Here is a 100,524-nt window from a genome sequence, read left to right as displayed (position 1 = left end):
TTTTCTCCCTCATGTATGAGATAAACGGCGATTTCAATCCCCGAATTAACCCACTCAAGCGAGCGTAAACCCGCTCAGTCACACCGAATTTCAACCCGTAATGCGCATGAGCTTCTTCAGTACAGGCTTCCGAATAAATTGACTCATGATGTGCAGCGCGAATAAGTGATACCAGGCTATCCACGAGATGTGAAATACGCCCTTCCCCCATCTTCCTGGAAGATTCTTGAGCGGCGGTTTTGACGTTGACGTTTCGTGTGTTCATCCTGTTTTTCTCCTGTGGTGATGGTTGTCCATCTCCCTGGTGAGTTCTCTCGCGGCAAAGGGCAAAGGAGCAACGGCGAAGGGAGGAAGGAAAGGGGCGACGGCTGAAAGTTTTTGCCCGCAAAAAGTTTCTGCCGGCGTTTATTTCACCCCTTGTATGACGACCCGACGGTGCTACGAACAGCCCTCCGCGTGAGGACACACGGGGGATGGCGTCACCGGGGGAACAGGATGCACACACCCGACACGTCGGAACGGCGTGGCGCACTCAGAGCGACGGCGCCGCCGGCGCGGTTAAAGCGGCGCGGCCGCACGGCCGCAGCAAGCGCGCCTTTGACATCAGCCATCAGACCCTAGCCGCATGGCCCGAAACCCGCAGGGGTTCGGCGGAGACTGGCGGCCGCGCAGCGGATGCCTGGCGGAGTGGGGCTCGACGACCGGGCCGCAACACGGACCGGGAGCCGAAGGGGGCCAGCTTCAGGCTTTTGCTTCTGGTTCTGGTTCTGGTTCTGGTTCTGGCCATTGATGTGCTGCAGCTGCCGCACCGGCACAGCAGAAAGAGAACAATGCCGAACACCGGCAGCGGAATGGCAAAGTTGAAAATGGAGAAGAGAGTAAATATCTATCGCTGGCAAAAGGAGATGCCGCGAACTGAAGGGAGGAGCGCGTCAGCGCGAGTCACTTCTGCGCCGCAGGCGCGCGGCCTTTTACGGCGCGGCCAGACGGGGCAAATTACCCCGCCTGAAACCGCACACCCTTACCCCAGAATTTTGACGATAACCGTCGAAACCTCCGTATATGTAAACGTATTACGCGGCAACACTTCCCAGGCAACAGCCAGCGGTTTAAGAATGCGCTCCTGGCGCGGTCCGTTAAGACAAATAGCCACCAACACCCCGCCGGGTTCAAGAAGCATTAGCGCGCGCTGGATATGCTTAATATCGTGTGCGTGCTGAAATGGAGGATTCATAATGATTTTGCTGTAGCGTTTCTCTGTTTCGTACTCCAGAAAGTCGCCACAAATCACGTTAACGCCATCAATATTTGCTGTAGATACCGGTATAAATCGCCGTTCTGCTCTACTGCGTCACACTGCGCCGCCGGCGCAACTGATTTGATAGCGCGTAATATGGCACCCGTTCCCGCGCTAGGCTCAAGTATTACATCTGTATTACAAACATCGGCCATTTCAACCAGACGACGACAAACCGGAGCCGGTGAAACAAAGAGCTGAGAGCTCGCCCGGATTTCGGCTACCGGCGCACGCCCTTCAATTCTTGCACGAGTCGCGTTTATTCTTTCTCTGAGTTCGCTACGCATATCTAATCACCTGTTAAAACTCCCCGGAGGAACCGGGGAGTTTAGTTATTATTTTTTTGGAATTTCTACGGTTTTCATGTCGGTAATATAAACCGTGTCCAGCGTGTACCCCGTCGCCATTACCCGGCGGAACCCACAAGATACGGAGGATCAGTCAAAATAAAATCGACTGCACGGGGCGGAAAACGGGACATAACCTGTACGCAATCACCCAGGATAAAACGGGACATAGCACTCTCCTCTCTGAAATTCGGCACCCTGTTGCGCCGTGCCGCCACAAAAACCCGGCGACCAGCTGAGGAAACAAGGGCAAACACCGGAAGCCGCAGCGCAGACATAAACGGGCTGAATGCTCCGTTTATGTCGAGAACGGGTGAGGATGTTGGCGCCAGCGTACCCTTGTAGCCGAAGCCGCCGGGTTAGCGTGAAGGCACGGCGTGCATAGTTGCCGCCGCATGGCGGCATAAAAAGTGGAGGGAACCGCCATCCTTATGGGTAAAACTAATCCAAATAGACTTCAGGGTACTACAGTCAGGTACAGCGTTCAGTTCACGCATAGCTGTACATTCTGTAGTTGCAAGCTGACCACAGTAAACTGCCAGATACTCGACAGGTTCAAATGTGCTTACTTCCATTTATCCTACGGGCATTTTATTGCCAGAAGCAGGCATTTTACTCTTGTGCTTATGCGGCCAAATCAGTTTGCAACTACAATGTTCCGCAGGTCACAGGCATGAAAAAAGCACCTTCTTGTGCTTTTTTTTTATCCTTTACTGAAGGATAATTAGCTGAATTTAAAGAGTCATAGGAAAAGGTGATGTACAAAGCATATAGTTTAAGAGTAGATGATGATGCTTTTCTTGGTTATTTACAACATGGTGAAGCCATAAAAAAAGCAAATAACACTGCTGCTAAAAGTGGACTTGATGCATTTTTTGATGGTGATGGAAGTCTGGTCGCAACAACAATAATGAAAGATTGGTTTCCCGAAATAAAAGCCAATGTTTTTATCTCCCACTCACATAAAGATGAAGCACTAGCAATAAAGCTAGCCGGGTGGTTAAACAATAGACTAGGCCTTACATCATTCATTGATTCTTGTGTTTGGGGTTATTCCACAGAACTTTTGAAAAAACTGGATACAAGATTCTGCCTTAAAGAAAGTGGGTATTATGACTATGACAAAAGAAATATCACAAATGGCCATGTGAATATGATGTTGGCAACTTCAATTACAAAGATGATTGACCAATGTGAGTGCATTATATTCTTGAATACTCCTAACTCAATTTCATGTAAAGGATCTATTGAGAGCGATGGAACTGAATCACCTTGGATATATGCAGAAATAGAAGCGACAAGATTACTTAGAGTAAAGCAACCAAATAGAATGATTGTTGAAGCTTCTATGGAAAAGAGAAGTTTCTCTATGGATGAAGCTATGTCAATAAAGTATGACTTAAACTTAAAGCATCTGCTACTTCTGGAGAACAGGCATATTCTTACCTTGCAGAATTGTGGAAGAAAAGGAACTGATGCTTTAGATTTTCTGTATAACTCTATTTGAAAAATTTGGAGGTTCTATGGATGAAAAAATAGCGCATCTTGGTTTCATCCAAGGTGTTATAAACAGAATGGGTAGCAACAGCTTTATAATCAAAGGCTGGAGCGTTGCTTTGATTGCCGCAATATTTGCGTTATCATCCGATAAAGAAAATTCAGCTTTTGCATATCTAGCTCTTTTCCCTTTAGCTATTTTTTGGGGATTGGATACATTCTTTCTTCTTCAAGAAAAAATGTACAGGAAACTGTACGAAGAAGTCGTAAATGGAAATGTAAAAAGTGAAGGGTTCACAATGAATGCCTCAGTCTATAGCAAAGATATTGGTTGCTGTTTAGGCGTGGCATTTTCTAAAACAATGCTTCCTTTTTACGGAAGCATGATTCTAATGATCTTTATTTTCATGTGGAAAGTTTTAGGGTTATTCAAGTAATAAGAAAAGCACCTTCGGGTGCTTTAACTTGCTCCCCGTAGATTAACACGCACCATTATCAACATCCGCTAAGTACCGTAAGTTCAGCCGATGGATGCAACACGCTTATTGAACTTCTCTTCGGGTGATTTATAGTCTAGCGCTCGGGAGTTTTCACTTCTTTCATCAAGTGAAAGTGTTAACGACTGCCGCTTCGAATATAGGGAGCCGTATCCACTACTCTGGAGTATAGTGGGTATGATAAATGAGTGATATTTCTCACACATCCAGGTGATATTATTCAGTACATCAATTCGCTTATATCTGTCACAGATAATCGTTTTCTGTTCCGGTGTGAAGTTAATCCGCGTTCTTCGCAACCAAAAGCGGACGTTAGCCGAATTAAATAATTTATAATACGATAGCTAGACACTGATATGTAAAAAAATTACTTTTAACACTTACATTATTTAATAAATTACGTATTATAATCAACTGTGTATTTTATTAATTAATTATAAATTTCAGAAAGGGTACATATGATAAACAAAATTCAAGATATGAACAGTATAACTTATAGAAATTTATTTGAAGATGCAAAAAAATTTACTATTGAGAAACAGTTTCCTTTAGATTCATATCCCATGAATGACTGCGAAGCGAATGTTTCAGAATTAGTTAAAGAACTTTCTGGTTTGTTTTTTGATTACACTAATAATTACCTTAATCATAATCTCAACCCAATCATTACATTTGGCGGGGACTGTGCAAATGTTCACTTTCAAATTCTTCGCTTTATAAATGACCATTATCGTTCCATTTCCGCAAACATAACAATTGGCGAGGTTCTCTTATCAGAGCAATTGGGATTTAAGTTTAACCAGAATAAATGTGTCGAATGGCTTGAAAATGGAATTCCACCAATATTTGACTGCCATGCATGGATAACCATAAATAATGACTATATTTTGGATTGTACCATCGGTACATATATCAATACACGAACTGCCCCTGATTCAGCCATAAATAAATCGGAAGAATTATACGGTGGTTTAATTTTTGGCCATGCAGATAACCTTCAGCATATTGCTTTTAGAAACTTAAAAGGAATAACACCGAAAGAATACTTTAAAATAAAATATACTCCCGTCATTCTTGGCAAGACAGCACTAAATAAGTTAGGTCCTAGATATACTTAATCCCCACATGGGCCCTAACATTCTCACTAAGATAAAAAACTTGGGCTATGTTATGTCGCTGAGGACTTAAAGTTCTACTCAGTAAGTAAGAAAGGCCCGCTGATTAAGCAGGCCTTTCATGTCGACGTACAGACAGAACTTATTTCTTGGCATAATCGTTCAGAAAGTTACCGAAAAAAATGCAAGCCAGAAACATTAACTGAAGCATTATTATTAGTGCCAGAGGAACGTGGTCCATGATCAACAAAGGGACTATGGACAGTATTGAACCTAAAAAGAACCAGCTGCCGATTTTCTTGATATTCTCTGGCCATAAGTGTTGTGGTACCTGCTTCCGGCGGAGATAGGACACAACAACTTTTAGAATCCATTGTTTTGGGTTGAGCATGGATCACCCTCAAAAGATTTTTTTCATGTTTTCTTTGACTGTGTTTCTACCAGATGCAGGTTTCTGTTCAGAGGACTTAGCTTCCTTCGCCACTGCCGGCATATCTTTCAGCGTGCTTAAGCCCAGCATCTTATCTGTCAGTAACTGTAGTTCCTGAATGGAAACGGGCGGTTCAGGCATACTCGATAACAACTTCACAAATCTGGCATCGAGGTCGTGTATCGCGCAGCCGGCAATCACCAGTTCTCTCAACAGTGAATTACGTCTACGCGTCGACACTTCGCCTAAAATGCTCATCAGTAATCCGGCGTTTACATCGTCGTTAATCTTCAGCGAAAAACGCCGGCGTTCTGACGAGCTGGAGAGTTTATCCGGCGACCAGGGATAGGTTTCCTGATCCGAAGTTTTTAAGAGCTCTCCTTCCCCTGATAGCAGTGCCAACAAACCGGCAAAAAGTCCTACCTGCATCTGACCGGCAAACAAAGCAGTCAGCACGGAAGGAAGACGCATATCTATCCGATACATGATGGCCCCGGATATCGCCGCTGCGCGGAGAAATTCGCCGCGCAGTGGTTGTGATGTCCGTTCAATAGTCGCCTGAGCCCGCATATCTGTTGGGTCATCATGGTAAAGGTAAATAGAAAAATTGCCTGCAGGCACGATTAATCCTCTTTCTGGAAGAGAGCAATTTCGCGCGCCAGGGCCAGCTGAGGTTCAGAGATTACTTCTACGCGCTCCTTCGCCAGTGGCCATGCGCTCCGAATAGCATCTTCAATCAGTGTTGCGCCGCCACCAGTCAGCAGCACGCGGTTCACGTTGCGGAAGTTCGTCAGTTCACTGACGATCCGAACACCCAGCGATTCAATTGCTTCTTCAATTTTGTCAACGACATAGTCAATTCTTGAAGCATCATTAATGATGCTGTTAAGAAATGCACGATCTTTTCTGCTGCGAATAACCTGGTCAGCAATTAACGGGCTGGTTTCAGTATCGGCCGCGCGCAGTGCCGCTTGCGCAGCTCGAGTCACCTGGGAGACACCAATCGATGGGTTACCGTGAATAGCGCTAATGTCTTCAAATTTACCGACAATCACGCCAGCATCCAGCGTTGTTCCGCCGAGATCGATAATCAGCGTTGTTTCCCCTGCTCCAGGTTGAATCTCTGACAGGCGACTAAAAGATGCAGGTAACGACTCCGGCATAACAATGACATCGAGAACGTTAAACACCTCGCCCTTATTGAGGGAAATATCGCGCAGCAGGTTCGCTTTTTTGCGCGCGATATTCTCTTCGTTCTTCTGACAATCCTGATCATAGTACTCGCTAAGCGGTAACGTCACCGTCAGCGTCACGTCCTGCGGCTTTAGCCCACTATTCAGCAGAGCATGATGCACAGCCAGAAGATTCAAATCACCATACTGGTATTCCACGTTTGTGGTCGACACGGCATCACGGCTAACCCGGTCCCACGAATATTTCATTGAACCGATCAGGTAGTTAAACGCCCCACCGAAATCAGCCACTTTCCAGCCATGTCGGAATGAGTTTGGAGACACCGCTGTTTTCATCTCGCCGTGTTCAAACCATGCCAGTTTAACGTTAGTAGAACCATCATCACAGTAGACATTCATCATTTTGAACCCTTTGTTTTGCTCAATTTGAGCATAACAATACACCATTTACAGATTCGGTCAATTTATTTAGCTCAAATTGAGTTAAATAAAAAGCCATAAACAACACAACCATCATTCTCAGGTAACTTATTTGACTCAATTTGAGCAACTTATTGCATGATTGATTTTTGGTTTGTTGCTTATATACTGTATATGCATACAGTTATTTTAGAGGTTTAACATGTTGCGCATTATCACGCCGGTTGCAAATCCAGCACGCCAGACAAGCCCCCTGTTCATTGAACGATGCCCTGCCGGTTTTCCCAGCCCAGCGGCTGATTACACCGAGTCAGAGCTGGACCTTAATGAGTACTGTATTCGTCATCCCAGCGCGACTTACTTTGTGCGCGCCCTTGGGGACTCCATGACTGAGCTTGGTCTACACAGTGGGGATCTGATGATCGTGGATAAATCAGAGCGAGCAGAACATGGTGATATTGTCATCGCAGAAGTAGATGGCGAATTCACTGTGAAGCAGTTGCTATTAAGACCTCGTTTAGCGCTACACCCTATGAATTCGTCATATCCCACGCTGTACCCAGATCCTGACCAGCTGCAGATTTTCGGCGTCGTAACTGCCTTCATTCACAAAACCCGAGGTGCTAATTAATGTCCTCAATGTTCGCGCTGGCTGACGTAAATAGCTTCTATGCATCCTGTGAAGCCGTTTTCAGGCCAGATTTGCGGGGTAAACCTATCTGCGTCTTGTCCAACAACGACGGCTGCGTGATCGCCAGAAACGGGCCTGCGAAGAAATTGGGCATAAAAATGGGCGTACCCTGGTTCCAGCTAAAAAGCATGCAGTTAAGTGAAAAAATATACGTTTTTTCAAGCAATTATGAATTGTACGCGAGCCTCTCTAATCGAGTCATGGCGAGAATTGAGGAGATGGCAATTCGCGCCGAACAGTACTCAATCGACGAGTGTTTCCTCACCCTCCAGGGACTTGAGACCTGTATCAGCTATGAGGACTATGGGCGAAAGCTGCGGGAACACGTTCTTAACGGAACGGGACTGACCATTGGAGTGGGTGGCGGCAGTAGCAAAACTTTAGCAAAATCAGCCCAGTGGGCCTCCAAAGAGTGGCCGCAATTCGGCGGTGTATTGATGCTTGGCCCCGGTGACCGGCGGAGAACCGAAAAGTTATTATCACTGCAGCCTGTCGGTGAAGTCTGGGGAGTTGGCAGCCGTATTTCTAAAAAGCTGGCCACAATGGGGATCACTACTGCACTGCAGCTGGCGCAGGCAAATCCTGTTTTTATCCGCCGTAATTTCAATGTGGTACTCGAGAGAACTGTCCGGGAGCTGAATGGGGAGTCCTGTATCGCTCTGGAAGACGCTCCAGCCCCGAAACAGCAGATTGTATGCAGCAGGTCATTCGGAGAGCGTATAACGACGTATGAGGCGATGAGACAGGCTGTTTGCCAATATGCTGAACGAGCAGCGGAAAAATTGCGTGGCGAACGGCAGTATTGTCGCCAGGTAGCTGTTTTTATCAAAACATCTCCGTTTGCCGCCGAGCCTTACTACGGGAACGTGGCCAGCGAGAAGCTGATGGCGCCAACCAGAGACACCCGCGATATCATTACGGCCGCAGTTAAATCGCTCGATCGCATCTGGGACGATGGACATCGATATGCGCGCGCAGGTGTCATGCTCAATGATTTCACGCCGACTGGCGTTGCGCAGCTGAACTTGTTCGACGATGTGCAACCTCATGCCCGAAGTGACCAGTTGATGCAGGTACTCGATAAAATCAATAACTCCGGTACCGGAAAGGTCTGGTTCGCAGGCCGGGGAATTGCACCTGAATGGCAAATGAAACGCGAGCTTTTATCTCCAGCATACACAACTCGATGGAGTGATATACCGGTAGCCAGGCTGTAAAGCATTATTGATCTTAGAGAACGCCGGTAGTGCTCGCCGCAGCCTCACGTCCCGAGCGTAGCGAGTTAGTGAGCGAGGAAGCACCAGGGCACCAGTGCTGACATAAACCGCTTAACGCACCGATACTGTCAGAGAGGTTTGTTGAGTTATCCACATATCCACCTGATATTTTTATAAGATCTTTTTTAAAGAGGTTTTTAGATCTTCTTTTTAGAGGCCGCTCCAGCCCTTTAACCATGCGGCTTTCAGCCCTGTTGATGTGACAAATCACCCTTTCACTGTGACGATTTGCCCTCAGAAACACCGTTTTTCAGTGACAATCTGCCCTCAACCCTGTGACAAATTGCCCTCAGGATCTGCGTAAAATCACAGAGTTATCCCAATCAGTTGACACTTCCGTTCACACTGTGACAGGATTGAATCCTGTCACATAAAACATGGTCAGGTCATGACGGATATTGCGCTGATAAATCAAAAAAACCGGAAGAACAGCCCCCGTATTGTTCAGTCGAATGAGCTCACTGAAGCGGCCTACAGCCTTTCTCGCGATCAGAAGCGGATGCTGTATCTGTTTGTTAATCAGATAAGAAAATCTGACGGCACGTTGCAGGAACATGATGGTATTTGCGAGATACAGGTAGCGCATTACGCTGCCACGTTTGGCCTGACTTCAGCTGAAGCAAGTAAGGATATACGGCAGGCTCTGAAAGGCTTCAGTGGCAAAGAGGTTGTATTTTACCGGCCGGAAGAGGATGCCGCTGGCGAGAAGGGTTACGAGTCTTTTCCGTGGTTTATTAAACGCGCTCACAGCCCATCGCGCGGCACCTACAGCGTGCATATAAACCCATATCTCATCCCTTTCTTCATCGGCCTGCAGAGCCGTTTTACACAGTTTCGGCTCAGCGAAACGAAGGAGATCACCAATCCGTACGCGATGAGGTTGTACGAATCCTTGTGCCAGTACCGTAAACCTGATGGTTCTGGCGTGGTATCTCTCGGTATCGATTGGATCATGGAGCGCTATCAGCTTCCGCAGAGCTACCAGCGCATGCCGGATTTTCGTCGCCGTTTCCTGCAAGCCAGCGTTGACGAAATTAATAGCCGCACGCCTATGCGGTTATCCTACTTAGAAAAAAAGAAAGGCCGACAGACTACTCATATTGTATTTACTTTCAGTGATATAGCGTCAAATGCAGCTTGATTGGATGAGGGCGAATTGTCACTGTTAGCGAGGGTTATTTGTCACGATATTAAATCTGAGTTAAGGGCAATCTGTCACAGTTGCCCTTTTTTATTGCTCCTATTCCGTAGTTCTGGGGCTTTCAGCCCAGGGATGGAACGATAAACATCAAAATTTGAGGGCAAATTGTCACGGTTCAGAACAGTGCAGTTTGTCACACCACAACGATAGGAAAAGTGAGGGTGATTTGTCACACGGAGCCTATCAGTCCAGCATAACCTTCGAGCGGCACCAAAATTGAGGGTGAATTGTCACTGTTACCCTGGACCATAGGCATGCAGCTGCATTTTTTACTTTCCCACGTTAAAGATATGGGCCAGCAGTAATTTGTTAAATGTCGTCCTGGGAGCTTCTGGCCAACCAGGTGGATCAGTAATAAGGTCACCCAGCTGCGCCATCAACTCATGAGTTCCTGCTTTACGCTGGATGTATTCTTCTGAATCATTACCCATCGTTTCGATGATAATCGATCCCACAATGTCTTTTCCCGCCGGCACGACGTTCAGCATGAAATCGGGGTGGACGACCTCACTATCAGGCCCACTTTTTAGGGTAAAGAGAGGTTTTAGCAGACTCATTGCTGATGGCGAATTGTCACACTTCCCGACGTATTCAGCGGCATTGAGGATAACTTTCAGCGTCTCGCGTTCTTTGTTACTGTCGACGGGAACTGGGTTATCAAGCTCGTAGGCTGCATGAGCATATCCTTCATGGCAGTACGCTGCGCCATTACCATCTAACCGATATTCAATAATCACCCAGTACGGCGCCCTGCTGCCGGCATTATATGAGTTTTCCCCGTTTATTCGGACACGAGCTACAGGCTTATGTGTGTATGGCGTTCCTTTCACGGTGAAGGTTATTTCTTGATGAGTGACATGTTTACTCAGCCCAACGATGTAAAAGCAGGCGGCCTTGTTCTCGTCTTTAATTTTCGTATCGCTAATCAGAGCTTTCATGGACTCATTGATACGGAAACTATTCATCCAAGGGCTGCAGCTGATGATGGACGACAGAGGGATACCATTTTCCATCGAGCTGGTAGCCACAACCTCTTTTACCCTGTTGAGCGCGCTAATCAGGCCTGGGGCACCATTTTCAGACAGCAACTCTAGCTGGTTAAGCCCCGCAGCCTGGATGAGCGTCAGCAGTTTGCGGCCGATTGCCGGGACAGGCTTCAGTGATTTTCTCCGATGAGCCTGGGGTCCCCTTGGGGTAGGTACGCCCGTCACTTTTCCTTTGTCCACCTCATCAGGCAACCAGTCATTACCGCCAACAGGGTTTAGTGGGCTGGTTTTTGCTTCCTGACCTCTGCCATCGCCTTCCCTCCCCTTTTTCATCCTGAACAGCGGGCATTGCGCGTCATGTTCGGGTGACGTCGATAAATGTCGGAGTGTGGCTGATTTAACCTCGCAGTTAAGAGGCTTCTTCCCTGCGCTGGCCAGGCAATCGCATTCAAGCCATAACTGCCTTGTATCCATCTCAGTGAAGATTTTGTTGGCCAGCAGGAGGTCTGCCCTGGTGGGGGTTAATGCACGGCTGACAACGTGCGAGATAGCCATTTTCTCGACGAAGCTTAGCTCACGGTGAACTCTTCCCCGTGGGGTTTCCTTCCAGACAAGTTTCATTCCACCCCCCTTCAGTTTTTGCTACAAATGAATTTCATTTGTAATTCTATTGTATTACAAAAACACCATTCCTCACATCATCAAAAACCGACAATGACGAATACATTTGTATTTCATATGTATTTCATTGTTTTGCTATTACTGTTTATTTTCATCATGTTGAGCATCAATAAAAAGTTTCTCAAGAGCATCTAGTACCTGCTGGTCTATAAAGTTCAGGAAGTTATTCATCTTAGCATTTAAGTTTTTAAGGTGCTTAATAGATATCTCGTGGTGCATTCCTTTCACATCGCGCCCGTTACGGTGAACAATGTCGTGCCTAATCTGTACAGCCTGTGCGATACCAGATAAAAGATGTTCGGGAAAGCGAATGAGCAGGCAGTTATCGTAGAGTTGTTTTACCGTAGGAATGTGATGAAATGACAAACTTTGCAGATCATCTTCAATGATTTTATCAAGTGATTCGAGCTGTTTGTAAACCTCAGAAAGGGGCTTTTTTTCCACTGACTTATACTTGGCATAGTTCTCCACAAAACGGCGCTTGACGGATTCATGCTCTACAGACCGGCAAAATATGTCGGATAGATATACTTCCATCACGGTGATGATGCCTGAATAGCACATACGCAAAAGAACAGAGTTTTCTGTACTCTGGTTAGCCAGGTTAAGAAGTTCATCAAGGCTCTTTCTCGCATTACGTAATGGCTTTGTGGCACCACAGTTTCTTTCTTCGAGATCCAGGAAATCGTCCATACGTTCATCCCAGATTAACTCACTTAAATTAAGCTCACATAATGCGTTATCGTCTGACGCCAGCAGCAGCGCAAAAGAATAGAAGTCGTAATCAATACAAGGGAAGTTGTAACTGGAATTACGCACCCACTCACAATACTCATCGACACTGCTGAGCATAAGCGAAAGAACAGGATCATCAGTTTCAACCCACTCATATACGCTGAAGTGAAAGTCATCGTTCCTGGGCCAATCCTTTGTTTGTTTAAACCGTTGAATCCAGTCTTCCAAACGTGCGTTTTCCAGGGCTCCCAAGGCCAGTTTGAGCCAGTTGTATCTGCGAGTGTCATATTCCTCTTTGTCCTGAATTCCTTCTAGTGCATAGAACTCTTCCCCAAGTTCGGTTTTCCAGGAATTGAGTGCATGAGAGAAATGACGCTCCAGCGAATCGCGATCATACCCATTTAACTCCATTCTCCTTTTAATCTGCCCAACAGAAGCTCGATAGCCGATAAATGCCCCGTCATATCGTAAGTCTTCGTCCGCTGTATGTACCTCCCGGACCCGGTCTCCTTCCTGGAAGAACCAAAGATGGTATGAGTTCTGTGTTGGATAGATGGTTAAATAATCATCGATGGTGATTTCTGTCCAGGTAGACAATTAACAACCCCTTTGTAATACAATTAGAATACATATGTATTCTAATATTGTTTAATACAATGTCTTATAGCTTGATTATATAAACTTAGAGAACACATATTTGACATTCATTTGAGATACAAATGTAATACATTAGTCATCCATGTATCGCTTATCACCGTCACAGAAATCGCATCCCCGGATATAGCTAAGCTCCTGGACAGAGTCGATCGCATGGTTGCAACATTCGCATACCATTAACGTCTTAAAGAAGCTAAGACACTCAGTACACAGGTAGCCATTTCCAAACTTAGCCACCGTTCCAGGTCTCATACACTGAGTACATCCGGCAGGCAAAAACTCGTCATCCCAGTTGGAGTGAAACTGGCTCTCATCAAGAACATCATACCGTTCATGGTTAACATCGCATTTGCTACAGCGGACGGTAAACTCCCCTTGTTGGCAGGGCATTTCCTCACCACAAGCCGGGCAATGCATACGTATGTACCCGGAGAGGCTGGAGCAAACCAGGCAATGTCGCTCGTATAAAACAGGGAGTTCATGATGACCAGTATCGATCGTATCTGTTACTGCAGCATCCTGATTGCATTCATCGCAGCGTTGTACAATTTGTCCCCCGGCAACGCGTTTATCAAGATCAGCCTTAACCTGTTCCAGTCGTATTGCTGAATAGAATTTATTTCCCTGCAGAAGCAGAGTTTCACTCCTGGCAAGCTGCCAGGAGTGTAAAGGACCAAAAATGGATGCCCAGTCTTCTCGCATAAAGCGGTTCAGCGCAAACCAGGCTGCAGCCTGCTCGGAGAGTATGGTTTGTTGGTCCTTCTCAGTGAAGGCCGGCTTATAGAAGTGGACCACCTGATTGCGATGCTGCCTGATAATGTTGAACGCTTTTTTGGTCTCGCTTGGCAGAGGCATGTTCAGCACATCTTCTAACCGCGTAATGGCGTCGTCATAAGTAACTGACTGGAAATCTCCCACGAGATATTTACTGCGCACAACCCGCTTACCTATGCAAACCAGGCTCCAGTGCTCATGGACCAGCGGCACTTTCAGCATAATCTCGACGGCAGTCCAGAAACTGACTATCGAGTGTTTGTACTCTTTGGCTTCCAGCTCTTTACGTGCCTTATCAAGGAAGTCCATACCATTCTCGATCAGCGCCAGCACATCATCGCCTGGAGGATTATGTTTTTCCTGAATGATTAACTTCTGCATTGTTGCCTCAGTCAGTTCTGGCGCGCAGCAGCTGCAGCGCGTCCTGTGTGTTCAGCGTAAAGCGGATGTCCTGGCTGGCAGCCACATCGAGAGCAAAGATCTTCGTATACACCTCGGTGCTCTCAAACTTTTCATGGCCCATCAGCCCCTGAATAATTTTCGGGTGCACGTGGCCATACAGCAGGTGCATCGCAAAACTGTGGCGGAACGTGTGCGGGCTGATGGCGATACTGAACCGGACACCGTCGCGGCCGGCGGCATCGATGGCCCGGACCAGCCAGTTTCTGACCGTCCGGTCGGACACCGACCAGACTGGTCGCGCGCGACGTTCGCCGGTGATGATGTCATCTTCAAACTGTTCCTTCGTACTGGCGAACAGCCGGCGCATCTCATCCACATAGGCCGGGTCCGACAGCGGCACCACGCGGTTGGCGCTTTTACCTTTCTTCGGGCGGCCGCCGCCGGCGCGACGTTGTTTGGCGGTACGGATCACCACATGCGGAATCTCATCGTTGAGGTGAAAGTCCCGCCTTCTTAACGCCAGCGCCTCATTGAGCCGGGCACCGACATTCCAGAGCGTATTGATGAACGCATGCTGATTCCAGTCCGGCAGATAATGGAGCAGGGCGCTGACTTCCGGCGCCAGCAGGTATTTTGGCAGCTCGGTGTAATGGCTGGCCATCTCCCGCAGCGACAGCGCGCGGCCGTAATCGAATCCGGCCGGTACCGCGGTGACGGGAAGGGCAGGGGAGCCAGGCATGTAAGAGGGCAGATTCATGGTGTCCCCGTTTTCTCGTGCGCTACGCAAAATCTGCTGCAGATGACCCCTGCTCGTCAGAAATTTTTCACGTAGCGCGATCTGGTGAAGTTCTGTGACTATTTTCGTCGCTCGCAGCGGTTGTTGCCACTGGAAAAACCCGCAGAGCCCGAACCCTGAAATTTCCGATTTCTGGAAATATACCATAAAGAGGAAACAGATAAATCAAGGCCAGCGGCAGCAAAGGATCGTTTCTGGATCGTTTATGCCTGGATGATGTGTTCTGAAGCAGGCTGCACGCAATATCCTGTGGTTTTCGGTGATCGGGCGGTTTTTCCTGAAATTACAGAAAACGGAAAGCAGAAATCCGGGCGCAGCCGCGCCCGGTTAAGAAGGGATGACGTTGGGGTCTGAGGGCCAATGGAACGAAAACGTACGATAAGAACATAACACATTGTAATAAAATAGAATTATTTATGATGTGCAGTAAAACGAAAACCTACATTAAAAGACTTTAGCAAGAAACTTACTATTCTCATTCCAAAGCGCGACAGCCCTGCATGCATAGTGGAGAAGGGGCTGGCGACGATAACCCATTTATCCAAGCGACCGTCGGCCAGCTTCCTTATTGCTAAATGATTTTATATGTGAGCAAACATAGATCCTGACTGAACGACCCTAACCTTTGAATCTAATAAAGCCTCAAGAAATTTTTCCGGTGCTAATCTTTCAAATACTGATAAAAATTCATCTGTGAGAGCCAGATAATCTTCATATTTTCCAGATGCAACTTCCCGCCATATACTCGGACGATATCGAACTAATATTGACAATGCATATAAAATAACGGTTGTAATGCATCTATACTCAGAAACTCCACCGAATATTGGTATGATATAGCTAGACTCAGTGAATGGGCTATGATGTTGTTTTATAACTCCGTGCCAGAACTCATCATTTGGATGCCTAACTAAAGCTTTAAAATGTAACCCAGGATATTCTGATTGTACATATTCTATTTGTTCAATAGGGAGGTCTAACTTTGCAATATCATCAATGGTTTTCGAGCAGGATATATCATTAATTGAAACGTAAGATTCTCGCTTCTTTTCAGTGTTAAAACGAAACGATCCATTTGCATCGGAATCATAACGAAAAGTAAGCCAATTAATAGATGTATCTGATACCATTCTAAGAAGCTCTTCGAGCTCAGGTATGTGCGAAAATAATTCAATTAACGTTATTACATACTCGTTTGATAAATCTATATCTGTTTCTTTACGCGGTTTTTTACTAGGATATAAGGTAACATCGCAACCAAGAAAATCCATCCATTTACAAAAAAAACCGTTTGATAGGACACCAACGACAAACCCTTCAAAAGGATTGTCACTAACTGAATCAAATGTGAACAAACCATGCCCAAATTTTGTCATATCTTCAACTTCTTGCAAAGACGTAGGCCCCTTAGGAGACGCTAGCATTTCCGCAGATGCCAACGCTATTGCACCGTAGTAAAGACTTACAACTCTCTGATTTAATTTTTGTTTGCTGGCTGCCTCAAAGTAGTCACAAGCATTTTGTATACAAAATGCCAGACCTAATGCTTTGGCTTTGATAACGTCATATTCAAGTTTGGCCCCAAAATGATTACAACGCTGTTGTATTAATTTTTCGGCTAACCCCATAGTTCTGAATTGTTTAATTTGGCTCCAGATTTGATTTATCGGTTGCTCAGACTGGATATGATTTGTAAATTCTTTAGGTTTAAACGAAGGAATATCTTGACCGCCAAGTGATAACTTACCATCAGAGGCTGACGTATTCCATTTGATGATGTAAGTTTGTAGTGATTTAAGCTCAATAACATCTGTTGATATCCCATATGCATAAGACTTAAGATGGTAAAAATCTCCATTTAAAACGATTAGGTCAACTAGCTTATCTAGGTTTTTATAAACGGAATTGTCAGTTGCACATGAGTAAAGCAAGGCTAAATTGTAATTGACACTTCCTTTGCTCACTTTAATAATTACATATTCTCCATGTGGGTAAGAGCCAGTAACTTCACATTCCCAATGGTGTTTATTAAAGTAATTAATAATATTATCTTCGGCACTTTTAACTAAAATATTCAGCCTCAGTTGTTTACCTGTATCCATGATGTATCCTTTCAATAATTTTATAGATTAGCGAATGCTATTCAACCTTCTCATCTTTCAGTATTTTATATACAGTAGAGCGAGCAATATAGAGCTGACGAGCTATTTCCGTTGCTCCAGTTCCTGCCTGATGAAGCGACAGCACATTAAGCCTGTCTACAGATCTTTTGCGACCAAATTTGATACCTTTTAGCTTTGCTTCCAGTCTACCTTCATTTGTACGATCCAATATTCTCCGGCGTTCAGCCTGAGCTACAGCTGACAGGATAGTCACCACCATTTTGCCCATTTCCCCGTCGGTGCTGATCCCGTCATCAATAAATCGGACAGCCACTCCATGAGCATCGAATTCTTTTATCAGCTGAATCATATCGGCAGTATCACGTCCGAGGCGATCGAGTTTCTTCACCAAGATGACGTCACCTTCCTCCACCTTCATACGCAGCAGATCCAGTCCTTCTCTGTCTGTAGAGCTGCCGGACGCTTTGTCGGTAAATATGCGATTAGCTTTCACCCCTGCCTCTTTAAGCCCCTTAACCTGAATATCGAGAGACTGCTGACTGGTTGATACCCGTGCGTAACATGCAAGACTGTGCTGGGAATCATTGCATTACGGTGATGATTTCAGGCTGTACTCAGCCAGCTAAAGCACGAAGCAGCAGTATAACCATCTGACCTGCAACTCGTTGATGATAAAGGGTTAGACCCCGTGAGGCCTATCTGGCTATTGTACAGGATATATGCATCCGCTTAACGAACAAGAACCTCACGCGCGTCTTTCATCAGGGTCCGAATCGATGACGATTCATCATGGCCGTTTATAGTACCGCAGTCTCTCCCCTTTATTTTTAACTTTGGTGCAGACAGAAACCGTAAACGCCGGCGTTGACATGCCGGGGAAGCCCTTATAGTACAATAATTTTCGATATCCAAACTGACCCCAATAACCACCACTTGAAGGAATGACAACTTCTCTCACCACCAATATCAGCGTTTTCCAGGCTGTGATACCATAGCTTGGTCATTTTTCAGAGCTAGGGCTGATGAAGAAGAAAAGCAGCACACCTACTCCCCACGATGCCACGTTCAGGCAGTTCCTGACGCAACCGGACATTGCCCGTGATTTCATGGAAATTCACCTGCCCGCAGAGCTGCGCGCAGTCTGTGATCTCAGCACGCTGAAGCTGGAATCCGGCTCGTTCGTTGAGGATGATCTCCGCCAGTATTTCAGCGACGTCCTCTACAGCCTGAAAACTACAGCCGGCGACGGATATATTCATGTCCTGGTCGAGCACCAGTCAACGCCGGACAAACATATGGCTTTCCGCCTCATACGCTATGCGGTAGCCGCCATGCAGCGACACCTGGAGGCAGGGCATAAAAAACTGCCACTGGTGATACCGGTGCTGTTCTATACGGGTAAACGCAGCCCGTATCCGTACTCAACCCGGTGGCTGGATGAGTTTGACGATCCGGCGCTGGCAGGCAAACTCTACAGCAGCGCTTTTCCGCTGGTAGACGTTACGGTCATTCCGGATGATGAAATCGCCGGGCATCGCAGCATGGCTGCACTGACCCTACTGCAGAAACATATTCACCAGCGGGACTTGGCTGAACTGGTTGATCGGCTGGCGCCCATTTTGCTGGCCGGATATCTGTCTTCATCGCAGGTAATATCGCTGGTACACTATATAGTGCAGGCAGGCGAAACATCGGACGCCGAAGCCTTTGTACGCGAACTGGCACAGCGTGTGCCGCAACACGGAGACGCACTTATGACCATCGCACAACAGCTTGAACAGAAAGGCATCGAGAAGGGCAGGGCTGAAGGTCTGCAGCTCGGTGAACAGCGCGGTATTGAAAAAGGCCGTTCAGAAGGTGAGCGTCAGGCCACTCTGAAAATTGCCCGTGCTATGCTACAGAACGGCATTGACCGTAATACTGTCATGAAAATGACCGGTCTGACTGAAGACGCCCTAGCGCAGATCCGCCACTAATCCCCCTTTCCTGGCACTCCCTGTCTGGCCATCAGCGAATACTGGTGGGGCAGGGAGGCATCAGGCTCTGCCAGCCAGCCACAGCGATTAAACAGCTTCATTACCCCCCGCTACCTTCCCAGTCAGACGCGCTGTCAGCGGATTTATCTGTCGGCCGCTGTCGTCAAAAGCGACATCGAGGTTGACCCGTGAGAGATAAATGCCATTGACGCCCGCACTGAGCGGCACGGCATTCCGGCCGGACCATTCCCGATCACTCAGCAGAAGATAGTTCCAGTGCATATCTTTGGCTGTTTCCAGCGCATAGGTCAGCCGGAACAGGTCGTTCTGCTCGGACAACTCACCGGTGCAGGAACGACAGAGGTAATTCAGCTTGCTGGCCAGCTTCGCGCTGACGCCCAGCTGGCACCCCTGCTTCAGAAGCCATGCGGGTTACAGGCTGTTTTGTGCTGTTTGGGAGAAGTGGGGTAATGCCAGGATGGCTGTAAGAAACAAAAAAGGCCAGCTTGCGCTGGCCTGGTACACGACTGATTCTCAGAAAAACCAGCGGATCAGTTCTAAAAATGCGGTAAGCGTTTTCAGAACAAGGATGACTTTCGACAGAACAGTATCCATATTTCCCCCATATGGGAGAGTGGAACGCCGGAATGAACCTTTTCACCCTGCATAACGGCTTATCTAAAATGTCAGTTAAAGATAGCTCCACTCTGGTTACGGTACTGACACAGCACCACCTGTTATCAGCCAGAGTTAACTCAATGTCTTGTCTGGTACTTGTAAATCAGATTGATTAGTTCAAGTCGTGGGGGGTATCATTCAAACGTCAGTTAAAGATAGTTCCACTCCACATCTGAGTACCAGCTCAGTGGTGGATGTAAAAGGCCCGATTACCAGTCGGGCTTTTTTTACGTCCCAACAACGCTAAACTCCGCGCCATTCGCCACTTCACGAACATTATGAGTAACATAACATCCAACGGCACTCACTTTAGTTTCTTCTTTATTGATGTAGCGCAAAGTAAAAATGCGAGAGTACAGATGACAGCTTGTGCGGGAAATGTAAATTTCATCGAGCAAAAATTGTCTAAAATCAAGGCATAACAAACTGAATGTTTTTTATATGACAAATCAAACCGTTTGTTGTTACGCCGTCACTTTAACAGCTGAGGAGGGGGACTACCTGGACTATCCTGAAGGAAAGGGCACTATAGCCCCCTTATTCATTCTTGTTACCCTGACAGCCCCTCAAGGGGTCAGTTTGGGAAACGGAAATTATTGTACTATAAGGGCATAATTTAACCGTTTCTGGAAGGTAACTGATTGATTTGTCTTCATCGGCTATCGTATTTAAGTTATTGCATTCACGGTGTCGCATTTAGGTTATCTCATTACCCATACATGCCAGCCAAACGCCAATATGAGTTTTCTTCAACGCTGGCAAAGAATGGAGCTACTACATTATGTAGGTCCTCGGTAAATAGATGCATGAATAATTCCTTCTGTAAAGTTTCTATATCTAATTCTTTGAGTTTCCATGTAGAAATCCTCTCAGATTTTTTGAGTGTGCTGCGGCTGTTATCCAGCTGCAGCGTGAGGTTGTCGCCCGTTAAGCTGACGACTGGGATGATAATATCGGACCTAGGGTGAGATGTCTTAACGTGATAGAAAAATAAGTCAATAAATGGGATAACCCACTCATTCTGGTAGGAAAAATGCATGTTGGACAGGTCATGGATCTGTAAAAGATGTAGTTTTTATAACGAAAAAAGCCCTTAATCAAGGGCTTCAAGGCGATGCTATTTATACTGATTTTGAATACATTTGTATTTCATTTGAATTACAAATTCAGGGTGTCAGATGTTCTCTTTTATGGCTTTGAGCACTTTCTCAGGGCCGGCAGACTGAGCCAGATACAGCCCTGCGCGTAACAATGTCGACACAGTGATGTTCTTGTGCGTCAGCGCCTGGATTTGCTCAACCAGCTGCTGCGCTATCATTTTTTCATTAAGGGTCATACGAATTGTTTTTGGCGTTTCACCTGAAGTATTTTTCTTCTTGACCGAAATATTTGTCAGGCGACTCTGCACCGTAGAACGGTCGGGTTTTTCCATCTTAGGGCGATCAAGATCTTTGGCCATTATGCCACCTCACGTTTTAAAAGTTCATCTAACTCACGTGCGAGTTTCGCGTAGTCTACTAAGGCCATAGCACTTTTCTGATAGTAATACAGCGGAACACAGGCAACCTGAGATTGCACAATAGCCTGGTCAGTACGGATTCGGGTGCTCATCAGACGTGATGATATGCGTTCGTGTTCTGTCAGTGCTTTGTCGATAAAGTTATTAATTATTTTATTTGAGCCGTTGTGTTTACTACGGAATACGCTGAAGCGGGTATATGTGCTTTCAGATATTTCATCCATATAGTCCAGCATGGTTTCCATGCCACTTAAAGAAAAACTACTGCCATCAACTGGTATCAGAACATGGTCAGCTATATAGATGGCATTGCCGGTTGCAATATTAAGCCCTGGCGCACAGTCGACAATGATGTATTCGTATTCGTTTCTGACTTTCTCAAGATGGCGAGCAAGTATTTTTTCGCGATGACTTCGAGCTAACGTTTGTTCGATCACTTTTTCAAACGTTGGGTCTGAAGGTATCAGGTCAAGATTCGGGATAGGAGTATCCCCTGCCATAGCCGGAACGATAGCGTCGTGGATATCGAATTTGGGGTTGCTATAGAGATCGCAAATGGTCGGCCCGTACATGGAATAGTACTTTTTACCGTTGGCTGTTACCTCGGTGGTGTTGGCCTGTTGATCGGAATCAACCAACAATGTGCGTTTGCCTGCTCGGGCATAATGAACTGCCAGATTCGTGGCTGAACTAGTCTTACCAGGTCCGCCCTTATTGTTCATGATTGCTATTATTAACGCTGCTAACGGGTGTTGTGCTTCCTTCATGGTATCTCCGGGAAAATTGCCATCTTCGCGGTATTTTGTAATCTATTTTGTAGACGATAGCAATACAAATGTATTACAAAGATAGGCGCCGGTCATTCACCATAAACAATGGTCTGTATGGCGAAGTAAGGTGATGTATTGATGATTACTGTTACCATTAACGAGATGAACGACTAGGTGGAACGTCAAAGGTTCCCCTGTAACCGTCACGATCGATAATTGTTCACTCTGAAGAGGTATGCACTATGACTGTCAGGCTTTATAACAATGCAGCAGATGCACGAGCCAAAGCGAACAGTGAATGGCATGAAGAATGGATTAGTAAAAGTGGCCTGAAAGCTCGCCTCTGGACTGATAAGGCGACTAGTGATTTTCTTGGTGCGCCAGCTCAACGCTGGACCGGTAAAGGCATGGAAGCAGAAGGAAGTAAAAAAGGTCGAAGCAACAACCGCTTTCAAAACATGGCTGGAACAGCGTCGCTCATGGCTCATTGCGCGAGGTAAATTAACCGCTGATACATAATTCCCGCGCCAGCCAGGAAGTTCAGGGGGCTCTTATCATCGGTTAAACTCACAGCACTGAGCGAACAAACTGGCTGAGCCTAAGGTCGGCGATAAGCAAAGAGCGGAATCTCTTTGTGTCTACACAACCTTCATGGACATCTTTCGCCCCCCCGCTTATAGTGCTTCTGTTTTCAATGTTATCTAGCCCCTGTCAGGAACAGCTAATGCTCGATCTAACTGCGTTGGATTATCTAAAATATATAGGAGTAGGGTTAATTCTGATTCCTTTTTTCCTTGTATCTAAAGCTATAATGATAAAAACGAGAAATGAGTTTAAGAATAGTGGGCTTGGCTTTGCAGTTCTTTTCCTGACGGTTAACATTACTTTATTCCTTGCTCCTGTGGGTATTATCCTTGCTTCCTATTTTGATAAAGGAGCGGTTGCATTAATAATCTCTTTCCTTACTTTCTTACTAATTTTGTCAGGCGCATACGTTTACGACAGGATCATCAAACGTACTTTCGTTATCAGAATTGATGAGTCAACATTTTATATGTTATATCATCGAGCAAAAGAAGATGGTGTTTCCATCAAAGATTTAATTGTGGATAGAGTCACGAAAGAATAATGGTGCAATTACTGGCATTCGGCCAGATGCAGCTGCGCGGCTGAGAATCGATGGCACATTCTGGCAACGAGGCACCGGCGAGCTCGCAGAACTGCTGGCATACAGCCCGGTAACGTAACTCCTTCGTCATCCTGAATTAGCACTTTTTGATGCAACTAACACCTTGAAACTCGGCGGTTAATTCCAATATTTATATTTCCACTAACCAACAAAAACGGGGCTTAAAATGACTGAAAAATATTTAACTGATGATGACTATGAAGGTTTGGCAAACCTGCTCAATGTCGCGCTTGATGGCTATAAAAACGGAGAAATGACGCGTGAAATCGCCGTGAGTGGGTTGTCTCACGTCATCGCAGCAATTGATAGCGGCAACTATACAGAAGCACGATACTGGTTCCGAAATACGTTTTTGGTGAAAGAAGAAATCGATGGTGGAGAAATATACAGCTGAAGGATGTTCTTCATACTTCTATCTGGGGTCAGTTTGGCTAGCTTGAAAAGTGCTGGTACATTCAGCATCGAGTTACCGGCAAGCTCGCAGAACTTCTGGCAAATCTTCCCCGTTACGTAATCCTCTCACCAGATTGGACGTTCAGGTTATTCTGTCTATTTTCGCTGGCGGTGATGGAACAGCGCGGATAAAATTAGGCCTAACTAGTGGCGATTAACTTAACCTCGGATAACATTATGAGAATATTAAAAGATTCAGTCCTTTCCGATGAGTTTGAAGGATGGGATGAGGATATGGTCTATGAGTTTGATGATGGTACAAAATGGAAATTAGCGTCTTACCATTACAGCTATTCCTACAGCTACCGTCCCAGAGCGAAGCTATTAATTGACGGCTCACGCTATTATCTTGAAGTTGAAGGAATGGGTGAGCCTGTTGAGGTAGTCCAAGTGTCCTGAATGCGGGCCGCGCTAGCGGCCTTTTTTACGCTACTCGTTTAATGCCCTGCGCCAAGTTGGATATCCAGGCTAACACGCTACAAAATATTGCATGTGCCAGAATGTTATGTCTATTGCTGGCATTCGGTCAGCTGCAGCTGCACAGCCAGTTTGAAAAGTGCAGGCACATTCTGGCATCGAGGCACCGGTGAGCTAGCAGAACTGCTAGAAAATCTTCCTCGTTACGTAATCCTCTCAACAGATTGGACGTTCAGGTTATTCAGCCCACCACTCGCACACTTCCACTCGTATAAATCTCACTTCAGCATGACACCCCGCACGAAGAACCGATCCGTCACTTAGGGCAAATTGAAATCGTTGTCGTTACCACTGACAAGCGTCGTGGCATAACAACACTCTCTGTAAATGGGGTAATGACCTTGATATCAATAATTTGGAGATCTACGCTAATGCCATTGCTGGAAATGTTCCTAACAGCCTCACCAGCTTCTCAAGGGGAGACACTCCTGTTCCTCGCTATGCTGATATACTGGCAAAAGCGATAGGAATAAGCGGGCTGGCCACCGGTCAGACTCGCTGTAAAAAAGTAAAAAGCAGCATACGGGGTCCGCTTGGAAAACGGAAAATATCCTACGCTAAGCCTGTTTTTTGTACAGACTGCTGTCTACTGAGCGTAACGAACGGTATTTTCCCTGTCCCAGCTTGAGGTTTGTTCGCCAGACGTAATCTCCGCTCAGGTTGATGTGTTCCCATCCCAGAGGGGACAGATGAGAAATCAGTTGGTCATTGAATGGGATCCCCTTTCGCTTCAGATAATCTATGGCTCTTTCTATATATACCGTATTCCAGAGTGAGATCGCCGCAGTCAGCAAGGTGAGCCCACTTGCCCGATAACTCTGGTTTTCCAGTCCCCGATCTCTGATTTCCCCCAGCCGGTGCATAAAGACTGCGCGAGCAAGGGCATTCCGCGCCTCACCTTTATTCAACCCTGCCTGTATGCGTCGACGCAGGGAAGGATCCCGGAACCAGTCCAGCATAAACAATGACCTTTCGATGCGACCAATTTCCCTCAGTGCTTTTGCCAGACCATTTTGTTTCGGATAGCTGGCCAGCTTTTTCATCATCAGTGATGCTGTTACCGTTCCCTGTTTTATAGAACTCGCCAGACGTAGCACCTCACTCCAGTGGGTTTCAATGTCCTTTAGATTCAGGCTGGTTGTGGAAATAATTGACTGAAGCCCCGGATACAACGCGGGTTTTCCATGAATAAACAGTCTCTTGTCCTGAAGATCCCGGATCCTTGGCGCAAAAGCGAATCCGAGCAGATGCATCAGCGCGAAAACATGCTCAGTGAAACCTGCGGTGTCGGTGTAATGCTCTGTAATCTCCAGCTCGCTTTCGTGATACAGCAAGCCGTCAAGTACGTGAGTAGAATCGCGCACGCGGCTGATGACTTTGGTGTAAAACGGGCTGTACTGGTCCGAAATATGCGTGTAAATCTGAACGCCTGGCTCCTGACCGTACTTCAGATTGACCTGACCCGCATAACGCCCATGGCTGCCCACCCGAAAATTTTGCCCATCAGACGAGGAGGTTGTCCCATCGCCCCATAATGCCGCCAGAGGCCGTTTTTTCTGGGCATTGACCAACTCAGCCAGTGCTGCTGAATATGTTTCATCCCTGATGTACCAGGCCTGAATGCCCTCAAGTGATGATTTGGTCGTTCCCGGACAGGATTCAGCCATTTTTGTCAGCCCAAGATTGATGCCGTCAGCCAGGATGGTGGTCAGGGCACTGTTGCAAAGTTAGCGATGAGGCAGCCTTTTGTCTTATTCAAAGGCCTTACATTTCAAAAACTCTGCTTACCAGGCGCATTTCGCCCAGGGGATCACCATAATAAAATGCTGAGGCCTGGCCTTTGCGTAGTGCACGCATCACCTCAATACCTTTGATGGTGGCGTAAGCCGTCTTCATGGATTTAAATCCCAGCGTGGCGCCGATTATCCGTTTCAGTTTGCCATGATCGCATTCAATCACGTTGTTCCGGTACTTAATCTGTCGGTGTTCAACGTCAGACGGGCACCGGCCTTCGCGTTTGAGCAGAGCAAGCGCGCGACCATAGGCGGGCGCTTTATCCGTGTTGATGAATCGCGGGATCTGCCACTTCTTCACGTTGTTGAGGATTTTACCCAGAAACCGGTATGCAGCTTTGCTGTTACGACGGGAGGAGAGATAAAAATCGACAGTGCGGCCCCGGCTGTCGACGGCCCGGTACAGATACGCCCAGCGGCCATTGACCTTCACGTAGGTTTCATCCATGTGCCACGGGCAAAGATCGGAAGGGTTACGCCAGTACCAGCGCAGCCGTTTTTCCATTTCAGGCGCATAACGCTGAACCCAGCGGTAAATCGTGGAGTGATCGACATTCACTCCGCGTTCAGCCAGCATCTCCTGCAGCTCACGGTAACTGATGCCGTATTTGCAGTACCAGCGTACGGCCCACAGAATGATGTCACGCTGAAAATGCCGGCCTTTGAATGGGTTCATGTGCAGCTCCATCAGCAAAAGGGGATGATAAGTTTATCACCACCGACTATTTGCAACAGTGCCGTAAGCTGCACCTCAAACCCCCGGATCAGGCTCTCCAGGCCATGCAGAAAGGCCTGCTCACCATCATCACTGTCCATAATCTGCAGCGCTTCCCGCAATAGCGGCGGCAGGTTTTCGTCCGGTGCTGCAGGGCGGTCGGTCAGGGCGGCAGTATGCTCCTGCTGCTCCAGTACGGCACCAAGGGTAAAATGACTGACCGCTGAAATCGCATATAACCCGTCGCGCAGTGAAAAGCCGTTTTCTGTCATAAAGCGTAACTGGGTTTCCACCGTATCATACTGTTTTTCATCAGGGCGGGTGCCGAGGTGCACTTTTGCCCCGTCACGGTAACGCAGCAGCGCCCGGCGGAAACTCATTGCATTATTGCGCAGAAATGACTGCCAGGATTCCCCCGCCGCAGGCAGTGAATAATCATGATGACGCGCCAGGATCTCCACCGCCAGCGCATCCAGTAACGCCCGTTTATTTTTCACATGCCAGTAAAGTGTCGGCTGTTCTATTCCCAGCTTCTGCGCCAGCTTGCGGGTCGTCAGCCCGTCAATCCCTGTCTCATTCAGCAGTTCCAGTGCCGCATCAATAACCGATTCTCTGTTCAGCCGTGCCATGACCGTCTCCTCCGATTTTCAGATTGACACTCTATCATTGATAGGGATATATTCCAACTCTATCAATGATAGGGAATTAACACAGGATCTGAAAAATGAATAAACCCGCTGTCATCGCGCTGGTGATTACACTGCTGGACGCGATGGGAATTGGTCTGATCATGCCGGTATTACCGTCACTGCTGCGGGAATATCTCCCGGAAGCGGATGTGGCAAACCATTACGGCATTCTGCTGGCGCTGTATGCGGTGATGCAGGTCTGTTTTGCTCCGCTGCTGGGCAGATGGTCAGATAAGCTGGGGCGCAGACCGGTGCTGCTGTTATCCCTGGCGGGTGCCGCGTTTGATTACACACTGCTGGCACTGTCCAATGTGCTGTGGATGTTGTATCTCGGGCGGATTATCTCCGGGATCACTGGTGCCACCGGCGCGGTTGCGGCTTCGGTAGTGGCGGACAGCACGGCGGTCAGCGAGCGTACCGCCTGGTTCGGCCGTCTCGGTGCGGCCTTTGGTGCCGGGCTGATTGCCGGGCCGGCTATCGGCGGACTGGCGGGGGATATCTCACCGCATCTGCCGTTTGTCATTGCGGCAATACTGAATGCCTGCACCTTTCTGATGGTCTTTTTTATCTTTAAACCGGCGGTACAGACAGAAGAAAAACCGGCGGAGCAGAAACAAGAAAGCGCAGGTATCAGCTTTATCACACTGCTTAAACCTCTGGCGCTGTTGCTGTTTGTCTTTTTTACCGCGCAGCTTATCGGGCAGATCCCGGCCACTGTCTGGGTATTGTTTACGGAGAGCCGCTTTGCCTGGGACAGCGCGGCGGTCGGTTTTTCACTGGCGGGACTCGGGGCGATGCATGCACTGTTTCAGGCGGTGGTTGCCGGGGCGCTGGCAAAACGGCTGAGTGAGAAAACCATTATTTTCGCCGGATTTATTGCCGATGCCACCGCGTTTTTACTGATGTCTGCTATCACTTCCGGATGGATGGTGTATCCGGTCCTGATCCTGCTGGCAGGCGGCGGAATTGCACTGCCTGCATTGCAGGGCATTATCTCTGCCGGGGCATCGGCGGCAAATCAGGGAAAACTACAGGGTGTGCTGGTCAGCCTGACCAATCTGACCGGCGTGGCGGGCCCGCTGCTGTTTGCTTTTATTTTCAGTCAGACACAGCAGAGTGCGGACGGTACGGTGTGGCTGATTGGCACGGCACTGTACGGTCTGCTGCTGGCAATCTGTCTGCTGATCAGAAAACCGGCACCGGTGGCGGCCACCTGCTGACCGGCGCTATACAGGCAGCGCTGTTGTGCGGTATGGTGGACGGCATTCGTGCTTATCGCCTGCCATGATAAGCCTCAGACACAGAGGAACCGTTATGAAATCACGCGCAGCAGTCGCCTTCGGGCCGGGTTTACCCCTTGAAATTGTTGAAATTGATGTGGCACCGCCGAAGAAAGGTGAAGTGCTGGTGAAAATCAGTCACACCGGGGTATGCCATACCGATGCCTACACGCTTTCCGGTGATGATCCGGAAGGTCTGTTCCCGGTGGTGCTCGGCCATGAAGGTGCCGGGGTGGTGGTTGAGGTCGGTGAGGGCGTGACCAGTGTGAAACCGGGCGACCATGTGATCCCGCTGTACACCGCCGAGTGCGGCGAGTGTGATTTCTGTACCTCCGGTAAAACCAACCTCTGTGTTGCCGTCCGCGAAACCCAGGGCAAAGGCGTGATGCCGGACGGCACCAGCCGTTTTTCGTATAACGGTCAGCCGCTCTATCACTATATGGGCTGCTCGACATTCAGCGAATATACCGTTGTGGCGGAAGTATCACTGGCGAAAATCAATCCGCAGGCCAATGCGGAGCAGGTTTGCCTGCTCGGCTGCGGCGTGACCACCGGGATCGGCGCGGTACACAATACGGCACTGTTGCAAAGTTAGCGATGAGGCAGCCTTTTGTCTTATTCAAAGGCCTTACATTTCAAAAACTCTGCTTACCAGGCGCATTTCGCCCAGGGGATCACCATAATAAAATGCTGAGGCCTGGCCTTTGCGTAGTGCACGCATCACCTCAATACCTTTGATGGTGGCGTAAGCCGTCTTCATGGATTTAAATCCCAGCGTGGCGCCGATTATCCGTTTCAGTTTGCCATGATCGCATTCAATCACGTTGTTCCGGTACTTAATCTGTCGGTGTTCAACGTCAGACGGGCACCGGCCTTCGCGTTTGAGCAGAGCAAGCGCGCGACCATAGGCGGGCGCTTTATCCGTGTTGATGAATCGCGGGATCTGCCACTTCTTCACGTTGTTGAGGATTTTACCCAGAAACCGGTATGCAGCTTTGCTGTTACGACGGGAGGAGAGATAAAAATCGACAGTGCGGCCCCGGCTGTCGACGGCCCGGTACAGATACGCCCAGCGGCCATTGACCTTCACGTAGGTTTCATCCATGTGCCACGGGCAAAGATCGGAAGGGTTACGCCAGTACCAGCGCAGCCGTTTTTCCATTTCAGGCGCATAACGCTGAACCCAGCGGTAAATCGTGGAGTGATCGACATTCACTCCGCGTTCAGCCAGCATCTCCTGCAGCTCACGGTAACTGATGCCGTATTTGCAGTACCAGCGTACGGCCCACAGAATGATGTCACGCTGAAAATGCCGGCCTTTGAATGGGTTCATGTGCAGCTCCATCAGCAAAAGGGGATGATAAGTTTATCACCACCGACTATTTGCAACAGTGCCGGTACGCGACTGCCCAGCAGTGCCAGTACCCCGAGCGCAAAGGCAATGTCCGTGGCGGCAGGAATTGCCCAGCCAGCGAGGGTTTCATCGCTGCCCGCATTAAACCATACGTAAATGGCCGCAGGCACGGCCATCCCGCCCAGCGCGGCAAATCCCGGCAGCGCGCGCTGGCCCCAGGTGGCAAGCTGACCGGTGAGAAGCTCGCGCTTGATTTCCAGGCCGACCATCATGAAGAACACGGCCATCAGGGCGTCGTTTATCCAGTGCTCAACGGAGAGGCCGGCGGCGTTGTATTTCAGGAATACCTCATATCCCTCCCTGAGCGGAGAGTTAGCCACGATGATAGCGGCTGCTGAGGCGATGATGAGCACGATGCCGCCGGCTGCGGGCGAGCTGAAAAATGCAGATGGCACTTCTGACATCCTCTTTTTATTTCTGTCTGGGATTTCTGACACACTCCCTCCCTTTATTCAAAAAAAACAGGCCTTCCCCTGATATACAACCGCTGGTTATCAGAGGATAAGCCGGCTGAGCTACGCTGAAGATATAAAAAATACGATAATTAATTGCTGATAAATTAACGAATTAGCGTGACGTTAATTTTATCATAACGTCCGGCCCGCTTCAGGCGGAAGAGGTAAAGCCCTGTAAAGCTGCCGCAGGCAGGGGCATTTTTATCCGTCATCAGCCACACGCTCACAGCAGCCATGTGACGACAAAAAAACCCAGGGCAGTCATCAGAATGGAGCCGGTTACGTGTACCAGCAGTGAAGTAAACGCCCAGAAATAATTACCGGACTGCAGCTGTGAGAATATTTCCAGGGAAAACGTGGAAAACGTGGTCAGCCCACCGCACAGCCCGGTGATAACAAGTAATCGCCAGGCCGGATCCAGGTCAGGATGGCGCATGAACCAGGCCAGCGACGCACCAATGATAAATCCGCCCGCAAGGTTCACTACCAGCGTGCCCGGTGGCAGGTCAGGAAACAGGCTGTTCAGGCGTGCGCCAAGCAGCCAGCGGATCAGGCAGCCAGCGGATCCACCAATGATAATGGCCAGATAAGATTTCACGGGGTTTACCTCTGTGTCAGAGGGAGTATGCAGGCTGATGATACGGGGCGGCCTGACATACTCCCGGTTAAAGGGGAGTAATATCAGGCGTCATCAGCTTCTCAGGGGAAGCGGTTGGGTAAGGTGGAACGCCATCACCTCGCCGCAATTCTGGCCCGGTCACGGGCGTTAATCAAGCGGCTATCCACTGTTTTTGTGCGACTCCCCCTGCGGCGGGCATGAGGAGCCCGTTTTCAGGCTTGACCTGAAGAGCATTAAAAATTATCGTTTCGGCAGCATTTTATATCTGACTGTGAGTCATGCACATTACGCCACCCTGAGTTTCTCTTCGCCCGTCCTTTATCAGAGAGCCTGCCGCGACAGCCAGTCCGCGCCGGGTACCGTTCTCTCATATCCGTTACGGGACTGCCACCTTTCACGGTGAACCCGCGTGTACCTGCTTCAGGGACGCAGGCGCCGTGTCCGCAGCAGCCGGTACGGACACGTCGTGATTAATCGGCGGGCTGCAGCCCGCCTTCAGGGATATTCATGCGTCAGCTTTTTCGGTTTATGTTTCATCACGCCTCTCACCTTACGTTCGGTGCGATGCTGATGGCCATGTCCAGCTTTGGACAGACCTATTTTGTCTCACTTTACGGGCAGGATTTTCGTGAGGCCTTTGGGCTCACCGACGGCGGACTGGGCGGCCTGTACGCAATCGGAACGGTGATGAGCGCCATCACGCTGACCTGGGCCGGACGGCTGATTGACTACACCACGACCCGCCGCTTCACGCTGGCGGTCACCCTTTTGCTGCTCACGGCCTGCCTGCTGGTTTCCGGCGCACAGGCGGCGTGGATGCTGTGCATCGGGTTTTACTTTCTGCGCCTCGGCGGCCAGGGACTGATGGTGCATACTGCGCTGACCGCAACGGCGCGCCAGTTCCCCCTTGATGCAGGCAAGGCGCTCGGCGCCATCGCGCTGGGGCTCTCGCTGGCGCAGGCCGTTTTTCCTGTGATTGCGGTGCAGATAAGCGCGCTGACGGGATGGCGCGCTGCCTGGGGCATCAATGCCGGAATGCTTGTTGCCGGCGTGGGGGTCGCGCTGATGTTTTTGCCCCGCGGGAAAGAGAAGCCGCTGCGTACGTTCAGAAAGCGGGGTGAGGAGAAAGAAAAAGAGGCGCCGGTATGGCGAAACCGCAACCTGCTGCTGGCGCTGCCTGTCGTGCTGGCCTCCCCCTTTATCACCACCGGCTTCTTCTTCCACCAGGCGAGGCTGGCACAGGAGAAAGGCTGGGAGCTGTCGTGGGTGGCGGTATGGTTTATTGCCTATGCCATTACCCAGGCGGTATCGCTGCTGTCGTTTGGCCCGCTGATTGACCGGCTCTCACCACGCAGGCTGCTGCCGTGGTTTCTGATGCCACAGGCCCTGGCCATGCTGGCGCTATGGCTCAGCAACGGTCAGTGGGTGACGCCTTTTTACCTGATTATGACCGGCGTATCGTCGGCCATTGCCTCAACGCTTGCCACCGCGCTCTGGGTACAGCTGTTTGGTCCGGCGCAGCTGGCCAGGGTGCGCTCGGCGGTTGAGGCAGGGACGGTGATTGCCAGCGGGGCATCCCCGGTAATCATGGGCGTGCTGATAGATAACCATGTCACCCTGCATCTTCAGGCCCTGTTCTGCCTGGTCTACATTCTTGGCGCCAGCCTGCTGGCCACCGGTATCAGGACGGATGCGCCGCAATAACGCGCCTTTACCTTCATACCCGTCATCCTCTTTCCCCTGTGAAGGCGGGCCTGATATCAGGCCCGCCTGTTTCATCGCAGCATCAGCAGGGGCTGACGGCTTTCAGACAGCATTTCCGTGGTGTGGCTGCCAATAAAGAATCGCCGTAACCGGGAGTGCCCGCAGGCCCCCATTACCGTGAGGTCGATATCATGGGCGTCCGCGTAGCGGCACAGCGCCCCGGTTACGGACTCGTCTTCCAGCAGGCGTGTCTCGGTCGTGATACCGGCTTCCTGAAGAACAGCCTGCGCATCCTGCAGGGCTGACATGTCACCGTTGACCATCACGATATGACAGCTCAGGCCGTGCAGCAGCGGGCTGACCGTCAGGCGCGTCAGGTTTTTACGGCTCTCACTGCTGCCGTCGTACGCAAACATCACCCGCGCCGGCGGCGTAAACGTCTCCGGCACAATCAGCACCGGGTTTTTCTGCAGGCGAATGACGCTTTCCAGATGGCTGCCTACCTGATTCTGCGTCCCGCGGCGCCCCAGCACCATCAGCCGGACTTCGCCCAGCTCCGCCAGGATTTCGTCCAGTGCGCCGTGCTTTTGCAGCAGCTGTGCGTCCGGCTGTCCGGTCTGCTTCAGGAGCTCCGCACAGCCGGCCAGCACGGCCTTGCCCTGCGCCATCAGCAGCCGGCTGCGCTCACCCTCGACGCGGACCAGCGCTTCGGTCAGCTGCTCCCGGCTGTCAATACCAATGCTCCCGGTCAGGTCAGACACGGCGGGAGTCTCACTCTTTTCGAGCACGTGCAGCAGCGCCAGCGGCGCGCCAAGTTTACCGGCTGCCCAGGCAGCATACTCACAGACCGGCCGGGTTGACGGCGAGCCGTCAACGCAGGCAATAACGGTGTTATTCATGATGCTTTCTCCAGTAAATTAATGGCCACCCATCAGCTTTTCCACTTCTTCAGGCTTGTCATGCACTCCGAAGCGGTCAACGAGGGTGCGGGTCGCGTCATTCATACCCTTGATCTCCACTTCCGTGCCTTCGCGACGGAACTTGATAACCACCCGGTCCAGCGCGCTCACGGAGGTGATATCCCAGAAGTGGGCGTGCGTTACGTCAATCACCACGCGCTCCACCGCTTCACGGAAGTCGAAGTGGCTCATAAAGCGATCGGATGAGGCAAAGAATACCTGGCCGGCTACGGTATAGGTGCGGGTGTCGTCCTTCAGCTCAGAGGAGACCGCCATAAAGCGGGCGACCTTGGTGGCGAAGTTCAGCGAGGCAATCAGCACGCCGGTGAGCACGCCAAACGCCAGGTTATCGGTCGCCACCACCACCACCACGGTGGCCAGCATCACCACGCTGGTTGACAGCGGATGGCTGCGCAGGTTGCTGATGGAGCGCCAGGAGAAGGTGCCGATGGAGACCATGATCATCACCGCCACCAGAGCCGCCATGGGTATCCGGGACACCCAGTCGCGCAGGAACACCACCATCAGCAGCAGCACCACGCCGGCGGTGAGCGTGGAAAGCCGCCCGCGCCCGCCCGATTTGACGTTGATCACCGACTGGCCAATCATCGCGCAGCCCGCCATGCCGCCGATAAAGGAGGTGCAGATGTTGGCCACGCCCTGCGCCTTGCACTCGCGGTTTTTATCGCTCGGCGTGTCGGTCATGTCGTCCACGATGGTGGCGGTCATCATCGACTCCAGCAGCCCCACCACGGCAAGTCCTGCCGAGTACGGCAGAATAATCATCAGCGTGTCGAGGTTAAGCGGGATATCCGGGATCAGAAACACCGGCAGGCTGTCCGGCAGTTTGCCCATGTCACCCACGGTGCGCACGTCCAGGTGCAGCCACATGGAAATGGCGGTCAGCACGATGATGCAGACCAGCGGCGAGGGAATGGTTTTGTTCAGATACGGGAAGAGATAAATGATGCCCAGGCCCGCAGCGGTCAGGGCATAAACGTGCCAGGTGACGTTGGTCAGCTCCGGCAGCTGCGCCATAAATATCAGGATGGCCAGCGCGTTCACGAAACCGGTGACCACCGAGCGGGAGACGTAGCGCATCAGGCTGCCCAGCTTCAGGTAGCCGGCCGCCAGCTGCAGTACGCCGGTCAGCGCCGAGGCCGCCAGCAGATACTGCAGGCCGTGGTCTTTTACAAGCGTGATCAGCAGCAGCGCCATCGCACCGGTGGCGGACGATATCATTGCCGGACGGCCGCCGAGGAAGGCCATAACCAGGGGAATACAGAACGCAGAGTAGAGCCCGACCTGCGGGTCGACTCCGGCGATGATGGAAAAGGCGATCGCTTCGGGAATAAGCGCGAGCGCGACCACAATACCGGCAAGGACGTCACCACGGACGTTACCCAGCCAGTCCTTACGCGTCGAGGACAGCAGCATAGTCATTTCTCAGTTTTTGATTACGGTCAGCCCGTGAGGGCAAAAATTTTACGTACGAAAAAGCACATCCGCAGACGGGATGTTTTTGAGTGCGCGCCGAAGTTTATTCAGTGCGACAGAGGAGGGGTACGACTCAGGGTGGCGTAAGACGCATGGTGGTGTTTATCACTCCTTCACGGCTGACAGAGCAGCGCGGGTAATCAGAAAGACCGGATGAACAGACGTTCAGTACCGGCCACAAATGCCCGCCGGGCAGATGAACCACGGCAAAAAGCGCTTTTTACTCTACACGAATTGTTAACGGGGTCAACGCGCAGGGCAAAAACGCTGTTCATGGAATGCCGGTCAGGCGCATCCGGACGGAAAGTCCTTCTGCATGCTCAGGCTCGTCCGGCGTTCGCACATACATATGATTAAGTGAATATAAATTTGACGGAGAAAGTTTCACAGGTACACTCAGGTCAGTCACAATAAGGAGTCACCATGCCACCCGTGTCCCCCCTGCAGCTTTTTAAAAGCCTTTCCGACGAAACCCGACTCAGCCTCGTGCTGCTGCTACGCGAAAAAGGGGAGCTCTGCGTCTGTGAACTTACGTCCGTGCTGAAAGAAACTCAGCCCAAAATCTCACGGCATCTGGCTCTGCTGAGAGAAAACGGGCTGCTTACCGACCGGCGGGACGGAAAATGGATCCACTATCGTCTGTCGCCTCATATGCCGGCGTGGGCAGCGGCGGTTATCGAACAGGCTTATCTCTGCCAGCGGGATGATATCCGCCAGCTCAGCCGGCAGGCTGAACGCGATAACGCCACCACCAACGGCAAGCCTGTCTGCATTTAAAAATTTACCGGTATATATCTGGATTATCGAATATATTACGCATCGAAAATTTATCAGTCCGGTTTAACAGGCATTTGTATTCAATAGGAGCGGGTATGTTTCTGGCAGGTGCGATTTTCATCCTGACGCTGGTACTGGTCATCTGGCAGCCGAAGGGGCTGAGCATTGGCTGGAGTGCCGTCATCGGTGCGGCGCTGGCGCTGCTGACCGGCGTGGTGCACATCGGTGATATTCCGGTGGTCTGGCAGATTGTCTGGAACGCCACGGGCACGTTCATTGCGGTCATCATTATCAGCCTGCTGCTCGATGAGTCCGGCTTTTTTGAGTGGGCCGCGCTGCACGTTTCCCGCTGGGGAGGCGGCAGGGGCCGGCTGCTGTTCACGTATATCGTTCTGCTGGGTGCCGCAGTGGCGGCGCTGTTTGCCAATGACGGAGCCGCGCTAATTCTGACGCCGATCGTTATTGCCATGCTGCTGGCGCTGGGATTCACTCCCGGCTCCACGCTGGCGTTTGTGATGGCAGCGGGCTTTATCGCTGACACCTCCAGCCTGCCGCTCATCGTATCGAACCTGGTGAACATCGTAACGGCTGACTTCTTTACGCTGGGCTTCAGCGAGTACGCATCCGTCATGGTGCCGGTGAACATTGCCTCCATTGCGGCCACGCTGGTGATGCTTCATCTCTTTTTCCGCAGGGACATCCCGGTCACCTATGACCTGGCGAAGCTGAAGGCACCGCGGGAAGCCATCCGGGATGCACGAACCTTTAAGGCTGGCTGGGTGGTTTTGGTTCTTCTGCTGGTTGGCTTTTTTGCTCTGGAGCCGCTCGGCGTGCCGGTCAGCCTGGTGGCGGCGGTGGCGGCGTTTATTCTCTGGCTGGTTGCCCGCAAAGGACACGTGATTGACGCCGGCAGGGTGCTGAAAGGCGCGCCCTGGCAGATCGTTATCTTTTCGCTGGGCATGTATCTGGTGGTATACGGACTGCGTAACGCCGGACTGACTGATTACCTTTCCGCCGCCCTGAACCGGTTTGCAGAGCACGGCGTATGGGGCGCAACGCTCGGCACCGGCTTCCTGACGGCGGCACTCTCGTCCGTCATGAACAACATGCCCACCGTGCTGGTTGGCGCGTTGTCGATTGACGGTAGTAGCGCACAGGGCGTGGTGAAGCAGGCGATGATTTACGCCAACGTCATCGGCTGTGACCTCGGCCCGAAAATAACCCCTATCGGCAGCCTCGCAACCCTGCTGTGGCTGCACGTGCTGGCACAGAAAAACATCACCATCAGCTGGGGCTATTACTTCCGCGTGGGCATCGTGATGACCCTGCCGGTGCTTTTTGTCACGCTGGCCGCGCTGGCCCTGCGCCTGTCTGTTTAACTTTAACCCCGGGGCTGCGCCCGTGCAGCCCCTTTACGGAGTACCGCTTATGACTGACATTACCATTTACCACAACCCGGCCTGCGGGACATCCCGCAATACCCTGGCGCTTATCCGTAACAGCGGCGCCGAACCCACGGTTATTCTGTATCTGGAAACGCCGCCGTCACGCGATGAGCTGAAGAAGCTGATTGCGGATATGGGCATCGGCGTGCGCGACCTGCTGCGCAAAAATACCGAACCGTACGAACAGCTCGGCCTGGCAGAAGACCGCTTCAGCAATGACGAACTGCTCGATGCCATGCTGGCTCATCCGATCCTCATTAATCGCCCGGTGGTAGTGACACCGCTCGGCACGAAGCTGTGCCGTCCCTCCGAAGTGGTTCTGGACATACTGCCGGACCCGCAGCAGGGCGCGTTTACCAAAGAGGACGGCGAAGCCGTCATTGATGAGCACGGGAACCGCGTCAGCCACTGATTTTTTACCAGGCTGCGGGCATAACAGTGTGGAAAAAGCCGGCATCTGCCGGCTTTTTTATATGCTGCGCTGGTTGACCCGCTCAGAAAGCTGCGCGGCACTCTCTTTCCTTTCGCTGTAGCGGTCGGTGAGATAATCACTGCGACCGCGCGTCAGCAGGGTGAACTTCATCAGTTCCTCCATGACGTCCACTATGCGGTCATAATACGAAGAAGGCTTCATGCGGCCATCCTCATCAAACTCGGCCCAGGCTTTTGCCACGGATGACTGATTCGGGATGGTGATCATCCGCATCCAGCGTCCAAGAATACGCATCTGATTTACAGCGTTGAACGACTGTGAGCCGCCGCTGACCTGCATGACGGCCAGGGTTTTTCCCTGTGACGGGCGGACCGCGCCTGACGTCAGCGGTATCCAGTCAATCTGGGCCTTCATGATGCCGGTCATGGCCCCGTGACGCTCCGGAGAGCACCAGACCATGCCTTCCGACCAGAGAACCAGCTCCCGCAGCTCAGCCACTTTCGGGTGCGTCTCCGGCGCATCATCGGGCAGTGGCAGGCCGGACGGGTTGAAAATTTTCACCTCCGCGCCCATGGCCGTCAGCAGCCGGGCACCTTCTTCCGTTGTCAGCCGGCTGTAAGAGCGCGCCCGCAGCGAGCCGTAGAGCATCAGGATGCGGGGCGGATGCGTTATCTCTCTGGCCTTCAGCTTATCTTCCGTCAGCGGCGCGTCCAGGAGGGCCGGATCGATATTTTTCAGGGCATCAGTCAGGTTGTTCACAATGGGGTCTCTTCGGGAGTCTTTGCGGGTGACAGACTGCAGCTGCCGCCTGCGCAGCATTCTTCTGTCAGAAAGGCCATCAATTGCTCAAGCTGCGCATAGCAGGGCCTGCAGAACAGGGTACGACTCTGCCGTTCCTGGCTTATGAGTCCAGCGGATATCAGCGCTGAAAGATGATGGCTGAGCGTGGAGGCAGGAATCTCAAGGTGCTTCTGCAGTTCGCCAACCGGCAGGCCTTCATGACCCGCCCTGACCAGCTCCCGGTATATGCTGAGACGTGTCGGGTGGCCCAGTTCTCGAAGTGCGTTTGCAGCAGTGTTTAAATCCATAATACCTCCTTTATCTATATTTCCAGAATAATAGAAATATAGCCTGCGTCAATCGTTTCTGCCGTGAGGGTACCGCTTTCCCAATCATGCTCTGTCCGCCAGGTTATGGGGGGCAGAGCCAGAGCACTACCGAAATCCTTGCGAATACCCGTGCAGGGAATAATTTCCGCCCCCTTTATGGCCGGAAAAAAAACTGATAAACGTCGCCTTTTCAGAAGGTTGCTTTCTTAACGTGGTTTTTCGCATGGTTGGACCTCAGACCCCAAATATGTGTCTTTCTATAGTGCGGCAACCTATTTTTACACCAACTCATGAATTAAATAAGAATCATAAATTAAATGAGAGGTTTAATTCTCTTGCTTAACGCGATGATATTAAATGGAAATTTTAATTTTTGTAATTTATTAAACAGTTAGAATGAGACATGGTAAATACGATCTTCCTTTAGATAATTCTGATAGCACTTTTTCTACTGGGCAGTCTGCAATGTCCGCTTCTCGCTCAAAGCTGCCTGTCAAAGTGGTCAAGCTCTACCACAGCTCAGAGGTACAAAAAATCACCTTAACGTACAATAATTTTCGATATCCAAACTGACCCCTAGTAGCCAGTGGAAGAAGCAAGGTTGGTAAAACTGCAAAAAGGAGAGTATTGGCCGGCTGCGCAACGATATGAATGATTCCATTCAGGGACAGTAAGGCAATCAGGATGATTATTTCTGGAATAATGCTCAGACGGGACAGGCCCGGTGACAACCAGACAGCCAATGCTAAGGCCAGAACCAGCCCCTGAAGCCCATAACTTGCCGGTATGAGTAGCGGAAAGATGGCCAGAAAAAGTATTGTGCCGTAAAGCACGCCCTTTTTTCCGTACTGGACTACCCACGCCAGCAGCTGCGTGGCGGTCGCGAACACGAACAGGATGTTCAGTGCATACCAGGGATCGTGTTTGTGAAATGCCAGATAGAATATTGGCTGAGTTATTGCCGCCCATATCCATAGCTTGTTGGCGTTCTGCTGGAGTTTCTCCGGCTTTCTCAACACATTTATGGCCCACACCAGGCAAAACAATGGAAACGCCATCCGGCCTATTGCGTATATCTCGGGGCGCGCTGGAGTCAGGAACAGCGTGTTGAAATGGTCCAGCAACATTGCCAGAAATGCGCATAGCTTTATCGTATCGAGTGCTCGAGGACTCAGTTCTATTAGGCTTAACCGGACTGTCCTCGACGGTATATTGGAGAGGCTGAACATGTTTATTACCCCTTTCAACACGACATGTGTCAATTATGTATTTCTGCGCCCACGACCAGAATGATTTGCCCGTACAGGACGGCACATTGACACGAGCTTTAATCATAATACGGCGGGCTACTGACTCTGGCTTGTCACGTAGAATCAGCATCGCACGGTTGGTATCTTTATTTTTTATATGAATATTAAACAGGTGAAAATCATTCATTACCGCCCCCTGGTAATGGTGCCAACTTACTGATTTAGTGTACGATGGTGTTTTTGAGGTGCTCCCGTGGCTTCCATCTCCATCAGTTGTCCCTCCTGCTCAGCTACTGAAGGCGTGGTGCGTAACGGTAAAAGTACTGCCGGACATCAGCGCTATCTCTGCTCTCACTGCCGTAAAACATGGCAGCTACAGTTCACTTACACCGCCTCTCAGCCCGGTACACACCAGAAAATTATTGATATGGCCATGAATGGCGTCGGATGTCGCGCCAGTGCACGCATTATGGGCGTTGGCCTCAACACGATTTTACGACACTTAAAAAACTCAGGCCGCAGTCGGTAAACTCACGCATACAACCGGGCAGTGACGTCATTGTTTGCGCGGAAATGGACGAACAGTGGGGTTACGTCGGCGCTAAATCACGCCAGCGCTGGTTGTTTTACGCGTATGACAGGATACGGAGGACGGTTGTGGCGCACGTATTCGGTGAACGCACGTTGGCCACGCTGGAGCGTCTTCTGGGCCTGCTGTCGGCCTTTGAGGTCGTGGTATGGATGACGGATGGCTGGCCGCTTTATGAATCACGCCTGAAGGGAGAACTGCACGTTATCAGCAAGCGATATACGCAGCGCATTGAGCGGCATAAACTGAATCTGAGGCAGCATCTGGCAAGGCTGGGCAGGAAGTCACTGTCGTTCTCAAAATCGGTGGAGCTGCATGACAAAGTCATCGGGCATTATCTGAACATAAAACACTATCAGTAAGTTGGAGTCATTACCATCTTTAACCATATGAGTCAAATAGCTAACATACAGCGAGCTCATCAGCCCATTTAGTGGCTTTCTGCATTGTTTCTATAACAGAGAACTCAGAGATATTCAGTGTTCTGCATATTTCAGCCGTCTCTTCCCAGCTAAGCTTCTCATAACACAAAGAAAGATTAAGTATGTCAAAAAGCTCACCTTTATGCAGGCAAAGAGCATCGGCGACATTTCCGGGAACCGATATCTGTTGAATTAAATCATCCATGGGCTGCTCGAGAATAACATCCAGCAAAGAAAACAAACCACAAACAAACGCGTTATAGGATAATGAAGCGAGGTTTAATTTCCCGGCAATTAATTCACAAAATTTTCCACGAACCATACTCAGATGATAAAGTTCGCTGACACCCGAAACCCCGATGCTGGAAAGAGCAGCCACCGAAACAAAACGGCGGATTTCGTTATACCCCAGATACATCAGCATTTCTTTCAGAGTAAGTTCCCCTGACGGAGTAATACCGTGTGATTTGAACAGCATGTTTTTTACATAACGCATTATTTTATATGATAAAGTCAGGTCATTTTTCAGTAATCGCTCAAGCACGGTAAAGTCCGGGCTTTCCCTGTTAACTTCCATCATCAGGCTGGAAAGCGCCATCGGATTCTGAGAAAGGCATTTGTTTCGGATGATCTCCGGTCTGCTGAAGAAAAACCCCTGAAAAAGAACAAATCCGGCCTGGCTGTAAAGCTCAAACTCTTCTCTTGTTTCAACTTTTTCAGCCAGAAATTTTATGCCGTGAAGCAAGTGCTTTTTCTCGGTGAGATAGCGATCAATCTCATGGTAAGTTTTTTCCCGAACATCAAATTTAATGACCGAAATATATCTCATAAACCGGTCCCAGGCGCTGTCCAGCGTGAAATCATCAAGTGCAAGCTGATAGCCATTGTCGTGAAGTTCCCTGACCGCCAGGAAAAGCTCGTCATCAGGAATGGCATCCTCAAGGATCTCTATAACCACTTTATCATTCGGCAAGGTATCGCCAAGCCCGCTGATTATCATCCGGTGCGGAACATTGATAAATGAGCTGTGATTGTCAGCGATGCGGGGAATCGGAATGCATAAAAACTGGTCGGAAATCATCCTGGAAGTTGCATATTCAGGCGAAACATCGGGAAAAGAATTCTTCATTCCGTCCCTGAAAAGCAATTCATATGCGACGGTCTGCATTTTCCTGTCAAAAATAGGCTGTCGCGCAATAAATGAATACATATTCAGGTCTCCAGGTCAGCATTATAATTTTTTGAAATTTAACCTTTCTATGATTATAACATGCAAAACGGTAATGACTCTAACTTACTGATAGTGTTTTATGTTCAGATAATGCCCGATGACTTTGTCATGCAGCTCCACCGATTTTGAGAACGACAGTGACTTCCTGCCCAGCCTTGCCAGATGCTGCCTCAGATTCAGTTTATGCCGCTCAATGCGCTGCGTATATCGCTTGCTGATAACGTGCAGTTCTCCCTTCAGGCGTGATTCATAAAGCGGCCAGCCATCCGTCATCCATACCACGACCTCAAAGGCCGACAGCAGGCCCAGAAGACGCTCCAGCGTGGCCAACGTGCGTTCACCGAATACGTGCGCCACAACCGTCCTCCGTATCCTGTCATACGCGTAAAACAACCAGCGCTGGCGTGATTTAGCGCCGACGTAACCCCACTGTTCGTCCATTTCCGCGCAAACAATGACGTCACTGCCCGGTTGTATGCGTGAGTTTACCGACTGCGGCCTGAGTTTTTTAAGTGTCGTAAAATCGTGTTGAGGCCAACGCCCATAATGCGTGCACTGGCGCGACATCCGACGCCATTCATGGCCATATCAATAATTTTCTGGTGTGTACCGGGCTGAGAGGCGGTGTAAGTGAACTGTAGCTGCCATGTTTTACGGCAGTGAGAGCAGAGATAGCGCTGATGTCCGGCAGTACTTTTACCGTTACGCACCACGCCTTCAGTAGCTGAGCAGGAGGGACAACTGATGGAGATGGAAGCCACGGGAGCACCTCAAAAACACCATCGTACACTAAATCAGTAAGTTGGCACCATTACCCGGGTTGCGTTATGCGGACCTGAAATAAAATGTACTGTTGACATGACATTCACTCTCTTCTGCGACCTTCGCCGCTCATGTTTCATTTTGCTGACCGTGGCCAGCCACTGTCATTTAGCCCAATCTTCCAGTTTCAGCCCCGGTACCCGCTCAAACTCCCGCGTATTATTAGTCACCAGAATGGCCCCGGCGGCGATGGCGTGCCCGGCGATCGCCGTGTCATTGGGACCAATCGGCGTGCCGGCGGTGCGCAGGGCCACTTTGATGTCGGTGGTGGCGTCCACCGCGGCGCGGTCCCAGGGCAGGATAGCATCGAGACGGGCGCAGAACGCGTCTACCAGTTCGATAGGCACTGTTGCAAAGTTAGCGATGAGGCAGCCTTTTGTCTTATTCAAAGGCCTTACATTTCAAAAACTCTGCTTACCAGGCGCATTTCGCCCAGGGGATCACCATAATAAAATGCTGAGGCCTGGCCTTTGCGTAGTGCACGCATCACCTCAATACCTTTGATGGTGGCGTAAGCCGTCTTCATGGATTTAAATCCCAGCGTGGCGCCGATTATCCGTTTCAGTTTGCCATGATCGCATTCAATCACGTTGTTCCGGTACTTAATCTGTCGGTGTTCAACGTCAGACGGGCACCGGCCTTCGCGTTTGAGCAGAGCAAGCGCGCGACCATAGGCGGGCGCTTTATCCGTGTTGATGAATCGCGGGATCTGCCACTTCTTCACGTTGTTGAGGATTTTACCCAGAAACCGGTATGCAGCTTTGCTGTTACGACGGGAGGAGAGATAAAAATCGACAGTGCGGCCCCGGCTGTCGACGGCCCGGTACAGATACGCCCAGCGGCCATTGACCTTCACGTAGGTTTCATCCATGTGCCACGGGCAAAGATCGGAAGGGTTACGCCAGTACCAGCGCAGCCGTTTTTCCATTTCAGGCGCATAACGCTGAACCCAGCGGTAAATCGTGGAGTGATCGACATTCACTCCGCGTTCAGCCAGCATCTCCTGCAGCTCACGGTAACTGATGCCGTATTTGCAGTACCAGCGTACGGCCCACAGAATGATGTCACGCTGAAAATGCCGGCCTTTGAATGGGTTCATGTGCAGCTCCATCAGCAAAAGGGGATGATAAGTTTATCACCACCGACTATTTGCAACAGTGCCCATTGTCTCGCACTCGGAGGCGTTGACTTGACCAGTCCGGCCGGAAAAATGACTATGCAGGTAATTTCTGCTGTAGCGGAGTTTGAGCGGGATTTGCTGCTTGAGCGAACGTATTCAGGTATTGCGAGGGCAAAAGCGGCTGGAAAACGCTTCGGTCGCCCCCCCATCCTGAGCGAGGAACAAAAGCAAACAGTGACAGAGCGCCTAAATGCTGGCATCAGTATCAGTGCTATTGCCCGGGAATTTAATACCACCCGCCAGACTATCCTTCGGGTAAAAGCTGGATTGCTGCAAGAGTGAGCAGCTGGGAAGATTATAAAAAAATCAAATGGTTATTATGAAATAAAACAGCCTGCTGGGTTCTTTTCCCCCTATTTTTTATAAAAGAGTAGACAAAAGAGGTTCGCGACATTAATCTACCAACTAGATGGTTGGTGCTGATTACACCAGCTATACCTTTTATCGAGAAATTACAGGAGCCATTATGTCTACTACCGTTAAACCTTCTGCAGACGCAGCTGCGATCCACAATACCCGTGAAGCAGTTCGCAGCCAGCCTGGCCTGGGTAACCTGACTTTCCAGATGAAAGCCCGTTCCAGCGGCGGATTAACCGTTCGCACAGAGACCGGCGCCACAATCCAGAACGGCGTTATCGATACCAGCCGTGTGGGGAAATTTTCTAATATCGGTGATGAACCCGCAGGTTTACTCGGCACCGATACCGGCATGAGCCCGACTGAATACATCATGCAGGCGCTGGCTGGCTGTTATACCGCTACCCTTACCATGATGGCTGCTGAAAAAGGGATCGACCTGGACGGTATCGAGCTGGATCTTAATTTCGATATCAACCTCAACGGCTTCCTTGGGCTGGACAGCAACGTGCGTAAAGGTGCGAAATCTATTCGCGTCGATGTTCACCTTACGAGCAAGACCGCCAGTCGCGAGGAGTTAGAAGCGCTGGTCAGCGAAATGCAAAAGAATTCGCCAATCCACGATACTCTGGCTAATCCGGTTGAAATGATTACACGCCTGGCGTGATGTCAGAGATGTAATGCTGCCATTCAGAATGCAGGATGGCAGTGACGTTCAGCTCTGCACGATACTGAGTCAGTGATACAACTTGCTACGGAAAAATAGCAACAATATAATCTATCAACTAGTAGATTATATGGAGTAATTATGACAACCATGACACGGGAACGGCTGCTCAGCGAAGCAGAACACCTGATGCGCGAAAAAGGGTATTCAGCATTCAGCTATGCTGATTTATCAAAAATAGTGGGTATCACCAAGGCCAGTATTCATCACCATTTCCCGACCAAAGATATTCTGGGTGAGCAGGTGGTAATACAGGCGTTCTCTGATACACAACGCGTATTTGAGCAGATAGAGGCGACTGAGAAAAGCGCGGAGAGAAGAATTGCGGCTTACATCGATATCTTCGCGCAAAGCCATAAAGCTTCGCTACTGCCACTGTGTTGTGCGTTGTCAGCAGAGACCGCCAATCTGCCTCAGGCAATTACTGTACAGACATCACTTTATTTCGATATGCAAATCGAGTGGCTCACAAAAGTCGTCAGGGCGGGCATGGAGTCAGGTGAGTTTTCATCCCATGCCGAACCATCAGATATTGCTTTGATGATCATTAATGTCTGTGAAGGCTCAAGCGTAGTGGCGCATGCAACGGCCAGACCCGAAGTCTTCGCCAACAGCCTTAAGTATATAAAACTGCTTCTTAATACCCCTCATTCAGGAGAATGACACTATGCTGGACTGGAACAACTATCGCTCAGAGTTAATGCAACGTTTAGGCGAGTTGGGCAAACTGACCCCCGAGACCATGAAAGGCGTGGTTGCCCTGGGCAACGCAGGTAACAAAACTGACCTTTTGGGCGCAAAAGTGCGTGAACTCATTGCCCTGGCGTGCGCAGTCACAACCCGCTGCGACGGCTGTATTGCTTTTCACGCCGACGCCGCTGTGAAAGCCGGTGCAACCGACGCTGAAATTGCTGAAGCGCTGGGCGTGGCGATTAACCTCAACGCTGGCGCGGCGGTCATTTATTCAGCCCGCACTCTGGATGCCGTCGGTCAGGCACGCGGTTAAGCATTAATAAATTCCACGTTAAAAGGGCATTACTGCCCTTTTTTTATGTCCGCAATAGCCTGAGCATATACCGATGCAGGTTTCACACCCGGTATGCGTTTAACTAATTGCCCTTCATGAAATATCAGCACAGACGGCAGCCCCCAGATCTCGTATTTGGTTGTCAGCACCGGTGCCTGATCTACATTGACTTTCCCCACCTGAATATCTCTATCGAGCCGGTCTGCAAACTGACTGAACATTTCTTCGCTGGCCTGACAGGGCGGACACCAGGGTGCAGAGAAACGTACCACCGATATTCCTTTGTACTGCTCTATCTGGCGGAAATTATCTTCGTTATAAGCTGTTAATGTACGCATGGTGATGACCTCGCAAAATGAGTGACAATTCAGAAATGGCTGCGTTATGACAAAAAAATACGACACAGCCATTGACCTACCTACTAGATGGTTGGTATATTGCCACCCATCAGATGTTTATGCAACTCCAGTGCGCGACGTCCAGTCGATGATACTGCCGGGCTGTGCAAATCCCTGCCGGGATACTCCTTTTTGTTTTTTGTGAGGTATACGATGAGTAAGCTTTTCACCCCCTACAATCTGTCTGGCCTGGCGTTAAAAAACCGTGTAGTCATGGCACCGATGACCCGCACCCGCACCATGAATGACGTGCCGGATGAGGTCGTGGCTTTGTACTATGCACAGCGTGCTTCTGCTGGCCTGCTCATCACCGAAGGGATGCCGGTTTCAGAAGAAGGCCGGGGTTACCTTTATACCCCTGGTATCTACAACGACGAACACGTCCAGGGCTGGCGTAAGGTGACACAAGCGGTTCACGCCAAAGGTGGCCGTATTTTCGCGCAGCTCTGGCACGTCGGCCGTATGTCTCACGTCTCTCTTCAGCCAGGCCACATAGCGCCGGTTTCAGCGGGCACCGTTCAGGCGGTCAATACCACCGTTTTTGCGCTGACCGAATCCGGAGAACCGGGCCCGGTTGTACCAAGCCAGCCACGCGCGCTGGAAACGCATGAAGTTAAACGCATCACTGCAGACTTCGTGCACTCCGCACGCCTGGCGATTGAAGCCGGCTTTGACGGCGTGGAAATCATGGCGGCAAACGGATTCATCTTTGACCAGTTCCTCAGTAGCGAACTGAACACCCGCACCGACGAATACGGCGGCTCGGTGGAAAATCGTCAGCGTTTCCTGCTGGAGACCATTGACGCCGTGGCGGAAGCCGTGGGTAACAGCCACGTTGCCGTGCGCCTGTCACCGTTCGGCCGCATTTATGACCTCGCGCCGTATGAAGGTGAAGAGCAAACCTGGTCAGCCATCACCGACGCGCTCGGTCAGCGGGAACTGGCCTACGTACACCTTTACTATCAGCCGGTGTACACCAAAGCGCCACTTCCGGAAGGCTTCCGCCGCCGTTTTCGCAACACGTTTAAAGGCACCATCATCGCTGCCGGCGGTTTTACCCGTGATATCGCAGAGCAGGCTCTGGAAGATGATGAGCTGGATCTGGTGGCATTTGGTGTGCCCTACATCGCTAACCCGGATCTGGTTGAAAGAATGCAAAACGGCTGGCCACTGGCAGAAAGTGACCGCGCCACCTACTACGGCGTCAGTGGTTCCCCGGAAAAAGGCTATACCGATTACCCGGTCTGGCAGGCGCAATAAATCCCATACGGTCGCGGTTCTCTGATAAGTGAGATCCGACCGCCCAACGTCTTTGAGGAATCATTATGCAAACGCTGAAACCCACCCTTACCATCGATATCTGGTCAGATTTGGTCTGCCCGTGGTGCTGGATTGCTAAAAAAAGATTTGAACAGGGTCTGAATCGCTTTGAATTTCGCGACCAGGTGGTGATCCGCCATCACAGCTACCGTCTGGCCGGTGGTACTCCCGCGATGCCTTTTAAGGATGCCATCGTTAAAAAGCTGGGCAGTCAGCATTCAGCGGAGCTGATGATGAATCAGGTGGGCACCGCCGGTAAATCTGAAGGTCTGATCTACAACTTCGACGGCATGATGTTTGGTGATACAGAAGATGCACACACCCTGCTGGTTGCCGCGCGTAAGGCCGGAATTGCGGACGCGGTGGAAGAACGTTTTTATCATGGCAGTATCACCGAAGGTCGCTCTCTCTTTGACCGTCAGCAGCTCGTTGCCATGGCCGTAGAAGCCGGTATGCCGAAAGCTGACGCTGAAGCCGCCCTGGAAAATGACGATTTTCGCGCCACCGTTTCCGACGATGAAGCCCACGCACAGTCTATTGGCCTCAGCGGCGTTCCGGTTTTTGTGATGAACGAAAAATATGCCATCAGCGGGGCTCAGGCAGCAGATAACTTTTTGAATGCCCTGCGTCAGGTCTGGGATGAACAGCAAACCGAATTTTCAGCCACTGCGGGTCAGACCTGCGGAACGGATGGCTGCAGTATTTAATCCGTCAACCGCCGGCAGTTTCACGCTGCCGGCAACGTCTTACCCACCAGTAATGGAGTCAGAAAATGAACACTTTTTTCAAAGGTAAAAAACTGCTCGTCGTCGGCGGTACCAGCGGCATGGGCCTGGCCGTGGCACGCATGGTACTGGAAGCGGGCGGCAGTGTCGTGCTGACCGGGAATAAAAAAGACAAAGCCGAAGCGGTGCAAAAAGAAGTGAGCCCTCTGGGACCGGTTGCGGTCATCGCGGCGAACCTGATGACCGAAGAAGGTATGGAAACTATCCGTCAGGAAATTAATGCTCACCATCGCGATATCAGCCTGATGGTGAATGCCGCCGGTATCTTCATGCCCAAAGGATTTACCGAGCACAGCTTTGCCGATTATGACATGTATCTTTCGCTGAACCGAGCCACGTTCTTTATTACACAGGATGTCGTGAAGAACATGCTCGCCGCGAAGCTCGAAGGGTCTATCGTCAACGTCGGTTCGATTGGTGCTCAGGCTGCACTGGGTGACTCGCCGGCCTCGGCCTATTCAATGGCAAAAGCGGGTCTGCATGCCCTGACGCGTAATCTGGCGATTGAGCTGGCCAGCGCGGGTATTCGTGTCAACGCGGTGTCTCCCGGGATTGTTCATACGCCGATATACGAAGGCTTCATGGACAAAGCGGATATCGCAGATGCTATGAAGTCGCTGAACGATTTCCACCCGCTGGGACGCGTCGGAACTGCCGAAGATGTGGCAAACACTATTCTCTTCCTGTTGTCTGACAAAACCTCATGGGTGACGGGCGCTATCTGGGATGTCGATGCGGGCATCATGGCGGCCAGACGATAACCCCGTGACGCTGGCATAAGCCGCCCCTTAAGGGCGGCATTTTTTTGTCGCCAGACATGTCATCAGCAGGCTTCACTAAGAATATTCACGACCTGTTCATCCGTGCCTTTTGTGTTCCCGGCACAGGGTGTTATGCCGGGTTCTGACGACATCCTGACAGGACAAAACGGCCAGAGAGAAAGGGGTTATACACGATGAGGAGCCGGTAACGGAGAGTGATTCCCCTTTAAATAATCCGTGGATCACCATCGCAAACTGTACGGCACCAAAAAGTAACAGCGCACCTGCCCCGGTATCGAGATGGATATAGGCGACAGAGAAGAGCACTGCGTACACCATGAGGTAAAATCCGCTCAGCGGACGCCACAGCGATAATGTAGTTTTTGCGTGATAAAACAAGAAAGGTGACAGGACGAGTGCACCACTGGCCAGCCTGAGGCTGCTGAATGAAAGGGGATCAATGTGGCCTCCCTGCAGGGCCAGACGGCACAGAATAGAGTTTGCAGCAAACGCCAGCATTGCCAGGGATATTTTAAGAATGAGCGCGCAATTGGCCATTCAGTGAGACCTCATAAAATTCTTGTAACCTACCATCTAGTTGGTAGCATAGCGTAAGTGATCACCGAACAGGAAGCAATAATCAGCTTTCAAACTGGAAGGTGAGGACAGGCATTCGGAATGAATTCTGTTTCACATCCCCAGTAGAGGAAGGAAAACGCGTAATGCCAGATGCAGAGCAGAAGATTATTTTTCCCTGCGATCAAACATATGAAATCAGTTTAAGACCTGGAATATCCTATGAAAAAACTAAAATTTACGTTCAAAAATGCGGCTGGTGAAGAACTGGCCGGATTGCTTGAACTTCCTGAAAATCCTAAAGCGTTTGCGCTGTTAGCTCATTGTTTTACGTGTGGCAAAGACCTCAAAGGCGCGGCGCGTATTGCGCGGAAACTGACAGAGAATGCTATCGCCGTTCTCCGGTTTGATTTTACTGGTCTGGGAAACAGCGAAGGGGATTTTTCCAACACCAACTTCTCATCCAATATTTCGGACCTGCTTTGCGCGGTAGATTATCTCCGCCGACAGTACGAAGCGCCTTCTTTGCTCATCGGCCATAGCCTGGGGGGATCGGCCATTCTGTCTATTGCCGGCGAAGTTCCTGAGGCAAAGGCCGTTGTCACCATAGGATCACCCGGAGAACTGACACACGTAAAACGTCTTTTTAAGGATGATGTTGAAAACATTAACCAGCATGGAGCCTATCCCGTTGAGCTGGCCGGGCGGGTATTTACCTTAAAGAAACAGATGCTGGACAATATTCAGGAACACAAAATCGCTCATAAGGTGTTCGCCATGAACAAGCCTCTGCTTATTTTTCATGCGACTGAAGATGATACTGTGTTAATTGAGCAGGCCGAAAAAATATTCAAAGCAGCAAAGCATCCCAAGAGTTTCATTTCGTTGGGTAAGGCGGATCACCTTCTGACTCATGCTCAGGATGCTGAATACGTTGCCGATATCATTATATCGTGGAGCGAATGTTACCTATAAACAGAGTAAATGCGTTCAAACTCGTAGCGCAGAGGGCGATTTTCTGCAGAGATCGGACGCTGTTTATGCTGGACTGATTTTGCGATAAAGGCTTAGGCCGATGCATACAGGCGGGGCTGAATAAGGGTGAGGCCCTTGGGCGAGCATCCTTCATGCACCGGCTGAATGAAATCAGGGATCTGGGGGTGGGAGGATCAGCGTTACCACGCCACCGGCGCTGACACTACATACGGCGGCGATAACACTCTGGAATACGGTTTATATAGAAAGAACCATTGAGCCGCTTAAGCAAAAAGGAGTCCCTGTTAATGAACTGCTGGTCTCTCATCCTTCTCCACTGCTGTACAAAATATAGTCTTAGCGTGGGATAATTTCCGTTTTCCAAGCGGACCCCTTTGAGGTCGTGGTATGGATGACGGATGGCTGGCCGCTGTATGAATCCCGCCTGAAGGGAAAGCTGCACGTAATCAGCAAGCGTTACACTCAGCGAATTGAGCGGCATAACCTGAATCTGAGACAACATCTGGCAAGGCTGGGACGGAAGTCACTGTCGTTCTCAAAATCGGTGGAGCTGCATGACAAGGTCATCGGGCATTATCTGAACATAAAACACTATCAGTAAGTTGGGGTCATTACCAGAAAATGCGCTGGCGTGATACCGCGCATGAACATCAAGCATAGACCAGGAAAATTAATGTGAGATGGGTCACTGCGAAGGGTGCGAACTGTATTACCGGGTAGCGGCTACGCCTTACCCGGCCTACAGAAACGTAGGCCCGTGCAAGCGCAGCGCCGCCGGGCATTAAGGGCTACAGGGAGGAATTATGCCGGTTCCGGCAGTCTGAAGCTGGCGATGCTCTGGGTCAGGTGTTTCGCCTGCTCTTCCAGCGAGGCGGCCGCGGCCGCGGACTCCTGCACCAGGGCGGCGTTTTGCTGGGTGACGCCGTCCATCTCGGTTACCGCCTGGCCGACCTGGCCGATGCCACGGCTCTGCTCTTCCGACGCCACCGAGATCTGCTCCATCAGCGCGTTCACCTTATTGACCGAATTGATAATGGCATGGATCACCTCCCCCGAGCGATTCACCAGCTGAGAACCGTTTTTCACGCTGGAGACCGACTGGGCGATCAGGTTTTCGATATCCTTCGCCGCCACGGCGCTCTTCTGCGCCAGGGTACGGACTTCCGTTGCCACCACCGCAAATCCCCGTCCCTGGGTGCCGGCGCGGGCGGCTTCAACCGCGGCGTTCAACGCCAGAATATTGGTCTGGAAGGCGATGCTGTTAATCACGCTGGTAATATCTTCGATACGCTGGGAGTTAGCGGCGATGGTGTTCATGGTCTCGATCACCTCGCGGGTCACGGCCTCCCCCGTGCGGGCGTTATTCACCGCATCCTGCACCAGCTTCCCGGCCTGATACACATTGTCGGTATTATTGGCGACGGTAGCGCTCAGCTGCTCCATGCTGGCGGCGGTTTCCGTCAGGGCTGACGCCTGCTGCTCGGTACGCGAGGCCAGATCGATGTTGCCGGAGGCAATTTCCTGCGAAGCGTAATTGACGGTACGGCAGGCTTCACGCACCTGAGAGATAGTCTCCAGCAGGGCCAGACGCATCTGCTCCATCGAGCCCATCAGCAGATCGATTTCGTTGTTCGAGCCCGCTTTTTGCGGCACCGCTTCCGTCAGCTGACCGGCAGCGATCTGGCTGCAGTGCGCCCGCGCCAGGTTAATCGGGGCAAAGACAAACCGCTTCATCAGTACGCTCACGCCGATAATCACCACCACAAACAGCGCAGCAAAGGCGGCAATAATGGCTAAGCCAGAGGCAAAGTGGGATCGCGCATCGTCATTCAGCTGTTTCGCGTATTTCTGGTGCACGGAGAGCACCTGGTCGAGGACGATTTCGTACTGGCGGTCGAGACGGGAGATCTGCGGGATCAGGGCATCAAATTTTGCCGCGTCATGCGCCGAGGCCGCATCAATCAGCGGTGCCAGTCCCTGATTACGGTAGGCAAGCCAGGCGTCGTCGTAATTTTTCACTAACGGAGCTTCATCCGCCAGACGCGGCGCGGCATTAAAGGCGGCAAACGCGCCATCGGCCTTGGTCAGCGCCAGCTTTACCGAGTCCAGCTTCTCCGCAAGACCGGCGGTATCTCCGCTCTCCGCCTGCTTCATGTACTCCATGACCCGCACGCGCAGGGTACGGCTGTGGTTAATGGGATCGATAATGGATAACACCACCTGGATCTCTTTATTCACGTTATCCAGTGAATCATTGCTTTTAATGGCCAGCCAGACATTGGTTGCGGCACTGGCAACAAAGAAAAACAGCAAAGCGAGCAGAATGGCAAGGGACGACTTTTTCAACGACATAACTACCTCAGATATAAAACTGTCTAAAGTGTTATCGGCATCCGCCCCTTAATATTGAATTAAAGTTAGGCTATTTGCATTCTAGGGTTGGAGTTCATCCATTCTAACCCTTGATTCTTAGTCGGAGTCCAAAGGGGAACAGTAATGAGCGATCTATCCGCAATACAGCGCCGGACGTTTCGTTTAAATATCCTACAGTTGAGTCCTCGGTCACTCGATACGATAAAGCTTGTTGCGTTTCTGGCGATGCTGCTCGATCACTTCAACACGCTATTCCTGTCGCCAGCTCGCCCCGAGATGTATGCGATCGGCCGGATGGCCTTTCCACTGTTCTGCCTGGTATGGGCCATAAACATACAGAGAACGCCCGAGAAACTCCCGCTGCGCGCGAAACGTCTATGGAAGTGGGCAATAATCACCCAACCCATTTTTTATCTGGCGTTCAACAAACACGACCCGTGGTATGCGGCCAATATTCTGTTCGTTTTTGCGGTCGGCACGCAGCTGCTGGCGTGGATGCACTTACATGGAAAAAAAGGACTTCTCCGTTGCGGCCTTCTTATTCTGGCAAGTCTGCCATTGCTGGCGCCAGCCAGTTACGGCCTTCAGGGACTGGTACTGGCCCTTTCACTGGCAATTTGGTTGTCACCAGTTTTCAACGAGAAGAATATCATTCCAGAGACGTTGATATCCGCTGCGCTGCTGACTCTGAACGGTGTTGCTCACATCGGAACACAGCCGGCAAATACTCTGCTCTACGCCGTATTGCCTACGGTGATCTTACCTCTGGCCACAATCTCAGTTGCACAGAAAGTCTCGCTCAAAAACGACAAACGGTTCATGCCACGCAACTTCTTTTACGTATCTTATTTTGGCCATTTACTGCTATTTGGCGTGCTCACTGCGACCTTTTAATACGTGCGATGCCGCCGCCAACTGTTTGATGCGCTACGCGCATGGGAGCGCAGCGATACGACCGCGCAGTATTGCGCGGGGTTTTTCTTTTCCGGCTCCGGGGTGAGCCTGGCGCTGCATTTAAATGACCTGATGACGGTGAGAACGACAGTTCACCCCCCCATCCTGATTAGCCATACGGGCTATTCGCGACACAGAGCCTTTATGGCGCGGTCGGAGTGGTCACGGCAAGGCTTTGCCGCCGCCGGGGCGTATCTCCGCGTTAGCGGCCCACAGGGGCGCTTACGAGCGTGTTCCTCGATACTCCAGCGACTAAAGACATGTGGCTCAATGCTAGTTACAACATCCATCATCAAAAACGGCGCAGTTCCGGCCCTTCGGGCCGGGGCGGGGTCGTTCTGGTGGTGGCTGCGCCGGTGCTGCTGATTTGCGCGCGTCAGCGCCCGTCGTTAAGACGGGAGGCACTTCATTTCTGAGCGGCGTGGCCGTGGCCACTGCAAGCGAAGTCATCCACAGAGCGATAGCGCTTAAGTTCTTTTTTTCTGTAGAGAAGTAAAGATAAGGTCACCATGCATTCAGCCTTCTGATTGCATAGAAAAATGAAAACCACTTGCATTTAAATGTTGATAACACGAGCCAGCCTCGTGGCCAGACGCGCAGCGAGGTGAATGCGGTGAGTCAGTCGCGGGAAATTTGTACAGCGAGGCGGGACGGACGTGCAGAAGCCTCCGCCGTTAAGCGGATAGTTTACAAGGGAGGGTCATTCTCTGGGGCGGGCGACGGCGTTAATCCAGGCGATACGCTTATTGACCAGATGGCGGAACTCGGTCAGGGAGAGCCCCTGATGTTGCCCCTGGCTCATCTCAAGCTGGATCTGGCAGGAAACCTGGTGCCGTAAATCCGGCTCATCATGGCGGGCTATCAGCGTGGCCATCTTCTGCTGCTGGCGGATATGACGGTCGTTCTTACGCTTCTGCCAGGCCACTTCAATCAGCTTTTCTTTCTGCCGGCGGCGCGCTTCGCTGAGCGTGAGGGGTTTTTCCCCCTTCTTCACCAGTCCCTGGTTTATCCAGGCGAGCTGCTGATTGCGGGCGTGCTGCCAGGCTTCCGCCGTCGAGCCGGCCATATCAAAGAAGCGATCGGTGACTTCGATATCGGCAGGGAAAAACTGGCGGGTCACCTTATCCCACAACAGCTTATAGGAAATGAGACCAAACGCGGCCAGATCCTGCGCGGCGCGTGTGGCTCGTGTGATGGACTCATTGCCGGCTGCCGAGTGTGTGGCCAGTCCGGCTTCACGAGCCAGCGTGGTAAAGCTGACAGGGACGGTACCGCTGACAATATTGAGGTGATACACCATTGCCTGGACCAGCGCGTTCATTGCCCGCGCACGATGCCGGTTGAAATGGCGCTTACGATCGAGAGGCTGGTGTGTTTTATGGTGAAAGGCGTCGTAAAAGTAAAAACCTTCCCAGCGGGAGATATCCCGTTTTCCGAGCATCCCCAGCAGGCGACGGTTAAACGCAGGTAGCGTATGTTTATGGTGCTCCGGGCGACAGAATGCCGGCATCGGGTTCACAACATAGCATTGACGTGAGTGGGTGGTCGTTTTATTCATCCGGCCCGAACTTGTGGTGGCCGGATGTTGTTTTCTGAATTGCATGCGTTATAATCCTTCACAGGCACAGCGCCTGCTTTTGGACCCCTCGGTATCTGACGATCTCCCGCCAAGTTGATGACAGATACCGGGGGGTTTTTGCGTTCAGGGCAACCCGTTCAGGCTCACCCCGCTCCCGGACGATTTCAGGATTCGTCCATTCCATTATCCTTCTCCCACCAGTCCGCATTTACTGATGGCAGCCGTACTTTTTTCATCAACGGTGACCATATCACCTCACCACAAGGCGTTACCGGCATTGCCAGCGTTCATGGCCACTCTCTTCATGAAAAAAGCGTAATTTAATCAGTGTAAAGCCCCACCACAAGGCGACACACTGGAATCGGAGTTTATCGTGTTGTATCTCTGAATTCCAGCAGCGGCGGTGCAGAAATCTGCGGTTTGATCTGATTTTTTCCGGAGGATCGACATAACTGTGAAATCGATCTGCGAAAGGACGGGGAAAGTCTGTCCCTGAAGCGCCCTCTGGCGGGAAAGGCTTCAGGTCATGGCTCACGGGTTGCTTACCAGAACCCTGGCGGCGGGGAAAACCTGCCTTTCCTCGCCACCAGGGTTGGACAACGGCGCATGGCGCCGGCGTCAGTGACGTTAATAGCCTGCTTTATCTATCGCGGCCAGCAGCTGCCCGGCACTCACAGTGCCCGGAAAAACGCTAATCGTGGAGAGTGACGGATTTTTCAGTGGCATGACTATCAGACCGGGAGTACCGGTCAGCCCAATCGCCTGGGCCAGGTCATCGTTGCGCGCCAGCGCGGCCGACATCACTTCAGGTTTCCACGAGGAGGGCATCCGGGCGGCTATCGTGGCGTTTTCGATATCCCCGGACGACAGCGCGCCTTCAGCATGGCCCGTGTGGAAAATGCCGTTGTGGTATTTCAGGTAGGCGTCTGCCCCCGCCGCTTTCCAGATAGCCAGTCCACGCTCTGCAGCCTGTTCTGACGCGGGCCAGCGCTCACCAAAAATAGGCCACTCTTTGAACAGGAACTTTGCTCCAGCGCGTTCGCTCATGACCTTTTCCAGCGTGGGGGCAAGGTGACTGCAGTGCACGCACTGATAATCAAAGAATTCTATGACGGCCACGCTGGCACTGGCCGGGCCGACCACTGGCGTATCCGGGTCGGCTACAATCTCCTGCAGGTGGTTCATCACGTTCAGGGCAAACACCTGTTGTTGCCGTTCACGTTGTTGCGCCTGCAGCTTCTGCGAAACCGTAACCAGTACTTCCGGATGGGCAACCAGATAATCTGTCGCTATCTGGCCGATACGGGCCTCCTGCTCCGGGGTGAAAACCGGCGGCGTGGCCGCCGTTGCTGTGTTTAAAAAACACATGTATGTTGTAACTATTGTTGCCAGTAATACGTTGTGTTTCATCATAGCTCCTGCTCTTATCGTTCTTTCTGGATATGACGGGTCTGGCCGTGGCCATGTTCGTCATGCTCGGGCATACGCCCCTGTTCTCTTTCCGGCATCATCCGGGCTTTCTCAGCGGCCGCCTGCTCTGCCATCTCACCAGCCACCCGCGTGGCCAGCTGACGGTCGCCCGTCTGCCCCGTTTCCGGTACCACCTGGTTATCGAGGTCCATACCCGCTTTTCTGGCGGCCCGCGCATCATCCACATTGCCCGTGGTCGCCTCCTCAGCCCTTCGCAGTACGTCCGGCCCGATACTGTCCACCACCGGCTCTTTATCGGGCTCAGTCAGCACAGGCAGGTGTTCTTCCGGCAGACGCAGGGCAGATTCAGGAATAACCACCTCAGGCTTCGCCATGTCTGGTTTATCCGGTTTGACCTGGCTTACCAGCGCCTGCAGCTCCGCACTCTCGTTTTGTGCCTGGATAACACTGGCCACCACGAGGCTTTCGTCTGGCACAACAGCACCACGGGTCAGCCTGAGCAAAGATTCTGACGGCGGCACATCACCGGTTTGCCACACCACCCCATCCCGTGGGTGTTTTCTCGCGGTGGCCAGCGCATCATCAAAAGAGGCGGCCACGCGGGTTTCACCGCTGCGGCTTTGCTGCAGTATTCCCGCCTGCACACCATCGGTCGCCACCATCCGCGTCTCCCCCTGGGTCAGTCGCCCTGCCTCCGAGGCAACCAGCGACACCAGTGCCAGGCCCGCATTCTTTCCGTTCTGGTCAAACAGACGAATCGCGATTGCCGGCTCCGGGTGTCGCCGGGTCGCCGGGATCACTTTGATGTTCAGCGCATCCGCCGGCAGATTCTGGTGCCGGAACCAGGTCCGTCCGATGGCGGTTTTCCCTGCTGGTTGCCCCATTGCCCAGATAGCTTTCGCCTGCTGCCGTTGCGTTTCCGGCTTCAGCGCATCATGTGCCGTTTTAAGCTCCTTATCCGGCGTTTTCACGGCATCCAGCCACTTACGGACACCATCCGAGTAAATCTGCACATGTTCTTTTGCACGGGATGCCGTGATGTAGAAAGCCCGGAGTGTGGCCAGGCCGCGACGGCCTTCTTCCGTTCCCTCGAGGGAAATCACGTAATCACGGCTGGTCCCCTGTGCGCCGTACCCTGTCACCGCCCAGCCATAGTCAATATGCTGTTCGGCACGCACCGCTGCGGGCTGGATAACCTTACGTCCGTGTTCGCCCTGCATGACCAGCTCGCCGTTCTCCCTCACCTCACTGACCGTGAATTTTTCATTCCCCGCCTGCCCCAGGTCGCGCGCGGTGGCCGTAAAGCGCAGGACATCCCCACCGCGAACGGTAATTTCCCGCCGGCGGAACAACTGCACATCACCGGTAATGAGTTCTTTCGGGGACAACAAGGCCAGCTTGCCCTCTTCATTTCTCACCGAAATGAGGTCGCCGTTCCGGTCGACACCGACCACGTCCTGGTAGTTGTCGCCCCGCTTAACCACCATCCCGGTTTCCCAGGATTTCGTTTTATTAAACTCATGGCGGGTATGCCTGATGTTCTCCAGAATGGGTACGGTCACCGCGCGGTCGCCCAGCTCTCCCCGTTCCGCGAGTCCTTGCCGGATAGCCTGATTCACCGCCTGACGGTCGCTGTTCAGCTGTGTAATGATCAGCGTTCGTGCCCTGACCTCGGGGGTTCTCCCCAGCCAGTCGGCCGCAATATCGTCTACCGGCGTGTCCGTCTCCTGAACGGAACTGCCCGGCGATGCCGCGCCGGCTTCACGGGCTACCTTGTCAGGGCTGACCGCTGAAATCCGGCTGATCGCCGCGTCCACGCGGTTATCAATGATGTCGTGAACCGCATTTTTCAGCTGCAGCTCTTTCTGGCGCACAATCTCCTTCATGATCACCACATCCAGCGGGCTACGCTCCTGAACCAGTCTGAACGGCGCACCGGAATCGACCGCTTCAAACTGGTCTTTATCCCCCATGATCACGGCCCGACCGCCACCATTCTGGATCGCCTGATAGAGCGCGGCCGTGTCCTGGTTGCCGCTCATCGAGGACTCATCGATAAGAAACATTCTCCCCTGATAGTCCGGTTTATCACCGGCCGCGACACGCTGATCATGCTCGACAATGAATGATTTAATCGTCTGGGAAACGAGCCCGACGTCTGACATCTCTTTCACCGCCTGGTGAGTCGGGGCCAGCCCCTGCAGCTCGACGCGCGCCCCCTGGGGTAAGGTCTCAAGCGCGGCCTTAACCGCTTTCACCTGGGTCGTTTTCCCCACGCCGGCGTAACCCTGCACCCCGATAAACTGGTCGGTGGTGCCCAGCACCATCCGGGTAGCCGTTTTCTGGCCATCGGTCAGGCCATTCAGCAGGGATTCATCCACCTGCGATATCAGCGCCGGCTGCGTGTTTTTCCCCTCATCAATCGTCCTGATGATGGCCTTTTCCATCTCCCAGGTTTCACGGGCAACGAGGCGTGTTTCGCCGTTCACATTGACCGCCAGCAAGCCCCCGGCTTTAATTTCCTTGCTGATTTCATCCTGGATATCGAGCACATTATTGTGGTACTCGCCGGCGGCGGCCGTCAGCTTCAGTTCGCTGAAGCTCACTTCCCGCTGATCGCCAATGGCACGCGCTAACGCCAGCGCCGCCCCCGATTTCACCCCATCCTGCAATGTGGACACCGCCTCAGTCATGTCCTCACGCCCGCTGAGCCGGCGGACCAGCTGCACTGGCGAGGTGTTACTCTGCATCCGCTGCAGACGGGCTTCCGCTCTCTCCGTGGTTTCTGCGGTAAAGACCTCGGCCCGGTCTCCCGACTGCGCCAGTGAGTTCATGGTCTGGGCCGTGATATCCCTGGCGTTCAGCGCCGCCAGCACGATGCCGCTGTCATTGTCACGTCCGCCCGGTGCCGCCACATAACCGTGTGTGAAATAAAACGGCTGGTCTGTTCGCAGTTCGACCGCCTTGCCTTTGTGCTCCACCGTCAGACTGGTTGCTGAAACCGCCGATACCGTCAGGCGGTCCTTCGCTTTAACGCCGGCAGACTTACTGGCCGCCACGGCAACCAGTTTTTCCCCGGTCGCCACGTTAATGTCTTCGCGGTTGAAGAGACGCCAGTCGGGCGTGATATCACTCAGCTTCTGACGTACCAGCACCCCGTCCTGGTCAATCAGGGATAAGACACGCGTCACTTCATGGACCCGGTCAATCACGAAGTGACGCGTTTCTCTGGCATCGCTGCGGTCTTCCAGCACCTGGCCTGGCCTGTACGACCCCGTCATTTTACGGGTTTTGCTGTCGAGCCAGACCGGGGTACGCGTCTCGACAGTGACACTGTCACGCTCAAGCTGACCGGCATTCTGTAAGGCATCACGGATCAGACTGGTCAGATGTTTTTGCTCGCGCTGCCCAATCACCACAGCAGTCACGGCATCCGCTCCCCCGCTGAGTTCAGCGTAACGGGTCGCCAGGGCATCGTAGCGGTCACGCTTGTCCGCGATGCTCTGCACCGTCGTTTCCAGCCCGGTGACCTGCATGTTGTAACGGGTCCGGCTGACACCGGCGGACTCGAGTACCGACATCGCGTTCCCATTGGCCTGACGACCGGCGCTGTCGAGGAAAATGAGCTGTGCATTCTTCTCCCGTGCTTCGCCCAGCAGTACCAGGGTTTCCTTCAGCCCCAGACGTTCAGCCCCTTCCACAATCAGCGTGCTTTGCGGCTTCAGGGAAAATTCCCCGCTGAGGAGCTGCGGTCGCCCGATCAGTTTGTCTTTCAGTTCTTCGGCTTTTGCGAGCGAGGCCGCGCGCTCTGCCGAACTGGCCAGCACCCGGACATCACGTCCACGGGCCGTGCCGGACTCCGCCAGTGTCCGGGTCAGATCTCTGATACCGGCAACGCCTGAAGGTGCATTAATCAGTACCAGCGCATCCGTTTCGATATTTCTGAGCGTGTCCGGCGCGGGCGGAGCCGTTCGCTCGAAACTCACCACCCGCCCGGACTGGAGATGCTCTTTGCTGAGCGCCTGAATAGAGAGTTCGTCGAGCAGGTGGATACGCGAGGTGAACACGCCTTTTTCACTATCAAGCGGAATGATGATCCCTTCTTTCAATGCCGTATTGATGCTGGCTTTAAGCTCGCCGGCATCAGGCAGTCGGTCGCTGAACTCCGTTGTGGCCAGCAATAACTCACCCCAGGTAAAACGGGTTTTGCTGTCACTCAGATGCGATACCGCCATCATCACGGCGTTGCTGATTTCCGCACGGTCGTGCTGGCCAGGTTGCTCTCTCTCCATGCCCGGCGGGACCGCCCGCTCTGCGGCCGTCCGCATGTAATCGTGCAGATCGAAGCCTTTATCACGCATCTGCTGGTTCCAGCGTTCCATCAGACGCAGGCGCGACGGGTCAACCTTCGCCTGCCGGGTATCTTTAGCCGCCACATCACGGCTACGCAGCGTGGCCTCGGCCCCGACCGCGCCCTCGATTTCTTTCCCACGGGAGGAAAACTCCTCTCTGACCTCTTCCGGTACGCCCTTAATTTCCCACATTCCGTGTGGGCCCACTTCTTCAATCTCATGGCCGAGCGCTTCAACCCGTTCCCGCAGCGCGTTACGGTAAATTTTCCCCAGCGTGACCTGCATTTTCATCACGGTTTCGATGAAGCCGGCGTTGTGAATATAGTCAGTGGCCAGCGCTTTCCACTTGCCGTCGGACTCGGTCATGTTGGCCACAATCAGGTGAGTATGCAGCTGCGGATCAAGGTTACGGGAGGTATCGTGGGTGAACGCGGCGGCCACCATCTTTCCGGTCGGCACAATCGAGGTGATGCCGTCACGGGTATCCCGTGCGGAGATGAGTTTCTCTACATAGCCGGCGGCGATCTCAACCGCCTGGTTATGCGCCTCCAGCATGCCTTTGTCATTGCCAATCAACGCCAGCACTGAAACACTTTTCGGAGCCGAAAACGTCAGGTCATGCCCGGCCCGGTGAACGTGGTTACCGTCAATCTCGCGTCCCAGACGCTCACCATTATCCAGAAAGCCGTGCAGCACGGCGGTCAGGTTATCCCCCCGGACAGCGCCTTCCAGCCCCAGGGCTTTGGCCCCTTCGCCTATCCAGAGGCTTTGCAGGTTTCCGAGGAAGTAATAGTTATCAGAACTCATGTAATAGCCGGCGGCATCGCCGGCTGAAGCTACAGGGGCAACGGACATCATCGTTCAGGCTCTCCGTCATAGTGGTCAAAGTCATAGTCGTGATATCCGGGATCGTCCGGATGGCGATGGTGGAGGATGTTTTCTTCCTCCCGAGCCATATGCCGGGTGGCCCGGTGGCTGTCATTGCCCTGCATCTCATCGTCCCGATGTTCAGGTGCGCCAGCCGTTGTCAGCAGCCATTCACCGTCCTCCCACGTCGTCACCTTCATATCGAGATCCATCGTTTCGCCCTCACCACTGCCGTCCTCTTCCGGCGACGCACTGGCAGATTGCTGCTTCCGGCGGTTCAGGAGCGCGAGCGCGCCCCCGGCCGGGGCCACCGGTACGGCCTCCGGTGCTGATGGGCGCGGCGCAGCGGTACGCTGCAGCTCGACAACATTCGACTCCCCGGCAGAAGGCGGTTTACGGTTTGTCGGGGTCGGGGTTCTGGCGGGGGATTCAGGGGGGGTTATCGGTGCTGGCGGTGCTGGCGGTGGGGTCTCCTGCGGTGATGCCCTGGTTACCGGGGGCCGCTCAGGTGCCACTGCCGGCTGTTGCTTCGCCGGACGGGAGAAAGGAACCGGCTCTGGTGCCTGTGGTACCGGGTTTCCCTCCAGAATTTCTTCCCCGGTTGGGAAGGTCAGGCCGGCAATAGACGCCGCACGCTCGTTCTCCTGAATAACCTTTTCCAGCTCCGGGCTGAGCGCATCGCGGATATTACGCTCGATGATCCCCGGATGAAGTTTGGCTTGCTTGCGGTATCTCAGTTTCAGGCGGACAACCGGGTATTCCCCTGGCAGACGGACATAGAAACTGAGATTGGGCAGCCGCATAATCTGTTCGTAATCCACGATCGGGTCATTCACCTCGTCTTTGCCGAGTGATACCCCGTCACGCACCTGGTCAAGGCCATAGCTGTTCTGCTCGCGGATTTTCCGTTTACGCTGATTGCCCAGCTCTTCCTCCACCACTTTGGCCATCTCTGCACTCGGAGAACGGCCATACATACGGGTATTCATCAGGTCAAAGATGCTTTTGGCCAGTTCACGACCGTAGATGTGCACCAGCTGCGCCATGTTCTGCATCCCCAGCACAAAACAACCACCGAACTTACGCGCTTCCGCCAGCGTTTCGGCCAGCTCCGGGATACGCTGCAGGCTCGTCGCTTCATCGATAATGAACCAGACGCGCCGGTCGCTGTTTTCCCCCATGCTCTGCAACATCAGCGTGGCCAGTGACACCCAGAGTGAAATCAGCGGCCTGACGCTCTTGCGGTGACGGGCCTGGGTCGAGATGAACAGCCAGCTGTTGTCATAACGCTCCTGCGTCATCCATTCACGGATAGTGAAGGGTGGCTTGCTGCCGTCATCCAGCCCCTGCAGGTAGCGCAGCGCTTTGGCGTAGTTCGTCACCACCGAGCGAATAGAGATGGCCGTTTTCTCAATTTTCTCCTCCACCAGGTTCGCGGATGGGGTGTTGGCCAGATAGCCACGCAGGCTTTTCATGCTGAGTGACAGCAGGGTTTTGAGAAACTTCTCGATGCTGCGATCGGGGTCGACCGACATGCGTATGGCGAGGTCGGCAAAGATGGTGCGCGAGCTGGACACCCAGAACGGGTCGGACTCCCCTTCGACCGGGATAAGACTGGCGGCCAGGTTGTCGTAGTCGACCGCATCAACACACTCACCCCACATATGCCAGTTGGCGCAACGTGCATCATGGGCATTGAGGATGAAATCGGTGTCTGGTTTGTAATGCGTTTCCGTGAAGGTACAGCCCGAATCGTAGATAATCGCCCGGTCGCCGCGTTTGCGGATATGGTCCAGAAGCCAGCGGATGAGCGTTGATTTACCCACGCCGATGGTACCGTGCATCAGAAAATTCAGTACCTCAGCCATCCTGACCATATGCAGGTCACCTACGCGGAGATCGGACAGCTCGTCATTGCGCTTAAGCAGCCGATTCACCTCTGCCGGTTTATCGGTCAGCGTCATGCCCGAGATGTATTCGTCTTCACTCTCCTTACGCCCGACACGGGTCACAAACCAGGTGATGGCCAGAAAAATCACCAGGCTGATACTGCCGCTAATGATTGCTGCGCGCTGTGCGCCAGCCACAAATCGCTCACCCATAACCTGCATGTAAGGATCGGCCAGAATCTGCGGCAGGGTCATTTTCAGAATTAACGTGGTATTTGCCGGCGCGTAAAAGTAATGAATGTCGTAGACGCGGCCTTTTCCTGGGGACATCAGCACAGTGAAACTTTCATTCAGCCGTGCCAGCCAGTACCAGGTGCCGTTATCCATCGTTTCGGCGGGCATCGAGAGATAAAAAATGGCGGCGCCCATCGCGAGGAACAACAGGAATATCCAGTAACCGATCCAGTTGTTCACCTGCAGAAACATGCGCCAGCGATAGGCGGTCATCTGACCGCCCTGGGTAAGGTATTTTCCTGCAAAGCTCATAGATGTTGTCCAGCGTTTATCGCATCACCGGTGCGGTGATGGGCATAATCAGGGAAGAAAGGGTAAAGAAGGGGGGGGTAATCCGGGCTCAGGGAAAGGAGAGCCGCCGGTTCATTCCAGCAGAGTCAGTTCATACGCTGCCTGCTGGCAGCCTCTCACGCCACTTTCCCGCCATCATATTCAGCCAGAAAGGCCTGTATCATCTTCTGCAGTTCCCGGCTGTCACGGCTGCGTATCAGCGGTATGCCTGCCTGACGCATCACCTCGTCCAGCAAAATATCGCGCCGGCGGCGACTCTTTTTCAGATGGGACGCATCATCCAGCTCAACCGCAGCCACAATCTGAAACGTCCGGATATCCACTATCACCACATCGCAATGCCATTTGGCCACCAAATGAAATAGCTTCCACCACGTCCGGCTCCGGTTGCTGATGCGAGGGGTTATCCGGACGATATCCGCCACCCTGACCTGCGGGCAGAGATACCATCGCTGCATGTCCACCGCCCGGAACAACCCCTGCATAAAGTTCACTTCCCGGTCGGTCATGAGCTGGGTCTGCCGCTCCCAGAACACACCGCTGGCCATCAGTTGTTCAGTTTCTCCCGGCCTGACCCCGGCCTCCGTTAACGTCCGGATAAGTGCCGTCTGAGGCCGCTTCGGTACCAGAACGCGGAAAAGCAACATTATCAGCAACAGTGCCACTACGATAAACAATACAAGACTGATGTTCACAGGACGTCCCCCGTCTTTGTTTTGCCCGTTTCGGAGGGCTGTACGTCAATCGGGGAGAAATAGGCAGACCGGCTTAACCGGAAGCGGCTGGAGAATAGCCAGCCTTTCAGGACGGCAATCAATTCAGGGGCGTCAGATGCACAAATGGAAATGCTTTCGTCGGTGACATCGACAATGTCAAAGCGGGAATCGAGAAGCAGGCGGATAATGTCATCACGCGAGTGAATATACCCGCTACCAACCTGGCTTTTTATTGCATTTTTGATGATAAGTGTCGCCTCTTCGATTTCGCGCTGGGTCGTGACGTGTTCTTCTTTCATATCTATTCCCGACAGGAGTTTAACGGCGTGGCCGGTTTTCCCTTTCTGGTGCGCATTCACGCAGTGGTGACGCCTGCAGGACTGAACAGGCGGACTGACGCAATCAGGAAAGGGGCTTCTCAGATGACAGACAGCACTGATGCACCCAGCCTGGAACAGGCCCGGTGAGAAATCAGTGCGTCGGGGAGAACGGCTGTGACGGGCGCCACAGCCGCCGGGTATTACATGATGCCGGCGATGGATTTCGCCAGCTGAGCTTCCAGAACCGGTTTTGCCTCTTCAAACTTGAGGTTCACCTTGTTGGCATTAGACACCACGCGGGTCTGATATTTTGCGCGGTTACCCTGCTCGGTGCTGGTTTGCAGCTTCACGCCAGAGGTTCCCTGTTTGAGCGCTGCCACATTATCGGTGGTCACAGCGGCTTTGCTGCGCTCTGAAATCTGCAGATCGGTCACCATCGTGTAGTTGACGTCTTCGACCATTGCATCTGCAGCCATACCCAGCAGACCAGAGGCGAGCCCGACACCGAGCGTGGCGCCAGCAGAGCCGGAGTTGTAGGCGGTGATGCCAGCCCCCAGCGCGGCTCCCGTTACCCCGCCTTCATAGCCGCTTCCGAGGAAGCTCTGTGATTCGCGCAGGTCCATTTTGTCAGCTTTCAGGACATTCGCCTGAATCCAGTAATACGCCGTATCGGGGGAACTGGAAACGCGATAACCTTTTGCCGCCAGCTCGTTCGTAATCTGGCTCTGAAGCCCTGACATATCTTTATCTGAGGTGTTGCGGATCTGCAGATATACCGTTTTCTCAGAAGAAGGTTCTAACCAGATGGTCTGACTCATCTGCGTTTTGACATCGAGATTCCGTTTTTTAACGGCTGTAGACATTGCTCCACATCCTGAAAGAATAAAAACAGAAGATACTAAACCTGCAATTAAAGTGCTTTTCATATTCATTTAATATATCCTAGATGTGCGAAAACACTAAACCGGATAATATATTTTATTACCCGACCTGTGATTATCGAATTATGATGAGAATGTGTTCAGGTAATTAATAAAGCAGAAAAAGAAGGAGGAAAACCCTCCTTCTTTTTTAATAACCGCGGTCAGAATCAAATGGGCTATTCATTCCAGAAAACCCACTAGATGTTGTCCCCCAACTATTTCCATCCATATCGATGCCTGTATTAATTCCATCCATTGGAAGACCGGATGTTGGGTTTACAGAAAATCCAGAATGAAGGTTATCATTCCCCCAAGTGTTTCCGCCTACATCTACGCCACCAAAGCCATTAACCATTGGCAAACCAGACGATGGGTTAATGATCATATCTTCAACTGGTGAACCGAACTCATGAGTAAGACCTGATACTCCAAGAGAAAACAATGGAATATCTACATCCAACACCTTATTTCTGAATGCTGCAGATTCATCCTTCGACAACTTACGGGTAAAATCAGGCCCAACAAAATACAATGACCCTGATTCATCGTCTCTATACACTCTCGCGTTAGCTAATTTTACAGCTTTATGGAACGACATAATAAACGCTGAAAGCAAAATAACTAAAGGCAAGGATACATAAAGAGCCAAGCTATTATTCCAGAATGAAATAATACTCGTAATCTGGATTAACAAACAAAAAGCCCACCTGAAATAGAAGAATTTTACGTGTTTGGTTTTGCGATCACCACTCTTTATAAACTGAAATAGCATAGGCAACGCAGCAATACACCCCAAAGCGTAAATGCCGAGGAGGGCAACCCAATCATTAGTTTTGAGATCTGGATAACCAGGAATTACATCGTGTATCAATGGTGCAAGTAGATATACCGATATCAATGAGATGTATGCTATCCGAGGTGCATTGATTTTCATGATTTGCCTCTGTTAACCGTGTTTCTTCCTCAGTTTTTCAAGTTGTATCTGAAGTTGCCGTTCATTTTCGCGGTCAATCAGGGGCGTTTGTTGATCAATCAACGCTTCCGTATGGCCTACAGCGAAACGACCTCTCGCTCCTCCATTCTCATCTTTCATCATATCACTGGATGCTTGAACAGTAGATGATTTTTTAGAGATTTCCCCAGCAGAATTGTTGATATTGCGCTCATTATTAGATCTTTGTTCTGCTACACGTTTTGTGATGTCATTATTAGCACCAAATCCTCCTTCATTATTTTGCAGAAGAGTTTCTTGATTTCGTTCAAAGTCATTTTTCATATCCTGACCATTCTTAGAACCATTAGACTTAATATCATGGCCGTTACCAACCACAACCTCCCCATGAACACCACCACCTACTCCCTTTGTGCCATTTCCTGAATAGGAAACCGGCGAACTGTTGGAATAGCCATTATATGGCGGAGAAGATTCATTCTCTGCTTTACCCGAGCTAAATGTATTGTGAGAGTTTCCACTTTGAAGGTCAGTACGACCTTGCTTGTAATCCCCCATAATTTCTGGCTTAAGCCTTTCATCAACAAATTCAACAGCAGCCGCACGCGCAGAAGGTGCACTGGTAAGCATATCCTGAGCCTTATCACCGTATTTGTTCGCTGCCCAGTTAACAAATTCTTGGGTGTAATTTGTATCAAGGCTCGCACTCTGATTTTGTGCCAGAGTGGCCATTCTGCTGTACTCACTGCTCTGCGTAGAACTTGTCGTATATTGGTGATATTGGCTTTTTGCTTCGCTGAGGGTAGCTGCAAATTGCTGCACATTACTTGTTGCAGCATTGTCAGTATGATTAGCTCCATCACTAATACGACTGCTGCTTACCATATCCATTCCCTGTCGGAAATCGTTAACAGCCTGGCTGTTATTATCATGTCGGTAATCTGTTCCACTACCATGACTTTCCTGAACCCCACGAGAACTCCCAGTGGAATGCCGGAGATCTGCCCCAGCCTGGCCCTCAACTCCAAATTTCGCCACGCCAAAATTAAGCCCGCCGCCTAGAGTTGTTTTTACCCCTGCCGACATGCTGCCCTGGTTACTTATATCCATCAGTTTGTTGTACGCTTCTTGGGTAGAGATATTATTAGCTTTACCGTAGCTTTCGGCTGCCGACATCATCATGCTCGCGCCTTTCGTTGCATTCGTTGCCTGGCTATTTTCACTCCCACTCATCAGGCTGTCACTGCTGCCGGTCTGGTGAGAAAGCTGAACAAGCTGATTAAATCCGCTGCTGACACTGTGGTTATACCCATCCAGAGCAGTCTGCGCCTGCACCTGAGACTGTCGAGCCGACTCCTGGAACCCGCTACTCGCCAGCTGGCTGAGCTTCATATTGACAGGCAGGTTAGACATCGCACCGGAACCGTCGATAACCGTCTGGCCACCGGCCGTCATCGTCTGCGTCGAACCGTTATCCGCCTGCCATGTTTGCTGCCCCTGGCGCTGCATCAGGTTGGTATCGAATTTATTTTGCGAGACGTTATCCATCGACATGTTGTTGAACGACCAGTTGCCATCCGCCGCCGTGCCGGCTACACCGGCTGAGCCAAATGCCATTGAGCTGAGGACACTCCCTGCAACCTGAGAACCAATAGCTGCCGCCCCTTTGGTCAGATAAAAAGAAAGCACCGGTATCGACAACGACAGGTACCCGGCCAGGTTGGCCACATCCGAATGCTGCAGCGCAACCTGATCGCTGTTGGCCAATACCAGGGCCGTTCCCCCGGTCTTCGTCTGCAGCCAGAACGTCGCGGCAAAATTCAGGATCGCAAACATTATCGGCCACATCTGGAAGTACAAAAATCCGCAGATATACAGCTTGAGCGTATTCAGACCAAAAAGGCTGTGGTTACTCGCCGCCAGTGCAATGACCAGAGGGAACAGGCACACCAGAATGAGCATCAGCAAAGACTGAGCAAACGGAAGCATCCGGGTCGCTAACGTGTTGCCGGCCGCCCACGCCAGGCGCTGTTTGGTCGATGCACTTTCCGAGGCCAGATTCACCAGGTTCGCGGTATCGGAGGAGCGCGCAGCAAAACCTTTCACACCCTGCCGGATTGCGGCATTCGTGATGTTGTTCTTCATAATCTGCGATGCACTCAGACCACCGGCATAAAAATAGCCATAGCTCTCACCCATCGCGTTTGCCAGTAGCGTCGTCGCATTAAAGCGGTTGCCAAAAATCTTCGACGCCAGCCAGGTAGCGGTTGCACTTCCGGGCTGCGAATCCAGATTGGCCAGCGTTTTGATATCTGTCGCCGCCTGCTGACACGTCACAAATTGTCGAACCCCGCCCGTCGTTTTATAAATCCCCCGGAGCGGGCTTGGGTTACTCGTGATGAGAACGAGAGGGTCCGTGGCGTTCAGCAGTTCGTTAACGGTGTACTTATGGTTAAGAAGAATGTCGCCAATGACGCAGTTTTCAACGTAATCCGGCAACATCTGTGACAGTTCCGGATTCTGGGTCCGGAAATCGCTGGTTTCCGCCACTATCTGGGAGCCAAACAACATGCCACTTTTCGTATACGTTATCGAGTCCGGCCTGGCCATCACATAGTCGTACACGGAGGCGAGATTAAAACCGATTGAGGTCGTCAGACTGGCGATGGCCGCCAGCCCGACAGGAACGTTATCGACCGCATACACCGCCGCCCTGTCGGTAATATCGATAATCTGCACGCTTCGTTTAGGGACCAGCAGTATCGAGGTGATCACCATGAATATGGCTATCCACTGGACAAACGCCATCGGGTTCCTGGACTTGATGAACGTATAGAGCACGCCGAGTACCGAAAAAATCCCCGCGATACGGAGAAGAGTGCTCCATGTACTGGTACCCAATATGGTGACGACTGCGTTAAACGCCTGTCGCCACATATCACCACCGTAAATAGTATAAACCTCAAGCATCAGTGATCTCCCCAGTGGTAGTTGCTCTGGTACGAGCCTGAAATGATGGTGCTGACCTGTTGCTGCAGGTACTGCATATTCCGGTCAATACCGTCTAACGCATTCTGGTCGGCTGCCGACTGTAACTTCATGTCAGCCAGCAACCCCTGCGCGTGCATAACGTTGTCCCGAAGCTGGTCGGCGGCTTCCTGTGGGAAGTTTTTCCCGGCAAGGGATAGACTGGCCTGTTTCACCAGCTCCTGCAGGTACTGGATCATCAAATCCTGGGCGATAAAGTCAGCAACCTGAATCAGGTAAGTGCTGCTCATCCCCATACTCTGGGCATTGGTCAGGTATTTCAGCACCGGTACCGAGGTCGTATTCACGAAGCCTTTTTCCTGGTCGGTCAGCGCGGTGTCATCGGTTAATTTGTTCTGCATCGACAACATCAGGTTTTTCACCAGCGTGACAAGTGCGTTACCCTCTGAAATGTTCACATCAGTAACCACCGGGCCCAGGCATACGCTTTCTTCATCGCAGCCATAGACTTTTGCGCTCCCGCCACGCATCAACACCTTCACCAGATCGCGATTATCGACCAGAGGGGTCAGAATGGTTACGTTGCCGTCCTTGTTGAAAATGATGGAACCGACCGTACTCATCACCAGTTCCTTCAGCTGGCGATTCCCGTTAAACAGACCGTTCCGGCTCAACGCATCCCAGATAAGGTTTTTGTTCTTCAGAACCTGATCCTTCTGCTTATCGTTTGCCCGGTCCGTCACGCTGTTATTCTGCCCGCCGACCGTGCATCCCTGCCGCGATGACGCCCAGTCTGAGAACAAGTTGGATTCACCGGCGATGTCCTGGCAAATCTTCTGCTGCGAAACCTGCGTCACGGGCCAGAGCCCCCCAATAATCCCCTGAGCGGCCTGGCATGAACTCATGTTGGCGGAGTTGACATCACTGGCCAGCTTTTGCAGAAAATCTTTTGCCTGCTTCAGTTCCGGTACCATCGTCTGCAACGCAAGGTCGAATGCATAACCTGCCGCATTGCTCATGATTTGCTTAACAAAGCGCTGAATTTCCTCGCCGCTAATCATCGAGAACGCGCCCAGATACGCATCGATACCCCCGCAACCTGCATTCAGTGAGGGAACCTGCATAGAAATAAGCTGCACGTTTTTGACCGGGTTTCGCAGGTAAACAGATCCCCCTGTAAAGTAGCCCGCCGCCTGACCCTGCCATGCCTGAGCCTGGGTGACGTTACCGCTGTAGCCGAGGCTACCGAAGAAGCCGTTAAGGTCGCTGTTAACATCAGCCCGGCCTGGCGCACTGGCAAGCCCCAGCATCATCGCCAGAGCAGTACCCGTGATGACTTTCAATACACTGGCCATGAACCCTCCTGAGTACTCTTCGGTCGACTGACACGGACCAGATAGTGTCCCGCAGTGCTGAGAGCGAACCCCAGAGACAGGGAAAGTAAAAAGAGGATCGGGGCCACCAGAACGCCATACACAGCATCAGGATGGCGAATATTACTCTGTAGCTGAAGAGAGATAAGACCGTAGATTAAACCTGATACCAGAAAGCCGACACTCAGCATTAGCCAGCCGTATTCGGAACGCGATAATGCATACTTGTTTGTAGTCATTTTGTAGTCCGGTTGTATTACTGAGGAGTGACCTGCGTACTGGCAGGAAGCGGCGGAAGGAGGCCAGGGTCAACCTGGTCCATATCCGCCAGGACAAGGCTGGCGTAGCGCCCTTCAAGCGCCGGTATTTCCATCACGCCCTGCGTCAGTGGATAGGCTTTCAGCGTATTCACGTTCACCACAAAAGCCGTCGGGGTCGCAATCGGCAGGCCATTACCAAAGAACGTCATGATTTCATCCGCGATGGGAATGGCTGAGTTCGGGTCTGATTTACGTGGGATTAACGGGACAGGAAACGAAGGGTCGCCCCCACCATCGAGCGAGTAGGCCCAGACTTTTATCCCGTGCTGGTCGGCCCATGCCTTAATCTGTGGGTCAAACTTCGCGCTGTACTGACAGTGTGCCTGCATAAACAGCACTACAGCGTAGTGGCTCATGTCAGCAATGCGCCCATCCGGCAGTTGCATTTTATCGGCCTGCCGGGTCACCGGGGACGCAGGTTTACTCTCTCCAGCCACCGTGGCCACCTTGTCCGCCTTGTCCGCCTCAAGTGCTGCAATCTGGTCCCGAACACTGACGCTGGCGTAAGCACCTGCAGAGAGCAATAGCCAACCGAGCAGCGCCTTATGCGCCACCGTCTGTAGAACATTCATGGGTTATTCCTTAAAAGTTAGGCTTGAAACCAGTAGCCACATTGAGGAAGCGTTTCGCCAGATCGTCCTGCGTCATAAAGCCATAGGCCAGCGCGCGGTAGTCTCTGGATTTCGGAGACACCAGGAACAGTGCGGGAAACGCGGCGACGCCCATCGCTTTGGTTTGTCCGGTATCCTGACGACTCTCCGGTACTGATGGTGCGATCTGGCCATCTATCGTGACCGGAATAAGAGAGAGGTGATTCAGTCGGGCAAAGTCAGCCACCACGCCCGCCATCTGCACATCAATCGGGTCCGATCCCCGGTAGAAATAGAACAGCCCGTACTCCTGAGCCAGACCGGTGATAGCGGACTGACGCTGTTGCTGATCGCGGGTCTGAACATACGGCGCCATGCTGTTGTAATGCGGATACTCAAGGTTGTAATCGAGATCAGGATGCTGCAGTTGTGCCGCAGCAAACGACTGACTGAACATCGAACCCCGGTCTGTCCAGAACTTCTGCCAGCGCAGGTAAGTGGCGGTGTTCTCTGCCGTGGGGTACAGAATGGCGCGGTTGAGCGCCTCCATCGTATAGCCCCGCAGCAGCTTCGCCTGCTCAACGGCAGACATCTGGCTGATATCCGGTACCGCCGGTGCCGGTGTTTCCTGCTGGCGTTCCGGCTTTGGCGGTCTGGGTTTTTTCTTCGGTTCGTTGTACCAGTTCCAGCCCGTGAAGGGGCTGGCTGGCGTCACAATCTCTTCCGCGAAGGAGGACGAACACAGCACCAGGAACAACGTCGCTATAAGGTATCGCATTATTTCCCCCCGCTGCTTTGCTGTTGCTGGACCTGAGCGGCAATCCGGTCCTTCACCTGCTTAACCATCGTGTCGGTATCAGGGATCTTCACGCTGTTCATTAAATCTTCGTAGAAATCGGAGAAATTAACGCGGTCAAAATCAATGCGCTGCAGTTCATCTACCGTGATACCCCGGCAATCCGGGTTTTCACCGCTGCCGAAGCCCACCCCCAGCTGGTCGCGACGGCCCTGCTCCTGAATGATGCGCGCCAGTTTGCCCTGAAATACGCAGTAAACCTGGCTTTTCTGGACACACACACCGAGTACTTTATGGTCACAACGGTCGCCTACCCCGACGGTGATTTTTTTGGCTTTCGCTTTTCCCAGCGCTTTTTCATCGCTATCGCAACTCGCGAGACCTACATCCTGTCCCCAGCCACTGTCCTTGCAGCAGTTCGCGAAGCCGGCAAACGCTTTCCGGCAGCTTTTAGCTTCACCAGTGAAAGCTTTTACATTCAGCTCGTTCTGGCTATTGGCCACATCCTGCCCCGCCGAGGCCAGCCCGGCCAGTTTAGCCACCGCCTCATCAAAACCACTGTCCCCGGCCCCGTTCGTACCGTCGCAGTCACCAGACTTACAGATATAGTCTCCGCCACACACCAGGCCCGAGGAGGAATACACCTTCTGGCACTGGTAGGTATAATCTTTATGCGAACACTCACCGTCGACATATTCAGCACACGTTTCGGCGGACTTCGTGCAGGCAGCATCATCAATCAGGCTGGCGCAGGTACCGGCCGTGTTTTCACTGACCAGATAGGTATCGGTATACTGCCAGCAATCGCTGTGCACGGTCTGCGTAACCCCATCAACCGTCACCTGACGGTCACCACCAGGGATCGTACACACTGAGCTGGTCAGCTTACCCCCTGGGCTTTCAGGGCAGACCGATGGTGTGGATGTCGACGGTACCCAGACTTTTTTTGTTGTCACAATGGTGATGGTTGGCGTGAATTTGAGCAGGTTATCATTACCGCCCCATAGATCCTGGTTAACACCTGAAGCCAGACCATCAATAGTGGTGGGATAAGAGTGCGTAATTCGAGCTCGTATGCGGCCGTCTGCTGGAACCACCTGTTGGGCGACATTGAGTGAAAAAGTCTGATTTTTATCAATCCCCAACCATGTTGATACGCCATACATCGTAAATGTTGAACTAGCGGGTATTATGGATAGCCTCGATCCCGAGAGGGTCATGATCCCGGACAACATCGTTGCCCCCGCCGTCAGCGGCCAACTAAATTCCAGCGTATTGGGATTAATCTTGGTGACATGCATCGTATTTGAGTTAATCCACACAACTGAAGTTGACGCCTGGTCTTCATAATGCCCCTCCATTTTAGTATCACGGGTGCACGTTTTCTGTACGGCGACATTCGCGCTGCACTGGAAATTCTCAAAGACTGATTTGGAGACCGTGGCCTCTGTGCACTGCTGGCCCGTTCCCGCCATCACGCCATCCGCATTACTTTCTGCGTCTTTACCAATGGTAATAAAAGGCGCATTCGGATCTATCACAGGAGGAGGATTGGTGCTGCCGGAACTAATAATTGACTGCGCCGCATTATTGCCCTGCATCTCAGAAAGCCCTTTATCGGCCAGCCCACCGTCGCCCCCCTTCACACCGCCGTAGTAATCACTCTGCGGCGGGTTCGCGGTGTAACCCGGAATAGCGCCACTGACTGACCCCGGACTGCTGAGATTTCCCGTGCCCTGGCCAGCCTGGCCTTTCCCGAAACTGGCCCCGGCATTGTAAGCATCATCGGCCGCACCGGTACCCGGAAGAAGGGCCACCATCATGGCGGCAAAGAGAAGTGGAATAACACCGGTAATAATGTGTCTCTTCATTTACTGGCCTCCATCAACTGGCGGGCTGTTGCTGCGCATTCCCCCTGCTCCGCCACCTTCTGCAGCATCGCGCTTATTGGCAGACTTCCCCGGATCACATCGAAATGCCCAGGACAGGTGATCACCAGCGCCGGAACAGACGTGATACCGTATTGTGCAAATAAGGTCGGGTCGATTTGTACGCCGATATCTTTCTGCTTTTTCGACAACTCAAACATACGTGTTGCCGTCGCACGCAAATCATTGTTCAGCCAACCCCGGATCGTGGCGGGGATATTCATCCGGGCGGCATCCCCTAGCATCTGCAGCAACCCTTCCTCAGGTATGCCCAGGCTCACAAAATAGACGGCAGGAAAATTGCGCTCATTCTCTCCCGCGTCCTGTTTTGCGTTGATCCCGGCGGTCAGCCTGGCTATCAAATCCTGCTGCGCCGGGGGGATAAACTGATGCGTATCGATGCCCCTCAGCCCGTCCTTAAATTCCTGCAGCGCGCTCTGCTGCTCCTTCATCCAGTCACGATCCTGAGCCGACGTCGTGTGTTCGCTGGCACTGGCCAGCGTGGTGACGATGCTAAGCCCGGCGATGAAAAAAACGTTTCGAAGTAAATTTTTCATATGCTGTCCTTAGAGGAAGACGCAGTTACGTTTCCGCCAGAAAAGGTATCCAAAGTTCTTTTTAGACTGAGGGGTGTTATGGGTCGTCCCCCATAACTGAGTGCTGGCACCGATGGGATGACAGTTGTTGGTCTCGGGGTACATATTCACCATCTGATAGCGCCATCGTTCCTTTGGCATAATGGGCGAGGGATACTGAAAACAGACTGCCGAATCAGCTCCGACCGAGTTCATGACCAGCCCCTCCCGATGCAACTTGAACGCCATCCGTTCAGACACCAGTAGCGATGACTCAAGCGGGGAGAACTCACCGCTGGTATACCCCGTCAGGGGGTACATTGAACCCTGTGCACCGGCGCACCAGAACAAGGGAGATAAAGGCATCCCGGCTGAACTGGCGGCCGCATCCGCTGCACATGCCCCCTGGGCAATCAGGTTGCCGAACAACGTGGCCTCGGGATTTATCAGCATCGAGAGCGTACTGTCGTTCCACATCGGATCGACTTCAGAGAGATAGCCAATATCCATATCCCCCGTCTGCATACATCCCAGGCTGGTGATAATATTCAGCCAGTAAATCAGGGGGTATTTGTACCAGTGAACATGGTAGAACGCGCCAGCAGCGGGCCGATCGCTTTGCCCCGCCGTCCCGGTCCCTGTCCGGCCGAGATTAATTTTAAAGCCCCCCATGTTCACCATCACGCCGGGCTCACGGGTAACATCGGTCATCGCCATTGGTTCCCAGAAACCGATGGCCAGGCCAATACGCCATAACACGCCCAGCTGGCAGATCTGAATGGGGGAGGACGGGTTTGATGTGTCCGGCTGCGGCCCGCTGGCAAGTTTTATGCTGCCGAGCGTCATAGGGAAGAGGCACTTCCAGCACACATCCGATATCGGGTTAACCCAACGCCCATCACCCGCATTGCTGGCCAGGGCCGTCTCAGAACGCGATAACAGTAACAACGGGAACAACAGCGCAATAGCAAACGTGCTCAGTGTTTTTCGCATACCACCCCCACGGGAAGGCGGGCAGCCGATATCGCCCTGATGATTGCAGGCAGAGTCATGGTGAGTCCTTACAGTGATGTCGACCGCGAACGCGGGGACAGTACAGAGAGTTGAAGGCGGGAAAATGGGCTAGTCGGCGGCGGCTTCCAGGGCGATTTTGAGCCGCTCGTCTTTATCCATCCGGTACAGTGCCAGAATGCCGGCACGTAATAGCGTTGAGGGTTTCAACAACGGGTTTTCAGCGAGCATCTGATCCATTCTTTCAACCGCAGCATCGTCAAAGCGGCCGCTGCGGATAGTGGTGTGCTTCGCCCTTTTTTGCGGTCTCGTATTCATTGGGCAACCTTATTATGTTGTTCTGTTGTTTATCCGGAATCGGTCCGGGATTCAGGCTGAGGCGGAGCGGAACATCGTGAGCACCGAACATCCTGAATCCGGAGCGATTGATCAGGATTCGTAGGGGGCTGTGACAACCTGAAAAGCGTAACCCGCTTCATAACCGTAATCTGAACCATTCACTTCTCCTTCAGCTATCCGCTTGCTGGCCGCCTGGATGCATGCAGCCAGCACCCCGGTTCGGGTAAGCCCCATCCCCTGGGACTTCATAATGAAGTACCGGCCGGGTGATGAATGCGGGAGCGGGAACGTCGCTGCATCGAGTTGAATCGGCTGCAGGGATGAGAAAGAGGCCACGAAGCACTCGTTCGGATCAGTACAGGGTTTCAGCGATAATGCGTACTGCAGTTCCCCCCTGGATGCCTGCATTATCTGGCCATCAAGACTGGCCTGGGGAAAAGGATGCGTTTTTACGGCGCCGGCAAGCTGCTCCAGGCAGCGAACAACATCGCGGGTGAGCATTGAACTCGCCGCCCAGACGGTCAGCGATACCTGCTGAAGCAGAAGCTCATTTACCGTTTCTGCGACCGCTGGCAGCGTCTCCGGCACAGGGGGCTTGTCCGCCCCGCCTGGCTTTATGCTTTTCCACCAGTGCATTAACCAGAGCACACCAATCAGGCTCAGACCGGTAACCACCGTTAATACGCACCCCATCACGAGCCCGGAGAGAAGTGGATGAGTGAAAAATTCCTGGGTCGACGGATGAATGATAAATTCCGGGGTCGCTGGAGAGGGAGCCGGGTAGACCCGTTGCGGGGCATCGATATAAGCGTCTGTCGGTTCTAATGGCATATTCTGGATGCGCCCCCGTCCTGCTTATCTTTCCCCTGTATTCCACGTTCATTGTCGAGGTAAGTTTGTCTGATGTCCTGGAAGGCCGCGTCTATGCCGGTCGTCTTCCGGGGAGGAACGCTGATGCCCGACTCGATCTCGAGCATTTTTGAAACGATGAACGTCACCAGGAATTCCATAAACCGCTCATCACGTTCTGTCGGCTCTTTAAGGTCAATACCGCAGGTCTCTCCCCAGTGCATCCACATCTTCGTGATCAAAACACCGTCCCATGCTTCAATTTCCGGGTAGAGCATTTTCAGGCGCGTTGCCGTCCCCCGCCCCTGAAGCGTCGAAGGGGTCTTCTTGTTGACGGGTTTTGCGGGTCTGCAATTGTTCAGCTCAGGGAACAGATCGCCTAACGTTGTCATCGTCATTTTTTCTCTCCTGAAGGGGGGATTTCTTCGATTTTCAGCATACGTCCATCACGGGTGATCCGCACCGGGGTATGTTCAAACCCAAACTTCGTGGTCAGCACGCCGGACTGGTCAAAATAAATCTGCTCGTCCAGCGTTTCGCTCGTTTCGCGGATATTACCGTTTACCAGGATAATCTTGAAGTCGCTCTGGCCCGCGATTTGATGCTTCACCCATTTCACCTGGTCAGCGTTATCGCCGTCGATGAAGTAGAGCGTCTGGTTATAGGCGACCTTATCCAGAGGATTCACGCTGTCACCCTTACGGGCAATCACGTTGCCTTTCATATCCATGATAGTTTCGCCTACAGTAAAAGTAGGGTCATACACGGAGGCGCGGTAGCGAACGGCGGGGGTCAGCCCCTGAACTGGCGGTGGCCTGACTGCATTTTTCTTAACGCGTTCAACGGCCTCATCCTGCAGCTTTTTCAGCTCACCGCTTTGCTCCATCCCTTTCAGACGCGCCTGGATGAACACCAGCAGGTCAGGCTCAGCGGGTTGCCAGAGGTTGCCCCAGGTACCGAGGTCTTTTGCGGTCGCGTTCATGCTGCCCACAGCGACCACCAGTAACATCAGCGGCAGCGGGTTCTTCATCGTTCCCCCTCCGCCATCCGCTTAGCAATACCGCTTCTGATAACCGGCGTGATGTCCTGCTGGCGGCTCACGACGGCCGGTGCGACCAGGATGATGGCGTTATGCGCGTTTTGCCATTCTTCCAGGCTGTCGGTCATGGCATAGTTAAAACGCTTCAGAAGCCGCTTTGACTGGTCTTCCGGGACGTTCTGCTCAACGGTCTGCTGTATAAACAGATCCATCGTGCCTTTCATATCAAAGGTCACCACCTCCGGTGCCGTGGACTTCATCCAGAGCACCGCTAACCCCGTCATCACCAGCTGCGAGAGCAACACCCAGACGGCGAATTTTGCTCCACGCGACGATAGCCCTGGCCACCTGACCTTGCTCTCTTTGACCGGCCCCGCGTCTGCCGGCTTTTCAGGTTGTTCATTCATGCTGCTTTCACCCATTCTTCAAGCTCCTTCAGCTCTGCACCAAATTCCTGCTCCGCCAGCAAATAAGCGGCTTCCTCAGACGTGGCCCCCTGCTTCTGAGCCTGCTGCATAAATTCGAAATCCACCCCTTTAGAACTGAACATGGCGCGCGTCACCGGATCGACAAACAGGCGATGGAACGAACTCACCTCCCCGACGCTGATAAGCAATGAACTGAACCCTGTATCAATGGCTTTCTGGAAGTATTTGATGACCTCCTTCTCGGTGTCATTAAACTGTTCCGGGTTATCGGCAAGGTAAGATTTGAAGGCTTTTGCATCCTGCAGCAGCGTGATTTTGGTCCCGCTGTTGTTCCACGCTGCTTCGGCCTCTTTACTGGCGGTGAAGTCTTTAATGCCCTGGGTGATGGTGATAAACGCGCCACGGTGGCGGCGAACGGTGCGGTACCCTGTTTCAATGAATTTCGCCGCATGCGGGTTAGAACCACCCAGCAGGCGCCATGCTTCATCAATAATGCAGACCTTCTTGAGGCTTCGCGGGCTGTGATACATTTTTTGCTGGATGGAAAGGATAAGCGAGAAGAGTACGGCACTGAGTAACTTCGGCTTATTCTCAAGGCTTAATAACTCGAGCACCGCAAAACGGGTATCGCTGGTCAGCGTGGGTTCGCTGGCATTGAAGTATTCACCGTGAGCGCCCCAGGTGCAGTAGGCTTCCAGCAGCATTGCCAGCTCAGCCAGACGGGCAATAATGGTCGGCTTATCGGCATACTCTTCATTCACCGCGTCACTTTTCAGGTAGTTATGAACGTCATCGATAAGCGCGTTCCCTTGCTTCAGTTCCCACGCCTGCACGACAGCGCGTTGAAGGATCGCTTCACATACACTGTCCAGTTTCTCTTCCGGGCTGGCCAGTACGCTGAGCAGCAGCACAATCCCTTCAGCAGAGTCCTTGATATCGCGTATGCCGTAGAACGGGTTAAACCGTAGCTGTGAGCCATCCAGATAAACGCCGCCAGCCTGGTGGCAGTAGTTTTTATAGCTATCGCCCATGTCGATAACCCATCCATATCCGCCGGCGTTTAACACATCGCGTAAAATACCCTGAGTCAGGAATGACTTACCGGCCCCGGACGTCCCGGTTACCGCGATGTTGGAGTTTGGCGCACCGTTCTCTTCTCCGAACATGTCGAAGAAGGCCACCTGATTCCGGTAGGTCGGGAGTGGCATACCGGTATAAGAGAGGTGCCGCTCAGCAACGACAGGCATCAGATTCACCGCGTTCCAGCTGGTTGAGCGCAACGTTGCACCTGTGGCTTTCAGGTCTTCCCACATACCTTCCTGCATGACAAACGGGAAACTGGCCAGCCAGTTACGCATCTGCTGATACTGTATGGTGGTCAGTTCAAGGTCGTTCTTGCGAAAGACGTTAACCGCAGCCAGCTCACACGACAGCGCATCTTTATTGTTGTCCGGGGTAAACAACGTCAGGTTAAAGTAGTACCGGCACAACGCCGCTTCACCGGAACCTAACCCCTGCCGTAACTTTCGCCATTCCGCTGCCGCACGTTTTGTGCTCGGAAACAACTGAGCATAAGCGGATGCCGCTTTTTTACTGAGGTCACTGTCTTTCCGGAATGCTTCCCCCTGGGTTTTCTGCTGATCTTCCACTTCGATGGTCCAGGTCAGCATAAACGGACACGGAATACCCAGATCCGGGGAGCGCAGATTCTGCAGATTGTCGGCGTTCTGCCATAGCGCAAACCGCGACGGGTTTTTGCTGAGCTGCATATTCACCACACGACAGGCAGAAGGAGGAATGAGTTTGCTTTCCGCGTGCATCCCATCGATACATTCCGGTAATTCGAGCCGGATATGATTTGGCCGGACTTTGACATCGATACCCGGATCAGGGATCTGACGGTGTAATTCCTCCAGCGGGTTATAGCTATCGCTTGCCGGCATCACCTGCTCCTGACGGTAGTTTGTCAGTTCACGCATAATCGACAGAAAGTCATTCACCGAGCTGTTTTTGGTTTCAATGCGCGCCGCATCGAGCGATACCTTAATGGTGCTACGCAGCTGGCTGATTTCTTCCTGAACCTGCTGCGTGATTTTTTTCACCGGACGGCCGTACACGATGAACACCCGGTAATTACGCAGGTAAAGCGGGTACTCGCGCTTGTTGGCGAGCCCTTTCAGTGCAGAACGCTCCCAGAACGCACGCGTGATATTGTTCAGGTAAGGGGCCATGTCTCCGCTCCACATATCGCGGCTGACCCCCTGAGCAATTTTTGCCCCGACGCACTTACTGGCCACCATAATGACCGTCAGGGGAACCTGGCGCGGAATTTTCTTGCGCAACATATCATCCAGCGCGGCGATCACCTGCTGGTTAGCGCCGGGCAGCGGTGCTGCTTCAAGAATAAACCCCATCGTACCGGTATTGATGAACATCTCATTGGCTTCATCCCAGTAACGGTATGGCAGGGTGGATGACAATGCGGGGTAATCGTAAGTCTGTTGCAGGTTCTGGCGCGCGACATGAGAGCCATCCTTCTCATTCACTTTCCCCAGCAACCTCATCAGGGTGTCGAATATCGTTTCACTCATAGCAGAATCCTTGGTAATTGACGGACAGGTACAACGGTGCCGGGTAGCATTTACTCATCACCTTCCGAAATGACCCGGAAACTCTGGTCCCAGTGGGCTTTGTTTTTCACGAACTCGACCACCGCAGGCTGATGGAAGTTATCGTCGGTATCTACCCACGGAGCAATCCAGAGCCGCTGAGTGACGTCCGGCACGCGTTGCGCCGCAATACGTCCGGCATCAACCACGGGCGCGGAAGCAGTAATACGGGCCGGAGCAGAGGGTGTGCTCCCTGTCAGACGCGGCGCGGGTGCCGCTGGCGGCGAATAAAGCGGTCGCGGCGCGATGGTATTGGCAGGAGCGGGAGAGGTAACACCGGTTGCTGCTACCGATACCGGGCGGGCAGGGTTCACCACGGGTCTGGTATTGGACAGTGCCGGCAGGGTTTCACCCGCAGACTTTTTTACGGGTTCTTTCCCGAGGTCATCCAGGCTTTTCCCCTGAGCGGCCAGCTTATTGGCTTCAGTCATGGTCAGGCACTGGTCAGTGGCGGTCTTATTGCAGTCGAAATCTGAGTTCATACCGGCGCAGCCGGTCAGCGCGCTGCAGAGAACTGCAGCACTAAGGATGTTTTTCATGGGATAACTCCGGGGTGTGTTTTACTGCATTAAGGAGGTGACGTGGATAACCAGAGCCGGGATTTCAATCGGTATAATTGCAATCCAAAAGCGGTTTAAGGGGGAGCGTCTAATTCCCATCATTACGCCCCCTCCCCGTTACTGGGGTATCGTATAGAAAAGGATATTTCTCCCCGGCTTTACTTCCGGCCACTTCAGCAACACCTGTACTAGCGGCCATCTCTTTTATTAACCAGGTTTCAATATCTTCAAGGCGCATACCGTCATGCGTCAGGATATCCTTTTTAAGCTTGACAAATGCAACTACATCAATTGGTTTATAATGTTCAAGTAACCGACCACACGCCAAATCCCACGCTGGGTTTGGCCGTATCAGCCATAGAATGGGATGTATAAAGCAGGCGGCGGAGAACACATAACTGATGATTGCCGGGAAATCAGTACTCTGATATCCGACACATGCGAAACCAAATCCCAATAGTGAAAGAAGTGTCATAATCTCACCATTTCCACGCGGCAATTTTTTTCCATTTCGCCAGTTTCTTACACAATCTCCAATCGCCAGTAACTTCAGATAATTTTCCAGCATCTAAAGCTCCTTAATTGATGGTATCGCCCAGACGAAGCTGACTGGCCTGGCGAAGCACCTCATCAGGATTCAGGTTGCCCACGGCGGTGGTTGAAGTTGCAGGGGAGGAAGGCGTTCGTGCGACGGCGTTCTGCACTTTAGCGCCCGCTTCCTGCGCCGCTTCTTTGGCCTTCTCTTCTTCGCTGTCTTCCAGCGTTTCGAGACGGAAACCCTCCTGGAATACGACCGTGACACGGTTGCCTGCGCCGATATCGATAACCGGGTGGTACTGTTCGGCAAGCTTAATCCAGTACTGGCTGAGGTTATCCGCCGCTTTTTCCGCGCCGCCACCAAATCCCTGCTTCAGAACGTCCATTCCACTGACCGCGGCGGTCGCGCCCAGGCCAACCGCTGGGGTGGCCGCTGACTTAACCCCGGAACCAATCCCGGAGAGGAAACCGGCCGCCCCGGCATAACCGATAATTTTGCCGTTACGCATCACCGGTTTGCCACGGATTCCCCCTTTCCCCTGATAGCTGATATGGCCTTTAAACGGCATATCGATGTTTTTGCCGTTTTTCAGTTTGCAGCTGATAGCACTCGTCCGGGCAATCCCACGTTCACTGGAGATATCCCCCCAGATTTCCCCGCTGACAAAGCAACCATCCATGTCGTATTCCTTGCTGTTGGGCAGCTGAACCTTGCCCAGCAGCCGGAACGTGATTGGCGTGGTGTTCTGCTGGCCGGTCACACTGGCGTTCGCATCGGCCCCCTCAATCATCACGGCATCAGAAAAAGAGCCCGATGAAATCCACGGGAGCTTAGTCTTTTTCGTCCCCATACTGGCGTAAGTGAATGACTTGCTTTCGAGTCCGCCCAGTGCCGTTCGTCCGCTACCGCCGGGATAAAATCCCGCGCCCTGCGCTGGACTGTATGGTGCACCTGCACCCTGAGCAGCTGGCGTCACGGCATACTGTGGTGGCCGGCTCTGACCTGTGGATACGGGGCCGGGCAATGGCGTATCGGTGGTCGATGATGGGGCAGTTACTGTGGCAGGTTGTTGTGGGACAGTCGTTATCTGGTCCTTCAGTCTGGCTATCTCTTCGTCCTTCTTGCGCAGGCTGTCATCAAACGACTGCTTGTTCTGGGTGACCTGCTGCTGGAGTATCAGCATCTGGCTTTCCAGCGCAGAGGTTTTCGCCTGCTGTTGCGCCAGCGCAGAGTCATTCAGCTGAGTCTCAAAAGCGGGCGTCACCACGCCGGTCATGTTCGGTACGGGGGTTGCAGGTGCGGCAGAATCTGATTTGGAGTGATTGCCAATATAAATAATGGCCCCCGTAGCCACACCTGTAACCAGTAGCGCCCCAATCAGAATGGCCAGTTGCTTACGCTGTGTCACTTTATTGATGTTCAGGCTCATGAGTGGTTCACCCCATCAGAGAAAATGACCCAGGCATAACCTTCACCCCCGGCATAAAGCTGGCGGGTGGAAAGCATCACGGCTCTGACGCCGGACTTCCAGAAGTCACGCTCGCGCAGGTTAAGGGTGATATAGCCTGGATTTTTCAGGCGATAGCGCACGACACGCAGATGCGAACCCACAAATTGCCGTTCGGCAGTGAGCTGAGCTGCACTGTCCGGGCTGTACGCCGGCATGCGGCTGACCGGGTACTCGGTAAAGTCATCAGGCACTTCCCCCTGCAGCACCGTGCGGGAGAGCGCAACGAGCGTTTTTTCGTAGCTCTGCCCTTCTTCCCAGGCTTTTGCATCATCGTTCTGGCGTGTCGGCGGGGACAACGGTGTAAAACGAAGGGTCCGGCCCGTTGCGGGTTTGGGCTGGATATTCAGGCTAAGTGCAGCGCCTTTAGCCGTTTCAAGGAAGACCGTAAAATTCTGGCCAGTCAGTGGTGAAAAAATCAGAGCGCCATCTTCCGTAGCCGTGGTGTTGCTATCGTATGCGCCTGCTGGGCCGCTAATGCGTGTTATCAGTTCCCCATCGATAATGATTTTGTTGGGGTTGGTGTTGCTGAGAACAACGGTAAATGAAGCGTCATTCTCAAACGGGATACCGGCCGGGCCGGAGGCGGCCCGAAGGCCGCCAGTAAATAACCCGAATGCAACTAACACTGCAGCGGCTGCCGGTGAAATGCGGATTTTCATGGGCAGTTCCTGTATCAGTGGTTTGGTGTCGTGGGTTTCAGCTCGAGGAAATCGTAAAGGCGGATGATTCCGTTCTCGTAAGCCATGTTGATGCGGAATGATTTATCCTGCTGAGGTAATGGGGTGATGATGCCGCCATTCGTGGTGGAGGGAGAAAGGCGAACTTTCATCTCCATCGCGCCGTCGCCGGTCTGAACAAGGTCAATCATGTCGTAGCGGGTACTTATCCCTCCTTTCTTGATACGATCAGCTTCCACATCCAGCGCCTTCTTCATCACATCACGTGATTCAGAGGGGACAAACCTGAGCAGAATTTTATGGTTACTGTCGATGTTTTCAGGACTGACGTTCAGACGGAGGGACGCGAAGGACATCGCAAACATGCTCAATGCGGAAGAATCGCCACTCTTCACATGCGTATTAAATGGCTGGTTATAAGCCATTGGGGTAATAATCTGGTCACGGGTTTTATAAAAATACCAGGCCAGCGAACCGGTGATGGCATTCCCCAGAATGCTCACGGCGAATAAAGAAGACAGACCGATAAAAGCGAGGGCTATCTTTTTATCACGGCTCTCTTTAATTTGAAGTTTCACAGGCGTTACGCCCTCCAGTGCCGGAAACCAGAATCAGGTATCTGGCGGAAGGTAACCTTAAAAATAAAAGAAGGAAGATGCCAGTAACAGAAATTCAGCATCCAGTATGACCCCTGCCCTTTTTTAAGGTACCTGACCAGTAACCACAGCGTCGCTGAAACAATCCCGAGGGTAATTGACATATTGTATAGAATCCCGATGAGATTCAGTGGAGCAACAACAATCAGTTCGTCAAGCGGGAGACCAAAATAGCGATTCTGTTCATTGAGTGTTTCCGGGAAAAGATATTTATCATTTTCCCCGTTCATCATGCGTTAGCTAGACCAAAACCAATCTTGGTAAAGATAACCGCCATCACGATACCTACAAAGACAAGTGGCGAACGGGTTTTAATAAAAAGAAAAATACCAAAGATGACTTCTGCAATATAAAACCACTTAACCAGTGATGAACCCTCACCAAAAGTTCCCGTGACGGTAGAGTTCTGGGTTGCCAGTAAATCAGAACCCGTCGCGTGAGCCAGACGGGTAAAGGCCAGCGCAATAATAATGGCACAAGCCATTTTCCAGACCGACCCAAAGTTAAATTCACGATTCAGATTAAATTTATCTTTCACGTTGCCGATAAAAGACGCTACCGCCCGTCCCTTTCTGGCGTTAAGGGCATTACCGATGTGACTCATGAGATATCTCCGGTTTGTAAACAAAAGTGAGTGAACGTAAGTGGTTGTTTACGCAGGCGTAATCTTCTCATAACCCTAAAAAAAAAAAACTGTGACACCCTTCACATTTTTTAAACGTTATAAGAATTATCTGAACACCATCAGAGAATACCCTTATCCATGCAGGAATTTTTTCTGTGCATCAGGGAACCATAGTCATGAAAGTAAAAGAGAAATTGTATGAAGGACGAGGTCGTCCTCGTAAGTTTCAGCCTGGGGAAATCGTGGAATGGAGGCTCAGGGCACCTGATAGTCTGCTGATGGAGTTAAGAGTGTTAGCCAGAATTGGCAAACGAAGTATTAACGATGAGATCATTGCCCGACTGCTTTTATCCTTAAATTATCAGCCCGATAAACCTGTGATAAGAACAGCAAGAGCAGAGAAACTCATTTCACTGGCCACACGATTTGAAATGTGGATTTCAACGTTAAAACCTCATGCCGACGATCAATCGGCAGTTCAGGATGCTGACCTGAACGCTGATGAATATTTATGGGTCTGGATAAATGGTGAGCGAGAGGTCATAAAGGGAAAGGCATCGGGTTATAGTATGCGTATTCCGGAGAATCTCTCCGATGAAATCAGGGTAATGGCCCGACTGCATAAGCGCAGCCTGAATGAGGAAATGCTGACCCGGATAATGGTATCGATGGGGTATCATTCAGCCGGTATTCTTGAACAGAATGACGATGCTCAGGCGCTGAAAGTATTATGTCTTGAATTTGAACGATATATAAAAGAAAGGATAGAAGACGCAGAAAAAAGAGCGTTGCCGTGGGAGGATTCACCTCCAGGTATGTAGTGATAACCGGCCGGTAAGGCCGGTTTTTTTTACGCTTCGTCGTTAACAAAATGCTGATTTTCGGCATTATTCTCAGCGTTGTTTATCGAATCAATATTCTGCGAAACCAGCTCTTCGAGATGATGCATCGCCTCCGCCCCCTGTGAACGCAGATACATTTCTGAGAGCAGCGTGGTCATAATGATAATTCCTTCCCGGCTGCCAGCTGCTTTACGGATTAAATCACGACGGAACCCTTCGAGATCGAAGGTGGGAGCTTCGTTCTTGTTTTTGTACACCATCAGCCCGTAACTGACTAATTCATTAACGACAGATGAATAGTTCGCTTCCTGGGCGTTAGCCCCCTTCTGTCGTTCAATTTCAACAATACCTTCAATCTCTCGATCTATCTTATCTTTGAAGTATATGTTTTTACGTGACATGGTATTTTTCCCGAAGTTTAAGACAGTGCTGCCTACGGCACTGTTCTCATCAATATGGCCCTGAAAGAGATGACTGATGTCTGTATGCAATCTGTTCGCTTCTCGTCTGATCCAGGCTTATACAGGTGTGTTATAGCGGCACTGTCTATGTGTGTCAATACGGCACTGTTTATACATTACCTGCTGTTTTATAACAGTACACACTAATAACACACACAACAGTGCCGTATCAGGCACCAACAGGTGTGTTAATCAGGCACTGTCGTGTGTGTGGGTTGCCACACCTTTTGGGGCCATACTTGCAAAAATCGTAATTTCTCAAAGTTATCACCATGATTTTAAAGATTAAATCTGCAAGGCGAAGCCTTGCGTGGGGTGTGATGTTTTATTGGTAAGAGTAGAGCGGCCTGAAAATAAGAAAATTGCGTTGGCTTCTTCTATTCCAGGATGTGAGTAAAAGCCTGGCAGGAAGCGCCTCACGCGCGTTTGTAGTGAATTACCTTGATTAAAATGATCGGCGCGGGTATTTTTAAAAAAGTCGGTCTGTAGTGCATCCTGTAGATTATGTGAGTGCATATTATGAAAATAAATTTGCTTGCACCGTTGCTGTTCGCAATAGTGTTCCCTGCCTCAGGTGCACCCCAAATGTGCTTCGACCAGGCCGGAAAGGATTACAATATTGACCCGTTACTTTTAATGTCGATCTCAATTCAGGAAAGCCGCCTGATTGCTAATGCAACCAACAGCGCTAATCGGAACGGCACAGAAGATGTCTGCGGAATGCAGATCAACAGCTCACATTATAAAAAGCTCGCCGGATTTAATATTACACGGCAACGATTGATGAATGACCCTTGCATATGCGTTTACACGGGTGCCTGGGTGCTGGCGCATAACTTCAGGTCATACGGTAAAAACTGGGATAGCGTAGGGATGTATAACACGGGGCCATCGAAGAAGCTGATTGTTCAACGTCGGGCATATGCTGAAAAAATCAAAAGTATATACCGTATACTTCAGGCCAGAAAAATTCTTCTGGGTAAACAGCCGACTGAAAAGACCGCTGGGGTTCTCACAACAGACCACGATGGCGTGTCAGAAATCACTCAGTGATCAAGGTATAAAAAAGCCGCTCAGATGAGCGGCTTTTTTATTTTTATGATTTGAGCTTTGCAAACTCTTCAGCAAGTTTCCATAAAGCCTGATTTAATTTGATGTCACCATCAATTCCGGTCACCTCCCGCGTTCTGGTCATCTTTCCCTTTGCTGACTTTCCGCGAATACCACCACGAATCACATTCTCCTGCACGCGGTTAAACGTCGTCCATAAATCGGAATGATTATCTTCCCAGCGTCGAGGATGAATAACCTGCTGAGCGGTAATGGGGGAATGCTCGCCATTGTATTTATACTCGAGTACAGCTTCACCAAGGATAAGTTGCTCGCGTTCTGACAACATAACGCCTCGCATCATATCGATACTGCTTTCAACATTATCGAAAGTTTTCAGAACTTCATAAGCACCTTCGATTACCTGCCCAACAATATCACCTTTATGCGGTACGCTTATTTCACCGAAGTTCTTCCAAGCTACCAGTCCATTCGTGCAAATCTGCCGAAACATCCCCGGAATCATCTTGTAGCTGCTTGAACCATCATGGCTATTCAGCAGAATAATTTCTGGTACTTCTTTTCCGTTCAGCTGGTCATGGCGACGCAGACGAATTAAGTGCTTAGTAAAATCTCGCTTATCAATATCGCGTGTCCGAGATTGTGTTGCAAAGTAAGGTTGAAAACCTTCACCGCGTAAACGGTCGAGAATGTTAATTGTCGGAATGTATGTATAACGTTCTGAACGGGAGTCGTGTTTATCTTCTGAGAAGGCACTCGGGACAATGCGCGCCAGTTCATCATTAGTCAGTGGGCGATTCTGACGGATTGAGTTTGGAGCACGATAACGGGATGCAAAGCTGACCATATTGGTTTCCTCTTCAGTTAAAATATCAGTTAATTGATGGATTAATTACGCGAAAGAAATGATCCATAGGAGCACCGGCGGCCACCGGATATCCATCGACAACCCATACAGAAACATAATCTGCACAGTTATCATTCAGCAGTGTTAATTCCTGACTATTTTCCGGCGGAGTAAATTCCATCGGTTGAGTGACACCTTCAGTCACTCGTAAAACCCAGCAGAACAGATCCGTAAATTGATCCACAGTCAGTTCGTCCCCCATCTTCCTGGAAGATTCTTGAGCGGCGGTTCTGACGTTGACGTTTTGTGTGTGCATCCTGTTTTTCTCCTGTGGTGATGGTTGTCCATCTCCCTGGTGAGTTCTCTCGCGGCAAAGGGCAAAGGAGCAACGGCGGTAAGCGGGACGCAAGGGGCGATGACGGAAAGTTTTTGCTCGCAAAAAGTTTATGGCAGCGTTCATTTACCCCTTGTGGAACGCGTCGCCGGTGCTACGAACAGCCCTCCGCGTGAGGACACACGGGGGATGGCGTCACCGGGGGAACAGGATGCACACACCCGACACGTCGGAACGGCGTGGCGCACTCAGAGCGACGGCGCCGCCGGCGCGGTTAAAGCGGCGCGGCCGCACGGCCGCAGCAAGCGCGCCTTTGACCTCAGCCATCAGACCCTAGCCGCATGGCCCGAAACCCGCAGGGGTTCGGCGGAGACTGGCGGCCGCGCAGCGGGTGCCTGGCGGAGTGGGGCTCGACGACCGGACCGCAACGCGGGCCGGGAGCCGAAGGGGGCCAGCTTCAGGCTTTTGCTTCTGGTTCTGGTTCTGGTTCTGGTTTTGGTTCTGGCCATCGATGTGCAGCAGCTGCAGCACAAAAAGCAGCACCGAGGAAAAATGAAGAGAATGCCGATCACCGGCAGAAGATGAGAACAGAAGAGTATCTGGCGGAGGGGGAAAAGCAGGAGCGCCGGAGGCGCATCCGCCCTGCCCACGTTCCCCGAAGGGGAACAGCGGCTTTTAGGGCAAAATTTAGCCCCTTTCCATGAAGGGGCTCTGAATACCTCAGACAACATGCACCGTTTCGATGTCTAACAGCAATCCCATGAATTCCGCCTTGTTTTGCCGCAGCCAGGATTTGGCTTCTGGTGATATAGCTTTTTCTATATCTCTGTCATATTGATTCAGTGCAGCGGCCTCCAGCGTGCTTAAAACTATCCCCCGCCATGCCATTCCGGCTGAGTAGCACGCACCTGCTGGCAGCGTCCCCATCAGGGACGCCCTGCATCGATTCGAATGAATTGGTGCCCAGTTTCCTGACTAATTTTTTGAGAAGCCGCTTCAGTCGCCGCCTCTTCCGCCAACTGCTTATCCGCAGCCTTCTTAGCTACCCGCTGCTTAGCCTCGTCTTCACTTATCAGCACCATATCCGGGAACTCAGCTTGAAGCGTAGTGAGGTTCTTGAAGTTACAGAACGCAACAGGTTCGCTTGCGCCATTGAGTGTGATGGCGAAGCTGTAAATCTTGCATGCGTCTTCTCTGAAGAAGACATCAAATCCAGCCTGCTGAGTACCGGCATTCAGTGTGTTCATCGTATGTACTCCCATTATTGATTTTTGGTTTGGCGCTCCTCATGGAGCGCCGCATGTGTTTTTAAAAGTCGCGATATTCTTCAGGCAAATAACCACTTTCCAGCAGTTTGCGCGCTGTCTCGCGTACCCAGTTCAACAACTCAGAATCGAATAACTCTTCACGTTCAGGCAGCATTGGAAAAGCCTTCCAGCTTTTCAGACGCCAATACAACTCAGCGCCTTCATAGCTGCATCTGTCGATATGCATGCGCTCTGAAATCATGTCGTCAATTTGAGCATCAAGAATTAACGCCAGTTTGTACGCTGCATCAACGGCGACTACAGGGCTTTCAGCCCAGTGCCCAGCTGATTCACTCGCCGCTGTATTGATGTTGATGTTTTGATCGCAAACTAACGCCAATGAATGCGCTAACTCACTGTTAGTGACCAGTTTTGCTCCCATCTTCCTGGAAGATTCTTGAGCGGCAAAGGGCAAAGGAGCAACGGCGGTAAGCGGGACGCAAGGGGCGATGACGGAAAGTTTTTGCTCGCAAAAAGTTTATGGCAGCGTTCATTTACCCCTTGTGAAACGCGTCGCCGGTGCTACGAACAGCCCTCCGCGTGAGGACACACGGGGGATGGCGTCACCGGGGGAACAGGATGCACACACCCGACACGTCGGAACGGCGTGGCGCACTCAGAGCGACGGCGCCGCTGGCGCGGTTAAAGCGGCGCGGCCGCACGGCCGCAGCAAGCGCGCCTTTGACCTCAGCCATCAGACCCTAGCCGCATGGCCCGAAACCCGCAGGGGTTCGGCGGAGACTGGCGGCCGCGCAGCGGGTGCCTGGCGGAGTGGGGCTCGACGACCGGACCGCAACGCGGGCCGGGAGCCGAAGGGGGCCAGCTTCAGGCTTTTGCTTCTGGTTCTGGTTCTGGTTCTGGTTCTGGTTCTGGCCATCAATGTGCAGCAGCTGCAGTGCGAGCACCACCGGCAAGAAAAAATAAGGAGAATGCCGATCACCGGCAGAAGATGAGAACAGAAGAGTACCAGGCGGAGGGGGAAAAGCGGGAGCGCCGAAGGCGCATCCGCCCTCCCCGTTCCCCGAAGGGGAATGCGTTTTTCGCCGTGGATTTTACCCACTGTTTCGCTGAAAAGCTCCAGGGTATTCCTGTGGATAAATGCATAAAGGGCGTGATCAGCGCCCTCTAAACATCATTGGTCAAAATATCGCCAATTATCTATTATCGCGATATCCTCTTCAAATTCGTGGTGCATTTCTGCCATTTGCAGTATCTCGGAGAAGTGGTTTTCTTCATCCGTAATAATCCCGGTATGGCGGCAAAGATGGAGCACATTGGCAAGAAAATCAGTCAATACGGTTTCCAGCGTCTCCCCCTCCTGATCCAGGCCGGTGCGCTTCGCAAACAACCAAAGAGCCTCGGATGCCAGCGCTACATTATCTAAACTGGATTCTATTTTTACTGGCGCAGATTCGACCGAGATGCGTTCCGCAAGGTGCATCAGTTCACTGGAAGGTGTTTCTTCCCGGCACTTGTCATTAATCATCAAATTTCTCCGACTCTGTAACGGCTAAATCTTGCCCTATTGCCGCCCCTCCGGGGCGGCGCTTTAAGTGGTTAAGCCAGACCAAGCCCGGAATACACGGTTGTCATAAATTGCTGCCAGTGCTCAAAACGCAGCGCCGGAATATGCGCACGTTTTCCAGCACGGAGTGCATTTACAAACTCGTTCGCCTGTGCGACGATTTGCGGGTCAAATTTCATGATTAACTCCTTCGTTAGTTGTGATTGCCGGGTTATCGTTTGGTCGCGCAAACCCGGCGTTGAGAAAGCAGGGGAAACCCTGCTTTTTTAATGCCCGAAATTTACTGAATCAACGGCAAAAAACTGTTCGTGTATCTGGCTGGCTAACTGGCTATGCGTCAGCGAATCGAGATCGTTACATTCAAAAAAGCGCCCATCGCGGCGGAAAAATATATTGCAGACATCACCACCAACCATGTCCTGCGACTTGAAGGATTCCCCCTCATTGCTACGACACCAGTCGATGATTCGTTGGACTGCCATTTGGTCGATATACCGCGCCTCGGAAATCTCCTGCCACGGTGAACGAAATTGTTCGTTCTCCCTTTCAATCGCGGTATCAGTAGCGATAAGCTCCATATCAGGGAACATTTCACGTAATTGAGCTAACGTCTGGCCATCGTGACGAGTGCACCATTCCCCCCCACGTTCGACGGCGAAATCCCACACACGGGAATGTGACGGCTGGAAAAAAGCCATTGCCTTCATTGATTCAGCGATAATTGACATAGTGTTCTCCCGGTTTGAACGGCTGCGGATGCTGCCTGGCTAACTAGATGTTGATCCCTTTGCTTTCGAGCTGGCGCACAAACTGTTTGAAGTGATTAGCCTCAACGACATTTTTGTGCTGAAACTGCTTATCCACGCCGCAACTCAGTGCGTAGAAGTATTGATTTTTCATTTTCTCCGGGCTGCTACGGCGCATGGTTTTCAGCGCGTCCAGAGTTTCGAATTCAAGAACATCCCATTCGTCCGCAGAATTTTTTTCGTTCTCAGCGACGAGAATGATGTACGTGGGTTTCCCCCCCATCTTCCTGGAAGATTCTTGAGCGGCGGTTTTGACGTTGACGTTTCGTGTGTTCATCCTGTTTTTCTCCTGTGGTGATGGTTGTCCATCTCCCTGGTGAGTTCTCTCGCGGCAAAGGGCAAAGGAGCAACGGCGGTAAGCGGGACGCAAGGGGCGATGACGGAAAGTTTTTGCTCGCAAAAAGTTTATGGCAGCGTTCATTTACCCCTTGTGGAACGCGTCGCCGGTGCTACGAACAGCCCTCCGCGTGAGGACACACGGGGGATGGCGTCACCGGGGGAACAGGATGCACACACCCGACACGTCGGAACGGCGTGGCGCACTCAGAGCGACGGCGCCGCCGGCGCGGTTAAAGCGGCGCGGCCGCACGGCCGCAGCAAGCGCGCCTTTGACATCAGCCATCAGACCCTAGCCGCATGGCCCGAAACCCGCAGGGGTTCGGCGGAGACTGGCGGCCGCGCAGCGGGTGCCTGGCGGAGTGGGGCTCGACGACCGGACCGCAACGCGGGCCGGGAGCCGAAGGGGGCCAGCTTCAGGCTTTTGCTTCTGGTTCTGGTTCTGGTTCTGGTTCTGGTTTTGGTTCTGGCCATCGATGTGCAGCAGCTGCAGCACGAACAACAGCAGCGAGAAAAGATGAGGAGAATGACGATCACCGACAGAGGAAGAGAACAGAGGAATACCAGGCGGAGGGGGAAAAGCGGGAGCGCCGGAGGCGCATCCGCCCTGCCCCGTACCCTAAAGGGGTACGGTTCTTTTGGGTTGTTCATGCCCCATAAAGAAAAGGGGGCTGCCAGTACGTAACTGACAGCCCCTTTGTAAAGGCGCTCTCGGCATGACTAACCGCATCAGTCCTGAAAAGGCGGGGTTTCCCCCGCCTCCAGGTTGCTACTTACCGTTGGATTCGTAAGCCAGAACTGCAGCGACCTCCCTGTCCCCATCCTTTAGCCTAACTTCACATAAGCGCGTTCGGGTTAAGAATGTGAATATTAACAGCGTTAAACACACGATTAATACGCACCAGACCAGGGCGTTTCGCGGCAGTTTCATGGTTTACTCCTCCTTGCAAATTGCACGGTAAGAGGCCATACTGGTGTTGATCAGACATACAGTGGGCCTCGTGGGTTAATGAAAATTAACTACGGGGCTTTCTGCTTTCTGCCACACAACTCGGTAACAAACCACCTTAACGTCATGAGGCAAAAAGCCTCAAGCGCCACCGCCATTATATCCCGTTGTCTATCATCTGCCCAGGAATAACAGTCTGAAAGCTGTATAAATATACATCCATTTATGTCTATTTTTAAACCGAAACTATGCCTAATGCCTCACGAATATCAGCAGCCCTTTGTTCGCTTCCTGCACTAATGCCGGCGTTATAGACCAGGTTAATCAGAGATTGTAATGCTTCCCAGTCATCTGGCTCGAGATGAGCATCAAGCCGACAAATGATCTTACCGCTTTCAGCATGTCGGAAAACGGTGCCAGCTTCTTTTCTCTCGAATTTTTTATTTATTATGCTCAAGATCCCCCCTCGATTTCTGTCCTGCGCTGGTATTTCAGCTTGTTCGGTACCTGCCAGCGTTCAGCGATACGAATGTGCTCAGAGGTATCCCGCACAATAAATGGAATTTCATACATCACCGCATATAGCGGCTCATTGCTCATTCGCAGCCACTCCAGCTCCTTCAACGAAGCGAACCGCGTCTGCCAGCACCAGAACACATTCTCCAGCTCTGCCGCGTCAAACTCGTCGCTCCATCGGGTGTACCAGGTGCAGATGGTTTCAGGAGACTGAAAATTGAGGTCAATCTCTGCTTTCGCAAGCAGGTTCTGGCGCAACTTCCAGCGCTGGTCATACTCGCGTGATTCACGGCGCATCTGTCGCGTGGTCTGAATGTTTGATTTGTGCAACCTTCTGTCAGTACGGGTGTGCATAATTTCAGGAAAAAGCTCGGCCTGTACATCCAGCGTGAGTGGCAAAGGACAGGCTTCCCCACCGGTTGCGAGCATGACTTCCAGCGCTTCTTCAACCTGTTTCAGGTTTGAGTGGCGATTCTTTGGCACCCAGTTCAGACCAGGTATCTGTCGGGCCACTGTGGCATTCAGGCGGCTACAGCCTGTCAGCACACGCAGGAATGTCCGCACATAGGGCATGGCAGGCAGACGTGCGCCACGTTCGCAGGCAGACTCCACCATGCTGATGGCCTGCATAGCGGCCTGACGGGCTGGTTTCAGTGAAACAAGAGCATGAGAAGAAGGGATCATACTGCTACCTCCGCGCTCATGAGGCTTGCGACGGTACGGGCAGTACAGTTAAATCGACGCAGACCTGCCATCCGGGCAATCAACTGACTGACCTGTTCCGGGTCGAGGGTTTCGCACTGATGCAGAGTTCGCACGACTTCCCCGCCGGATGAGAGCAGCACCAGAAGCCAGTATGGCGAGACTTCTCCGGGACTGCACACACACAAATGCCAGTCATCGCTGTCGTCCGCGCTGAAGCGACACTGTACCGGGAAAAATCCTCCGAACTCGCTGCGGTACTCCGCGCTGACGCGCCAGCCCGGCGGAACCGTCAGCATCCCGGTCACAGCATCACTGAGGGCACGCCGCGCCTCTTCGCCCTGCTGGCGAATACATTCCATGTCGGTAGCCGTCAGGCTATTAATACGGGTCAGGTCATAACGTTTAATCATGTTTGTTCCCGCCGCCCAGAGGCGGCGGCCTCCGTAGTTAAGCAGCGTGGTCAGTGGTATCAGGGACAATGTCTGTACTTTTTCCGGCCTGAGCGACAAGTGCAGGGCGCACCATCCAGTCAGGAAGCCAGTTCTGTACGTTCAGATCCTGTTCGGCGGCTTTCGCCGCATCGCGGCGCTTAAGTTTTACAATCTCACCCGCTTTTTCGGAGAGTCCGGCTTCTTCATATGCCTTACCAATCTGGGCAATGTTGAGTTTACCGAAGTAGCTCTCCGCTTCCGGCTGCCACCACTTACGCAGGTCAAAATCGAGGGCCGCTTCCAGCCCGTCCAGTTCGCTTTTTTCCGTATGGTTATACAGGCGCTCCTGAATACCGTTGATACCGTGAGCCGCACAGAATCCCAGCAGGGTATTTACCTGATCTGTTGACCATGACAGCAGCCAGGTAAAATCGAGATGCCAGTTTTCAGGCAGCGTTGCCTGAAGCGCCTTTTTCTGCTCTTTAAGCGCTGTCAGCGCCTTCCCTTCTTCACCAGAAGGTGCAAGCGTTGCAAGATGGTACTGATTCGAGGATACAGAGGCTTTCAGCGGTTCATTACGCTTGCCATAGCCGCCATCAAACAGACGGATGCACAGCGTCCACGTCAGCAATGCCACCGACACATCAGGACGACCTGCCAGTTCGGCCTGAACAGCCAGTGTGCGTTCTGCTGACATGGCCTTGACCAGCGTTGCCGGATAAGCATCGGCGGGAATATCAGGCGTGGTGTACGTCACCACATTTTTTTCCCGTTCCTGACGGGCCAGTTCCTCTTCCGCCCGGTCTTCGTCAGTCAGCTTGCGAATGCCTGGCTGTACCTGAAAACTGCCGCCATCCCATGATACCCAGACACCATGTGCAGCCCGGAACTCTGGCGTGGCTTCGCGATAGGTCGCTTCACAAACGATGTCGTCAATGTCCTGCTGCAGCGCATATTCGTCGTCATAAGATGCGCATCCTTCGATAGCCTCTTCCAGTTCGTTGATTCGCTGCTGTTCATCATCCGCGAGTACAGGCGCGGGCATTTCAAAGCGGTACAGCGCCTTATCTTCGCCACTGCCGCTCAGTTCCGTCATACGGAATTCAGCCCAGCCCCAGCCCTGCTCCTGCTTAATACGGGCAGCGAGCACGGTGAGCTTGCCAGCCAGCAGGGATTTGACCAGCGTAGCATCAGCAAAGGTGCTGTCCTTGTCGCTGAACAAATCAGCGATCAGCGTACCGCCAGCAGCGGTATAGGCTTCCTCGCCCACATACTCAAACATCGGGTGGCTTACTGCCATTTTGTCGTCGGTCACCATTTTGCGCAGGGTCTGTACAGCTGGATCAGACCATTTCGCCACGGCTTCTTGCCAGACCTGTTCCTGACGTTCATGCGTATCGGCAAGGGTCAGCACTTCGCACTGCTCCAGTGAGATGTTATCCCGCGCCAGCGCGTCCAGCAGGGACGGCGCAAGGTTCGCCAGTTTCAGGCAGCGCAGAACATGGCGAGGGTGGTAGCCCATCAGAGCACCAATCTGAGAGGCTGTTTTCCCCTCCTGCACAAGCGTACGGAAGCCGATAATCTGCTCGGCAGGGTGCATATTTTTGCGTCTGCCGTTCTCGATCATCGAGGCCGCTACCGCCATTTCCACGGGGAGGACTTTCACCGGAAGAAACGGTGTATCGGCATCGAGCACACCGCGCATCACCAGAATCCCTGTTCCTCTGCGGCGACCTTCCCCGCCGACAATACCAATCGTACCGTCTGGCAATTCGGCACCAATCAGGTTCTGCAGAATCCCCATTGCCTGAATACTGTCCGCCATCTCCTCCACTTCCGTATCGGTATGCGGGATAATACGAGTGTTCAGGTCGGTACGTGCAAGGCGGGAGTACGGGAAAATCTGTACAGGCGTGTCCGCGAGCAACTGGACAAGTTTCTGCTCGGTGGTCTGTGCGCTTTCAGGCGCACTTTTTTTAGTGCGTGTTGATTTGGCGTTTTTCTTTGCCGTAGTATTGGTGTCGACCATTTATAGTTACCTCTTCAGTTACTGTTGTGGTTTGCTGTGACCGGACGGCCATCCGGTCACAGCGCTAATTAATTTCTCATCAGTTAATTCGGTTCGGGTGTTTCGCCAGCGCGGCAAATGACGGAAAAGCATCAAGTACGGCGATCATGGTTTTTGCGGAATCGAGCATTGCGCTATCAGACGAAGTAGCGCGCCCACGGCAAACCTGAATCGTTGCCAGAATCCCCGCTTTCACATCTGAGAAGCGCTCGTAACTCCGGTTGCTGAACAGGACACGTTCTCCATTAGCCATAACCTGCCAGTTACTGCAGTCGTTAAAACGGGTATCAACGCTATCAAACTCAATAACATGCGTATCACTGGCCCGGATTCGAAGCCGTTTCAGCATGATGCTGCTTTCTCCAACTTTCCTGGATGCGGTTTTAACCGTGGTGTCTTTCAT

The 100,524-nt window shown here is 51.9% G+C and carries 97 protein-coding genes, 14 pseudogenes and 1 riboswitch; of the genes and pseudogenes, 32 read left to right on the top strand and 79 right to left on the bottom strand.

Annotated elements, in window-relative coordinates; genetic code table 11:
• From AB2B48_RS24730 to AB2B48_RS24715, 4 pseudogenes are all read right to left on the bottom strand, one after another.
• Positions 1 to 265: pseudogene (locus AB2B48_RS24730) on the bottom strand (hypothetical protein); the annotation flags it as partial.
• A 756-nt stretch (positions 266 to 1,021) separates the two neighbouring features.
• Positions 1,022 to 1,584 (bottom strand): annotated as a pseudogene (locus AB2B48_RS24725) (methyltransferase).
• Between the two features lie 48 nt (positions 1,585 to 1,632).
• Positions 1,633 to 1,716 (bottom strand): annotated as a pseudogene (locus AB2B48_RS24720) (hypothetical protein); the annotation flags it as partial.
• Positions 1,716 to 1,814 (bottom strand): annotated as a pseudogene (locus tag AB2B48_RS24715) (DNA methylase); the annotation flags it as partial. The pseudogenes AB2B48_RS24720 and AB2B48_RS24715, both read right to left, overlap by 1 nt.
• Positions 1,815 to 2,401: 587 nt before the next feature.
• Between AB2B48_RS24715 and AB2B48_RS24710 the strand changes: the two are divergent.
• Complete coding sequence (locus tag AB2B48_RS24710; RefSeq protein WP_368302065.1) at positions 2,402 to 3,151, top strand: toll/interleukin-1 receptor domain-containing protein; 750 nt, start codon at positions 2,402 to 2,404, stop codon at positions 3,149 to 3,151.
• A 16-nt stretch (positions 3,152 to 3,167) separates the two neighbouring features.
• A complete protein-coding gene (locus AB2B48_RS24705) occupies positions 3,168 to 3,578 on the top strand; it encodes a hypothetical protein (protein WP_368302064.1) in 411 nt (136 codons plus the stop codon).
• Between the two features lie 137 nt (positions 3,579 to 3,715).
• On the opposite strand, the pseudogene AB2B48_RS24700 reads toward AB2B48_RS24705, so the two are convergent.
• Positions 3,716 to 3,937 (bottom strand): annotated as a pseudogene (locus AB2B48_RS24700) (IS30 family transposase); the annotation flags it as partial.
• A gap of 159 nt (positions 3,938 to 4,096) precedes the next feature.
• Here AB2B48_RS24700 and AB2B48_RS24695 point away from each other — a divergent pair.
• Positions 4,097 to 4,756, top strand: a complete 660-nt coding sequence (locus AB2B48_RS24695; RefSeq protein ID WP_368302063.1) for a hypothetical protein — start codon at positions 4,097 to 4,099, stop codon at positions 4,754 to 4,756.
• A 397-nt stretch (positions 4,757 to 5,153) separates the two neighbouring features.
• On the opposite strand, the gene AB2B48_RS24690 is transcribed toward AB2B48_RS24695, so the two are convergent.
• A complete protein-coding gene (locus AB2B48_RS24690) occupies positions 5,154 to 5,804 on the bottom strand; it encodes a plasmid partitioning/stability family protein (RefSeq protein ID WP_368302062.1) in 651 nt (216 codons plus the stop codon).
• Between the two features lie 2 nt (positions 5,805 to 5,806).
• Complete coding sequence (gene parM / locus AB2B48_RS24685) at positions 5,807 to 6,775, bottom strand: plasmid segregation protein ParM domain-containing protein (protein WP_368302071.1); 969 nt, start codon at positions 6,773 to 6,775, stop codon at positions 5,807 to 5,809.
• A gap of 223 nt (positions 6,776 to 6,998) precedes the next feature.
• Between parM and umuD the strand changes: the two genes are divergently transcribed.
• The 3 genes from umuD (at position 6,999) to repE (ending at position 9,905) form a co-directional block, all read left to right on the top strand.
• Positions 6,999 to 7,427, top strand: coding sequence for a translesion error-prone DNA polymerase V autoproteolytic subunit (umuD, locus tag AB2B48_RS24680; RefSeq protein WP_368302061.1), 429 nt, complete (start codon positions 6,999 to 7,001; stop codon positions 7,425 to 7,427).
• An 8-nt stretch (positions 7,428 to 7,435) separates the two neighbouring features.
• Positions 7,436 to 8,704: a translesion error-prone DNA polymerase V subunit UmuC gene (umuC, locus tag AB2B48_RS24675; RefSeq protein WP_368302070.1), complete on the top strand. Its 1,269-nt coding sequence runs from the start codon at positions 7,436 to 7,438 to the stop codon at positions 8,702 to 8,704.
• A gap of 448 nt (positions 8,705 to 9,152) precedes the next feature.
• A complete protein-coding gene (repE, locus tag AB2B48_RS24670; protein WP_284961038.1) occupies positions 9,153 to 9,905 on the top strand; it encodes a replication initiation protein RepE in 753 nt (250 codons plus the stop codon).
• 329 nt (positions 9,906 to 10,234) lie between these two features.
• On the opposite strand, the gene AB2B48_RS24665 is transcribed toward repE, so the two are convergent.
• The 6 genes from AB2B48_RS24665 to AB2B48_RS24640 all read right to left on the bottom strand — a co-directional run bounded on the left by AB2B48_RS24665 (position 10,235) and on the right by AB2B48_RS24640 (position 17,642).
• Positions 10,235 to 11,572, bottom strand: a complete 1,338-nt coding sequence (locus AB2B48_RS24665; RefSeq protein ID WP_368302060.1) for a hypothetical protein — start codon at positions 11,570 to 11,572, stop codon at positions 10,235 to 10,237.
• A 138-nt stretch (positions 11,573 to 11,710) separates the two neighbouring features.
• Complete coding sequence (locus tag AB2B48_RS24660) at positions 11,711 to 12,964, bottom strand: HEPN/Toprim-associated domain-containing protein (RefSeq protein WP_368302059.1); 1,254 nt, start codon at positions 12,962 to 12,964, stop codon at positions 11,711 to 11,713.
• A 132-nt stretch (positions 12,965 to 13,096) separates the two neighbouring features.
• Positions 13,097 to 14,179 (bottom strand): hsdR, encoded by a 1,083-nt coding sequence (locus AB2B48_RS24655; RefSeq protein ID WP_368302058.1) that lies wholly within the window; start codon positions 14,177 to 14,179, stop codon positions 13,097 to 13,099.
• A 7-nt stretch (positions 14,180 to 14,186) separates the two neighbouring features.
• Positions 14,187 to 14,957, bottom strand: a complete 771-nt coding sequence (locus tag AB2B48_RS24650) for a tyrosine-type recombinase/integrase (RefSeq protein WP_368302057.1) — start codon at positions 14,955 to 14,957, stop codon at positions 14,187 to 14,189.
• A 620-nt stretch (positions 14,958 to 15,577) separates the two neighbouring features.
• Complete coding sequence (locus AB2B48_RS24645) at positions 15,578 to 17,098, bottom strand: YaaC family protein (protein WP_368302056.1); 1,521 nt, start codon at positions 17,096 to 17,098, stop codon at positions 15,578 to 15,580.
• Between the two features lie 37 nt (positions 17,099 to 17,135).
• The gene (locus tag AB2B48_RS24640) at positions 17,136 to 17,642 is read right to left on the bottom strand and encodes a recombinase family protein (protein ID WP_368302069.1); all 507 of its coding nucleotides are present in this window, start codon (positions 17,640 to 17,642) and stop codon (positions 17,136 to 17,138) included.
• Positions 17,643 to 18,141: 499 nt separating this feature from the next.
• On the opposite strand from AB2B48_RS24640, the gene AB2B48_RS24635 reads away from it, so the two are divergent.
• On the top strand, positions 18,142 to 19,095 hold the full coding sequence (locus AB2B48_RS24635; protein ID WP_368302055.1) for an Rpn family recombination-promoting nuclease/putative transposase: 954 nt from the start codon (positions 18,142 to 18,144) through the stop codon (positions 19,093 to 19,095).
• On the opposite strand, the pseudogene AB2B48_RS24630 reads toward AB2B48_RS24635, so the two are convergent.
• From AB2B48_RS24630 to AB2B48_RS24620, 3 genes and pseudogenes are all read right to left on the bottom strand, one after another.
• Positions 19,092 to 19,521 (bottom strand): annotated as a pseudogene (locus tag AB2B48_RS24630) (hypothetical protein); the annotation flags it as partial. The gene AB2B48_RS24635 and the pseudogene AB2B48_RS24630 overlap by 4 nt on opposite strands.
• Before the next feature lie 1,426 nt (positions 19,522 to 20,947).
• Positions 20,948 to 21,232, bottom strand: coding sequence for a hypothetical protein (locus AB2B48_RS24625; RefSeq protein WP_368302054.1), 285 nt, complete (start codon positions 21,230 to 21,232; stop codon positions 20,948 to 20,950).
• Positions 21,232 to 22,059: a ParA family protein gene (locus AB2B48_RS24620; protein ID WP_368302053.1), complete on the bottom strand. Its 828-nt coding sequence runs from the start codon at positions 22,057 to 22,059 to the stop codon at positions 21,232 to 21,234. The genes AB2B48_RS24625 and AB2B48_RS24620 overlap by 1 nt, the downstream gene beginning before the upstream one ends.
• Before the next feature lie 245 nt (positions 22,060 to 22,304).
• Here AB2B48_RS24620 and AB2B48_RS24615 point away from each other — a divergent pair, with 245 nt between their 5' ends.
• The 5 genes from AB2B48_RS24615 (at position 22,305) to AB2B48_RS24595 (ending at position 24,648) form a co-directional block, all read left to right on the top strand.
• Positions 22,305 to 22,562, top strand: a complete 258-nt coding sequence (locus AB2B48_RS24615; protein WP_368302052.1) for a hypothetical protein — start codon at positions 22,305 to 22,307, stop codon at positions 22,560 to 22,562.
• Between the two features lie 224 nt (positions 22,563 to 22,786).
• Entirely contained in the window at positions 22,787 to 23,191 is a 405-nt protein-coding gene (locus tag AB2B48_RS24610) for a hypothetical protein (protein WP_368302051.1), read from the top strand.
• A gap of 226 nt (positions 23,192 to 23,417) precedes the next feature.
• Complete coding sequence (locus tag AB2B48_RS24605) at positions 23,418 to 23,645, top strand: hypothetical protein (protein ID WP_368302050.1); 228 nt, start codon at positions 23,418 to 23,420, stop codon at positions 23,643 to 23,645.
• A gap of 236 nt (positions 23,646 to 23,881) precedes the next feature.
• The gene (locus tag AB2B48_RS24600; RefSeq protein WP_368302049.1) at positions 23,882 to 24,103 is read left to right on the top strand and encodes a hypothetical protein; all 222 of its coding nucleotides are present in this window, start codon (positions 23,882 to 23,884) and stop codon (positions 24,101 to 24,103) included.
• 413 nt (positions 24,104 to 24,516) lie between these two features.
• Complete coding sequence (locus AB2B48_RS24595; protein WP_368302048.1) at positions 24,517 to 24,648, top strand: hypothetical protein; 132 nt, start codon at positions 24,517 to 24,519, stop codon at positions 24,646 to 24,648.
• Between the two features lie 90 nt (positions 24,649 to 24,738).
• On the opposite strand, the pseudogene AB2B48_RS24590 reads toward AB2B48_RS24595, so the two are convergent.
• The 3 genes and pseudogenes from AB2B48_RS24590 to tetR(D) all read right to left on the bottom strand — a co-directional run.
• Positions 24,739 to 25,893, bottom strand: a pseudogene (locus tag AB2B48_RS24590) (Tn3 family transposase); the annotation flags it as partial.
• Positions 25,894 to 25,945: 52 nt separating this feature from the next.
• Complete coding sequence (locus AB2B48_RS24585; RefSeq protein WP_001067855.1) at positions 25,946 to 26,650, bottom strand: IS6-like element IS26 family transposase; 705 nt, start codon at positions 26,648 to 26,650, stop codon at positions 25,946 to 25,948.
• Positions 26,651 to 26,661: 11 nt separating this feature from the next.
• A complete protein-coding gene (gene tetR(D), locus AB2B48_RS24580) occupies positions 26,662 to 27,318 on the bottom strand; it encodes a tetracycline resistance transcriptional repressor TetR(D) (protein WP_000113282.1) in 657 nt (218 codons plus the stop codon).
• A 95-nt stretch (positions 27,319 to 27,413) separates the two neighbouring features.
• On the opposite strand from tetR(D), the gene tet(D) reads away from it, so the two are divergent.
• Complete coding sequence (gene tet(D) / locus AB2B48_RS24575; RefSeq protein WP_001039466.1) at positions 27,414 to 28,598, top strand: tetracycline efflux MFS transporter Tet(D); 1,185 nt, start codon at positions 27,414 to 27,416, stop codon at positions 28,596 to 28,598.
• A gap of 94 nt (positions 28,599 to 28,692) precedes the next feature.
• Positions 28,693 to 29,247: pseudogene (locus tag AB2B48_RS24570) on the top strand (alcohol dehydrogenase catalytic domain-containing protein); the annotation flags it as partial.
• Positions 29,248 to 29,286: 39 nt separating this feature from the next.
• Here the strand turns inward: AB2B48_RS24570 and AB2B48_RS24565 are convergent.
• From AB2B48_RS24565 to crcB, 3 genes and pseudogenes are all read right to left on the bottom strand, one after another.
• A complete protein-coding gene (locus AB2B48_RS24565; RefSeq protein ID WP_001067855.1) occupies positions 29,287 to 29,991 on the bottom strand; it encodes an IS6-like element IS26 family transposase in 705 nt (234 codons plus the stop codon).
• 47 nt (positions 29,992 to 30,038) lie between these two features.
• Positions 30,039 to 30,476: pseudogene (locus AB2B48_RS24560) on the bottom strand (Na+/H+ antiporter NhaA); the annotation flags it as partial.
• A 274-nt stretch (positions 30,477 to 30,750) separates the two neighbouring features.
• Positions 30,751 to 31,125, bottom strand: coding sequence for a fluoride efflux transporter CrcB (crcB, locus tag AB2B48_RS24555; RefSeq protein WP_004118534.1), 375 nt, complete (start codon positions 31,123 to 31,125; stop codon positions 30,751 to 30,753).
• A gap of 77 nt (positions 31,126 to 31,202) precedes the next feature.
• A riboswitch (Fluoride riboswitch) is annotated at positions 31,203 to 31,273 on the bottom strand.
• A 380-nt stretch (positions 31,274 to 31,653) separates the two neighbouring features.
• Between crcB and AB2B48_RS24550 the strand changes: the two genes are divergently transcribed.
• Complete coding sequence (locus tag AB2B48_RS24550) at positions 31,654 to 32,850, top strand: MFS transporter (RefSeq protein ID WP_001549953.1); 1,197 nt, start codon at positions 31,654 to 31,656, stop codon at positions 32,848 to 32,850.
• A gap of 71 nt (positions 32,851 to 32,921) precedes the next feature.
• Here AB2B48_RS24550 and AB2B48_RS24545 read toward each other — a convergent pair whose 3' ends face one another.
• Both AB2B48_RS24545 and AB2B48_RS24540 read right to left on the bottom strand, forming a co-directional pair.
• Positions 32,922 to 33,749, bottom strand: coding sequence for a universal stress protein (locus tag AB2B48_RS24545; RefSeq protein ID WP_004118529.1), 828 nt, complete (start codon positions 33,747 to 33,749; stop codon positions 32,922 to 32,924).
• An 18-nt stretch (positions 33,750 to 33,767) separates the two neighbouring features.
• Positions 33,768 to 35,246 (bottom strand): SulP family inorganic anion transporter, encoded by a 1,479-nt coding sequence (locus AB2B48_RS24540; RefSeq protein WP_001549885.1) that lies wholly within the window; start codon positions 35,244 to 35,246, stop codon positions 33,768 to 33,770.
• Positions 35,247 to 35,729: 483 nt separating this feature from the next.
• Between AB2B48_RS24540 and AB2B48_RS24535 the strand changes: the two genes are divergently transcribed.
• The 3 genes from AB2B48_RS24535 (at position 35,730) to arsC (ending at position 37,940) form a co-directional block, all read left to right on the top strand.
• The gene (locus tag AB2B48_RS24535; protein ID WP_001549886.1) at positions 35,730 to 36,083 is read left to right on the top strand and encodes a metalloregulator ArsR/SmtB family transcription factor; all 354 of its coding nucleotides are present in this window, start codon (positions 35,730 to 35,732) and stop codon (positions 36,081 to 36,083) included.
• Positions 36,084 to 36,178: 95 nt separating this feature from the next.
• Positions 36,179 to 37,462, top strand: coding sequence for an arsenic transporter (locus tag AB2B48_RS24530; RefSeq protein WP_001549887.1), 1,284 nt, complete (start codon positions 36,179 to 36,181; stop codon positions 37,460 to 37,462).
• A gap of 49 nt (positions 37,463 to 37,511) precedes the next feature.
• Positions 37,512 to 37,940, top strand: a complete 429-nt coding sequence (gene arsC, locus AB2B48_RS24525) for a glutaredoxin-dependent arsenate reductase (protein ID WP_001549888.1) — start codon at positions 37,512 to 37,514, stop codon at positions 37,938 to 37,940.
• A 57-nt stretch (positions 37,941 to 37,997) separates the two neighbouring features.
• Here arsC and arsH read toward each other — a convergent pair whose 3' ends face one another.
• The 3 genes from arsH to AB2B48_RS24510 all read right to left on the bottom strand — a co-directional run bounded on the left by arsH (position 37,998) and on the right by AB2B48_RS24510 (position 40,299).
• Entirely contained in the window at positions 37,998 to 38,711 is a 714-nt protein-coding gene (gene arsH / locus AB2B48_RS24520; protein WP_025801347.1) for an arsenical resistance protein ArsH, read from the bottom strand.
• 5 nt (positions 38,712 to 38,716) lie between these two features.
• Complete coding sequence (locus tag AB2B48_RS24515; protein ID WP_001549890.1) at positions 38,717 to 39,049, bottom strand: ArsR/SmtB family transcription factor; 333 nt, start codon at positions 39,047 to 39,049, stop codon at positions 38,717 to 38,719.
• 530 nt (positions 39,050 to 39,579) lie between these two features.
• Complete coding sequence (locus AB2B48_RS24510) at positions 39,580 to 40,299, bottom strand: TraX family protein (RefSeq protein ID WP_368302047.1); 720 nt, start codon at positions 40,297 to 40,299, stop codon at positions 39,580 to 39,582.
• Between the two features lie 274 nt (positions 40,300 to 40,573).
• Here AB2B48_RS24510 and AB2B48_RS24505 point away from each other — a divergent pair.
• Positions 40,574 to 41,271, top strand: a protein-coding gene (locus AB2B48_RS24505; RefSeq protein WP_247751732.1) for an IS1 family transposase whose coding sequence is annotated in 2 segments (ribosomal slippage) — positions 40,574 to 40,823 and positions 40,823 to 41,271 — 699 coding nt in all. Because the reading frame shifts where the segments join, the coding sequence is not laid out codon by codon here.
• A 40-nt stretch (positions 41,272 to 41,311) separates the two neighbouring features.
• Here AB2B48_RS24505 and AB2B48_RS24500 read toward each other — a convergent pair.
• The 4 genes and pseudogenes from AB2B48_RS24500 to AB2B48_RS24485 all read right to left on the bottom strand — a co-directional run bounded on the left by AB2B48_RS24500 (position 41,312) and on the right by AB2B48_RS24485 (position 44,483).
• Positions 41,312 to 42,541, bottom strand: a complete 1,230-nt coding sequence (locus AB2B48_RS24500; protein ID WP_211140536.1) for an EAL and HDOD domain-containing protein — start codon at positions 42,539 to 42,541, stop codon at positions 41,312 to 41,314.
• Between the two features lie 84 nt (positions 42,542 to 42,625).
• A protein-coding gene (locus AB2B48_RS24495) for an IS1 family transposase (protein ID WP_247751732.1) occupies positions 42,626 to 43,323 on the bottom strand; the annotation gives its coding sequence in 2 pieces (ribosomal slippage) (positions 42,626 to 43,074 and positions 43,074 to 43,323; 699 coding nt in all).
• Positions 43,324 to 43,488: 165 nt separating this feature from the next.
• A pseudogene (locus AB2B48_RS24490) lies at positions 43,489 to 43,725 on the bottom strand (PIN domain-containing protein); the annotation flags it as partial.
• A gap of 53 nt (positions 43,726 to 43,778) precedes the next feature.
• On the bottom strand, positions 43,779 to 44,483 hold the full coding sequence (locus tag AB2B48_RS24485) for an IS6-like element IS26 family transposase (RefSeq protein ID WP_001067855.1): 705 nt from the start codon (positions 44,481 to 44,483) through the stop codon (positions 43,779 to 43,781).
• 63 nt (positions 44,484 to 44,546) lie between these two features.
• Here AB2B48_RS24485 and AB2B48_RS24480 point away from each other — a divergent pair.
• The 4 genes and pseudogenes from AB2B48_RS24480 to AB2B48_RS24465 all read left to right on the top strand — a co-directional run.
• A pseudogene (locus AB2B48_RS24480) lies at positions 44,547 to 44,846 on the top strand (helix-turn-helix domain-containing protein); the annotation flags it as partial.
• A 184-nt stretch (positions 44,847 to 45,030) separates the two neighbouring features.
• Positions 45,031 to 45,588 carry an OsmC family protein gene (locus AB2B48_RS24475; RefSeq protein WP_000108589.1) on the top strand — a complete coding sequence of 186 codons (558 nt, stop codon included), beginning with the start codon at positions 45,031 to 45,033 and terminating at the stop codon, positions 45,586 to 45,588.
• Between the two features lie 141 nt (positions 45,589 to 45,729).
• Positions 45,730 to 46,311: a TetR/AcrR family transcriptional regulator gene (locus AB2B48_RS24470; protein WP_000210409.1), complete on the top strand. Its 582-nt coding sequence runs from the start codon at positions 45,730 to 45,732 to the stop codon at positions 46,309 to 46,311.
• A gap of 4 nt (positions 46,312 to 46,315) precedes the next feature.
• The gene (locus tag AB2B48_RS24465; RefSeq protein WP_000888080.1) at positions 46,316 to 46,654 is read left to right on the top strand and encodes a carboxymuconolactone decarboxylase family protein; all 339 of its coding nucleotides are present in this window, start codon (positions 46,316 to 46,318) and stop codon (positions 46,652 to 46,654) included.
• Positions 46,655 to 46,683: 29 nt separating this feature from the next.
• On the opposite strand, the gene AB2B48_RS24460 is transcribed toward AB2B48_RS24465, so the two are convergent.
• Positions 46,684 to 47,013, bottom strand: a complete 330-nt coding sequence (locus AB2B48_RS24460; RefSeq protein ID WP_002431133.1) for a thioredoxin family protein — start codon at positions 47,011 to 47,013, stop codon at positions 46,684 to 46,686.
• A 213-nt stretch (positions 47,014 to 47,226) separates the two neighbouring features.
• Here AB2B48_RS24460 and AB2B48_RS24455 point away from each other — a divergent pair, with 213 nt between their 5' ends.
• The 3 genes from AB2B48_RS24455 (at position 47,227) to AB2B48_RS24445 (ending at position 49,939) form a co-directional block, all read left to right on the top strand.
• Positions 47,227 to 48,333 (top strand): alkene reductase, encoded by a 1,107-nt coding sequence (locus tag AB2B48_RS24455; protein ID WP_087788076.1) that lies wholly within the window; start codon positions 47,227 to 47,229, stop codon positions 48,331 to 48,333.
• A 65-nt stretch (positions 48,334 to 48,398) separates the two neighbouring features.
• Complete coding sequence (locus AB2B48_RS24450; protein WP_001194072.1) at positions 48,399 to 49,100, top strand: DsbA family oxidoreductase; 702 nt, start codon at positions 48,399 to 48,401, stop codon at positions 49,098 to 49,100.
• 65 nt (positions 49,101 to 49,165) lie between these two features.
• Positions 49,166 to 49,939: an SDR family NAD(P)-dependent oxidoreductase gene (locus tag AB2B48_RS24445; protein WP_368302046.1), complete on the top strand. Its 774-nt coding sequence runs from the start codon at positions 49,166 to 49,168 to the stop codon at positions 49,937 to 49,939.
• A gap of 210 nt (positions 49,940 to 50,149) precedes the next feature.
• On the opposite strand, the pseudogene AB2B48_RS24440 reads toward AB2B48_RS24445, so the two are convergent.
• Positions 50,150 to 50,497, bottom strand: a pseudogene (locus AB2B48_RS24440) (EamA family transporter); the annotation flags it as partial.
• 240 nt (positions 50,498 to 50,737) lie between these two features.
• Here AB2B48_RS24440 and AB2B48_RS24435 point away from each other — a divergent pair.
• From AB2B48_RS24435 to AB2B48_RS24425, 3 genes and pseudogenes are all read left to right on the top strand, one after another.
• Positions 50,738 to 51,490, top strand: coding sequence for an alpha/beta hydrolase family protein (locus tag AB2B48_RS24435; RefSeq protein ID WP_004729622.1), 753 nt, complete (start codon positions 50,738 to 50,740; stop codon positions 51,488 to 51,490).
• 50 nt (positions 51,491 to 51,540) lie between these two features.
• A pseudogene (locus AB2B48_RS24430) lies at positions 51,541 to 51,830 on the top strand (Tn3 family transposase); the annotation flags it as partial.
• A gap of 51 nt (positions 51,831 to 51,881) precedes the next feature.
• Positions 51,882 to 52,112: pseudogene (locus AB2B48_RS24425) on the top strand (IS1 family transposase); the annotation flags it as partial.
• Positions 52,113 to 52,312: 200 nt separating this feature from the next.
• Here the strand turns inward: AB2B48_RS24425 and AB2B48_RS24420 are convergent.
• Positions 52,313 to 53,863 carry a methyl-accepting chemotaxis protein gene (locus AB2B48_RS24420; protein ID WP_220438721.1) on the bottom strand — a complete coding sequence of 517 codons (1,551 nt, stop codon included), beginning with the start codon at positions 53,861 to 53,863 and terminating at the stop codon, positions 52,313 to 52,315.
• 144 nt (positions 53,864 to 54,007) lie between these two features.
• Between AB2B48_RS24420 and AB2B48_RS24415 the strand changes: the two genes are divergently transcribed.
• The gene (locus tag AB2B48_RS24415; RefSeq protein ID WP_220438719.1) at positions 54,008 to 54,778 is read left to right on the top strand and encodes a TraX family protein; all 771 of its coding nucleotides are present in this window, start codon (positions 54,008 to 54,010) and stop codon (positions 54,776 to 54,778) included.
• A 760-nt stretch (positions 54,779 to 55,538) separates the two neighbouring features.
• Here the strand turns inward: AB2B48_RS24415 and repA are convergent.
• From repA to AB2B48_RS24275, 28 genes are all read right to left on the bottom strand, one after another.
• Positions 55,539 to 56,441, bottom strand: coding sequence for a plasmid replication initiator RepA (repA, locus tag AB2B48_RS24410; protein ID WP_368302045.1), 903 nt, complete (start codon positions 56,439 to 56,441; stop codon positions 55,539 to 55,541).
• A 603-nt stretch (positions 56,442 to 57,044) separates the two neighbouring features.
• Entirely contained in the window at positions 57,045 to 57,785 is a 741-nt protein-coding gene (locus AB2B48_RS24405) for a thioredoxin domain-containing protein (RefSeq protein ID WP_333909465.1), read from the bottom strand.
• 56 nt (positions 57,786 to 57,841) lie between these two features.
• A complete protein-coding gene (gene traI / locus AB2B48_RS24400) occupies positions 57,842 to 63,058 on the bottom strand; it encodes a conjugative transfer relaxase/helicase TraI (RefSeq protein WP_368302044.1) in 5,217 nt (1,738 codons plus the stop codon).
• Positions 63,055 to 65,502: a type IV conjugative transfer system coupling protein TraD gene (traD, locus tag AB2B48_RS24395; protein WP_368302043.1), complete on the bottom strand. Its 2,448-nt coding sequence runs from the start codon at positions 65,500 to 65,502 to the stop codon at positions 63,055 to 63,057. Before traD ends, traI begins: the two co-directional genes overlap by 4 nt.
• A gap of 155 nt (positions 65,503 to 65,657) precedes the next feature.
• The gene (locus AB2B48_RS24390; RefSeq protein WP_159126130.1) at positions 65,658 to 66,230 is read right to left on the bottom strand and encodes a DUF2726 domain-containing protein; all 573 of its coding nucleotides are present in this window, start codon (positions 66,228 to 66,230) and stop codon (positions 65,658 to 65,660) included.
• Positions 66,231 to 66,232: 2 nt separating this feature from the next.
• Positions 66,233 to 66,556, bottom strand: coding sequence for a hypothetical protein (locus tag AB2B48_RS24385; protein ID WP_159126104.1), 324 nt, complete (start codon positions 66,554 to 66,556; stop codon positions 66,233 to 66,235).
• Positions 66,557 to 66,777: 221 nt separating this feature from the next.
• Positions 66,778 to 67,509 (bottom strand): conjugal transfer complement resistance protein TraT, encoded by a 732-nt coding sequence (gene traT / locus AB2B48_RS24380; protein ID WP_368302042.1) that lies wholly within the window; start codon positions 67,507 to 67,509, stop codon positions 66,778 to 66,780.
• A gap of 139 nt (positions 67,510 to 67,648) precedes the next feature.
• Positions 67,649 to 68,434, bottom strand: a complete 786-nt coding sequence (locus AB2B48_RS24375) for a hypothetical protein (protein WP_368302041.1) — start codon at positions 68,432 to 68,434, stop codon at positions 67,649 to 67,651.
• Positions 68,435 to 68,446: 12 nt separating this feature from the next.
• Positions 68,447 to 71,422: a conjugal transfer mating-pair stabilization protein TraG gene (gene traG, locus AB2B48_RS24370; protein WP_368302040.1), complete on the bottom strand. Its 2,976-nt coding sequence runs from the start codon at positions 71,420 to 71,422 to the stop codon at positions 68,447 to 68,449.
• Positions 71,422 to 72,795 (bottom strand): conjugal transfer pilus assembly protein TraH, encoded by a 1,374-nt coding sequence (gene traH / locus AB2B48_RS24365; protein WP_368302039.1) that lies wholly within the window; start codon positions 72,793 to 72,795, stop codon positions 71,422 to 71,424. Before traH ends, traG begins: the two co-directional genes overlap by 1 nt.
• A 274-nt stretch (positions 72,796 to 73,069) precedes the next feature.
• Positions 73,070 to 73,705 carry a conjugal transfer protein TraF gene (gene traF / locus AB2B48_RS24360; protein WP_368302038.1) on the bottom strand — a complete coding sequence of 212 codons (636 nt, stop codon included), beginning with the start codon at positions 73,703 to 73,705 and terminating at the stop codon, positions 73,070 to 73,072.
• A 10-nt stretch (positions 73,706 to 73,715) separates the two neighbouring features.
• Positions 73,716 to 74,501: a type-F conjugative transfer system pilin assembly protein TraF gene (traF, locus tag AB2B48_RS24355; RefSeq protein WP_368302037.1), complete on the bottom strand. Its 786-nt coding sequence runs from the start codon at positions 74,499 to 74,501 to the stop codon at positions 73,716 to 73,718.
• The gene (traN, locus tag AB2B48_RS24350) at positions 74,501 to 76,390 is read right to left on the bottom strand and encodes a type-F conjugative transfer system mating-pair stabilization protein TraN (RefSeq protein ID WP_368302036.1); all 1,890 of its coding nucleotides are present in this window, start codon (positions 76,388 to 76,390) and stop codon (positions 74,501 to 74,503) included. Before traN ends, traF (AB2B48_RS24355) begins: the two co-directional genes overlap by 1 nt.
• Complete coding sequence (gene trbC / locus AB2B48_RS24345) at positions 76,387 to 77,004, bottom strand: type-F conjugative transfer system pilin assembly protein TrbC (protein WP_368302035.1); 618 nt, start codon at positions 77,002 to 77,004, stop codon at positions 76,387 to 76,389. The genes traN and trbC overlap by 4 nt, the downstream gene beginning before the upstream one ends.
• A 9-nt stretch (positions 77,005 to 77,013) precedes the next feature.
• A complete protein-coding gene (gene traU / locus AB2B48_RS24340; RefSeq protein WP_368302034.1) occupies positions 77,014 to 78,015 on the bottom strand; it encodes a conjugal transfer pilus assembly protein TraU in 1,002 nt (333 codons plus the stop codon).
• Between the two features lie 129 nt (positions 78,016 to 78,144).
• Positions 78,145 to 78,351 carry a hypothetical protein gene (locus AB2B48_RS24335; protein WP_193970716.1) on the bottom strand — a complete coding sequence of 69 codons (207 nt, stop codon included), beginning with the start codon at positions 78,349 to 78,351 and terminating at the stop codon, positions 78,145 to 78,147.
• 111 nt (positions 78,352 to 78,462) lie between these two features.
• Positions 78,463 to 79,203, bottom strand: a complete 741-nt coding sequence (locus tag AB2B48_RS24330) for a hypothetical protein (protein ID WP_368302033.1) — start codon at positions 79,201 to 79,203, stop codon at positions 78,463 to 78,465.
• Positions 79,194 to 79,619, bottom strand: coding sequence for a hypothetical protein (locus AB2B48_RS24325; protein WP_368302032.1), 426 nt, complete (start codon positions 79,617 to 79,619; stop codon positions 79,194 to 79,196). The genes AB2B48_RS24330 and AB2B48_RS24325 overlap by 10 nt, the downstream gene beginning before the upstream one ends.
• Positions 79,616 to 80,251 carry a type-F conjugative transfer system protein TraW gene (gene traW / locus AB2B48_RS24320; RefSeq protein WP_368302031.1) on the bottom strand — a complete coding sequence of 212 codons (636 nt, stop codon included), beginning with the start codon at positions 80,249 to 80,251 and terminating at the stop codon, positions 79,616 to 79,618. The genes AB2B48_RS24325 and traW overlap by 4 nt, the downstream gene beginning before the upstream one ends.
• The gene (trbI, locus tag AB2B48_RS24315) at positions 80,248 to 80,682 is read right to left on the bottom strand and encodes a type-F conjugative transfer system protein TrbI (RefSeq protein WP_368302030.1); all 435 of its coding nucleotides are present in this window, start codon (positions 80,680 to 80,682) and stop codon (positions 80,248 to 80,250) included. Before trbI ends, traW begins: the two co-directional genes overlap by 4 nt.
• Positions 80,664 to 83,279 (bottom strand): type IV secretion system protein TraC, encoded by a 2,616-nt coding sequence (traC, locus tag AB2B48_RS24310; RefSeq protein WP_368302029.1) that lies wholly within the window; start codon positions 83,277 to 83,279, stop codon positions 80,664 to 80,666. Before traC ends, trbI begins: the two co-directional genes overlap by 19 nt.
• A 50-nt stretch (positions 83,280 to 83,329) precedes the next feature.
• The gene (traV, locus tag AB2B48_RS24305; protein ID WP_368302028.1) at positions 83,330 to 83,896 is read right to left on the bottom strand and encodes a type IV conjugative transfer system lipoprotein TraV; all 567 of its coding nucleotides are present in this window, start codon (positions 83,894 to 83,896) and stop codon (positions 83,330 to 83,332) included.
• 109 nt (positions 83,897 to 84,005) lie between these two features.
• On the bottom strand, positions 84,006 to 84,485 hold the full coding sequence (locus AB2B48_RS24300; protein WP_368302027.1) for a hypothetical protein: 480 nt from the start codon (positions 84,483 to 84,485) through the stop codon (positions 84,006 to 84,008).
• A gap of 10 nt (positions 84,486 to 84,495) precedes the next feature.
• Complete coding sequence (gene traB / locus AB2B48_RS24295) at positions 84,496 to 85,884, bottom strand: F-type conjugal transfer pilus assembly protein TraB (RefSeq protein ID WP_368302026.1); 1,389 nt, start codon at positions 85,882 to 85,884, stop codon at positions 84,496 to 84,498.
• A complete protein-coding gene (gene traK / locus AB2B48_RS24290) occupies positions 85,881 to 86,624 on the bottom strand; it encodes a type-F conjugative transfer system secretin TraK (RefSeq protein ID WP_193970724.1) in 744 nt (247 codons plus the stop codon). Before traK ends, traB begins: the two co-directional genes overlap by 4 nt.
• 14 nt (positions 86,625 to 86,638) lie before the next feature.
• Complete coding sequence (locus tag AB2B48_RS24285; RefSeq protein ID WP_193970726.1) at positions 86,639 to 87,220, bottom strand: TraE/TraK family type IV conjugative transfer system protein; 582 nt, start codon at positions 87,218 to 87,220, stop codon at positions 86,639 to 86,641.
• A gap of 5 nt (positions 87,221 to 87,225) precedes the next feature.
• A complete protein-coding gene (gene traL / locus AB2B48_RS24280) occupies positions 87,226 to 87,528 on the bottom strand; it encodes a type IV conjugative transfer system protein TraL (protein WP_368302068.1) in 303 nt (100 codons plus the stop codon).
• Entirely contained in the window at positions 87,528 to 87,902 is a 375-nt protein-coding gene (locus tag AB2B48_RS24275) for a type IV conjugative transfer system pilin TraA (protein ID WP_368302025.1), read from the bottom strand. The genes traL and AB2B48_RS24275 overlap by 1 nt, the downstream gene beginning before the upstream one ends.
• A gap of 197 nt (positions 87,903 to 88,099) precedes the next feature.
• Between AB2B48_RS24275 and AB2B48_RS24270 the strand changes: the two genes are divergently transcribed.
• The gene (locus AB2B48_RS24270) at positions 88,100 to 88,744 is read left to right on the top strand and encodes an Arc family DNA-binding protein (RefSeq protein ID WP_193970732.1); all 645 of its coding nucleotides are present in this window, start codon (positions 88,100 to 88,102) and stop codon (positions 88,742 to 88,744) included.
• 29 nt (positions 88,745 to 88,773) lie between these two features.
• On the opposite strand, the gene AB2B48_RS24265 is transcribed toward AB2B48_RS24270, so the two are convergent.
• Entirely contained in the window at positions 88,774 to 89,166 is a 393-nt protein-coding gene (locus AB2B48_RS24265) for a relaxosome protein TraM (RefSeq protein ID WP_368302024.1), read from the bottom strand.
• Positions 89,167 to 89,745: 579 nt separating this feature from the next.
• Here AB2B48_RS24265 and AB2B48_RS24260 point away from each other — a divergent pair.
• Entirely contained in the window at positions 89,746 to 90,279 is a 534-nt protein-coding gene (locus tag AB2B48_RS24260; RefSeq protein WP_368302023.1) for a lytic transglycosylase domain-containing protein, read from the top strand.
• A 43-nt stretch (positions 90,280 to 90,322) separates the two neighbouring features.
• Here AB2B48_RS24260 and AB2B48_RS24255 read toward each other — a convergent pair whose 3' ends face one another.
• The 16 genes from AB2B48_RS24255 to AB2B48_RS24180 all read right to left on the bottom strand — a co-directional run.
• Positions 90,323 to 91,144 carry a DUF932 domain-containing protein gene (locus AB2B48_RS24255; protein WP_368302022.1) on the bottom strand — a complete coding sequence of 274 codons (822 nt, stop codon included), beginning with the start codon at positions 91,142 to 91,144 and terminating at the stop codon, positions 90,323 to 90,325.
• A gap of 25 nt (positions 91,145 to 91,169) precedes the next feature.
• Positions 91,170 to 91,604, bottom strand: coding sequence for a hypothetical protein (locus tag AB2B48_RS24250; protein WP_368302021.1), 435 nt, complete (start codon positions 91,602 to 91,604; stop codon positions 91,170 to 91,172).
• A gap of 594 nt (positions 91,605 to 92,198) precedes the next feature.
• Positions 92,199 to 92,405, bottom strand: coding sequence for a hypothetical protein (locus AB2B48_RS24245; RefSeq protein ID WP_368302020.1), 207 nt, complete (start codon positions 92,403 to 92,405; stop codon positions 92,199 to 92,201).
• Positions 92,405 to 92,725: a hypothetical protein gene (locus AB2B48_RS24240; protein ID WP_368302019.1), complete on the bottom strand. Its 321-nt coding sequence runs from the start codon at positions 92,723 to 92,725 to the stop codon at positions 92,405 to 92,407. Before AB2B48_RS24240 ends, AB2B48_RS24245 begins: the two co-directional genes overlap by 1 nt.
• Positions 92,726 to 92,786: 61 nt before the next feature.
• The gene (locus AB2B48_RS24235) at positions 92,787 to 93,167 is read right to left on the bottom strand and encodes a hypothetical protein (RefSeq protein WP_368302018.1); all 381 of its coding nucleotides are present in this window, start codon (positions 93,165 to 93,167) and stop codon (positions 92,787 to 92,789) included.
• Between the two features lie 750 nt (positions 93,168 to 93,917).
• Complete coding sequence (locus tag AB2B48_RS24230) at positions 93,918 to 94,271, bottom strand: hypothetical protein (RefSeq protein WP_368302017.1); 354 nt, start codon at positions 94,269 to 94,271, stop codon at positions 93,918 to 93,920.
• A 71-nt stretch (positions 94,272 to 94,342) separates the two neighbouring features.
• A complete protein-coding gene (locus AB2B48_RS24225) occupies positions 94,343 to 94,489 on the bottom strand; it encodes a succinate dehydrogenase flavoprotein subunit (RefSeq protein ID WP_159126162.1) in 147 nt (48 codons plus the stop codon).
• An 87-nt stretch (positions 94,490 to 94,576) separates the two neighbouring features.
• Complete coding sequence (locus tag AB2B48_RS24220) at positions 94,577 to 95,038, bottom strand: hypothetical protein (RefSeq protein WP_368302016.1); 462 nt, start codon at positions 95,036 to 95,038, stop codon at positions 94,577 to 94,579.
• Between the two features lie 43 nt (positions 95,039 to 95,081).
• Positions 95,082 to 95,393, bottom strand: coding sequence for a hypothetical protein (locus AB2B48_RS24215; RefSeq protein WP_368302067.1), 312 nt, complete (start codon positions 95,391 to 95,393; stop codon positions 95,082 to 95,084).
• Positions 95,394 to 96,221: 828 nt separating this feature from the next.
• Positions 96,222 to 96,344, bottom strand: coding sequence for a type I toxin-antitoxin system Hok family toxin (locus AB2B48_RS24210; protein ID WP_368302066.1), 123 nt, complete (start codon positions 96,342 to 96,344; stop codon positions 96,222 to 96,224).
• Entirely contained in the window at positions 96,289 to 96,441 is a 153-nt protein-coding gene (locus AB2B48_RS24205) for a DUF5431 family protein (RefSeq protein ID WP_368302015.1), read from the bottom strand. Before AB2B48_RS24205 ends, AB2B48_RS24210 begins: the two co-directional genes overlap by 56 nt.
• Before the next feature lie 195 nt (positions 96,442 to 96,636).
• Positions 96,637 to 96,858: a hypothetical protein gene (locus AB2B48_RS24200; RefSeq protein ID WP_185669951.1), complete on the bottom strand. Its 222-nt coding sequence runs from the start codon at positions 96,856 to 96,858 to the stop codon at positions 96,637 to 96,639.
• Positions 96,855 to 97,601 carry a plasmid SOS inhibition protein A gene (locus tag AB2B48_RS24195; RefSeq protein ID WP_368302014.1) on the bottom strand — a complete coding sequence of 249 codons (747 nt, stop codon included), beginning with the start codon at positions 97,599 to 97,601 and terminating at the stop codon, positions 96,855 to 96,857. Before AB2B48_RS24195 ends, AB2B48_RS24200 begins: the two co-directional genes overlap by 4 nt.
• The gene (psiB, locus tag AB2B48_RS24190; RefSeq protein WP_368302013.1) at positions 97,598 to 98,032 is read right to left on the bottom strand and encodes a conjugation system SOS inhibitor PsiB; all 435 of its coding nucleotides are present in this window, start codon (positions 98,030 to 98,032) and stop codon (positions 97,598 to 97,600) included. Before psiB ends, AB2B48_RS24195 begins: the two co-directional genes overlap by 4 nt.
• A 37-nt stretch (positions 98,033 to 98,069) precedes the next feature.
• Positions 98,070 to 100,082 (bottom strand): ParB/RepB/Spo0J family partition protein, encoded by a 2,013-nt coding sequence (locus AB2B48_RS24185; protein ID WP_368302012.1) that lies wholly within the window; start codon positions 100,080 to 100,082, stop codon positions 98,070 to 98,072.
• A gap of 79 nt (positions 100,083 to 100,161) precedes the next feature.
• A partial coding sequence (locus AB2B48_RS24180; RefSeq protein ID WP_368302011.1) for a hypothetical protein occupies positions 100,162 to 100,524 on the bottom strand: 363 nt, incomplete at its 5' end.

The organism is Kluyvera sichuanensis (assembly GCF_040930405.1).
Classification (GTDB): domain Bacteria; phylum Pseudomonadota; class Gammaproteobacteria; order Enterobacterales; family Enterobacteriaceae; genus Kluyvera; species Kluyvera sichuanensis.
This window is presented reverse-complemented; position numbering and strand designations above follow the sequence as displayed.

Bases quoted from the DNA above. Each gene is read 5' to 3' on its own strand.
- AB2B48_RS24710 (WP_368302065.1), top strand. From the start codon at position 2,402: ATGTACAAAGCATATAGTTTAAGAGTAGATGATGATGCTTTTCTTGGT.
- AB2B48_RS24705 (WP_368302064.1), top strand. From the start codon at position 3,168: ATGGATGAAAAAATAGCGCATCTTGGTTTCATCCAAGGTGTTATAAAC.
- AB2B48_RS24695 (WP_368302063.1), top strand. From the start codon at position 4,097: ATGATAAACAAAATTCAAGATATGAACAGTATAACTTATAGAAATTTA.
- parM (WP_368302071.1), bottom strand. From the start codon at position 6,775: ATGAATGTCTACTGTGATGATGGTTCTACTAACGTTAAACTGGCATGG.
- umuD (WP_368302061.1), top strand. From the start codon at position 6,999: ATGTTGCGCATTATCACGCCGGTTGCAAATCCAGCACGCCAGACAAGC.
- umuC (WP_368302070.1), top strand. From the start codon at position 7,436: ATGTTCGCGCTGGCTGACGTAAATAGCTTCTATGCATCCTGTGAAGCC.
- repE (WP_284961038.1), top strand. From the start codon at position 9,153: ATGACGGATATTGCGCTGATAAATCAAAAAAACCGGAAGAACAGCCCC.
- AB2B48_RS24665 (WP_368302060.1), bottom strand. From the start codon at position 11,572: ATGAAACTTGTCTGGAAGGAAACCCCACGGGGAAGAGTTCACCGTGAG.
- AB2B48_RS24655 (WP_368302058.1), bottom strand. From the start codon at position 14,179: ATGCAGAAGTTAATCATTCAGGAAAAACATAATCCTCCAGGCGATGAT.
- AB2B48_RS24650 (WP_368302057.1), bottom strand. From the start codon at position 14,957: ATGAATCTGCCCTCTTACATGCCTGGCTCCCCTGCCCTTCCCGTCACC.
- AB2B48_RS24645 (WP_368302056.1), bottom strand. From the start codon at position 17,098: ATGGATACAGGTAAACAACTGAGGCTGAATATTTTAGTTAAAAGTGCC.
- AB2B48_RS24635 (WP_368302055.1), top strand. From the start codon at position 18,142: ATGAAGAAGAAAAGCAGCACACCTACTCCCCACGATGCCACGTTCAGG.
- AB2B48_RS24625 (WP_368302054.1), bottom strand. From the start codon at position 21,232: ATGGCCAAAGATCTTGATCGCCCTAAGATGGAAAAACCCGACCGTTCT.
- AB2B48_RS24620 (WP_368302053.1), bottom strand. From the start codon at position 22,059: ATGAAGGAAGCACAACACCCGTTAGCAGCGTTAATAATAGCAATCATG.
- AB2B48_RS24615 (WP_368302052.1), top strand. From the start codon at position 22,305: ATGACTGTCAGGCTTTATAACAATGCAGCAGATGCACGAGCCAAAGCG.
- AB2B48_RS24610 (WP_368302051.1), top strand. From the start codon at position 22,787: ATGCTCGATCTAACTGCGTTGGATTATCTAAAATATATAGGAGTAGGG.
- AB2B48_RS24605 (WP_368302050.1), top strand. From the start codon at position 23,418: ATGACTGAAAAATATTTAACTGATGATGACTATGAAGGTTTGGCAAAC.
- AB2B48_RS24600 (WP_368302049.1), top strand. From the start codon at position 23,882: ATGAGAATATTAAAAGATTCAGTCCTTTCCGATGAGTTTGAAGGATGG.
- AB2B48_RS24595 (WP_368302048.1), top strand. From the start codon at position 24,517: ATGACCTTGATATCAATAATTTGGAGATCTACGCTAATGCCATTGCTG.
- AB2B48_RS24585 (WP_001067855.1), bottom strand. From the start codon at position 26,650: ATGAACCCATTCAAAGGCCGGCATTTTCAGCGTGACATCATTCTGTGG.
- AB2B48_RS24565 (WP_001067855.1), bottom strand. From the start codon at position 29,991: ATGAACCCATTCAAAGGCCGGCATTTTCAGCGTGACATCATTCTGTGG.
- AB2B48_RS24550 (WP_001549953.1), top strand. From the start codon at position 31,654: ATGCGTCAGCTTTTTCGGTTTATGTTTCATCACGCCTCTCACCTTACG.
- AB2B48_RS24545 (WP_004118529.1), bottom strand. From the start codon at position 33,749: ATGAATAACACCGTTATTGCCTGCGTTGACGGCTCGCCGTCAACCCGG.
- AB2B48_RS24540 (WP_001549885.1), bottom strand. From the start codon at position 35,246: ATGCTGCTGTCCTCGACGCGTAAGGACTGGCTGGGTAACGTCCGTGGT.
- AB2B48_RS24535 (WP_001549886.1), top strand. From the start codon at position 35,730: ATGCCACCCGTGTCCCCCCTGCAGCTTTTTAAAAGCCTTTCCGACGAA.
- AB2B48_RS24530 (WP_001549887.1), top strand. From the start codon at position 36,179: ATGTTTCTGGCAGGTGCGATTTTCATCCTGACGCTGGTACTGGTCATC.
- arsC (WP_001549888.1), top strand. From the start codon at position 37,512: ATGACTGACATTACCATTTACCACAACCCGGCCTGCGGGACATCCCGC.
- AB2B48_RS24515 (WP_001549890.1), bottom strand. From the start codon at position 39,049: ATGGATTTAAACACTGCTGCAAACGCACTTCGAGAACTGGGCCACCCG.
- AB2B48_RS24510 (WP_368302047.1), bottom strand. From the start codon at position 40,299: ATGTTCAGCCTCTCCAATATACCGTCGAGGACAGTCCGGTTAAGCCTA.
- AB2B48_RS24500 (WP_211140536.1), bottom strand. From the start codon at position 42,541: ATGTATTCATTTATTGCGCGACAGCCTATTTTTGACAGGAAAATGCAG.
- AB2B48_RS24485 (WP_001067855.1), bottom strand. From the start codon at position 44,483: ATGAACCCATTCAAAGGCCGGCATTTTCAGCGTGACATCATTCTGTGG.
- AB2B48_RS24475 (WP_000108589.1), top strand. From the start codon at position 45,031: ATGTCTACTACCGTTAAACCTTCTGCAGACGCAGCTGCGATCCACAAT.
- AB2B48_RS24470 (WP_000210409.1), top strand. From the start codon at position 45,730: ATGACAACCATGACACGGGAACGGCTGCTCAGCGAAGCAGAACACCTG.
- AB2B48_RS24465 (WP_000888080.1), top strand. From the start codon at position 46,316: ATGCTGGACTGGAACAACTATCGCTCAGAGTTAATGCAACGTTTAGGC.
- AB2B48_RS24460 (WP_002431133.1), bottom strand. From the start codon at position 47,013: ATGCGTACATTAACAGCTTATAACGAAGATAATTTCCGCCAGATAGAG.
- AB2B48_RS24455 (WP_087788076.1), top strand. From the start codon at position 47,227: ATGAGTAAGCTTTTCACCCCCTACAATCTGTCTGGCCTGGCGTTAAAA.
- AB2B48_RS24450 (WP_001194072.1), top strand. From the start codon at position 48,399: ATGCAAACGCTGAAACCCACCCTTACCATCGATATCTGGTCAGATTTG.
- AB2B48_RS24445 (WP_368302046.1), top strand. From the start codon at position 49,166: ATGAACACTTTTTTCAAAGGTAAAAAACTGCTCGTCGTCGGCGGTACC.
- AB2B48_RS24435 (WP_004729622.1), top strand. From the start codon at position 50,738: ATGAAAAAACTAAAATTTACGTTCAAAAATGCGGCTGGTGAAGAACTG.
- AB2B48_RS24420 (WP_220438721.1), bottom strand. From the start codon at position 53,863: ATGTCGTTGAAAAAGTCGTCCCTTGCCATTCTGCTCGCTTTGCTGTTT.
- AB2B48_RS24415 (WP_220438719.1), top strand. From the start codon at position 54,008: ATGAGCGATCTATCCGCAATACAGCGCCGGACGTTTCGTTTAAATATC.
- repA (WP_368302045.1), bottom strand. From the start codon at position 56,441: ATGCAATTCAGAAAACAACATCCGGCCACCACAAGTTCGGGCCGGATG.
- AB2B48_RS24405 (WP_333909465.1), bottom strand. From the start codon at position 57,785: ATGTGTTTTTTAAACACAGCAACGGCGGCCACGCCGCCGGTTTTCACC.
- traI (WP_368302044.1), bottom strand. From the start codon at position 63,058: ATGATGTCCGTTGCCCCTGTAGCTTCAGCCGGCGATGCCGCCGGCTAT.
- traD (WP_368302043.1), bottom strand. From the start codon at position 65,502: ATGAGCTTTGCAGGAAAATACCTTACCCAGGGCGGTCAGATGACCGCC.
- AB2B48_RS24385 (WP_159126104.1), bottom strand. From the start codon at position 66,556: ATGAAAGAAGAACACGTCACGACCCAGCGCGAAATCGAAGAGGCGACA.
- traT (WP_368302042.1), bottom strand. From the start codon at position 67,509: ATGAATATGAAAAGCACTTTAATTGCAGGTTTAGTATCTTCTGTTTTT.
- AB2B48_RS24375 (WP_368302041.1), bottom strand. From the start codon at position 68,434: ATGAAAATCAATGCACCTCGGATAGCATACATCTCATTGATATCGGTA.
- traG (WP_368302040.1), bottom strand. From the start codon at position 71,422: ATGCTTGAGGTTTATACTATTTACGGTGGTGATATGTGGCGACAGGCG.
- traH (WP_368302039.1), bottom strand. From the start codon at position 72,795: ATGGCCAGTGTATTGAAAGTCATCACGGGTACTGCTCTGGCGATGATG.
- traF (WP_368302038.1), bottom strand. From the start codon at position 73,705: ATGAATGTTCTACAGACGGTGGCGCATAAGGCGCTGCTCGGTTGGCTA.
- traF (WP_368302037.1), bottom strand. From the start codon at position 74,501: ATGCGATACCTTATAGCGACGTTGTTCCTGGTGCTGTGTTCGTCCTCC.
- traN (WP_368302036.1), bottom strand. From the start codon at position 76,390: ATGAAGAGACACATTATTACCGGTGTTATTCCACTTCTCTTTGCCGCC.
- trbC (WP_368302035.1), bottom strand. From the start codon at position 77,004: ATGAAAAATTTACTTCGAAACGTTTTTTTCATCGCCGGGCTTAGCATC.
- traU (WP_368302034.1), bottom strand. From the start codon at position 78,015: ATGCGAAAAACACTGAGCACGTTTGCTATTGCGCTGTTGTTCCCGTTG.
- AB2B48_RS24335 (WP_193970716.1), bottom strand. From the start codon at position 78,351: ATGAATACGAGACCGCAAAAAAGGGCGAAGCACACCACTATCCGCAGC.
- AB2B48_RS24330 (WP_368302033.1), bottom strand. From the start codon at position 79,203: ATGCCATTAGAACCGACAGACGCTTATATCGATGCCCCGCAACGGGTC.
- AB2B48_RS24325 (WP_368302032.1), bottom strand. From the start codon at position 79,619: ATGACGATGACAACGTTAGGCGATCTGTTCCCTGAGCTGAACAATTGC.
- traW (WP_368302031.1), bottom strand. From the start codon at position 80,251: ATGAAGAACCCGCTGCCGCTGATGTTACTGGTGGTCGCTGTGGGCAGC.
- trbI (WP_368302030.1), bottom strand. From the start codon at position 80,682: ATGGGTGAAAGCAGCATGAATGAACAACCTGAAAAGCCGGCAGACGCG.
- traC (WP_368302029.1), bottom strand. From the start codon at position 83,279: ATGAGTGAAACGATATTCGACACCCTGATGAGGTTGCTGGGGAAAGTG.
- traV (WP_368302028.1), bottom strand. From the start codon at position 83,896: ATGAAAAACATCCTTAGTGCTGCAGTTCTCTGCAGCGCGCTGACCGGC.
- AB2B48_RS24300 (WP_368302027.1), bottom strand. From the start codon at position 84,485: ATGCTGGAAAATTATCTGAAGTTACTGGCGATTGGAGATTGTGTAAGA.
- traB (WP_368302026.1), bottom strand. From the start codon at position 85,884: ATGAGCCTGAACATCAATAAAGTGACACAGCGTAAGCAACTGGCCATT.
- traK (WP_193970724.1), bottom strand. From the start codon at position 86,624: ATGAAAATCCGCATTTCACCGGCAGCCGCTGCAGTGTTAGTTGCATTC.
- traL (WP_368302068.1), bottom strand. From the start codon at position 87,528: ATGAACGGGGAAAATGATAAATATCTTTTCCCGGAAACACTCAATGAA.
- AB2B48_RS24275 (WP_368302025.1), bottom strand. From the start codon at position 87,902: ATGAGTCACATCGGTAATGCCCTTAACGCCAGAAAGGGACGGGCGGTA.
- AB2B48_RS24270 (WP_193970732.1), top strand. From the start codon at position 88,100: ATGAAAGTAAAAGAGAAATTGTATGAAGGACGAGGTCGTCCTCGTAAG.
- AB2B48_RS24265 (WP_368302024.1), bottom strand. From the start codon at position 89,166: ATGTCACGTAAAAACATATACTTCAAAGATAAGATAGATCGAGAGATT.
- AB2B48_RS24260 (WP_368302023.1), top strand. From the start codon at position 89,746: ATGAAAATAAATTTGCTTGCACCGTTGCTGTTCGCAATAGTGTTCCCT.
- AB2B48_RS24255 (WP_368302022.1), bottom strand. From the start codon at position 91,144: ATGGTCAGCTTTGCATCCCGTTATCGTGCTCCAAACTCAATCCGTCAG.
- AB2B48_RS24250 (WP_368302021.1), bottom strand. From the start codon at position 91,604: ATGAACGCTGCCATAAACTTTTTGCGAGCAAAAACTTTCCGTCATCGC.
- AB2B48_RS24245 (WP_368302020.1), bottom strand. From the start codon at position 92,405: ATGGGGACGCTGCCAGCAGGTGCGTGCTACTCAGCCGGAATGGCATGG.
- AB2B48_RS24240 (WP_368302019.1), bottom strand. From the start codon at position 92,725: ATGAACACACTGAATGCCGGTACTCAGCAGGCTGGATTTGATGTCTTC.
- AB2B48_RS24235 (WP_368302018.1), bottom strand. From the start codon at position 93,167: ATGGGAGCAAAACTGGTCACTAACAGTGAGTTAGCGCATTCATTGGCG.
- AB2B48_RS24230 (WP_368302017.1), bottom strand. From the start codon at position 94,271: ATGATTAATGACAAGTGCCGGGAAGAAACACCTTCCAGTGAACTGATG.
- AB2B48_RS24225 (WP_159126162.1), bottom strand. From the start codon at position 94,489: ATGAAATTTGACCCGCAAATCGTCGCACAGGCGAACGAGTTTGTAAAT.
- AB2B48_RS24220 (WP_368302016.1), bottom strand. From the start codon at position 95,038: ATGTCAATTATCGCTGAATCAATGAAGGCAATGGCTTTTTTCCAGCCG.
- AB2B48_RS24215 (WP_368302067.1), bottom strand. From the start codon at position 95,393: ATGAACACACGAAACGTCAACGTCAAAACCGCCGCTCAAGAATCTTCC.
- AB2B48_RS24205 (WP_368302015.1), bottom strand. From the start codon at position 96,441: ATGTCTGATCAACACCAGTATGGCCTCTTACCGTGCAATTTGCAAGGA.
- AB2B48_RS24195 (WP_368302014.1), bottom strand. From the start codon at position 97,601: ATGATCCCTTCTTCTCATGCTCTTGTTTCACTGAAACCAGCCCGTCAG.
- psiB (WP_368302013.1), bottom strand. From the start codon at position 98,032: ATGATTAAACGTTATGACCTGACCCGTATTAATAGCCTGACGGCTACC.
- AB2B48_RS24185 (WP_368302012.1), bottom strand. From the start codon at position 100,082: ATGGTCGACACCAATACTACGGCAAAGAAAAACGCCAAATCAACACGC.